Here is a 115,343-nt window from a genome sequence, read left to right as displayed (position 1 = left end):
TATGAAAACAAGAAGTTGACGGTGAACGGCAAGGCCATCGCGTACGCGCCGCTGGACGACTACCTGAACGAGGACAGCCTGCAGTACTCCAAGCAGGCCAAGGAAAACCTGAGCGGCGTCGAGCACCGCATCATCGCCACCGAAGGCGCGCCGTCGGTGAACGTGCCGCAGGTGATGGATTTCCCGCACAGCGAAGCGTGCAGCTACCGTTCGGAAGGCTTTACCTGTGTAGTGCCAGCTGGCAACTACTTCATGATGGGCGACAACCGCGACAACAGCCTGGACAGCCGTTACTGGGGCTTTGTGCCGGACAAGAACATCGTTGGCAAGGCTTTCTTCGTATGGATGAACCTGAGCAATCCGCTCAAGCGCATCGGCAGCATTCAATAAACGACGAGGGGTAGAGATGCAAGGTTTGCAAAAACAACGCGGTATTTCGCTGGTCGGCCTGATCTTTGCCATCGCCGTGCTGGCGGGCATCGGCCTGCTGGCCATGCAGGTTGTGCCCACCTACTCGGAATACCGCGCCATCTCGGCCGCCATCGTCAAGGCCAAGGCCGCCGGCAGCACGCCGCAGCAGATCCAGGAATCGTTCAGCAAAAGCGCCGAAGTGGGCTACATCAGTTCCATCACCGCGCGCGACCTGGTCATCAGCCGCGAAGAGGGCGGCCTGGAAGTGAGCTTCGCTTACGACAAGAAAATCCCCCTGGTCGGACCGGCCAGCCTGTTGCTGGAATACGCCGGCACCACGTCGAAAACGGGCGGCGCGCCAGCGAAACCCGACGCCGACGGCAAATAAACACGAGAGTCTATGAATTTACAGTTATTGCAAACACGGTTGGGGTACACGTTCCAGGATGCTGGCCTGTTGCAGCAAGCCTTGACGCACCGCAGCCATAGCAGTTTGCATAACGAACGGCTGGAATTCCTGGGCGACTCCATCCTGAACTGCGTGGTGGCCTCGATTTTGTACGAGCGCTACAGCGGCATCGACGAGGGCGACCTGTCGCGCCTGCGCGCCAACCTGGTCAAGCAGCAGTCGCTGTACGAGATTGCGCAGAAGCTGGAGCTGTCCAACTTCCTGCGCCTGGGCGAAGGCGAACTGAAATCGGGCGGCTTCCGCCGTCCGTCCATCCTGGCCGACACCCTGGAAGCGCTGCTGGGCGCCATCTTCCTCGACACCAGCTTCGACGCCGCCGCCAAGGTGATACGCGCCTTCTACATCCCCATCCTGGACTCGGTCGACCCGCAGACGCTGGGCAAGGACGCCAAGACCCTGCTGCAGGAATTCCTGCAAGCCAAGAAGATCTCGCTGCCGCTGTACAATGTGGTAGCCACCCACGGCGCCGCGCACAGCCAGGAATTCGAAATTGAATGCCTGGTGCCCAAGCTGGGCATCCAGGTCTACGGCCGTGGCGGCAGCCGCCGCGCCGGCGAACAGGCGGCGGCCAAGCTGGCGCTGGAAGTGGCCGAGCAGGCGTTGCAGAAAACGCCGGCCGCCAGCCGCAAGCCGCGCCAGCGCGGCGCACAGCTGAAACTGGCCGGCATCGCCACCATCCAGGGCGACGCGGCGCAGGAGCAGAGTCACGAGCAGAACGGCCCCAAGGGCAAAGCCGCTGGCGATGGCAAGCTCGCCAAACATTGAACAAGGTAACACCATGAACACCCCAACCATTCCGGCCGCAGGCGCGGAAACGCCTGCCGGCTTCCGCTGCGGCTATATCGCCATTGTCGGCCGCCCCAACGTGGGCAAGTCCACGCTGATGAATATGCTCATCGGCGCCAAGGTCAGCATCACCTCGCGCAAGGCGCAAACCACGCGCCACCGCATCACCGGCATCCAGACCCTGGACGACGCGCAGTTCATCTACATCGACACGCCGGGCTTCCAGACCCGCCACTCGAACGCGCTGAACAAGACGCTGAACAAGACCGTCACCAACACGCTGGACTCGTCGGACGTGATCCTGTACGTGATCGAGGCCAACAACTTCGGCCCGGCCGACCAGCAAGTGCTGGACCTGCTGCCCAAGACCGTGCCGGTGATCCTGGTGATCAACAAAGCCGACCGCGCCAAGGACAAGGCCGTGCTGCTGCCGTTCGCGCAGCAGGTGGCCGCCAAGCACGACTTCGCGGCCGTGGTGCCGGTGTCGGCCAAGCTGCGCTTCCAGCTGGACGGCCTGCAGAACGAGATCAAGCGCCTGCTGCCGGAGAACGACCCGATCTTCGGGCCGGACGACATCACCGACCGCAGCGAGAAATTCCTGGCCTCGGAAATCGTGCGCGAAAAGCTGTTCCGCTTCGTGGGCGACGAGCTGCCTTACACCAGCACCGTGCTGATCGAGAAGTTCGAGCAGGAAGGCAATCTGCGCCGCATCTTCGCCGCCATCCTGGTCGAGCGCGACACGCACAAGTCCATGATCATCGGCAACAAGGGCGCGCGCCTGAAAGAGGTGTCCTCGCAAGCCCGCCTGGACATGGAAAAGCTGTTCGGCGGCCCCGTGTACCTGGAAATCTGGGTCAAAGTGAAGTCGGGCTGGGCCGACAACGAAGCCGGACTGCGCGCCTACGGCTACGAGTAATCCCATCAGCGCGATGTCCGACGCCGCCGTAGCTGAACCCGTCAAGCGTGCGCGCGCGCCGTCGCGCGAGCGCACGGTGGGCACCCGCGTGTCGGACCAGCCGGCCTTCGTGCTGCACAGCTATCCCTACAAAGAAACCAGCCTCATCATCGACATGCTGACGCGCGACTTCGGCCGCGTCGCCGTGATCGCCAAGGGCGCCAAGCGCCCGCACTCGCAGCTGCGTGGCGTGCTGCAAACCTTCCAGCCCCTGTCCGCCGGCTTCGTCGGCAAGAACGAACTGCGCACCCTGACCGGCGCCGAGTGGGTGGGCGGCATGCTGCCGCTCGAAAAGACCGCGCTGCTGTGCGGCTTCTACCTGAACGAGCTGCTGGTCAAGCTGCTCGCGCGCGACGACGCCCATCCCGCCCTGTTCGACCACTATGTCGCCACGCTGAACCAGCTGGCGCATAATGAGCCCGCGCCCATCGTGCTGCGCAAGTTCGAACGCGCGCTGCTGAAAGAAACCGGCGTGGCGGCGGACCTCACGCGCTGCACCGCCACCCGCACGCGCGTGCAAGCGGACGTGGTCTACGTAGTGGACCCCGAGCGCGGCCCGCGCCCTGAACGCGCGGACGACATCGCGCCGCGCGTGTCCGGCAAGACGCTGCTGGACATGGAGTGCGAAGATTACCAAGACGCCGCCACGCAGGCGCAAAGCAAACAACTGATGCGCTTTCTGCTCGCGCATCACCTGGGCGGCGCGCCGCTGAACACGCGCCAGATACTGATAGACTTATTGCAGCTTTAACCCTGCCGCTATAGAGAATATATGAGCTTCCTGTACCCGTCCGGCCCCGTCATCGACCTGGGCATCAACATCGACCACGTGGCCACGCTGCGCAACGCGCGCGGCACCACCTATCCGGACCCGATCCGCGCCGCGCTGCTGGCCGAGCAGGCCGGCGCCGACTGCATCACCCTGCACCTGCGCGAAGACCGCCGCCACATCAAGGACGCCGACGTCATCGCGCTGGCGCCGCAGCTGATCACGCGCATGAACCTGGAAGCGGCCGTCACCAAAGAGATGCTGGACTTCGCCTGCATGATCAAGCCGGCCGACGTGTGCCTGGTGCCCGAGAAGCGCACCGAAGTCACCACCGAAGGCGGCCTCGATGTGGTGGGCCACTTCAGCGACGTGCAGGCGGCGGTGAAGCAGCTGCAGGCCGAAGGCATACGCGTGTCCCTGTTCATCGACGCCGACGAGCAGCAGATCGCCGCCGCCGCCGAAGCCGGCGCGCCCGTGATTGAACTGCACACCGGCCGCTATGCCGACACCGAAGGCGCCGAGCAGGCCGCCGAACTGGAACGCATCAAGGCCGGCACGCTGTTCGGCGTGCAACGCGGCCTGAAGGTGAACGCGGGCCACGGCCTGCACTACACCAATGTGCAGGCCATCGCCGCCATTCCGGACATCGCGGAACTGAACATCGGCCACGCCGTCGTGGCCCACGCCGTCTTCGTCGGCTGGGAAAACGCCGTGCGCGAAATGAAGGCCATCATGACCTCGACGCGTGTCGCCGCGACGGCGGCACGGTTCAGCGCAAAATGATCTTCGGCATCGGCACCGACATCTGCCAGATCGGCCGCATCGCCGACGCGCTCGCGCGCAGCGAGCGCTTTGCCGACAAGGTGCTGGGGCCGGAGGAGCTGGAGATCTACCGCGCGCGCAAAGCCGTCAGCCCGGTGCGCGCGCAGCGCTTTGTGGCCACGCGCTTCGCCGCCAAGGAAGCCTTCGGCAAAGCCATCGGCACCGGCGTGGCCGCGCCCATGACCTTGCACAACGCGCAGCTGCTCAACGAAGGCAGCGGCAAGCCGGTGATGGTGTGCAGCGGCACGCTGGCCGAATACATGCAGCAGCACCGCCTGTTTTCGCACGTGACGGTGAGCGACGAGGTGGATTACGCCGTCGCCTTCGTGGTCGTGGAGCAGGCGCCAGAACAGAAGTAGAGCAATGACAGACGCAACGACGCCCGACAATTCCGTTACGCCCGATACGCCGCCCGCGCCCGCGCCCGATCCGCGCGAGCAGGTGCTGGCCACCGTCGCCAAGCTGCCCGGCCTGCCGGGCGTGTACCGCTATTTCGACGCCAACGACAACGTGCTCTACGTGGGCAAGGCGCGCGACCTGAAGAAGCGCGTGTCGAGCTACTTCCAGAAGAACCTGTCCAGCCCGCGCATCGCCATGATGGTCGAGCGCATCGCGCGCCTGGAAACCACCGTCACGCACAGCGAAGCCGAAGCGCTCATCCTTGAGAACAATCTGATCAAGGCCCTGCAGCCGCGCTTCAACATCCTGTTCCGCGACGACAAGTCCTATCCCTACCTGAAGATCACCGGCGACGCCGTGCCGCGCATGGTCTACTACCGTGGTTCGGTGGACAAGAAGAACCAGTATTTCGGCCCCTTCCCGAACTCGTGGGCGGTGAAGGAGTCCATGCAGATACTGCAGAAGGTCTTCCTGCTGCGCACCTGCGAGGACAGCGTGTACGCCAACCGCACGCGCCCCTGCCTGCTGCACCAGATCGGCCGCTGCAGCGCGCCCTGCGTGGACCTGATCGCGCCGGAAGACTACAAGGTGGACGTGGAAAACGCCGCGCGCTTCCTGCGCGGGCGCACCAGCGAAGTGATGGAAGACCTGGAGAAGAAGATGCACGGCTACGCGGCCGAGCTCAAATTCGAGCAGGCCGCCTCGGTGCGCAACCAGATCCAGTCGCTGGCCAAGGTGCTGCACCAGCAGAGCATGGAGACCACCGGCGACGCCGACGTGGACATCATCGCCGTGATCGTGCAGGGCGGCCGCGCCTGCGTCAACCTGGCCATGGTGCGCGGCGGGCGCCACCTGGGCGACCGCGCCTATTTCCCCAGCCACTTCGGCGACGCGGCGGCCATCGCCGAAGCGGCGCCGGAAGTGGAGGTGCTGAGCGCCTTCCTGGTGCAGCACTACACCGAGAAATTCATCCCCGGCACGCTGATACTGAATATCGAATACGACCAGCCGGAGCTGATGCTGGCGCTGCAGGAGCAGTGCGGCCACCGCATCAACCTGATCTTCCAGCCGCAGGGCCAGCGCCGGCAGTGGCTGGAACTGGCGCAGAAGGGCGCCGAGATCTCGCTGGCGCGGCTGCTGTCCGAGCAGGGCTCGCAGCAGGCGCGCACGCGCGCGCTGGCCGAAGCGCTCACGCTGGAGTCGGACGACCTGGACGCGCTGCGCGTGGAGTGCTTCGACATCTCGCACACCCAGGGCGAAGCCACGCAAGCATCCTGCGTGGTGTTCCACCACCACCAGATGCAGAACGGCGAATACCGCCGCTACAACATCAACGACATCACGCCGGGCGACGATTACGCCGCCATGCGCCAGGTGCTCATGCGCCGCTACGAGAAGGTGGCCAACGGCGACGGCGTGATGCCGGACGTGGTGCTGATCGACGGCGGCAAGGGCCAGGTCGAGATGGCGCGCCAGGTGTTCTCCGAGCTGGGGCTGGACATCAGCCTGATCGTCGGCGTGGCCAAGGGGGAAGGGCGGCGCGTGGGCCTGGAGACGCTGGTGTTCGTGGACGGGCGCGCGGCGCAGGAGCTGGGCAAGGAATCGGCCGCGCTGATGCTGGTGGCGCAGATCCGCGACGAGGCGCACCGCTTCGCCATCACCGGCATGCGCGCCAAGCGCGCCAAGACGCGCCAGACCTCGCGTCTGGAGGAAATCGAAGGCATAGGCGTGAAGCGGCGCCAGAAACTGCTGGCGCGCTTTGGCGGCCTGCGCGGCGTGGTCAACGCCAGTGTGGAGGATTTGATGTCGGTTGACGGCATTTCCAGCGCCTTGGCGGAAGAAATCTACAAACAGCTGCACTAAGGGCGTGCGTTCGCTGGTGCTAAGCACGGCGGCAAGGTAGACTAGCGGCGCGTTGATAAAAATTAACTAGCCTCAGAGCCGCAGTCACTATGCCTTTCAATATCCCGATTTTACTGACCTGGTTGCGCGTAGCGCTCATTCCGCTGGTGGTGGGCGTGTACTATCTGCCGCCCGCCTGGCTGCCGGTGAGCGACCGCAACCTGGGCGCCACGCTGGTGTTCATCGTGGCCGCCATCACCGACTGGTTCGACGGCTTCCTGGCCCGTCGCTGGAACCAGACCTCGGCCTTCGGCGCCTTCCTCGACCCCGTGGCCGACAAGCTGATGGTGGCCGGCGCCTTGCTGGTGCTGGTGCAGCTGGACCGCTGCAACGCCATCATCGCCTTCATCATCATCGGCCGCGAGATCACCATCTCGGCGCTGCGCGAGTGGATGGCGCAGATCGGCGCGTCCAAATCGGTGGCGGTGAACTCCATCGGCAAGATCAAGACCGCCGCTCAGATGACCGCCATTCCCATGCTGCTGTTCCACGACATCCTGTTCGGCGCAGTGGACACGCATTTCTGGGGCGAGAAGCTGCTGTGGGTGGCTGCCGTGCTGACGGTGTGGTCCATGCTGTACTACCTGCAGAAGGCCTGGCCGCTGATCAAGGAAAAGAGCGGCATGCTGGAATCGAAATAAATCATTTAGCTTTGCAAGTTTTCACTCTTGACAGTGCGCTCCCATGGTCTATAATGCTGGCCTGTTGTTGATAACAACGCGCAGCAAAAAGCGAAGCGGGAGTAGCTCAGTTGGTAGAGCGCAACCTTGCCAAGGTTGAGGTCGAGAGTTCGAGACTCTTCTCCCGCTCCAGTTTGCAGTGCGAGAATGTTTCTGCGATAATGCGGTTCCTAACGCGGGAGTAGCTCAGTTGGTAGAGCGCAACCTTGCCAAGGTTGAGGTCGAGAGTTCGAGACTCTTCTCCCGCTCCAGTCGGCAAACTGGGGTGTTTAGGGCAGCAAAAATGTAAGACTCCATGCGGGAGTAGCTCAGTTGGTAGAGCGCAACCTTGCCAAGGTTGAGGTCGAGAGTTCGAGACTCTTCTCCCGCTCCAGGTTTTACAAGATGGTATCAAAACTCCAATGCGGGAGTAGCTCAGTTGGTAGAGCGCAACCTTGCCAAGGTTGAGGTCGAGAGTTCGAGACTCTTCTCCCGCTCCACGGTTTTGTCAGTAATACACTCCAATGCGGGAGTAGCTCAGTTGGTAGAGCGCAACCTTGCCAAGGTTGAGGTCGAGAGTTCGAGACTCTTCTCCCGCTCCAGAATTCGAATGGCAGAGCTTAACCGGCTGCCGTTTCAGACAAGTCTTCCTCGGCGAGGTAGCAAAGCGGTTATGCAGCGGCCTGCAAAGCCGTCTAGGTCGGTTCGACTCCGATCCTCGCCTCCAGAATCAATGAAGAAATCGCCGCTAGCCGGCGATTTTTCATTTCCGGGTCGACTTTTCAACATAGTGAAAAAGACCATGGGACACGACGTCAAGAACATCAAAGAAGCCATCGCCCTCACGCTGCGCGTGTGGCGCGCCGCATCCGCCTTCTTCCTCAGCATCGAGCTGTGGCTGATGGTGCTGGTCGCCGCAGCGACCGTCAGCGGGCTATTCCTGGCCTTCATGGGCAGCTCGCTCAGCATCCTCGCCTTCGGCTTCGCCATCACCTATGTCGGCACGCGCACCGTGCTGCACGCCAAGCGCATCCTGCACTGGCCTTTCATCTGAGTCGAATAGCGCCGGATTGGCTGCCGTCACAGCGTATTGCCGAGCGCGCGCAGCTCCGCCAACAGGCTTTGCACAAAGGGATTCATCGGGCCGCTGCGCCATACCAGGTCGATTCCCTGCTGATAGCTGAACAGGTCCGGCCGGATGGGGCGGTAGGCGACTGAACCCGACAGCATCGAAGCGAAGTGGTCGGGGAGGAAGCCGACGTAGTCGCCGCTGCTCACCAGCAAGGCCACCGCTTCCAGGCTGTCCGCCTTGGCCGCCCTGCGGAAGACGGCCGACGAGTTGAGTACGGGAAGGCTGTCCGTGTAGGGATCAACGACCAGGTCGAGTCCGGGCTGCTCGCCTGCGCCGATGTGCTGGTCGCAGCGGTGGTAGAGCGGGTGGTGGGCCGAGCAGTACAGGCTGCTCGTCTCCTGATACAGGGGCAGGTAGTCCAGTCCAGGCAGCCGCTCGGCCGACGCGACGATGCCCGCATCGAGCGCTGCGGCCATCACCTGGCGCTCGATATCGGCCGGCTTGCACACCGTTAGATTGATATGCACGCGCGGCGCCTTGGCGCGATAGCGCCGCAGCGCGGAAGGCAGGCGGAATTGTGGATCGGACAGCAAGGCGTCCATGACGCCAAGCTTCAGTTCTCCGACGGGATCGGCGCGCAGGGTGTTGACGTTCTCGCGGAAGGCGTTCAGCGCGCAAAACAATTCCTGTGCCGCCGTGTGCACCGCCGCGCCATGCGGCGTCAGCGAAAAGCCGGACCGCCCGCGGTTGCACAGCCGCACGCCCACTTTGTCCTCCAGGTCCTTGATGCAGCGGCTGACCGCCGACAAGTCGGCCACCAATTCGTTCGTCGCGGCCGAGAGCCCGCCGCACGCCACCACCACGCAGAACACCCTGAGCAGCCGGATATCCGCATCGGACACGCCGCCTATGAATTGCGACACCGCCTCCTCGTGCTTGCGGCTGGCCGCAACTGAACTTGCTGTGCTTGTCATTCCTGAAACTCCGTCGGAGGGCTAACATGATTTGGTGGCCTGCTGGCTACTTCTCAAAGTGTACCAAATATAGACCAATATCTTTACAAAAAAACAGCCCATGTCCAGCCACGACTTCGCCTACCTTAGCCAAGCCACTTTTTTGCACTGTCCGCAGCTGGGTTATGCGCCCGCCATGCCCTTCGGCATTGCCGGCATCCCCTACGACGGCGCGGTCACCAACCGCCCCGGCGCCCGCTTCGGTCCGCAGGCAATCCGGTCGGCGTCGCGCATGCTGTGCGACGCCATCCACCCGCACTTCGACACCTCGCCGCTCGGCTGGCTGGCCGACGCCGGCGACCTGGCCTTGCCCAACACCAGCCTGGGCGAAATGCGGGCGGCCTTGATGCCGCATCTGCATGAAATGGTCCAATCGCGGCACATGGTATGGCTAGGTGGAGACCACTCGGTCACGTTGCCGATTTTGCGCGCGCTGCGCGAACGGCATGGCGTGCCCTTGGCGGTGCTCCACTTCGATGCGCACTGCGACACCTGGACCAGCCACTTCGGCGAACCGTCCGGACACGGCACCTGGATGGCCGAGGCGATACAGGAGAACCTGGTGCGCGCCGACGCCACGGTGCAGATCGGCATCCGCTCGGCCGGCGAGCGCAGCGCGCGCGCGTATGTTGCCGACCAGGGGGGCAGGGTATGGACCGCGCGCGAACTGCGCGGACTGGACAACACCGCCCGGCTGGCGCCGCTGCTGGACGACGTCCGGGCGCGCATGGCGCGCGCCGGCAACCCGCCGGCTTACCTGACGCTCGATATCGACTGCCTGGACCCCGCTTTTGCGCCGGGCACCGGCACGCCCGAAGCCGGCGGACTGAGCACGTCCCAGGTCATGACCATTATCGAAGAGCTTGCCGGCCTGAACTGGGTGGGCATGGACTGCGTGGAGGTTGCGCCTGCCTATGACCATGCCGAATTGACCAGCATCGCCGCCGCCACGCTGATTCACACCTATCTGTGCGGCCAGATCCACCGCCGCCAGTCCGCATAACCCCACCTGAGAGCATCCCACCATGAATCAACGCACCATAGCCGCAGCCGTGTCGGCCGCACTGATGTCCACTTATGCGCCGGCCGCGCTTGCGCAGCAGGCGGCAGTGTCGGAGCAAGCCAGCAAAGAGGCGCGGCTTGAAAAAAAGGACGAGGAAATCACGCAGGTGATCGTGACCGCCTCCAAACGTTCCGAGCTGGCCTCGAAAGTGCCGTACAACGTGACGGCCATCTCCGAGGACACCTTGCGCGCCGAAAATATCACCGACGCCAAGCGGCTGATCTCGGAAAATGTCAGCATCAGCGCACCGGGCAACGGCGCCCGCTTCACCGACTCGGTGACCGTGCGCGGACTCAATGTGTCGCCGGTCAACGCCAACAACATCGAGCAGTTCGTCCGCTCCACGCTGGCCTACTACCTGGACGACACAGCGCTGCCTTTCATGGGCTACCGCATCAAGGACATCGCCCGCGTCGAGACCTTGCTGGGGCCGCAGGGCACCCTGTACGGCAGCGGCAGCCTGGGCGGCACGGTGCGCTACATCACCAACCAGCCCAGGCTGGACAAGACCGAACTGAAGCTCAACACCAGTTTCTATCAGACCCGGAATGGCGGCGTGAGCAATGACAGCGACATCGTTTTCAACCTGCCGATGGGGGAGCGGTTCGCGCTGCGCGGATCGCTGGCGCGCCTCGATGAAAAAGGCTACACCGACCGGATTTCGAATCCGCCGTGGAACGTCAACAACGGCGCCGGCACCTGGACGAGCAAGCCCGACCCCAAGCGCAACGTCTACGAGGACGACGACTGGCAAAAGGTCACGGGCGGCAGGTTCGCCTTGCTGTGGAAGCTGCACCGCGACGCGTCGCTGACGTTTGCGCATACGCAGCAGCATCAGTTTGCCCATGGCACCAGCGGCGTCAGCCTGCTGCCGCTGGGCATCGCCAACGCCGCCACCGCTGCGGAGAAGCTCGCCATCTGGAATGACGACCGCTACGGCGAACGCTGCGGCCCGAAGGGCGCCGACGCCTGCCCGCTGTACAGCGATCCCTTCAAGACGCCCTATGCCGTCAACGACCACTCCATCCTGTCGCGCTACGAAGAATTCTCGGACCGCCATTTCAAACTCGATTCGGCCGACCTGGACCTGGAGCTGGGCTTTGCGAGAGTCCATTCGTCGACCTCCTATTTCAGCGACAGCCGCAATGGCCAGGCGGACTACACGGACAAGGGCCATGTCTTCTACTATCTGCTGGGCGATTCCGGCGCCAAGATCAGCAGCGGGCGCTCGGCCTATATGACGTTCGACAACCACTACACCGGCTTGAGCCATGAGACGCGGCTGGCGTCGACCGGTGACAGTCCGCTCAGCTGGATTGCCGGCCTGTTCTACACGCGCACCAGCCGCAGCCTGAAGTTCTCGGAAATGATGGAAGGGCTGGACGCCTACAACGGCATCGACCGCGCGCGCAAAGGCGGGCGCGTGGACGAGGGCTACGGCGAAAACCTGGCCAGCAAATACTCGGAATCGGCCCTGTTCGGCGAGCTGGGCTACAAGCCGGCGCCGCAATGGCTGCTGACTGCGGGCGGGCGCCTGTTCAAGTACGACGACACCGCGCGCTCCTTCATCAAGGACTACACCTACGACCTGGTCGACAGCGACAAAACCAACACCACCAGCGCGAGCGGCAAGTCCTACTTCAAGTTCAACGCGTCCTACCAGTTCTCGGACAATCTGCTGGCGTACGGCACGGCGTCGCAAGGCTACCGGCGCGGCGGCGTCAACGGCTTCCGCGACTTCGGCGCCAGCAAGATCACCAAGGCGGGCAACGAATACGCGCCCGATTCCACGCTGAACAAGGAGATCGGCCTGAAAGGCTATCTGTTCGGACGACGGCTCTACATCGAGACCGATCTCTACCGCATCGACTGGCACAACACCCAGACCTACCGCAGCCAGGACGTGGAAAACGGCTTCCCCATCAATGGCACGGCGAACGGTCCGGACGCGCACACGCAGGGCTTTGAATTCAGCAGCCGCCTGAAGCTGAACGCCAGCTGGAGCCTCAGCTACGCGGCGGCGACCAACCGGGGCCAGTTCGACGAGACCAAGACCCATTGCCTGTATCAAAACACCAGCGGCGCCGGCTGCACCACCTGGTTTGCCGGCGACAAGCTCGGCGGCGGCGCAAAGTGGAAGCACAATGCCGGGGTGCGCTATAGCACGTACTTTGACAACGGCGCCTTTTTCAGCACCTCCCTCAGCGGCCGCTACGTGGGCAGCGTGCTGACCAACCGGGATACCAATGGCGTGCCCGCCGCCGTGTTCCCCTCGTATTCGCTGTTCAACGCCAGCGCTGCGCTCAGCAAAGACAACTGGGACCTTAGCTTGTGGGTGCGCAATCTAGCCAATAGCGACGCCCAGGTGTCCTCGCAGCCTATCGGAATCACCGGCGCGCGGCCCATCAATGCCCAGCCGCGCACCATAGGGCTGAATCTGTCCTGGCAGCTCAACTAAGCGCCCGGCCATGCCACACCTGACCTCTGTCTTTACGGTGCGCCTGCTGCTGGCGGCGGCGCTGGCCGGCTGTGCGGCCTCGCCGCCGCCGGCGCTGCCCGCCGCCGCCCATGCCGCGCTGGACCGGGAGCTGGCAGCCCTCGCCGCCGATCCGCAGCTCGGCATGGCCAGCTTGTCCGTGCTGGCCGTGCGCGACGGCCGGGTGGCCTACCGGGGCGGTTTCGGCAGCCGCCATCTGCCTCCGGAGGACGCGGCGCAGAACCGGCCTGTCACGTCCGCAACGCTATACCGCATTGCCTCGGTATCGAAATTCGTCACCACGCTGGGTGTGATGCGGCTGGTGGACGAGGGACGGCTCGCGCTGGACCGCGATGCCAGCGACTATCTGGGTTTCCCCTTGCGCAATCCGGCCTACCCGGATCGCCCCATCACGCTGCGCATGCTGCTCACGCATACATCCTCGCTGCGCGACGAAGGCGGCTACAGCTGGCCTGCGGACGTCGCCTTGCAAGGCGCCCTGGCTGGCAACGCCGCCGCCTGGGATGCGCGGCATGCGCCGGGACGCTATTTCAGTTATAGCAATCTGAATTGGGGCGTCGTCGGCACGGTCATGGAGGCAGCGACCGGCGAACGTTTCGACCTGCTGATGCAGCGCCTGGTGATGGCGCCGCTCGGATTGCGCGGCGGCTTCAACGTGGCCGCGCTGCCGCAGGCGGACCTGGACAATCTGGCCGCGCTGTACCGCAAGCGCGGGGCTGAAGGCGCGCCATGGCAAGCCGGCGGCCCCTGGCACGCGCAGGCGGACGACTACCGCCGCGCCAAGCCGCAGGCCCCGGCCGGCTTGGCCCACTACCTTCCCGGCCGCAATGGCACGCTGTTCAGTCCCACTGGCGGCCTGCGTATTTCGGCCGACGGCCTGGGCGCCATCTTGCTGATGCTGCTGGACGGCGGCCGCCACAAAGGCACGCCCTTCCTGTCGCCCGCGAGCATGGCGGCCATGTTCGCGTCGGAGTGGCGCTACGAGCCCGCTGGCGCAAACGGCGATACCCACCACGGCCTGTTCACCCATTGGGGCTTGGGCACGCAGCATTTCGACGGCGCGGCAGGCGCGGGCAGCAGCCTGCGGCGTGGCGGCGGCTACCCGGCCTCCGGTCATCTGGGGGAAGCATGGGGCTTGCTGTCCGTGTTCGCCGTCGACTTCCAACGGCGCAGCGGCATGGTGGTGCTGATAGGCGGCACCGCAAGCGACCCCTTCAGCACGCAGGGCGCGTATTCCGCGCTGTCGCGCCAGGAGGAGGCTGTTCTGTCGGCTTTGCACAAACACGTCCTGCCGCCATAAGCCAGCGGCCTACCAACCGAGAGGAAATATGTTCAATTTTCGATCCCTGTTTGCCGGCGCGGTCCTGATGCTGGGACTGTCCAGCGCCCACGCGCTCTGTCCCGACGGCGCCGTTTTTGACGCGGCGGCGACGGCATGCGTCACATCGACCAACAGCTTCGGCCCTTATACCGCCAAGATGGTGGAGGGCTGCGTCAACGCCGGCGCCGGCGCGTCCTGCTCGGCGACCTATCCCTACCTGGTCAACGGCAGGACCGTGAATATACCGCGCTGGTCGGCGCCGTTCGCGCTGGCCATCCGGGGCTCGGGCAGCTGTCCGGTGGGCGCGGTGCGCTCGCCTACTTATGGCGGCCATTGCTATGAGCAGGGAAGCGGCGTGCCGAATAATGTGCACGGCAACTTTACTGCGGAGGAAGTGGCGGTGTGCGAATCGCTGGGCGGCGGGGCGGCCTGTTATCTGAACCGCTGGGAAGCGGAATTTTATCTGCGCGTGAAAGCCGCGCCGCAACCGCAGCCCGCAGCGGGCAACAAGTACGGCGCCTGGCTATTCTATGCCGACGGCCTGGGCAAGACGCATACGCAAATTGCCGACCAGCTGAAGGCGCAGGGCGTCAAGCGCGTCTACATCAAGATAGCCGACGGCAGTTCGGCCTGCTCCCTGTTCCCGGACGCGTGCATGAAGGCGACCACGGACATCTACCGGGCCCGGGGCATCGAACCATGGGCCTGGGCCTACAACCGGCCCGGCAGCGCCGCAGCGCAGGCCGACGCGCTGTACCAGGCCGCCAAGTACGGCTACGTGGGTTTTCTCAGCGACGTGGAAGTGGAGTTCGACGGCCAAACCAGCATGCTCGAGACGCTGTTCCAGGCCTTCCAGACCGCGCGCGACCAAGCCCGCGCGGCAGGCCATATCGCGGGCGCCGCCAGCAGCTTCCCGATAGGGGCGACCAGCTGGGGCAATCCGCAGTACCACGGCATGCGTGTGGACCTGATCGACAAATACGTCGACTTCCACATGCCGCAAACCTACCTGGAAGTGTGGGGAAGCAGCTATATGGCCGATCCGAAGAAATGGATCGAAGCCACCAACTGCGAATACCGGGCGCTGGGCGCAGCCAAGCCGCTGTGGAATATCGTGTCCACTGAAACGGACACCATCACCGGCGCGCAGCTGGAAGCGTTCATGCAGGTGTCGGGGCCGAACGCGTCGATCTGGCGCATTCCGGGCGGCGGCACGCCGACCGCCATCTGGAGCGACTGGGCGCAGATCGACTGGAACCGCAATGCGTTCACCGAGGCCAAATGCGGAGCGGGCAACAACAAGATCACGGACTATCTGGGCACGCCGGGGACGCCGGTGCCGGCGCCCGTGGTTCCTTACTGGTCGCAGCTGGCCAACGCCAGCAATCCCGGCGGCACCTGCAGCGTGACGTCGATGGCCATGATCACCGACTTCTTCGGCATCACCAGTGCCGCCAGCCTGGGGCAGCGCACGCCCGATTATCTGAACAGCCGCTTCGGTGCGCGGCAAACGGTGCCCACGCTGGCGGAGGTGTTCAATGTGCTGGCGGCCGAAAAGGGCAGCGCGCTGCGCGACTACGGCACCGTGGCCGGCACGTTCGACCAGCTGCGCCAGCGCGCCAGCCAGGGCAAGCCCACCATCGTGCATGGCTGGTTTACCAATTCGGGCCACATCATGGTCGTGACCGGCTACGATGGGGTCAACTACACCGTGCATGATCCGTATGGCAAATGGCTGCTGGTGCGGGGGCAGTACGATACCTCGGTCTCCGGGAAAAATCAGAAATACCCCAAAGCCGCTTTCGAACAGGCGATTAACGACAACGGACAGGGCAACGATCTGTGGCTGCATATTTTCGAATGACGCGGCGGCGCCGCGCTTTGCTGCTCGGCCTGGGCATGACGGGGGCGGCGCTGCTGGGGGGAGGGCTTGCCGTTGCCTGGCAGCGGCAGCCGTCCGTCCCGGACACAACGGCGCCCGCCGTGGCAGCACCATCCGTGGCGGCCGTGCCGCGCAGCGTTATCGCTGCAGAACCGCACCAGGCGCCGCCACCGGCCAAGCCTTCCGCGCCTGACCGCGCGCCTGAGCCCGCCCGGCCGCCGCAGCAGGCCTATCCGGATTATCCCCGCCACGCTGGCCGCTAGCGGCAAGTAGCCATCACAAGGTGATCCGTTCCAGTATGATGAAGGGCAGCCGATGTGGCTGTCCTTTTGCATATGTGCCGCCGATGACACCAACCATTACCGAATTCCGCCTCCAATCGCCCGCACCGGAGTACGACCACCCGCGCGAAGAGCGCCGGCTCGAAGGCAATCCCCAGCGCACCACCTGGAACCACTACAGCAATGCCAGCGGCGAAGTCAGCGCCGGTATATGGGCGTGCGAGCGCGGCAGCTGGCGCATCGCTTTCGGGCCGAATAAGGACGAATATTTTTACGTGCTCGAAGGCCGCTGCCGCGTCATCGATGAGCAAGGGAAGGCCGCCGAGGCTGGACCAGGCGACGCGCTGGTCATCCCCGCCGGCTTCAGGGGCGTGTTCGAAGTGGTCGAGCCGGTCAGAAAGCATTACGTCATTGTCGACCGCAAGGCCTGAGTACTGCCCAGGGGGCAGGCAGCGCAGCCCCGGCGCGGACGATCACGCGGCGGGCACCACGGTTTCCACCAAGCCGGTGTCCACGTCGTAGACCATGCCGGTGATGCTGATGCCATCCGCAAAGCCGGGATTGGTCCTCAGCGCAGCGACGTCGATGGCGACGGAGGCGTAGGGATCGGTGACCGCCAGCGCATCCAGGGCTTCCCCTTCGGCCACGCCCATGTGCTGCGCCAGCAAGGCGGGCGCGTGGTGGTAGCAGCCCGCGATGCCGCATTTCGTGTGGTGCAGCACGATGAAATTCCAGCCTTCGCCTATCGCTGCGCCGCCCGCCCTGGACACCGTGCGCAGGATGTCCATGGTTTCCAGCAGCGCCGGATTGACGCGTCCGCCGACGTTGCGGATGATGGCCGCTTCGCCCGGCGCCAGTTTCAGCACTTCCATCGGATCGACGCGCGGATCGACGCAGCCCAGTATCAGCGTGCGTTGCGACGGCAGGATTTTCAGGCCGGCCGAGAAGGCGGTGGCGGCGAATTCGGCGTTGCGCCGGGTCAGGGTGGTAATGAAGTCCATGGTGTTTTCCTTGGCGTGGGATGAGCAGGAAGTATTGCCCACCCCGGCCAGGCGCGGTAGCCGCTGTTTTAGGCTAACACTTATGCTGGAACAGCATCAGTGGGACCTATAAGGGTGCCATCCCGTCGCGGACGAATGCCGCCTCGATGAACTCGACGAAGGCGCGCGCGGCCATGCGCGTGGCCCGGCCCATGGGGAAGTAGGCATGCACCGGCAGGTCCGCCATCTTCCAGTCCGGCAGCAGGCGCACCAGCGCGCCGCTGCCCACGTCCATGCGGCAGGCCCAGGACGTGGTGGAGATGATGCCCAGGCCCGCCGTTGCTGTGGCCAGGGCGCCGGCCGTGTCGTTGACCGAGATCTGCGGCAGCAGGTCGACCGATTCCTGTTTGCCATCGCGCTCGAACTGCCAGGAGGTGGCGTGCGAACCCGCCGGGCCGCCCACGATGCGGTGGCGGAGGATGTCCTGCGGCACGAGCGGCGTGCCGTAGCGTTCCAGATAGGCCGGCGCGGCGGCCACCACGCGCTGCATGGTGCCGATCAGGCGGGCGGTGCCCGACATGTCGGGCAGGATGCCGACGCGGATGCCGACGTCCACCGCCTCCCGCACCATGTCCTGGCGCTTATCATCCAGCATCACTTCAATCTGCAGTTTGGGATGGCGCTCCGTGAACGCCGCCATGCGCGGCAGCACCACGCGTATCGCCAGCGTGGAGGGCATGGCGATGCGGAGCGTGCCGCGCAGCTCGCCGGTTTCGCGGATGCTGTTTTCTGCGTCCTCGATGGAGGCCAGGATGGTTTCTATGCGGGAGAGGAATTCCATGCCGGCCTCGGTGGGCACGACGGCGCGCGTTGTGCGTGCCAGCAGGCGGGCGCCCAGGCCCGCTTCCAGCTCGGCGATCATGCGCGAGACCTGGGATTGCGCCAGCCCGCATTCGCGGGCGGCGGCGGAAAAACTGCCCAGCCGCGCGACGCGGGAGTACAGCTTGTAGGTCTGGACGTCCGTCACTCCCCCCCCCCGTGGCGCCGATTAATGCTGCAAGGTCATCAATCCTAGCGCACCAAGGCCGATATCGACCGCGCCGAGGCCGTCAAGCAAAAGTGGTTCTACGTGCTGGTGTCGCTGGCCGTGCTGCTGCTGGTCAGCATGACTGGCGTGCTGTGGTACGTCTACAGTGTGATCTCCGCCTCGCTGAGCCAGGCCGTGAGCCTGTCCGACGCGATGGCCGGCGGCGACCTGTCGTCCGCCGTGCAGGTGCATGGTCCGGCTGAAGTGGCCAGCCTGCTGGGCGCGCTGAGCGCCATGCAGGCCGGGTTGGTGAAGGTGGTGGCGCAGGTGCGCAAGGGCTCGGACGGCGTGTCGGCGGCGTCGGCCGAGATTGCGCAGGGCAATCTGGACCTGAGCGGCCGCACCGAGGCCCAGGCCAGCGCGCTGGAGGAAACCGCGGCCTCGATGGAGGAACTCAGTTCGACCGTCAAGCAGAATGCGGACAATGCCCGCCAGGCCAACCAGCTGGCGCAGAGCGCCTCGGCGGTGGCGGCCACCGGCGGCGAGGTGGTGGGCCAGGTGGTCGACACCATGAAGCAGATCAGCGCGGCCAGCACCCAGATCGCCGACATCATCAGCGTCATCGACGGCATCGCCTTCCAGACCAATATCCTGGCGCTCAACGCGGCGGTCGAGGCGGCCCGCGCCGGCGAGCAGGGGCGCGGCTTTGCCGTCGTGGCCAGCGAGGTGCGCAGCCTGGCCGGCCGCAGCGCCGAGGCGGCCAAGGAGATCAAGCGCCTGATCACCGCCAGTGTCGAGCGCGTGGGGCAGGGCAGTGCGCTGGCCGACAGCGCCGGCAGCACGATGCAGCAGATCGTGCTGCAGATCAAGCGGGTGGCCGACATCATGGCCGAGATCAGCTCGGCCAGCGTGGAGCAGAGCCAGGGCGTCAGCCAGGTCGGCGAAGCGGTCACGCAAATGGACGAAAACACGCAGCAAAACGCCGCCCTGGTCGAGCAAATGGCGGCGGCGGCCGCCAGCCTGAAAAACCAGGCGCAGGACCTGGTGCAGACGGTGGCCGTGTTCACGCTGGCGCCCGGCGCCGCGCCTGCGCCGCTGCGGTCCGCGCCGGCGCCTGCAACGGCGGCGGTGCGGCTCGCGCCGGCGCGCCGGCCTGCCGCAACGCAACGGGCATCGGCGCCGGCGCTTGCCGCGAAGGCGGCTGCGAACGACTGGGAAGAATTCTGACGAGTTGGCCGGGCGGGCGGCGTCAGCCGCGTGTTTCGTCGCTGTCCGGCGGCTCCGCCCTGGACTGCGGCGGCACCCAGTTCAGGCGCGCCTGCTTTTCCAGCTGCGCGATGCGGCCGGTGCGCTTCATCCGCGCCAGCACCTGCGCCAGCCTGGGCGCAAGCGCCGCATGCTGTTTGTGCAAATACAGATAGCCGTCCGCCTGGCCCAGCACGGCAACCTTGCGGATGCCGCCGCGCCGATAGTCTTCCAGCCCCAGCAGGGGATCGACAATCTGGTCCAGCGCCACCAGCAGGTCGGCGCGGTCCAGCACCAGCTTGCGCAGGCCCAGTTGCGCATCGGTCACGGTGGACAGCAGGGTGACCGGAACGCGCTGCGTCAACTCCCTGGTCGACGTGACGCTGCCCAGCACATGCTCCACGCGCAGCCGGGTATGGGACAAGCCGTCCCAGCCAGGGGCCAGCCTTAGCCCGGGCAGCCTTGAGTACACGGCGAACGCGGCGGCGAAGTGCGCCTGCTCCACACGCACCAGCTCGGGGTGCAGCGCGCCGTAGGAGTGGCCGCGGTGCAGGTCGCCGTCGACCAGCCCGGCACTGGCCATGACGCTGGCGCGATTGGCCGGCAGGGGCCGCACTTCCATCCGCAGGCCAAGCTGGGCAAAAGCCTCCCGGTAGATGGATACCAGCCACGGACCCTGGATGGAGCGGTAGGTGGTGACCGGCATGGCCAGCACCAATGTGGCCGGCGGCGTTTGCGCTACGGCCGGGAACGCGTTCCCGGCGGCCCACAGCAGCGGGCACATCAACAGGCGCCTGCGCTGCCGACTGCAGCTGCTTGCGTCGGGACCTTTGCTCCGTAGAAGGGAAACTGTCATCGCGCGGTCTTTGCCATTCCCTCGGGAAAATAATTGGGTAGTTTGAAACGGTCCGCGCGACGCCGCTGCGCATTGGATGACAGTGCCTATCCAATGCATGACAAGAACCCGCCCGGCCGCGCCGCGCGGTTGACAAGGCGGGCGCGGCGGCCGAAGACTGCCGGCTTGGGCCTGGCGCCGCATCCTGCGGGCGGGCCGTCATCCCGGGAGAAAATATGAACAAGGAAGTCTACGTACTTAGCGCCGCGCGCTCGGCCATCGGCGCCTTCGGCGGCGCGCTGTCCGGCATGGAGCCGGCCGACCTGGCCGCCATCGTGATGCGCGAGGCCATCGCGCGCGCCGGCGTCGAGCCGGCGGCGGTCGGCAACGCCGTGGTCGGCACCTGCATTCCCACCAATGCCCAGTACGCCTATGTGTCGCGGCTGGCCTCGGTCAACGCCGGCATGCCGATGAGTTCGGTGGCCATGCAGCTGAACCGCCTGTGCGCGTCCGGCCTGCAGGCGGTGCTGACGGCGGCCCAGGGCATCGCGCTGGGCGATTTCGAGTATGGCATCGGCGGCGGCGTGGAGGTGATGTCGCGCGGCGGCTATATGCTGCCGGCGCTGCGCAGCGGCGCGCGCATGGGCGACAGCGCGGCGGTGGACATGATGGTGGCGGTGCTGACCGACCCCTTCGGCGTCGGCCATATGGGTGTCACGGCCGAGAACCTGGCCGAAAAATGGGGCATCACGCGCGCGCAGCAGGACGCCTTTGCGCTCGAGTCGCAGCGCCGCGCCGCGCTGGCCCAGGCCGAAGGGCGCTTCGCTACGCAGATCGTGCCTGTCACGCGCGTGACGCGCCAGGGCACGGTCAGTTTCGACACCGACGAGCACCCCAAGCCGGGCGCCACGCTGGAGAGCCTGGCGCGCATGCAGCCGGCCTTCCTGCCGGGCGGCACGGTCACCGCCGGCAACGCCTCCGGTATCAACGACGGCGCGGCCTTCCTGGTGCTGGCCGGGGACGGGGCGGCCGCGCGCCACGCGCAGGCGCCGCTGGCGCGCCTGGCGGGCTACGCGCTGGCCGGGGTGCCGAACATGGTCATGGGCGAAGGGCCGATACCGGCGGTGCGCCAGGCGCTGGCCAAGGCCGGGCTGACGCTGCGGCAGATGGACGTGATCGAATCGAACGAGGCCTTCGCCGCGCAGGCGCTGGCGGTGCAGCGCGGCCTGGAGCTGGACCCGGCCAAAACCAATCCGAACGGCGGCGCCATCGCGCTCGGCCACCCGGTGGGCTGCTCGGGCGCCTTCATCGCCACCAAGGCCATCCACGAACTGCAGCGCATCGGCGGGCGCTACGCGCTGGTGACCATGTGCGTGGGAGGCGGGCAGGGCATCGCCGCCATCTTCGAGCGCTGCTGAGCGCGTGGCGCGGATGATGCATTGTCGTGAAATGCGTAGTGGCCGTCACGAATTGGCTACGGCGGCGCGGCGCTAAAAATCTATGATTCCTCATCGCTGGCCCGGACCGGGCGACACAAGCCCGGCCGGTACCGCCAGCGTAAAAATAATGAGGAGACGCTTCATGCACACCCCAGTACCCGCCCGGCCCCGCGCCGCCGGCGCCCGTCCCGTCCTGCGCGCCATGGCCGCAGCCCTGTGTGCGGTCGGCGTGGCCCACGCCGCCGAGATCGAGACCGGCAACCCCGACCTGGCGGTCCGCTTCGACAACACCATCAAGTTCAACTACGGCCAGCGCCTCAAGCATCAGAACGCCGCGCTGCTGAAGTCGGTCAACTTCGACGACGGCGACCGCAACTTCAACCGCGGCCCGGTCTCCGAGCGCGTGGACTGGCTCACCGAGCTGGACGTGGTGTTCCAGCAGAAGAGCGGTCTGCGCGTGACCGCCGCCGCGTGGTACGACCGCGCTTACAGCAAGCTGGACAACACCAACCCCGCCACCTCCAACCACCTGGAGGCAGGCAAGCCCGCCGTCGGCCTGTCCGAGCACACCAAGCGCTACCACAAGGGCTCGGGCGAGCTGCTGGACGCCTTCCTGTTCACCAGCTTCGACGTGGCCGACATGCCGGTCAACGTCAAGCTGGGCCGCCACACCCTGTACTGGGGCGAGAGCCTGTTCACGCCCATCCACGGCGCCAACTACGGCCAGTCGCCGGTCGACCTGCTGAAAGCCTATTCGGTGCCCGGCTCGGACGCCAAGGAACTGTTCATGCCGCGCTCGGCGCTGTCGGTGCAGATGTCGCCCACGCCGGCACTGGGCCTGACGGCGCAGTACTTCCTGGACACCAAGCCGGCCCGCCTGCCCGAGTCCGGCTCCTTCCTCGGTTTCTACGACTACGCCTTCCAGGGCGCGGAAACGTTCAACCTGTCGGCGCTGGGCCTGCCCGGCGCGCTCAAGGCCGCCGACAGCAAGGCGCCCAAGCGCGGCGACTTCGGCCTGGCCGCGCGCTGGAGCCCGGACTGGCTGGACGGCACCGCCGGCCTCTACCTGCGCCGCACCTCGGACCTGCTGCCGCAGGCCAATCTGCGCCTGGCCGGGCTGCCCACCGCGCTGTTCGGCCCCACCGGCGCCGGCCTGTGCAAGGCGGCCATCCCGGGCGCGGCCGTGGCGGGCAATCTGTGCCTGTTCTATCCCGCCACGCTGGGCACGAACAGCTCCTACCAGCTGGAATACGCCGACCATATCGACCTGCTGGGCCTGTCGCTCGCCAAGAGCGTGGCCGGCGTGTCGGTGGGCGCCGACCTGTCCTACCGCCGCAACATGCCGCTGAACGGCACCCCGGCGCTGCTGATGCCGGCCGGCACCAACGCCGCCATCCTGGCCGCGCTGAACGGCAAGCTCAATCCCGTGCTGGTGGTGACGGCTGCCGACCTGCCGCAAGCCGGCCAGGTCAGCGGCGCGCGCGGCAACACCTACCACGGCGTGGTCAACCTGCTGGGCGCGGTGGCGCGCACGCCGCTGTCGGACGCGGCCGCCTGGGCCGTGGAAATGACCTGGAACCGCCTCGACAAGGTGACCCAGGGCGCGGCTTTCTTCAAGGGCCGCGACAACTACACCGGCGTCGACAAGGTGACCAAGGACTTCTTCGGCCTGCAGGCCACCTTCACCCCGACCTGGTTCCAGGCCTTGCCGGGCGTGGACGTGTCCGCGCCGCTGGCCTGGTCGCGCGGCATGTCGGGCAACTCGGCGGTGCAGGTGGGCGGCAACAAGGGCGCCGGCACCTACAGCGCCGGCGTGGCCTTCGACATCCGCCAGAAGTACCGCTTCGACGTGAAGTACGTCAGCTTCTTCGGCCCGCTGGCGCTGGACGCCAACGGCGCTGTTTCCTCCTTCGGCGGCGCCTCTGCGCTGCTCAAGGACCGTGGCTTCCTCGCCGCCACCTTCAAGACCACTTTCTGACAGGACGCACATCATGCTGAAGTTTAAATACACTATCCTGGCCGCCGCGCTGGCGGCAGGCCTGGGCGCCGGCGGCGCCGCGCGCGCCGCCGTCCCGGCCGACGAAGCCAAGCTGCTGGGCACCACGCTGACCGCCGTGGGCGCCGAGAAGGCCGGCAACAAGGAAGGCACCATCCCCGAATACACCGGCGGCCTGGGCGCGCCGCCGGCCGGCTACGTGAAGGGCAGCGGCGTCCGACCCGACCCCTACGCTGCCGACACGCCGCGCCTGGTCATCACCGGCAAGAACCTGGCCGGCATGGACGACAAGCTGACCGCCGGCACCAGGGAGCTGCTGAAGCGCTTCCCCACCTTCCGCGTCGACGTCTACCCCAGCCACCGCCCGGTGGCGCTGCCCAAGGCGGTGCTGGAGAACACGGCCAAAAACGCCCTTGGCGCCAAGGCGGCCGACGGCGGCGTGGGCGTGGAAAACGCGCTCAACGGCGTGCCTTTCCCGATCCCGAAGTCCGGCTACGAAGTCATGTGGAACCACCTGCTGCGCTACCAGGGCCAGGCCCTGACCACCAAGTATGAATCGTGGAACGTGGACGCCTCCGGTGTGCCCAGCCTGGCCACGGCGGGCGAGATCACCTCGGAGTTCCCGCTGGCCGACGCGAAAAACACGGAAGCGGCCAAGCAGGGCGACGTGTTCTTCCGCACCCGCGTGATCTACAACGCCCCGGCCCGCCGCGCCGGCGAAGGGCTGATGGCCTTCGACGCCGTCAATCCCGTGGTGCAGCCGCGCAAGGTGTGGCAATACCTGCCGGGCCAGCGCCGCGTCAAGCTGGCGCCGGACGTGGCCTACGACACGCCCAACCCGGGCACGGCCGGCATCGCCACCTACGACGACGCCTGGATCTTCAACGGCGCGCTGGACCGCTTCGACTTCAAGCTGATCGGCAAGAAGGAGATGCTGGTGCCGTACAACAACTACAAGCTGTTCGGCGCCAAGGTGGCGTCCGAGGTGGTCAAGGCCGGCCACATCAACCCGGACTTCCTGCGCTGGGAACTGCACCGCGTGTGGGTGGTGGAAGCGACGCTGAAGCCGGGCAAGCGCCACATCTACGGCAAGCGCGTGTTCTACGTGGACGAGGACAGCTGGGTGGCGCTGGCGGCCGACCAGTACGACGCGCGGGGCCAGCTGTACCGCTCGTCCTTCGACCACATGGTGTACGCCTACGACGCGCAGGCGACCTACAACGGCAATCACGTGATCTACGACTTCGTCAGCGGCGCCTACAACCTGTCGGGCATGTCCGGCGCCTACGGCGGCCTGAAGTACATCGACCCGCTGAAGCCGTCCCAGTGGTCGTCCGAAGCGCTGTCCGGCGCCGGCGTGCGCTAGGCAAGTTTGCCGTTCTCTCTTGACCGCCCGGCCTGCGCGCCGGCGGTCTTTTTTTGCGAGTTCCTATGACACATCTCTACCGCGCCGCCGCCCTGGCCTGCGCCGCCTGGCTGCTGGCGCCCCATGCGGCCCGGGCCGGCTTTGCCGATCCGCTCGACACTCCCGCGCTGGCCTCGCCGCTGGCCAGCCGCGCGCTGGTCAATGGCCTGGCCCTGGCGGGCACCCGCGTGGTGGCGGCCGGCCAGCGCGGCCACGTGCTGTATTCCGACGACCAGGGCGGCAGCTGGCGCCAGGCCGCCGTGCCGCTGTCGGTGGACCTGGCGGCGGTGCGCTTCAGCGGCCCGCGCGAAGGCTGGGCGGTGGGCCATGACGGCGCCATCCTGCACAGCGCCGACGGCGGCGCCACCTGGGAGCGCCAGTTCGACGGCCGGCGCGACCCGCAGGCGGGCGACAAGCCGCTGCTCGACGTCTGGTTCGACGCCGCCGGCCACGGCCTGGCGGTGGGCGCCTTCGGCCTGGCCCTGCGCAGCGAGGACGGCGGCCGCAGCTGGCGCCATGCCGAGGACCTGCTGGACAACCCGAACGGCCTGCACCTGAACGCCATCCGCGCGGTCGGACCGGACCTGTACATCGTCGGCGAGCAGGGCCTGGTGCTCAAGCGCGCCGCCGGCGCCGCGCGCTTCACCGCGCTGCCCACGCCCTACCAGGGCAGTTTCTTCGGCCTGGCCGGCGACGCCAGGCGCTTGCTGGTGTTCGGCCTGCGCGGCACCGCGCTGCTGAGCACGGACGGCGGCGCCAGCTGGACGCGCGCCGAGACCGGCACCCAGACCGCGCTGGCGGCCGGCGAGGTGCTGGACGACGGCAGCCTGCTGCTGGTGAGCCAGTCCGGCCAGCTGCTGCGCAGCGCGGACGGCGCGCGCTTCTCGCCCCAGCCCGGCGTGCAGCCCGGCCCGGCGGCGGCGGCGCTGCCGCTGGCCGGCCGCCTGCTGATCGGCGGCCCGCGCGGCCTGCGCGTGCAGCCCTTGACCAGGAAGTAAGGAAAAGACATGGATATGCATACCCCCAATCTCGACGCCATGCCCGTGGTGCGCTCGCTGGAGCAGTTCGACCAGCGTTCCGGCAGCCTGCTGGAGCGCCTGGTGTTCAACCATCGCCTGGCCATGGTGGCGCTGTGCCTGCTGGCCACGCTGGTGCTGGCCCACCTGGCCGCCACCCGGCTGACGCTCAACGCCAGCTTCGAGAAAATGCTGCCGCAGGGCCAGCCCTACATCCAGAACTACTTGCAGAACCAGGCCGCGCTGCGCGGCCTGGGCAACGCGCTGCGGGTGGTGGTGGAAAATCCGCAGGGCGACATCTTCGAGCCGCGCTACCTGGAGCAGCTCAAGCAGATCAACGACGAGCTCTTCCTCACCCCGGGCGTGGACCGCGCCTGGATGAAGTCCATGTGGACCCCCAGCGTGCGCTGGAACGAGGTGACGGAGGAGGGCTTCCGCGGCGGCCCCGTCATGCCGGACAACTACGACGGCTCGCCGGCCGGCGTCGAACAGCTCAAGATCAACCTGGCGCGCTCCGGCATCGTCGGCAGCCTGGTGGGCAAGGACTACAAGTCCGCCATGATCTTCGTGCCGCTGCTGGCCAGGGACCCGGCCACCGGCAAGGCCATCGACTACGCGCAGCTGGCCGGCGCCATCGAGCGCATCGTGCACGCGCGCCAGGGCGGCGCCTATCCGGTCTCCATGCACGTCACCGGCTTCGCCAAGCTGGTGGCCGAACTGCTGGCCGGCATGCTGCAGGTGCTGGCCTACTTTGCCGCCGCCGCGCTGGTGGCCACCGCCATCATCTATGCCTACACGCGCTGCGTGCGCTCCACCGCGCTGGTGGTGGCCTGCTCGCTGGTGGCGGTGGCCTGGCAGCTCGGCCTGGTGGCCGCGCTGGGCTACGCGCTCGACCCGTTCTCCATCCTGGTGCCTTTCCTGGTGTTCGCCATCGGTGTGTCGCACGGCGCGCAGAAGATGAACGGCATCATGCAGGACGTGGGGCGCGGCACCCATTTGCTGGTGGCGGCGCGCTACACCTTCCGCCGCCTGTTTCTCGCGGGCCTGACGGCCCTGCTGGCCGACGCCGTCGGCTTCGCGGTGCTGATGACCATCGATATCCCCGTGATCCGCGACCTGGCGCTGACCGCGTCCATCGGCGTGGCGGTGCTGATCTTCACCAATTTGCTGCTGCTGCCGGTGCTGCTGTCCTATGTCGGCGTGTCGCCGGCGGCGGCCAGGCGCTGCGTGGCGCACGAGGCCGAAGGCGCGGGCGAACCGTCGGGACTGTGGCGCGCGCTGGCGCGCTTCACCGAGCCGAGCCGCGCCGCCATCGCCGTGGGCGCGGCCCTGCTGCTGGCCGTTGCCGGTTTCGCCGTCAGCCTGCAGCTGAAGATAGGCGACCTCGATCCGGGCGCGCCTGAGCTGCGCGCGGACTCGCGCTACAACCGCGACAACGCCTACATCACCGGCCACTATTCGCTCTCGTCGGACCAGTTCGCGGTGATGGTGAAAACGCCCAAGGACGGCTGCCTGAAATACGAAACCCTGGTCGAAGCCGACCGCCTGGCCTGGCGGCTGCAGCAGGTGCCGGGCGTGCAGGCCACCGTGTCGCTGGCCGACGCGGTGCGCCAGGTGACGGCCGGCACTTCGGAAGGCAATCCGAAATGGCTGACCATCGCGCGCAACCAGGACATGCTCAACTACGGCGGCCAGCAGGCCTCGGTCAACAATCCCGAGCTGTTCGACCGCGACTGCACGCTGATGCCGGTGATCGCCTACCTGGCCGACCATAAGGCCGAAACGCTGGAGCGCGTGGTGCAGGCGGCGGACAGCTTCTCGAAGGAGCACAGCACGCCGGACCGCCAGTTCCTGCTGGCCGCCGGCAGCGCCGGCATCGAAGCGGCGACCAACATCGTGGTCAGGGAAGCCAACCACAAGATGCTGCTGTACGTGTACGCCGCCGTGATCGCGCTGTGCTTCATCACCTTCCGCAACTGGCGCGCCGTGCTGGTGGCCGTGCTGCCGCTGGTGCTCACCTCCATCCTGTGCGAAGCGCTGATGGTGGCGCTGGGCATGGGCGTGAAAGTGGCCACCTTGCCGGTGATCGCACTGGGCGTGGGCATAGGCGTGGACTACGCGCTCTACCTGGTGTCGGTCCAGCTGGGCCGCCAGCGCGCCGGCGAAAGCCTGGAGCAGGCCTACCGCCACGCGCTGCAGTTCACCGGCAAGGTGGTGGCCCTGGTGGGCGTCACGCTGGCCGCCGGCGTGGTGTGCTGGGCCTGGTCGCCGATCAAGTTCCAGGCCGACATGGGCATCCTGCTCACCTTCATGTTCGCGCTGAACATGGTTGGCGCGCTGGTGCTGGTGCCGGCCCTGTCGCACTTCCTGCTGCGCAAGGTGCGCTGATGGCGGCGCGCCTGACGCCGGCGCGCGCGCTGCCGGCCGCCGTGCGCGCCAGCATGCGCGAGCTGCGCGCGGCGGGCGCCTCCTTCAACGCCATCGCCGCCGCGCTGAACCGGCGCGGCGTACCGGGCAAGGGCGGCGGCCGCTGGTTCGCCGCCTCCGTGCGCCTGTGCCTTCTGCAGGAGGCGCACGGTTCCAAACAAGAACCACTTTTCAGGAGTACACAATGCTAGGCATGATGCAACACCAACCGCTGCTGGTCTCGTCGCTGATCGAGCACGCCTGCCACAGCCATCCGGAACAGGAAATCATCTCGCGCCAGCCGGACGGCAGCCTGCAGCGCAGCACCTACGCCAGCGTGGCGCAGCGCGCGCGCCGGCTGGCCAACGCGCTCGCGCGCCTGGGCGTGCGCCCCGGCATGCGCGTGGCCACGCTGGCCTGGAACGGCTACCGCCACATGGAGCTTTACTACGCCGTGTCCGGCATGGGGGCGGTGCTGCACACCATTAATCCGCGCCTGTTCGCCGAGCAGATCACCTATATCGCCAACCACGCCGAAGACCAGGTCCTGTTCTACGACACCAGCTTCGCGCCGCTGGTCGAGGCGCTCGCGCCATCCATGCCGGGCGTGAAGCACTTCGTGGCCATGGCCGCGCGCGCGGAGATACTGGAACGCGGCCCGGCCGGCGTGCTGTGCTACGAAGACCTGCTGGCCGCCGAGAGCGACGAATACGAATGGCCGGTGCTGGACGAGGCCAGCGCGGCCTCGCTGTGCTACACCTCCGGCACCACCGGCAATCCCAAGGGCGTGCTGTACTCGCACCGCTCCACCGTGCTGCACGCCATGGCGGTGTGCAGCGTGGACGGCCTGGGCCTGTCCGGCGCCGACACGGCGCTGGTGGTGGTGCCCATGTTCCACGTGAACGCGTGGGGCATGCCTTACGCGGGCGCCCTGTGCGGCGCGCGCCTGGTGCTGCCCGGCGCGGCGCTGGACGGCCACAGCGTGTACCAGATCATGCGCAGCGAGCGGGTTACGCTGGCGCTGGGCGTGCCTACCGTGTGGCAGATGCTGTTCGGCTATGTCGAGCAGCAAAAACTGCTACCTCGGCAGGACCTCTGCCTGCAGCGCTGTGTGATCGGCGGCGCGGCGGCGTCCCAGTCCATGATCGAGCGCTTCGAGCAGGACTTCGGTGCGCGGGTGATCCATGCCTGGGGCATGACCGAGTTGTCGCCGCTGGGCACCGTGTGCCACCTGCAGCCCAAGCACGCCGGCCTGGCGCCGCAGGAGCGCCTGCGCCTGCAGCAAAAGCAGGGCCGTGCCGTGTTCGGCGTGACGCTGAAAATCGTCGATGACGACGGCCTGCGCCTGCCGCACGATGGCAAGGCAGCCGGCCGCCTGAAGGTGCGCGGCCACTGGGTGGCGGCGGGCTATTACAACAACGCCGGGAAGGTGATCGACGAGGAAGGTTATTTCGACACCGGCGACGTCGCCACCATCGACGCCGACGGCTATATGCACGTTACCGACCGCGCCAAGGACGTGATCAAGTCCGGCGGCGAATGGATCTCGTCCATCGACCTGGAGAACGCGGCCATGGGCCACGCGGCCGTGGCCGAGGCGGCCGTGATCGGCGTGGCCCATCCCACCTGGCAGGAGCGCCCGCTGCTGGTGGTGGTGCGCAAGCCCGGCGCGGCCGTCACGCGCGAGGCGCTGCTGGCCCATCTGGCGGGGCAGGTGGCCAAGTGGTGGGTGCCGGACGACGTGGTCTTTGTAGACTCGCTGCCGCACACGGCCACCGGCAAGCTGCAGAAGGTGCGCTTGCGCGAGCTGCTGAAGGACTACCGCCTGCCCGTGCAGGCCTGAAGGGGAGCGCCATGCAATCGACAGGCAAAGCCACGCTGCTGATCGTCCCCGGCCTGCGCGGCGAGGCGCCGCAGCACTGGCAATCGCTGCTGGCGGCCGAAGTGCCGGGGGCGCGCACGATTCCGCCCATGAACGAGAACGGCTTGAGCTGCGCGGCCCGCGTGGCCGCCATCGAGGGCGCGATGGCGGCCATAGCCGGGCCGGTGATACTGGTCGCGCACAGCGCCGGCGTGCTGATGGTGGCGCACTGGGCCGCGCTGGGCACGCCCGCCAGCCGCCGCGTGGCCGGCGCGCTGCTGGCCGCGCCGCCGGACCTGCGCGCGGGCGAATGGCCCGCCAACTATCCCCAGCCGGAGCAGCTGCGCGCGCAGGGCTGGAGCCCGCTGCCGGAAGGGCCGTTGCCCTTTCCCAGCATACTCGCCGCCAGCAGCGACGACTACCTGTGCGGCATGGCGGCCAGCCGCCGCCTGGCCGCAGGCTGGGGCAGCGAGCTGGTGGAGCTGGGCGAGGTGGGGCACCTGAACCCGGCGGCGGGCTACGGTCCCTGGCCCAGCGCGCTGCCGCTGATCGAACGGCTGCGCTGCGGCCTTGTCGCGAAATGACAATGCGCTGTCGCTGCAGGGGAGGTGGGGCGCGCAAACGCGGCGCTATACTGATTTTCAAGCTGGGCGGAATGCAATACCCAATAGAACAAGGAGCGAGATGATGGCAAAAGCAGTGCGATTCAACACCGTAGGCGGACCCGAAGTGCTGTACCTGGAGGACGTCGATGTGGGCGCGCCGGGTGCGGGCCAGGTGCGGGTGCGCCATGTGGCCGTCGGCATCAACTACGCCGACACCTACTTCCGCAACGGCACCTACCCGATCGCGCTGCCGAACGGCATTGGCGTCGAGGCTTCCGGCGTGGTGGTGGAGGTGGGCGAGGGCGTGAGCGGCTACGCGCTGGGCGACCGCGTCACCTACACCGGCTTCCTGAACACGCTGGGCGCCTACAGCACCGAGCGCGTGATTGCCGCCGCCGCGCTGATCAAGCTGCCCGAGACCATCGCCTTCGAGACCGCCGCCGCCATGACCATGCGCGGCCTGACATCGGCCTACCTGCTGCGCCGCCTGCACGCCTTCCAGCCCGGCGACAGCATTCTGCTGCACGCGGCCGCCGGCGGGGTGGGGCTGATCGTGTCGCAATGGGCCAAGCTGCTGGGCCTGACCGTGATCGGCACCGTGTCCACGCCGGAAAAAGCCGGGATCGCGCGCGCCCACGGCTGCGACCACGTGATCAACTACAGCAGCGAGGACGTGGCTCCGCGCGTGCGCGAGCTGACCGGCGGGCGCGGCGTGGACGTGGTGTTCGACAGCGTGGGCAAGAACACCTTCATGTCCTCGCTCGATTCGCTGCGCAAGCGCGGCCTGATGGTGTGCGTGGGCACCGCCTCCGGCGGCGTGCCGCCCTTCGATCCGGTGCTGCTGGCCATGAAGGGTTCGCTGATGCTGACCCGTCCCGCTCTGGCCGACTTCATCGCCGACCCGGCCGAGAAGGCGGCGCTGGCGGCCGAAGTGTTCGAGCACGTGGGCAGCGGCCGCATCCGCATCGGCATCAACCAGCACTACACGCTGGAGCAGGCGGCCCAGGCGCACCGCGACCTGGAAGCGCGCAAGACCACCGGCTCGTCCATCTTCGTCATCTAGGGAGCGGCCATGCGTATCGAGCAACTGACTTGCGCACTGGGCGCCGAACTGCTGGATGTGAAGCTGGCCGACGCCATCCATGACGACGGCCTGTTCGCCGCCATCCGCAGCGCCCTGCTGTCCCACCGCGTGCTGTTCCTGCGCGGCCAGGACCTCACGCGCGCCGAGCACGTGGCCTTCGCGCGCCGCTTCGGCGAGCTGGAAGACCATCCGGTGGCCGGCAGCGACCCGGACCACCCCGGCCTGGTGCGCATCTACAAGACACCGGACCAGCCGGCGGACCGCTACGAGAACGCCTGGCACGCGGACGCCACCTGGCGCGCCGCGCCGCAGTTCGGCGCGGTGCTGCGCTGCGTGGAATGCCCGCCGGTGGGCGGCGACACCATGTGGGCCAATATGGTGCTGGCCTACGACAAGCTGCCCGAGGACGTGAAGGCCAAAATTGAGGGCCTGCGCGCGCGCCACAGCATCGAGGCCAGCTTCGGCGCCGCCATGCCCATCGAGAAGCGGCTGGCGCTGAAGGCGCAGTTCCCGGACGCCGAGCACCCGGTGGTGCGCATCCATCCGGAGACCGGCGAGAAGATCCTGTTCGTGAACGCCTTCGCCACCCATTTCACCAACTACCACACGCCGGCGCGGGTGCGCTTCGGCCAGGACGCCAGCCCCGGCGCCAGCGAACTGCTGAACTACCTGATACGCCAGGCGCAGATCCCCGAGTTCCAGGTGCGCTGGCGCTGGCGGCCGGACAGCGTGGCGATCTGGGACAACCGTTCAACCCAGCACTACGCCGTGATGGACTACCCGGCCTGCCACCGCAAGATGGAACGGGCCGGCATCATCGGCGACATCCCTTACTAAAAACTATACAGGAGCACTGCATGCAATTCCTCGACGATTCCCTGCACCCCGAGAACCAGGACAAAGTAGTCATCACCACCGCGCCATACGGCCCGGAATGGGCGCCGGAGGACTTCCCGGAAGATATCCCGGTGACGATGGAGGAGCAGATCCAGAAGGCCGTCGACTGCTACAACGCCGGCGCCACCGTGCTGCACCTGCACGTGCGCGAGCTGGATGGCAAGGGCAGCAAGCGCCTGTCCAAGTTCAACGAGCTGATTGCCGGCGTGCGCGCCCGCGTGCCGGACATGATCATCCAGGTCGGCGGCTCGATCTCCTTCGCGCCGGAGGATGACGGCCAGGCCGCCAAGTGGCTGTCCGACGACACCCGCCACATGCTGGCCGAGCTGGACCCCAAGCCGGACCAGGTGACCGTGGCCATCAACACCACGCAGATGAACATCATGGAGCTGCTGTATCCGGAATACCTGCAGGGCACGTCGCTGGCTTCGCCCATGATGCACGCGGCCTACAGCGAGATGACGGTGCCGGCCGGTCCGGCCTGGGTGGCCGAGCACCTCAAGCGCCTGCAGGCGTCCGGCATCCAGCCGCACTTCCAGCTGACCGGCATGCACGCGCTGGAAACGCTGGACCGCCTGGTGCGCAAGGGCGTCTACACCGGCCCGCTGAACCTGACCTGGATAGGCATAGGCGGCGGCTTCGACGGCCCGAACCCGTTCAACTTCATGGACTTCATCCGCCGCGCGCCGGAAGGCGCTTGCATCACGGCGGAGTCGCTGCTGAAGAACGTGCTGCCGTTTAATATGATGGCCATGGCCATGGGCTTCCACCCGCGCTGCGGCACCGAGGACACGCTGATCGGCCAGCTGGGCCAGCGCATGACGTCGGTGCAGCAGATCGAGCAGTGCGTGCGCGTGGCGAATGAGCTGGGCCGCGACATTGCCAGCGGCAAGGAAGCGCGCGCCATCTACCGCATTGGCGTGCAGTACAAGGACGCGGAGGAGACCCTGCGCATGAACGGCATGGCGCCGAACCGGCTGCCTGGCCAGAAGAACGTGCCGCTGCGCACCTGAGGAGAACGCCGTGGCTCTCGCCCCTCCCATTGAAGACGGCGGCCCTGCCGACGATCCCGCCGTCCCGCGCGGCTACGCGTGGATCGTGTTTGCGCTGTCGTTCGGCTTGCTGATTTCGGACTATATGTCGCGCCAGGTGCTCAACGCCGTGTTCCCGCTGCTGAAGGCGGAATGGGCGCTGAGCGACGCCCGGCTCGGCATGCTCTCCGGCGTGGTGGCGCTGATGGTGGGCCTGCTCACCTTCCCGCTGTCGCTGCTGGCCGACCGTTGGGGCAGGGTGCGCAGCCTGGCCCTGATGGCCGTGCTGTGGAGCCTGGCCACGCTGGGCTGCGGCCTGGCGCAAAACTACGGCCAGATGTTCGCCGCGCGCTTCCTGGTGGGCGTGGGCGAGGCGGCCTATGGCAGCGTGGGCATCGCCGTGGTGCTGTCGGTGTTCCCCAAGCATATGCGCGCCACGCTGACCGGCGCCTTCATGGCGGGCGGCATGTTCGGCTCGGTGCTGGGCATGGCGCTGGGCGGCTCCATCGCGGCCCACCTGGGCTGGCGCTGGGCCTTTGGCGGCATGGCGCTGTTCGGGCTGATGCTGGCGCTGCTGTACCCGGTGGTGGTGCGCGAGAAGCGCATTGCGCCGCAAGGGCAGGCCGGCGCGGGCGGCGCCGTGCGCATGCCGCTGTCCAGCCTGTGCGGCAGCTGGTCGGTGCGCGCAGCTTATGTGGGCAGCGGCTTGCAGCTGTTTGTCGGCGGCGCCTTCATCGTCTGGATGCCCAGCTTTATGAACCGCTATTACGCCATGGACGCCGGCCGGGCGGGCGCCGTGGCGGCGGTGGTGGTGCTGGCCAGCGGCGCCGGCATGATCTTGTGCGGCATGCTGAGCGACCGCCTGTGCCGCAACGCGCCGCCGATGAAGATCAAGCTGGCCATGGCCTACTGCCTGGCAAGCTGCGGCCTGCTGTCGCTGGGCTTCGCGCTGGCGCCGGGTGCGGTCCAGCTGGCGCTGGTGGCGGCGGGCATGTTCCTGGCGGCCGGCACCACCGGGCCGGCCGGCGCCATGGTGGCCAATCTGACCCACCGCTCGGTGCACGGCACCGCTTTCGCCACGCTCACGCTGGTCAACAACCTGCTGGGCCTGGCCCCCGGCCCTTATCTGACCGGGGTGCTGGCCGACCGCCTGGGCCTGGACGTGGCCTTCCGCCTGGTGCCGCTGGCCAGCCTGGCCGCCGCCGCCGTGTTCTGGAGCATGCTGCGCCACTACAGCGCCGACGTGGACCGCGCCGCGCGCGACGCGGCCGCCGCGCAGGCCGCCGCCGCCGCGCCGGGCGCGGCCGGGGAGGCCGCATGACGCGCCGTTTGCGTATCGCCATGGGCTTCGACTTCGTCTGCCCGTGGTGCCTGATTGGCCTGCGCCAGCTGCGCCAGGCCATCGCCATGCTGCGCGCCGAGGCGCCGGACGTGGAGGTCGAGTGCGACTGGCTTGGCGTGCAGCTGCTGCCGCAGGTCCCGGCGGACGGCCTGCCTTTCCACGAGTTTTATCTGCGCCGCCTGGGTGGCGAGGCAGCGCTGGCGCAGCGCCAGGCCATGGTGCGGGCGGCAGCCGAAGCGGCCGGCGCGCGCATCAATTTCGCCGCGCTGCACACCATGCCCAACACGGCCGACGCGCACCGCCTGCTGCAGCTGGCCGCCGGACTGGGCGACGCCGCGCAGTGCGACAGCCTGCTGGAGAGCCTGCTCACCGGCTACTTCGAGCGCGGCGACGACCTGGGCCGCGAGGCCACGCTGATGGCGCACGCGGTTGCCTGCGGCTACAGCCCGCAGCAGCTGGCGCCGGCCTTGCGGGGCGCCGCCATTCCCTACCAGGGCAGCCCGGCGGCGGGCGTGCCGTACTACACGCTGAACGGCCGCGACATCGGCAGCGGCGCCCGCGCCGCACCGCAATTGCTGGACGCGATGCGGGCGGCGCTGTGACGCGCCGCGTCGAGGTGCCGCAGGAGCGTTTGCCGCCGCCCGGCGGCCGCTCGCTGCTGCACGCCGGCGCGGCCTGCGTGGCGCTGTTCCAGGTCGACGGCCGTTACCACGCCATCGACGACCGCTGCCCGCACCAGGGCGCCTCGCTGGCCGGCGGAAAACTGGAGGGGCGCCTGCTGCAATGCCCCGCGCACGGCCTGCGTTTCGACCTGGCCAGCGGCTGCCTGGCCAACGTGCCCTCGGTGCGCGTGCCGGTTTATCCCATCCACATAGAAGAGGGCCGGGTCTACCTCGACCTGCCCGACCAAGAGACCTGACATGAACACTCTGATTACCGCCGCCGCGCCGCTCTGGCGCGAGCGCCTGCGCACGCTCGGGCCGGGCTTCCTCACCGCCGCCATGGTGGCCGCCGCCGCCAGCTTCCTGTCCGAGCACTACGGCGCGCCCGTGATGCTGTTCGCGCTGCTGCTGGGCATCGCGCTGAACTTCCTGGCCGCCGAGGGGCAGTGCAAGCCCGGTATTGAATTCACCGCGCGCACTGTGCTGCGGGCGGGCGTGGCCCTGCTGGGCCTGCGCATCACGCTGGCGCAGATTGCCGCGCTGGGCTGGAAGCCGGTGGCGCTGGTGGTCGTGGTGGTGTGCGTGACGATCCTGCTGTCGGTGCTGGCGGCCAGGCTGCTGGGCTTCAACAAGCTGTTCGGCTTGCTGACCGGCGGCGCCACCGCCATCTGCGGCGCCTCGGCCGCGCTGGCGCTGGCCGCCTCGCTGCCGGCCCATCCACAGAAGGAGAAGGCCACGCTGTTTACGGTGATCGGCGTGTCCGCGCTGTCCACGCTGGCCATGATCTTGTATCCCATGATCTGCCGCCTGTTCGAGCTGACGCCGCTGCAGGCCGGTGTGTTCCTGGGCGGGACCATCCACGACGTGGCGCAGGTGGTGGGGGCCGGCTACAGCATGTCGCGCGAAACCGGCGACGCGGCCACCGTGGTCAAGCTGATGCGGGTGGCCATGCTGGTGCCGGTCATCCTGTGCGCGGCGCTGGTGGCGCGCGCCCAGGGCGCAGGGGCCGGGGCAGGCGGCGTCCGCCCGCCGCTGCTGCCCGGCTTTGCGGTGGCCTTCTTCGTGCTTGCCTGCGTCAACAGCACCGGCTGGATACCGCCGGCCGTGCAGCAGCTGGGCAATGACTTGTCGCGCTGGTCGCTGGTCATCGCCATCAGCGCGCTGGGCATGAAGACCCAGTTGAAGGAGCTGGCCAGCGTCGGCCTCAAGCCGGTGCTGCTGATGGTGGGCGAGACCGCCTTCCTGGCGGCGCTGGTGATGGTGCTGCTGCGCTGGGGGATGTAGGCAGGGCGGCGCCTGCCCATTTATTGCGGCGGCTGCAAGGGCTTGCCGTGCACGGCGCGCCAGTTGGCCGGCGTGTCGCCGAACTGGGTGGCGAACCAGCGGCTGAAGCTGCTGGCCAGCGAATAGCCCAGCAGATCGCCGATGCGCGCCAGCGAATAGCTGGGATTGTTCATATAGCGCTGCACCAGGTCGCGCCGCACGCCGTTGATCAGATCGCTGAAGTTGACGCCGTCGTCTTCCAGGCGGCGCTGCAGCGTGCGCACATTCATCCCCAGCGCCTGCGCGATCTGCTCGATGGTGGCGCGGCCCATGGGCAGCAGCAGGTAGATCGCCTTGCGCACCTCGAACACCAGCGACGACTCGTGCGCGCCGGGCAGCGTGTCGATGAAGCGCTGCGCGTAGCGCGCCATGGCCGGATCGGCCTTGGGATTGGGCGCGTCGAAGGCGGCGGCCGGACAGGCGATGCCGTTGAACTCGGCGCCGAAATGGATGTCGCAGCCAAACACGCGGCGGTGGATGCGCTGGTCCTGCGGCGCATCGTGCGTGAAGTTGACGCTGACCGGGCGCCATGCCGCCCCCAGCAGGCTGGCGCACAGGCGCGCCATCACGCCCAGGGCCAGCTCGGTGGCCTGGCGGCACGGTGTGGGCGTGTCGGTGACCACCTCTTCGCGGATGATGACCAGCTCGCCCGCCTCCTCGATAAAGATGGCCAGCGCGCGGTTCAGCAGGTGGCGGTACTGCACCGTCATCTGCAGGACGTCGCGCAGGGTGGCCTGGTGGGTCAGCAGCAGGGCGACCGCGCCCAGGTCGGAGAACTGGCGCGATTCGGCCATGCGAAGGCCCAGGGTCTGGCAGCCGCTGCTGGCGGCCGAATGTTCAAGCAATTGCACCGCGCTGAGGACGGGAATGGACTGGTCGGGGTCCTGCAGCATGCTCCTGGTCAGCCCCACTGCGGACAGCTCGGCCTGGGTGTTGATGCCCAGGTGCTGGGCTACTTCCAGATAGTTGGTTAACACGGCTGCGCGAACGAGTGTTGCCATTGCGATTGAGTCTCCTTGTTTATGCCGGCCCAGGCACGCGTTTGGGCAGGAAGCCGCGGCGCTTGGGCGCCGTCTACTTTCAGTAGGCATAATACCGCATGCCGTAGCGCCCGATGTTGCGTGATTTTGTCATTTCACGGCCAGGGCCAAGGCCACTTCGAGAAAGGATACGGAAATGTATATCGCCACAAATTATGCAAGGGCGAATGCTCTCGCCCCGCTGCTGATGGCGGTTTTACTTTTCGCCCTCGCAGCTTGCGGCGGCTGGGCCAGCGCTGCGCCGCCAGCCGTCTACACGGTCTCCTATCATGTGGAGGGTGCGGCCGCCTCCAGCGTCCAGCTTGGCGATGGCGCGCTGCTGAAAGCGCCGGAACGGCCACGCAAGGGCAGCGCCTACTTTGCCGGCTGGTTCGTCACCGGCGAGGGAGAGGGCCACATGTGGGACTTCGCGCACCAGGCGGTGCGGTCCGACGTCGTGCTCAAGGCAAAATTCCTCGACCTTTCCGCCTCCAATGTCGTCGTGGACGCCTACCTCGACGAAGCGCGGCGAACGCCCTTTACCTTCAGGACGCTGCAGGAACTGCAAGCCGCCAATATTCCGGACGGCGCCACCGTCAACTTTGCGCCCGGTGTTTACTGGACCGACGACTACAAGGATCCCGCCGTCGCCAACACGCCGGCGCACCCGGGCTTGATCGGCATTTCATTCCCCCAGTCCGGCTTGACCTTCAAAGGGCTGACCTCCAACGCCGATGATGTGCGCATCGCCGGCAACCGGGGCCAGACCATGGGCGCCGAGGGCAACTGGAATGTGATCGGCATCGGCACGCATTTTTCCGCATACAACCTGACGGTGGCCAACTACGCCACGGTCGACCTGGTCTTCCCGCGCGACCCGTCGCAGAATGTGGCGCGGCGTACCGATGCGCGCGTGCAGGCGCAGACGATCACGGCGGCAGCCGGCGTCCCGTCCCTGGACCGGATGTATTTCGAAAACGTGCGCTTTATCAGCTTCCTGAACCTGACCGCCATCGGTCCGCGCAGGGCCTATTTCAAGAACTCCCATTTCCAGCTGACCGACGACGCCATCGCCGGCGGCGGCATCAACGTCTACGATCACTGCACATTCGACTTTTATGGCAGCCACCCGTCCTACGGCGGCTCATCGGTCCTTGCCGCCTTCCTGCATTCCACCTTCAACTTCCACAACGACAGCCCGGTCTTCTGGTGGTCGAAAAGCGGCGGCGGCTGGGTCATGATCGACAACCAATTTAATGGGCCCAAGGAGGAAATCCGCTGGGAGAACATCCAGCGGCCGGACGTCAAGCACTACGTCCACAACAACCGGTACGCCGACGGCACGCCCGTCGTTTTCGATCCCAGGTTTCCGGACGTGGCCCAAACGCTGACGAATGAGTCGCTGAAAATCTTCAAGATCGGCGAGGAGTACAACGTCTACAACCTGCTCAAGGGCGCTGACGGCTGGAACCCGTCGAAGCAGGCGGCGAGAAACGATACCGCATACAAGTTCACGCTGGCGGCCAGCACCGCAGCCAATGAGACTGTCATTACGCCGGGCTTTGTGCCCGCAGCCGCATACGGCGATGCATCGGTCCGCTACCAGTACGACGCGTCGCTGTTCAGCCCCGCCGCATCGAACAACGGCAAGCTGCACCTGAACGCCAAGCCTAACGTGAGCGGAAAGATTATTGACTCGGCCGTCAAGGCCAGCTTGCCGAACGGCCTGGTGGCGCAGGCCACGCTGCGTATTTATCCGGAGGCCGTCGCTGCTCCGCTGGTCGTGGGCACGCCGTCTATCGCCATAGGCAACAACACCGCCGCCCTGCAAATCGTCTACGACCATCCGGAATTTGCCGACGGCTCGTCCGTCACCTGGTTCAGGGGCCGCGCCCCGGGCGACAAGGCGGTCCAGGTGGCGGTCTCGACGCTGGGCAAGCCCTACAAACACTACCAGCTGTCCGCCGGCGATATCGGCCACTACCTCACCGCCGTGATTATTCCCAAGTACGAGTTCAGCCCGGCTGCCGCCAGTCCGGTCCAGGTGGCCAGCGCAGCTGCTGTCGCCGCTGGGGACGTCGCGCAGCCGTCCGTCATTTCCACCAACTTCGCCAATATCAGCTGGACCGGCCATGCGCTGAACCAGCCCGATGCCTGGTATGCCGACGCCATCAAGCCATCCGATATCGAGCAGGCGTGGGCGCCGTCCGGCGCAGCGCCGTGGCTCTACGCCGTGGGCGACCGGGACGGAGCCGTGGGCGTTGCGGGCCTGCGGACCGCCACGCAGGGCGCCCGCTTGCTCTACCAGCCTCAAGGCGCCTACGCCGACATGACCCTGACGGTGGACCTCACGCCGGAGAAGGCCGCAGGGCAGGGCTTCGGCAGCGCGACCGGCCAGTATTTCGAGGTCTACATCAAATGGGACCCGGCCACGCAGACCGGCTATGCGCTGCGCTTCCAGCGTTTGTCGGCCGACCCTTTAAACGGCGGCAAGCCGATTCCGTCGTCGGGGAATTCGGTGCGGGTGTCGATGATGGAATACGTCAATGGCGCAAGGCGGATCTTCCCGGGCGCCTACGTTGAAAGCTCGGTCTTTATGCCGGGTGCGCGGGCCGTGTTCAAACTGGCCGGCGATGCGCTGTCGGCGGATGTGCTCACGGCATCGCCGCAGACCAGTGCGCAGGCCGGCTTTTCCTTGCCGAAGGAGATACACTTCCAGGCCCATGTGGCAAGCGCCGCCAGCACACTGGGCGGATTCGGTTTCCAGTTCACCGGAACGCCATCCGCAGGGAACAGGATTCAGCTCGAGAAGCTGGAGGTGGTTCTCAAGCCGCGCCAGGCGGCACGGCCGTGATGTGCATGATGTGCTCCTCCACCTGCCGCAGCACGGCTTGCAGCCGCTCCAGGATGGCACGGGCATCCACCAGCTCGCTGGCCGCTTCTTGCGGCGCGAGCTGCTCCAGTTCCTCGCACAAGTCGCCCATGCCGAACGCGCCCACACTGCGGGCTGCCGATTTGATGCGATGGCCCAATTCGCGCACGGCCTGCACGTCGCTGCGTGCCAGCGCCGCCTCCATATCGCGTAGGCCTTCCTGTGAACTGTGCAGGAATTTGACGGCGAATTTGCCTACCTTGTCCGTGTCGCAGTCCAGCAGCGTGGCCAGTACCGACAGGTCGATCACGTCCGGGTCGCCGCCGTAGGTGGCTGCGGCGGCTGTCGGCAGGGGCGCCGGCAACGGCGCTTGCTGCTGCGCGCGCTGCGGCAGCCATTTGGCGATGGTTTGATACAGCAGCGCAGGCTGCACCGGCTTGGGAATGAAGTCGTTCATGCCGGCGTCGAGACAGCGTAGCCGCGCCTCGGTGGTGGCCGTGGCCGTCATGGCCAGCACCGGGATATGGTGCAGTTGCGGCGTGGCGCGGATGCGGCGGGTCGCCTCCAGCCCATCCATCACCGGCATCTGCAAGTCCATCAGCACGCAGTCGAAATCGGTGTTGTGCAGCAGCTCCAGCGCGGCGGCGCCGTTGCCGGCCAGGCCCACGGCTGCTCCCGCTTCCTCCAGCATTTCCTGCGCTATTTGCTGGTTGAAGATATTGTCCTCGACCAGCAGGATGCGGGCCGTCTGCAGCGCCGCCGTGGCCGCCAGGGCCGGCGCGCGGGAATAGGCCAGCAGCGCGCTGGCGGCATCGCTGACCTGGCTGATCAGCGTGGGCAGGGTCTGCGACGATATGCCGAGCCGGGCGGTGAACCAGAACGTGCTGCCGGCGCCGGGCTGGCTGTCCACGCCCACGCTGCCGCCCATCAGCTCCGCCAGTTCCTTGCAGATTGCCAGCCCGAGGCCGGTGCCGCCGTATTCCCGCGTGGTCGACGTGTCGGCCTGCTGGAAGGAGACAAACAACTTGGCCATCTCCGCCTTGGACATGCCTATGCCCTGGTCGCTCACTTCAAACCGCACCAGGCACTCGTCGGCGCCGTCGGCCACCTTGCGCGCGCGCAAGGTGATCCTGCCTTGTTCGCTGAATTTGATGGCGTTGCTGGCGTAGTTGATGAGCACCTGTTTCAGCCGCAGCGGATCGCCCACCAGCACCGGCGGCAAGGCGGGGTCCAGGTCGAACACCAGCTCCAGGCCGCGCGTGGCCGCCTTCGGCGCCACCACCGCCGTCAGCGTTTGCAGCACCTGGCCCAGTGAAAAGTCGGCATGCTGCAGTTCCATCTTGCCGGCCTCGATTTTTGAGATGTCGAGTATGTCGTCGATAATGCCCAGCACATGTTCGCCGGCGAAGCGGATTTTTTCCAGATAGTCGCGCTGGCGCGGGTCCAGTTCGGTTTTCAAGGCCAGATAAGCCATGCCGATCACGCAGTTCAGCGGCGTGCGGATCTCGTGGCTCATATTGGACAGGAACTGGCCCTTGGCCGTGCTGGCCGCCTCGGCGAGCTGCTTGGCCTGCAGCAGCTCCTTGTTTTTGGCCTCGAGCTGTTCCTCGTAGCGCCGCTCGGATGTCACATCGTGGTAAATGGTGACGAAGCCGCTGACGGCGCCGTCCGCGCCGTAGATGGGGCGGCCGATAATATTCAGCACCACGCCGTCCACGCTGGTGCGGGTGAAATTGTGCGGCTCGAACTTCAGGCACAGCGCCACGCGCGCCGCCACCAGTTCCTCGATATCGCCCGGTCCATAGTCGCCGCGCGAGGCAATAAAGCGGAACACGTCGGCCATGGTCACGCCGGGGTGCATCACTTCAAGCGGAAAGCCCTGGGCCTGGCAAAAAGCGGGATTCCAGAAGCGGATGGTCAGGTCGCTGTCCACTATCGTCACGCCGACGGGCATATATTCCAGCGCAGCGGCCAGCCTGGGAAAGTTCAATCTGATGAACTCTTCGCTTTGAACAGTTGCTTGCATAAGCTGATCATCCCGCAGTGTGAAACAAGAGGCGTGTCTCTGAGCCACGCTTGCAGGCTGGCACATCATGCAGAACTCTAACTGATCTCGCGCTTGCTGTCAGGGGGGAGATTTCAGCGGCAGGCCGGCACGGCCTTCCTCATAGCAGGATGTTGTTCTGCGGCGCAGGCAGGGGGGCCAACCCGCTTTCACCAAACATTTCGCGCAGATCGATTTCAGGCTGCCGGCACGTCGGCGCGCCGCTGCGGCGTGCCACTCCCAGCGCCAGTCTGTCATCGGTACGTATCCGATCCGGGCAGGTTGATGGGCTGGCGGCAGCGGATTCCCGCCGCACTTTGACGCGGATCAACAGGCGCTGCGGCGGGGCGGGGCTAGCATGACGGGGCGCGGCTTGCGCGCGAATCCAAGCGATCTTATCTAAAGGGGAACGTCATGTGCTTACAACGTAAGGCAGTCAAAGGCAGGATAGTGCAGGTGGTAATGGCGGGCCTGACCGCCACGCTGGCGGTCGGCTGCGCCTGGGCGCAAGCCGACGGCAGCCAGAGCGCGTCGGGCGACCTGGCTGCCAAGCCGGCCCAAAGCGCTGTCCAGCGCGTCGGCGACGCATTGGCGGTGGTGCGCCAGCTGGAAGCGGAACCGCGCATGAAGCAGCTGCTGCAGCGGGCCAAAGGCGTGCTGATCGTGCCTTCCTACGGGCGGGCCGCGCTGGCCGTGGGCGCCCACGGCGGCGGCGGCCTGCTGCTGGTACGGCGTGCCGACGGCAGCTGGAGCGGACCCGCATTCTACGACCTGGGCGGCCTGACCGTCGGGCTGCAGGCCGGCGTCGAAGGCGGCCCGGTCGCCCTGGTGCTCAATAACGACAAGGCCGTCAATGAGTTCATGCAGAAAAACAATTTCGCGCTCAGCGCCGAGGCCGGCATAACCGTGGTGAACTGGTCCAAGCTGGCGCAGGGCACCGCCGGCACCGGCGACGTGGTGGCATGGAGCGGCACCAAGGGCCTGTTCGGCGACCTGCTGGCGGTGGGCGTGAGCGACATCCGTTTCAACCAGAGCCTGACCAACGCCTACTACGGCCGGACGCTGTCGCCCAAGGACGTGGCCGACGGCGGCGTGGCCAACACGCAGTCGCAGCCGCTGCAGCAGGCCCTGGCGACGGCGTCCACCAGTGTGAAATAGCGGGCCGGCAAGGACCGGCCCCGCAGCCTGCTTGCCTCGCGCGCAGGATTGACATAAATCAAACGCGCCTGCGGGCGCCGGTCCTAGACTCGGAGATCCAGGGCCACATGGGCACTGGCATAAACGACAGGAGGCAGCCATGGTAAGCGATAGTGAAGTGAAGAAGAGGGTGGAAAACGAACTGGAATGGGAACCTGACATTGACGCGGCCGATGTGGGGGTCACGGTCAAGGACCACGTCGTCACGCTGACCGGCTTTGTGCGCGGCTTTGGCGACAAGGTGCATGCCGAACGCGCGGCCAAGCGCGTGGCCGGGGTGGCCGGCGTGGCCAACGACATCGAGGTGCGCCTGGGCAGTTCGGTGCGGCCCGATCCCGATATCGCGCACGACGCGGTGGCGGCGCTGAAGGCCCAGCTGCCCGTCTCGTCGGAGGGGATCAAGGTGATCGTCGAGGATGGCGTGCTCAGGCTGGAGGGCCAGGTCGAGTGGAACTATCAGCGCGAGCGCGCCGAGGCGGCGGTGCGCCATGTGCGCGGCGTGCGCAGCCTGCGCAACCAGGTCACGATCAAGCCGACCGCCTCGGCCGGCGAGGTGCGCCAGAAGATCGTGCTGGCCTTCCAGCGCAGCGCGAACATCGACGCCGGCCGGATCACCATCGAGGCCAGCGGCAGCAAGGTCAAGCTGAGCGGCAGCGTGCGCACCTGGGCCGAGCGCGATGACGCCGAGCGCGCCGCGTGGAAGGCACCCGGCGTGACGGCGGTGGAAAACCACATCACCATCAACACCGCGCTGGCCATCTAGCGCCGGCCGCGTCAGGCCTGGCCGGCGGGGGCGGGATGGGTGCCCAGGCCCAGCGAGCGGGCGAAGCCGGCCAGCGCCGCCTGGTCCATTCCGTTCAGCACGTCGCGCTGGCGCAGGCACAGGGTGGCGGCCGCCGGCTTGCCGCACAGGGCGGCCATGGCCGCCAGCACGCCGGGGCCGCCGCTGCCGCCCATGGTGCAGAACAGGCCGAGCTGGCGGAACTGGCCGCGCTGCTGCGCGATGTAGCTGCGTATGGGCGCGCTCATATGCCCGGCCCACACCGGCGTGCCCAGTACAACGACGTGGTAGTCGCCCGGCCGGTGCCGTGGCGGCGCGATCTGCGCGGGCCGGCCGCGCAGCGCCTCCCAGGCCGAGCGCAGGTAGCCGGCCGCGCCGCTTCGCGGGCGCAGGTCTTCGATCCGCTCCAGGTCGGCGCCGCAGGCTTGGGCCAGCGCGCTGGCGACCTTGGCAGTGACGCCGGAGCGGGAGTAGTACACGATCAGGCAAAGTTTCATGGCAGCTCCTGGTTGGGTGGCGGGCCGCTGGCCCGTGCTGGTTGGACCGTGCGCCCGCGCCGGGGTTCCCCGGCGCGGCGGCGCCGGAAGAAGCACTGCTTGACCGCCTCCACCGCCACCAGGTAGGCCGCCAGCATGCCGGCCAGGACCAGGAAGAAGCCGGCCGGCGGCGCCACGAAGCCCAGCGCCGCGCCCAGCGCGGTGTAGGGCAGGCCCACGGCCACGGCCAGCACCGCCAGCGCCGCCAGCGCCAGCGCCGGATGCGGGCGGCTCCGGAGCGGGCTGCGGCGGGTGCGGATCAGGAAGATCACCAGCACCTGCGTCGCCATGGACTCGATGAACCAGCCGGTCTGGAACAGCGCCGCGCCGGCGTCGAACACGGCCAGCATGACGTAGAAGGTGAGCAGGTCGAATACCGAACTGACCGAGCCCATGGCCAGCATGAAGTCGCGCACCAAAACCATGTCCCATGGCTGCGGGCGCGCCAGGTACTCCGGGTCCACCCGGTCGAGCGGAAGCGGCAGCTCCGACAGGTCGTACAACAGGTTGTTGAGCAGGATCTGCACCGGCAGCATGGGCAGGAAGGGCAGCAGCAGCGAGGCGGCGGCCATGCTGAACATATTGCCGAAATTGGAGCTGGTGCCCATCATGATGTACTTCATGATGTTGCCGAAGGTGCGCCGCCCCTCCAGCACGGCGGCGTGCAGCACGCCCAGGTCGTGTTCCAGCAGTATCATGTCGGCCGCCTCGCGCGCCACGTCCGCCGCGCCGTCCACCGATACGCCCACGTCGGCCGCGCGCAGCGCGGGCGCGTCGTTGATGCCGTCGCCGAGATAGCCGACGACGTGGCCGCGCCGCTTCAGCGCGAGCAGGATGCGGCTCTTCTGGGCCGGCGTGACGCGGCAGAACAGGTTGGCGCGCTCGGCGCGCGCCGCCAGCGCGAGTTCGTCCATGCCGTCGATCTCGGCCCCGCTCAGCACGCCGCGCACCGGCAGGCCCAGCTGGCCGAACAGGTGGCGCGCCACCAGCTCGTTGTCGCCGGTGACGGTCTTGAGCGCCACCCCGGCCGCCGCCAGCGCCGCCAGCGCGGGCCGGGCGCTCAGTTTGGGCGGGTCAAGGAAGGTGGCGAAGCCGGCGAACACCAGCGCCGTCTCGTCGCCGACGACGGCGTCGCCGTGCTCGGCCGCCACTTCCCGCCAGGCGATGCCCAGCACCCGCATGCCGTCCCGGCCCAGCGCCTCGCAGCGTGCGGCGATGGCGGCCCGCGCGGCCGTGTCGAGCGCCTGCACGGCGCCGGCCGCGTCCGGGCCGTGGCGCGCCGACAGGCGCAGGATGTCCTCCGGCGCGCCCTTGACCACCAGCAAGCGCGTGGCGCCGTTGTCGATCAGCACCGAGACGCGCCGGCGCTCGAAGTCGAACGGGCATTCCGCGATCTTGCGCCAGCCCGCCGCGCCGGCCCCGCCGTGGGCCAGGATGGCGTCGTCGAGCGGGCTGCGCAGCCCGGTCTCGAAATGGCTGTTCAGGTAGGCCAGTTCCAGCACCCGCGCGCTGTCCTGGCCGGCCGGGTCCAGGTGCTGCTCGAGCCGGATGCGGGCTTCGGTCAGGGTGCCGGTCTTGTCGGTGCACAGCACATCCATGCTGCCCAGGCTCTGGATGGCCGCCAGGCGCTTGACCACCACCCTGGCGGCCGCCATGCGCAGGGCGCCGCGCGCCAGCGTCACCGACACCACCATGGGCAGCAGCTCCGGCGTCAGGCCGACCGCCAGCGCGACGGCAAACAGGAAGGACTCGAGCAGGGGGCGCTGCAGCAGCACGTTGACCAGCAGCACGAACAGCACCAGCGACACCGTCATGCGCAGGATCAGCAGTCCGAAGCGGTGCGTGCCGCGCTCGAAGTCGGTGGGCGGTTCGTGCGCCTGCAGCAGGCGCGCCACCTCGCCCAGCGCGGTGGCCTGGCCGGTGCGGCACACCAGCACCCTGGCGCTGCCGCTGATGACCGAGGTGCCGAGCAGCACGGCGTTGCCGGCGGCCAGCACGTCGTCGCCGCCGCTCTGCTCGCACGCGGCCTTTTCGACCGGGTAGGACTCGCCGGTCAGCAGGGCCTGGTTGACGTAGCAGTCCCTGGCCTCGAGCACCCGGCCGTCGCACGGCACCAGGTCGCCCGCGGCCAGCAGCACCACGTCGCCCGGCACCAGCTCGGCCAGCGGCGCCTCGGCCGGCTCGCCGTCGCGCAGCACCCGCGCGCGCACCGCCACCGACTGCCGCAGCCGCTCCGCCGCCGCCCCGGCGCGGTATTCCTGCACCACGTCGAGCGTCACGCTGAGGACGACCACGGCGCCGACGATGGCCGAGCTGGCCGCGTCCCCGGTCAGCGCCGACAGCGCGCCGGCCAGCACCAGGATGAACACCAGCGGATTGGCGAGCTTGCCGGCAAAGCGCCATAGCAGCGCCGCCTGCTGCGGCGCGCGCACCAGGTTGGGGCCGTAGCGCGCCAGGCGCGCCGCCGCCGCCGCCGCGCCCAGGCCGCCGGCCGTGCTGTCCAGCCGGTCCAGCAGCGCGGCCTGCGGCATGCGCCAGAAGGGCAGCGGCGCGGGCGGCGCCGGCTGGCGGGGGCCGGGCATGCGCCGCTTCCTCAGCCGGCGCCGCCGGCCGGGGCCGGCGGTTCCGGCACGCGCGCCAGGGTCCGTATCACCATCTCGGCCTGGCCGTCGCGCGGCAGGAAGGCGGCCGCCAGCTCGAAGCGGCAGCGCTCGCCGGCCGGCGTGATCACGCCCAGGTCGCCGGCGCCGGCGGCCGAGGCCATGCGGTGGCGCGCGAAAGCCGGCCCCTGCCGGCGCGCCGGCAGGCCGGTCTCGATCAGCGCCTCGATGGCGGCGGCGCCGCGGATGTCGCCGTAGGCCGCCCCGGTGCGCCACAGCGCGTCGGGGTGGAGCAGGGCGGCGGCGCCGGCGCCGTCGCGCCGGTCGACGCAGTCGAGAAAGCGCATCAGCAGCAGCCGCCGCGAGTGGCGCGCGGCATAGCTGGTGTGCAGCAGCGCCCGCGCGCGGGCCGAGTTGGGCGCCCCCAGTTCGGCCGCATACAGGGCCTGCACATCGGGATTCTCATCCGAACGGCGCTGCGGCGCCTGGCGGTCGATGCGGTACACCGCCTGCATGCGCTTCTCCAGCACTTGCGGGTCCATCGATTTCGGTTCGCCGCCGCCGCCCAGGCAGCCGCCCACGCAGGCCATGACTTCGATGGCGACGAAGTCGCGCCGCCACGCCTCGCCCGCCAGCAGGCGCTGCGCGGCGGCGATGCCGTTGCAGACGGCGATCCGGCCGACCCCGGCCAGCTGCGCCGTCTTGACGCCCTCGCCGGCGCCGCGCACCGGCTGCCATTCCAGCGGCTGGGCGCCGGCCGCGCCGAGGCGGTGGGCGGCGGTGCGCGCCATCGCCTCCATCACGCCGCCCGAGGCGGCGAACAGCTGCGCCGCGCCGGTGCTGCGCCCCAGCGGCTGGTCGAAGCGGCCGTCTTCCGGCAGCGCGTGGAAGGCGATGCCGCGCGCCTTGATCATCCGGGCCAGCTCGCGCGTGGTGAGCACGTGGTCGATGTCGCCGGCCATGCCGGGACGCAGCGCCTCGTCCTTCTTGGCCGTGCACGGCATCACGCTGACCACGTAGGGCTCCGCCTTGCCGTCGGCAAAATCGGCCCCGAGGCTGCGCGCGAACGCGCCGCGCTTGGTCAGCGCGCCGTGCATTTGCTGGGGCGACTTGGTGGTGCTCAGGTGCGGCAGCAGGTCGGGGCGGTTGAGCTCGACCCAGTTGACCCAGCCCGGACAGCAGGAGGTCATCAGCGGCAGCCGGCCCGCCGGCTGCGCCGGGTCCGCCAGGCGCGCCAGCAGTTCGCTGGCTTCCTCCATGACGGTCAGGTCGGCGCCGAAATTGCTGTCGAACACGTAGTCGAAGCCGAGCCGGCGCAGGGCGCTGATCATTTTCCCCGTGCTCACCGTGCCGGCCTCCATGCCGAACTCCTCGCCGATGGCGATCCGCGTGGCCGGCGCCACCTGTACCGCCGACACGCGGCGGTGCTCGTCGAGCACCTGCAGCACGGCGTGCCAGTGCGGCGTCTCCACCAGCGCGCCGACCGGGCACGCCTGCGTGCACTGGCCGCAGGAGATGCAGCCGGTGTGGGCCAGCGGCTGGTCGAACACCGTCACCGGCAGGCGCGCCGCGCCGCGCTGCGCGAAGCCGATCACGTACTGCTGCTGGCCGGCGGCGCCGCACGCGTCCGCGCACAGGCCGCATTCGATGCATTTGGCCAGGTCGCGCCAGATGCTGGGCGAGGTGTGGTCGCTCAGCCGGTGTTCCGGATGGGCGGCCGAGCCGCGCGCGAGCCGGTCCCAGCGTTCCTGCCACTGGTTTTCGCTGATCAGGTTCTGCAATTGGCAGGCGCCGTTGACTTCGCAGCGCATGCAGTCGTTCGGGTGGCGCGCCAGCAGCCATTGCGCGTCCATGGCGCGAAAGCGGTGCAGGGCGGCGGACCCGGTCTCGACCACATCGCCCGCGCCCGCCCTGGCCACGCAGGCCGGCTGCGGATCGGGCCGGCCGGCCACCTCGACCAGGCACATGCGGCACACCGCGTGCGCGGGCAGGCGCGGGTGGTAGCACAGCGTGGGGATGTGCACGCCGGCGGCCCGGGCGGCATCCAGATAGGTCGCGCCGTCGGCCACCTCGACAGCCCGGCCATTGACGGTGAGCCGCAGCATGGGATGGGCCGGCGCCGCCTCGGTACCGCTCATGGTGTCCTCCGCTTTCTTGCCCCAGGCGCCCATTGTCGTCCCGCGCCGCCGCCACGCGCTTTGATCTGGATCAATCCTGCCCGCGATCGGCACCGGGCCGTATCCGGCGCACCTTTGACGCGCATCAAGCCCCCGCCGCGCGCTGCGGCGTACAACCGTGACAGGCCGCCGGCGCCGGCGCGGCTCTGCACATGGGAGGTTGCGAATATGGAAGCCGCTATGGATGGGAAACGCCAGTCCGGGGGCGCGCTGGCCCGGGAGTGCGCGCGCGCCGCGCAGGACCGTCCCATCCCGGTGTCATGAGCGTGCGCGCCGCATGGTGCGCCGCGCTGCTGGGGCTGTCCGGCTGCGTCGGCTGGCGGCCGGCGCCGCTGCCGCCGGCGAGCGCGCCCTATGCGCCGCCGCCGGCCTGGTCCTCGGGCGGCGCGCGGGGCGGCGCCGGCGCGGAACTGGCCGCGTGGTGGCGCCGCTACCGCGACCCGCTGCTGGAACGGCTGGTCGCGCGCGCGCTGGAAGCGAACGCCGGCATCGCCGCGTCGCGCGCGGCGCTGCTGCAGGCGCGCGCCGGGCGCGACGCGGCCGCGGCCGCGCTGGCGGCAACGCTGAACGCGACGGTCCAGGCGCAGCACAGCCAGTCCGGCCGCGCCGGCGGCAGCAGCGCCGATGCCGGTGTGACCGCCGGCTGGCAGCCCGATGTGTCCGGCGGCGCGCGCCACGCGCTGGCGGCGGGCCAGGCCCAGTTCGAGGCCAGCGTGGCGTCGATGGACGCCGCGCGCCTGGCCGTGGCGGCCGAGGTGGTGCGCAACTATATCGAACTGCGCGGTGCGCAGGCGCGGCGCGCCATTGCACAGGCCAATCTGGACAGCCAGGACAGCACGCGCCGGCTCACCGACTGGCGCGTGCAGGCCGGTTTGCTGACCTCGCTAGAAGAGCAGCAGGCGGTGAGCGCGAGCGCGCAGGCGGCGGCCCAGGTCGCCGCTTTCGACGCCAGCGTGGCGCAGCTGGGCCACGGCCTGGCGCTGCTGTGCGGCCTGGCGCCGGCCGCGCTGGGGGCCGAGTTGGCGCCGCCGCAGGCCCTGCCCGAGGCCGGCGAGGATGTGGCGCCGGCCCCGCCGGCCGAGGCGCTGCGCCAGCGCCCGGACGTGCGCGCCGCCGAGCTGCTGCTGGCCGCCGCGCGGGCGCGCGCCGGGCAGGCCGACGCCGCGCGCTATCCCGTGCTCAGGCTGGAAGGCACGCTGGGACTGAACGGATTGGGCGCGGGCGGCAGCGGCGCCGCGCTGCTGCGCACCCTGTTGGCCAGCCTGGCGGGCAGCGCGTTCGACGGCGGGGCGGCCCGGGCGCGCAGCGATCTGGCGCGCGGCGCGCTGGCCCAGGCGCAGGCGCAGGCGGACTACCTGGCCGCCGTGCTGACCGCGCTGCGCGAGGTGGAGGACGCGCTGGCGGCGCTGGCGGGCGAGCGCCGCCGCATCGGCCACCTGCGCCAAGCCGTCGGCGCAGCGGCCAATGCCGCGCTGCTGGCGCGCCAGCGCTACGCCAGCGGCCTGGCCGACTACCAGACCGTGCTCGAGACGCAGCGCGCGCTGTACGCCGCGCAGGATGGCCTGGCCGCCGCCAGCAGCGCCGCCGGCGTCGAGACGGCGCGCCTGTACCAGGCGCTGGGCGGCGGCTGGCGGCCGGCGCAGGGGCCGGCCGCAGGCGCGCCCGGCGCCGTCGACGCGAAGGCCCTGCCATGAACGGCGCCGCCGCGCCGCCGGATGCCGAAGCGGAGCGCCGTCCCTGGTGGCGCCGCCCGGCGCGATGGGGAACGGCGGCGCTGGCGGCGGCGCTGGCGGGCGCCGGCTGGTACGCCTGGCAAGTGTATTCCCGGGCCGGCGCGGCGCCGCTGTACGTCACGGTGCCGGTGCGGCGCGGCAGCGTCACCATGAGCGTGACGGCCAACGGCACCCTGCAGCCGACCCGGGCGGTCAACATCGGCAGCGAGCTCTCCGGCACGGTGGCGCGGGTGCTGGTCGACATCAACGACAGGGTGCGGCGCGGCCAGGTGCTCGTCGAGCTGGACACGGCCAAGCTGCAGGACCAGATCGTGCGCTCGCGCGCCGCGCTGGCGGCGGCCAGGGCGGGCGTGGCGCAGGGCGAGGCCACCTGGGCCGAGGCGCGCAGCGCGCTGGCGCGGCTGCAGGAGGTGGCCCGCCTGTCGGGCGGCCAGGTGCCGTCCCAGGCCGAGCTCGATGCAGGGCGGGCCGCCCTGGCGCGCGCCGAGGCGGCCCGGCTGGGCGCGGCGGCGGCGGTGCAGAGCGCGCAGGCCGCGCTGGCGACGGACAACACCAACCTGGCGCGGGCCGCGATCCGCTCGCCCATCGACGGCGTGGTGCTCAGCCGCAGCGTCGACCCCGGCAACGCGGTGGCCGCCTCGCTGCAGGCGGTGACGCTGTTCACCCTGGCCGAAGACTTGCGCCGGCTGCGCTTGCTGGTCAGCATCGACGAGGCCGACGTGGGGGCGGTGCGCGCCGGGCAAAGCGCCAGCTTCACCGTCAGCAGCTATCCGGAGCGCGCCTACCCGGCCAGCATCGCGCGGGTGGCGTTCGGCTCGACCAGCACCGACAACGTGGTCACCTACGCCGCCTACCTGGACGTGGACAACGCGGACCTGAGCCTGCGGCCGGGGATGACGGCCAGCGCCGCCATCCGCGTGGCCGCGCGCGCGCAGGTGCTGCTGATACCGAACAGCGCGCTGCGCTACGCGCCCGCGGGCGCGCCCGCCGAGCCGGAAGGGCTGGTGGCCAGCCTGATGCCGCGCGCGCCGGCGCGGGCGCCGCGCCGTGCCGGCGTGGCCGGCGCCGGACCCGCCCAGCGCACCGTGTGGGTGCTCGAGAGCGGCGCGCCGCGCGCCGTGGCCGTGACGCTGGGCATCAGCGACGGGCGCCAGACCGAGCTTGCCGGCCCGGCGCTGCGCGCGGGCACGCCGGTCATCATCGACCAGCTCGCGCGGCCATGAGCGCGGCCATGAACGCGGCCGCCGGCGCGGCGCCCGGGCCGCCGCTGATCAGCCTGCGCGCGGTGTCGCGCCGCTACGGGCGCGGCGCGGCGGCGCTGTTGGCGCTGGACCGCGTCAGCTTCGACGTCGCCCCGGGCGAGTTCGTCGCCATCATGGGACCGAGCGGCTCGGGCAAGTCGACCGCCATGAACATCCTGGGCTGCCTGGACACGCCCACCTCGGGCCGGTACCTGTTCCGCCAGTGCGACACCGGCGCGCTCACGCGCGACCAGCGCGCCGGGCTGCGCCGCCAGGCTATCGGCTTCGTGTTCCAGGGCTTCAATCTGCTGGCGCGCACCTCGGCGCAGGAGAACGTGGAGCTGCCCCTGCTGTACCGGGGCGAGCGCGCCGCGCGCCGCCATGCGCTGGCCGCGCAGGCGCTGGCCGAGGTCGGCCTGGCCGGCTGGGAGGCCCACACGCCGGCCGAGCTGTCCGGCGGCCAGCAGCAGCGCGTGGCCATTGCGCGCGCCGTGGTCACCCGGCCGTCGCTGCTGCTGGCCGACGAGCCGACCGGCAATCTGGACAGCCAGCGCAGCGGCGAAATCATGGAACTGCTGTGCCGGCTCAACCGGGACGCCGGCATCACGGTGCTGATGGTGACGCATGAACCGGACATGGCGCGCTACGCGGGCCGCCTGATCCGCTTCCGCGACGGGCGCGTCGACAGCGACAGCGCCGCGGCGGCGGCGCCATGCTGAGCAACGCCGTCCTGCTGGCGCTGCGCGCGATCCGCCGCACGCTGCTGCGCTCCAGCCTGACCATGCTGGGGGTGGTGATCGGGGTGGCGGCGGTGATCACCATGGTCACGCTGGGCAACGGCGCCACGCGGGCCGTGCACGACCAGATCGCCAGCCTGGGCAGCAACCTGCTGATGGTGCGCCCCGGCCAGCGCGTGGGGCCGGGCGGCGGCGCGCCGGCGTTCCGCGAAGCCGACGCCGATGCGATAGCCGCGCAGATCGGCGGCATCCGGGCGGTGGCGGCCGAGGCGCGCGCCGGCGCCGCCGTGGTGGCGCAGGGGCGCAACTGGAGCACCAGCGTGGCCGGCGGCAGCGCCGGCTGGCTGCGCGCGGCAAACTGGACGCTGGCGGCCGGGCGGCCCTTCGACGACGGCGAGCAGCGCGCCGGCGCCGCCGTCTGCGCGCTGGGCGCCACGGTGGCGCGCGCGCTGCTGCCGGGACGCGACCCGCTGGGCGAGCGGCTGCGCATCAAGCGCTTCTCCTGCGTGGTGGTGGCGCTGCTGGCGGCCAAGGGGCAGGGCGCGTCCGGCAACGACCAGGACGACGTGGTGCTGCTGCCGCTGCGCACCCTGCAGCGCCGGGTCACCGGCAACCAGCGCGTGAACACGCTGCTGATCTCGATGCAGGAGGACAGCGACGGCGCGGCGCTGCAGGCGCGCCTGCGCCAGCTGCTGCGCGAGCGGCGCAAACTGGCCGCCGGCGACGAGGACAATTTCAACATCGTCGACACGCGCCAGCTGGCCGACACCATGTCCGGCGCGGCGCGGGTGATGACCACCCTGCTCGGCGCGGTGGCCTCGGTCAGCCTGCTGGTCGGTGGCATCGGCATCATGAACATCATGCTCGTCAGCGTCACCGAGCGCACCCGCGAGATCGGCTTGCGGCTGGCCATCGGCGCGCGCGAACGCGACGTGCTGCTGCAGTTCCTGATCGAAGCCGTGGTACTGGCCACGCTGGGCGGGCTGATCGGAGTGGCGCTGGCGGCGGCGGCCGGCGCGCTGCTGGCCGCCGCCATGCAGCTGCCCTATCTGTTCAACCCCCGCATCAACCTGCTGTCCTTCGCCTTCTCGGCCGGCGTGGGGGTGCTGTTCGGCTATGTGCCGGCGCGGCGCGCCGCCGCCATGGACCCGATTGCGGCGCTGCGCAATGAATAGCGGCGGAAAGACAATTCGCCGGTTTTTTGATTTTTATCAAACCCGCGCGCTGCGCCGGCCGGGCGGGTGGACTATTGTAAGCTTGCGCGCCGCGCGGCGGCGCAAGCAACAGGAGGGCACACTATGGAGCAGATCGCATGGGCGCCGCACATGGCGGTGGGCATACCGTCGGTCGATCTGGCCCACCAGGCCCTGATCGGGCAGATCGCGCACCTGCTGGCGCAGCCGGACGAGGCATTCGGTGCGGGCCTGGCCTTGCTGGTCGACTGCCTGGAGCAGGACTTCCGCGCGGAGGAGGCGTTGATGGAGGCGATCGGCTACCCGGGCCTGCCGGCGCACCGCGAGCAGCACGCGCGCGTGCTGGCCACGCTGCACGGCCTGCATCCGGACGACGTGGCGGCGGCGCGCCACGCCGTGTCGCTGCTGCCGCTGTGGTTCGAAGCGCACCTGGCCACCATGGATACGGTGCTGGCCATTGCCGTGCAGCTGGCCTCCACGCCGTCCAGCTAGCCGGGCAAGGAGGCCGCATGAGCGCACCCCTGCCCGATCTGCCGGCCCCGGACGGGACCATGCTGGCCATGCTGCTGGACCGGCCCGGCCAGCCGCTGCGCGCCGCCCGGGTGCCGCTGCCGGCGCCGCAAGCGCAGCAACTGCTGCTGCGGGTGGGCGCCTGCGGCGTATGCCGCACCGATCTGCATATCGCCGACGGCGAACTGGCGCCGCACCGGGCGCCGCTCATCCCCGGCCACGAAGTGGTGGGGCGGGTGCTGCGCTGCGGCGCCGGCGTGTCCGGCTACGCGCTGGGCGAACGGGTGGGGGTGGCTTGGCTGGGCGGCAGTTGCGGCCTCTGCGCCTACTGCGTCCGGCAGCAGGAGAACCTGTGCGGGCAGGCGCGCTTCACCGGCTACGATCTGAACGGCGGCTATGCCGAGTACATGGTGGCCGACGCGCGCTATGTCTTTCGCTTGCCAGCAGGCTACGACGACGTGCACGCGGCGCCGCTGCTGTGCGCCGGCCTGATCGGTTATCGCGCCTATGCCATGGCCGGCCCGGCGCAGCGCATCGGCCTGTACGGCTTCGGCGCAGCGGCCCATCTGCTGTGCCAGATCGCGCGCCACCAGTGCCGCGAGGTGTATGCCTACACCCGCCCCGGCGACCTGCCGTCGCAGCGCTTCGCGCTTGCGCTGGGCGCGAGCTGGGCCGGCGGCAGCGACCAGCGCGCCCCTGCGCCGCTGGACGCCGCCATCCTGTTCGCCCCGGTCGGCGCGCTGGTGCCGCAGGCGCTGGCCGCGGTGCGCAAGGGCGGGGTGGTGGTGTGCGCCGGCATCCATATGAGCGACGTGCCGTCCTTTCCCTACGCCCTGCTGTGGGGCGAGCGCGTGCTGCGCTCGGTGGCCAACCTGACCCGCGCCGACGGCGAGGCCTTCCTGCGGCTGGCGGCGGACTATCCGCTGCGCACCCACGCCAGCGCGTTTCCGCTGGCGCAGGCCAACGCGGCGCTGGCGGCGCTGCGCGCCGGCGCCGTGGACGGCGCTGCCGTGCTGGTGCCCTGAACCGCGCTGAAAATTGATGTGGATCAATTTTATAGCCCGTGCGGGCGCGGCGGCGCGGGCAGCGTTGCCGACCGGGAAGAATTTTGACGGCGCGCGGCCGGCGGGCCGCTGAGCCGGCCTGCTAGCTGCTATGATTACCGCAGGAAATCCAGTTTCGGGGCCGGGCGCCCCGGGCTGCCATCGTCATAGCAGTGCTTGCAGAAAAATACTTGTCCAATGGCAAAAAATTTGAAGCAGATCCGGGTTGCCGAGCTTCGGCTGGGCATGTTCTTACATGCTTTTGACAGCTCCTGGCTAGCCAGCCCTTTCTGGCGCAGCCGCTTCCTGCTGGCGGACCAGGCCAAGCTCGACGCGGTGCTGGCCAGCGGCATCGCCACCTGCTGGATAGACCTCGACAAGGGCGAGGACGTCGCGCCCGCGCCGGCCGCCGCCCCGGCGCCCGCCCCGGCAGTCCCGGCAGCGCCGGCGACCGAGTTCGAGCGCGAACTGCTGCAGGCGGCCGCGCTGTGCGCCAAGGCGCGCGACGCGACCGAATCGATGTTCCGCGAGGCCCGCCTGGGCAACGCGGTCGACCTGGGGCAGGCCGCCGGCCTGGTCGACGAGCTGGCGCAGTCGGTGCTGGCCAACCCGGCCGCGCTGATCAGCCTGGCCCGCCTGAAAAGCAAGGACGACTACACCTATATGCATTCGGTGGCTGTGTGCGCGCTGATGGTCGGCCTGGGCCAGGCGCTCGGCTTCGGCGAGGCGGCTTGCCGCGAGGCCGGCCTGGCCGGGCTGCTGCACGACCTGGGCAAATCCGGCACCCCGCTCGACATCCTGAACAAGCCGGGCAAGCTGACCGACCTGGAGTTCGAAGAGGTGCGCAACCATCCGCGCCAGGGCTATGACTTGCTGATGGAGTGCGGCAACGTCAGTCCGGCCGTGGCCGACGTGTGCCTGCACCACCACGAGAAATTCGGCGGCGGCGGCTATCCGGACCGCCTGCAGGGCGAGGCCATTTCGCTGCTGGCGCGCATGGGCGCGGTGTGCGACGTGTACGACGCCATCACCTCCAACCGGCCCTACAAGGCGGGCTGGGACCCGGCCGAGTCGGTGGCCCGCATGCTCGAGTGGAAGGGCCATTTCGACCCCAAGGTGCTGGCGGCCTTCGTCAAACTGCTGGGCATCTATCCGGTGGGCACGCTGGTGCGGCTGCAGTCGCAGCGGCTGGCCATCGTGGTCGAGCAGAATCCGGCCACGCTGACCAAGCCGGTGGTCAAGGCCTTCTACTCGCTGCGCAGCCAGGAGCGCATCGAGCCGGTGCGGCTGGACCTGTCCTCGGCTGCGGCCAAGGACGGCATCAGCGGCCGCGAGCCGCGCGAGCAGTGGGCCTTCGCGGACCTGGAGCGGATCTGGGCCGGCGACGCCGCGCCGGCGGGCTGAGCCGCCCATGCCGAACCGGCGCCGCGCCAGCCGCATCGTCATCGCCTCGGCCTGCGTGCTGATCGGCGCGATGCTGGCCGGCTGCGCCGCGCTGATCTGGATGGCGCGCCAGCAGGCCATCGACGAATGGCGCCAGCACCTGAGCAATCTGTCGCTGGTGCTGGCCGAGCAGACCTCGCAGGAGGTGACCGCCGCCTACCTGATCCTCGAGAGCATCGCCGAAACGGTGCAGGCGGCCGAGGCGGGCAGCGCGGCCGAACTGCGCGAGCGCATGGGAACGGCGGCCGTGTACGCCAGCATGCGCGACAAGAAGCGCGCCGTGCCGCAGGTGGACGTGGCCACCATCATCGCCGCGAACGGCGACGTGATCAATTTCACGCGTTCCCATCCTGCGCCGCCCATCAACCTGGCCGACCGCGATTATTTCCAGGCCCAGCGCAGCTCGAACCAGGCCGGCGTGTTCATCAGCGCGCCGGTGCGCAACAAGGGCAACGGCGCCTGGACCTTTTACCTGAGCAAGCGCCTCAACGGCCGGCACGGCGAGTTCATCGGGGTGGCGCTGGTGGGCTTTTCCAGCGCCTTCATCAGCGACTTCTACCGCAAGATCAGCCTGGGAAAGGACGCCAGCATTACGCTGTACCGGCGCGACTTCACGCTGCTGGCGCGCTGGCCCCACGTGGACGAGATGATGGGCAAGGTCAACCGCAGCGGCTCGAGCTACACCGTGATCGAGACCATGGGGCGCAGCCATGGCGTGCTGGTGACGGCGCAGCCGCGCCTGGCTGCCGGAGGCCAGCCGGTGCTGCGCATGGGCGCGCCCCGGCTGGTGGACAAATACCCTTTGATCGTCAACGTCACCGTGACCGACGATATGTTTCTCGGCCAGTGGCGCCAGTACGCGCTCAAGCTGGCCATGATGGGCGGCGGCGGCGTGCTGGCCGTGGGCATGGCCTTTGCCTTCCTGCTGCGCGCGGTGCGCCGCCGCGAGCGCGACATGGCGCTGATGGCGCGCCTGCAGGCCGACGCCGAGGCGGCCAGCCGCGCCAAGTCGGACTTCCTGGCCCTGATGAGCCATGAAATCCGCACCCCGCTGACCGCCATCATCGGCTTTGCCGAGCTGATGGAGAGCGCGCCGCACTTGAGCGACGCGCGCGACGCCGGCCAGATCATTGCCCGCAACGGCCAGCACCTGCTGGCCATCCTCAACGACATCCTGGACATTTCCAAGGTCGAGGCCGGGCGCCTGCAGCTGGAACTGCTGCCGTTCTCGCCCTACGACTGCGTCGCCGGCGTCAGCGCCGCCATGCGCCCCCAGGCGCACAGCAAGGGCGTGGCCTTCGCCTGCGAGGTGGCCTATCCGCTGCCCACCCTGGTGATGGGCGACCCCACGCGCTGGCGCCAGATCCTGTTCAACCTGTGCGGCAACGCCGTCAAGTTCACCGAGCTGGGCAGCGTAACGCTGGCGCTGGACTACGACGCGGCCGGCCAGCGCCTGCGCTGCGTGGTGTCGGACACCGGCATCGGCATGTCGGCCGAGCAGCAGGCGGCGCTGTTCCTGCCTTTCTCGCAGGCCGACGCGTCGACCGCGCGCCGCTACGGCGGCACCGGCCTGGGGCTGCACCTGGTGCGCCAGCTGGCCACATCCATGGGCGGCGAGGTCGGCGTGGAGAGCGAGCCGGGGCGCGGTTCGCGCTTCACGGTCAGCGTGCCGGCTGCAGTGGCGCCGCAGTCGGCCTGGCTGGAGCAGGCGCCGGCGGCGCAGCCCACCGCGCCGCCCCCGGGCGAAAGCCGCCTGGCCGGCCATGTGCTGGTGGCCGAGGACGGTCCCGACAACCGCAAGCTGGTGGCCGCCTACCTGGCCCGCTGCGGCCTGCGCTACACCATGACCGAGAACGGCAAGGAGGCGGTCGAGGCCGCGCTGCAGGCCTCCTACGACGTGATCCTGATGGACGTGCAGATGCCGGTGCTGGGCGGCCTGGAGGCGACCGCCGTGCTGCGGGCGGCCGGCTACGGCGGCCCCATCCTGGCGCTGAGCGCCAATGTGCTGCCGGAAGACCTGGCGCGCTACCACGCCACCGGCTTCAGCGGCCATGTGGCCAAGCCTATCGATTTCGGCCTGCTGGGCCAGGCGCTGGAACAGGCGCTGGCCGCGCGGCCGGGCTCGGCGCCCACCGACTTCGCCAACATCCCCAGCCTGGGACCGCTGCGGCTGGCCTACGGTCAGGCCTTGCCGGGACGGCTGGACGCGTTGCGGGCGGCGCTGGACGCGGCGCGGCTGGACGAGGCCGAGCGCCTGGCCCATATGCTCAAGGGCTCGGCTGCCTCGTTCGGCTTTGCCGAGGTGGGCAGCCTGGCCGCCGAGATCGAGTCGGCCGCACTGAACGGCGCCGCGCCGCGCGCGCTGGAAGCGCTGCAGAAGATTGAACAACTGGAAGCGGTGCGCCGGCTGCGCACGGAAGGAGAACACCATGAGCTTGAATGAAGCGGGCACGGTCCTGATCGCCGACGACGAGCCTGCCATGCGCTCGCTGCTGACCTCGGTACTGCGCGACCACGGCTTTCGCCAGTTCCTGCTGGCCGCCGACGGCCAGCAGGCCGTCGACATGCTGGGCCGCGACGACGTGCCTATCGGCCTGGCCTTTATCGACCTGAACATGCCCGGCTTCGGCGGCCTGGAGGTCATCGCGCTGGCGCGCACGCTGCGCCCGCAGTGCTATTGCGTGGTCGTCAGCGGCAACAGCGAACTGTCGAACGTGATGGCGGCCATCGCCGGCGGCGCGCGCGGCTTCATTGTCAAGCCCTACACCGCCAAGAAGGTCAGCGACATCCTGGACAAATACCACCGCGAACGGGCCGGCCCCTCCGCCTAGCGCGGCTTTGTATCTCAATATGTCCGGCGGCCTCCCGGACACATGGAGAGCGTTTCCCGACATGCGCCGGATACAGCCGTGCGGTCTAATCGCAGGTATCGACAATTTCCATAGCGAGGCATGCAGATGAAACGGATCTCTTTGGCCCTGGCCGGCGGCGTGGCGGCCATCCTGTTGGCGGCGGCCGGCAGTGCGGCGACGGCGCCCGCCGGGCCGCTGAGCGGCAAGCTGCCGGTGGAGGGCACCGCGCCCGGTTTCGACGGCGCCGTGACCTGGCTCAATTCGGCCCCGCTGACGTCCAAGCAGCTGCGCGGCAAAGTGGTGCTGGTGGATTTCTGGACCTATTCCTGCATCAACTGCATCCGCACCGTGCCCTATGCGCGCGCCTGGGCCAGCAAATACAAAGACCAGGGCCTGGCCGTGGTCGGCGTGCATACGCCGGAATTCAAGTTCGAGCAGGACCTGACCAATGTGAACGCCGCCGTGGGCCGCTTCCAGATCGACTTCCCCATCGCCGTGGACAGCAAGCAGAGCATCTGGCAGGCCTGGGGCAACCGCTACTGGCCGGCCTACTACCTGGTGGACGCCAACGGCAAGATCCGCTACAAGCAGTTCGGCGAAGGCAATTACGACAAGATGGAGCGCGCCATCCAGTCGCTGCTGGCCGAGGCCAGCGGCAAGCCGGCGGTCGACAGCGGCCTGGTGAATCCAGCCACGCCGGCCGAGCAGATGCAGCCGGACCTGGACAACGTCGGCTCCGGCGAAGCTTACATCGGCTACCGGCAGGCGGAGAACTTCCGCTCGCCGGAGCGTGTGCGCCAGGACCGTTTGCAGCAGTATTCCGTGGGCGCGCTGCAACTCAACGAGTGGGGGCTGTCCGGCCAGTGGACGGTGGGCGCCGAGAGCGCGGTGGCGGGGCAGGCCGATGCCGCCGTGGCGCACCGCTTCAGCGCGCGCGACCTGCACCTGGTGCTGGGCGCGGGCAAGCCGGGCGCCAGCGTGCGCATCAAGGTCACGCTGGACGGCCAGCCGCCGGGCGCCGACCACGGCGCCGACATCGACGCCGACGGCAACGGCGTGGTCAGCGCCACCCGCCTGTACCAGCTGGTCCGCCAGAGCGGCAAGGTGCGCCAGCGCCGGTTTGAAATCCGCTTCCTGGACAAGGGCGCGGAAGCCTACGCCTTCACCTTCGGCTGAGCGGACTTTGAGCCGCCCCTCAGAACCGGTGCATCACGCCGGCCGACACGCCGTGCTGGCGGGTTTGCTTTGAGGCCGGAAGCAGCGCGCCGCGATAGCTGTTGACGTCGATCTCCGCGTACAGGTTGGTGCGCGTGGAGAGCGTGTAGCTCGCGCCAAGCAGGGACAGCGTGCGCGTGCCGCTGTTGTTGCCCGCTGCGTAGCGGGAGCGGTACAGCGCGCCCGTGATTTCCACGAAGGGATTGATCAGGTAGCTGACCCCGCCAAAGGCCGTCATGTTGCGGTATGCAACCCCAGCTGCGCCGTCCTGCCGTTCGCGCGACAGGCCGGCCTTGACGGTCACGTTTTGCAGCTTGGCGCCGCCGCCGACGATGTGGGCTTCGTTCTCGAATCCGGCCGGCGTCTGCTTGCGGGTGTAGGCGCCCGCCGCCAGCAGCGTGCCGCCGGTGTAGCTGAAGCCGGCCGCGCGCGCTGTGCCTTTGCGCGCATCACCTTCCACTTCCCGCGGCGCGTACTCGGCGCGCACGGTCAGGCCGCCGAAAGTGCCGCTGTACTGGATGTCGTTGTTGAAGCGCGTGCCCGACGAGGACGAGGCGCTCAGCCCGGCCGCCACCGCCGCCGCCGGCAGCGTCGTGCCCGCGCCCGAGGACAGCGGCACCAGGCCGGTGTAGTGGTGGTTGAAGGGATCGAGGAACAGTTCGGTGCGGAAGCCTATGGTGTATTGCCGCCCCAGATCCACATAGCCCCATTTTCCGCCCAGGCCGACTGCGGCGGTGCGGTTGAACAGCACGTTCTTGGTGTTGTCCAGCGCGCCGGTCTTGCTGACAAAGCCGCTCTCCAGCAGGACGCGCGCGCTCAGGCCGCCGCCCAGGTCTTCCAGGGCGCGGAAGCCAAGCCGGTTCGAATAGTAGTTGCCGGACCCCATGGACAGCAGGCTGTTGCCGGCCTCGTCCACATTGGTCTGGTAGCGCAGTCCGGCGTCGATGGCGCCGTAGAACTGCACGCTGGATTGGGCGGCGGCGTGCGGCAGCACGGCGGCCAGCGCCAAGGCCAGCAGGGTGGGCTTGATCATGGTTGTCTCCGATTTTTTTCGTGATGTGGCGAGGCGGCAGCGTCCCTCCGCCAGGGGCGGTGCGGGACGCTGCGAGGGGAGGCGGCTGCCGGGCTGTTAAGCCGTGGCGTTGGCCGCTGCGTTGCGCGCCGTCTGGCGGGCGCTGTTGCTCAGCGAGAGCAGGGTGAGGATGCTGGCCACGGCCAGCGCCGCGATGGGCATCAGGGCCAGCGCATGGCTGCCGGTTTCCTCCTTGATCCAGCCGTAGACGTTGACCATCAGCCCGCCTCCGATCAGGTTGGACACCGCGTTGATGGTGGCCAGGCCTGCCGCTGCGGAGGACGGCGCGAGCCAGCTGGAACTGAGTGCCCAGAACGGCCCCTTGAAGGAGTAGGCGCCGATCAGTACGCAGGACAGCAGCGCGATGGTGGTGGCCAGCGACGTGGTCAGCAGCGTGCACAGCATGCCGGCGGCGATCAGGGCCAGCGGAATGGCGGTGTGCCAGCGGCGTTCGCGCTTCTTGTCCGAATGGCGGCCCCACCAGACCATGGCCACCGAGGCGATCACGTAGGGGATGGCGTTGACCAGGCCGGTCTGCATGACGGTCAGGCCGAACGATTTGATCAGTTGCGGCTGCCAGATGCCCAGCACCGAGCCGGCCGACGAGGCGGTGGCGCAGATGAGGGCCATGCCCAGCACTTCCTTGCTGCGGAACAGCTGCCAGACCGTGGGCTTGGCGCCGCCTTTCTTGGCGTTGCGTTCCTGCTCCAGCCGTCCGGCCAGCCAGTTGCGCTGCTCTTCAGTCAGCCAGCGGGCCTGCTGCGGGCGGTCGGTCAGGAAGAACAGGCAGACCACGCCCATGGCCACGGTGGGCACGCCTTCCAGGATGAACAGCCAGTGCCAGCCGCGCAGCCCCAGCATGCCGTCCGCCTGCAGCAGCAGGGCCGACAGCGGCGAGCCGACAAAGCTGGCCATCGGCACCGCCACCATGAAAATGGCGATGATGCGCGCCCGGTAGGCGGCCGGGAACCAGTAGGTGAGGTAGAGCAGCACGCCGGGGAAGAAGCCCGCTTCGGCCGCGCCCAGCAGGAAGCGCATGGCGAACAGCGAGGCCTGGCCCTGGACCATGGCGGTGCAGGCGGTGACGATGCCCCAGGTGATCATGATGCGGGCGATCCACTTGCGGGCGCCGAATTTCTGCAGCGCCAGGTTGCTGGGCACTTCGAACAGGAAGTAGGAAATGAAAAACAGGCTGCCTGCAAAGCCGAACACACGCGGCGTGATGCCGAGGTCGTGGTTCATCTGCAGCGCGGCCATGCCGATATTGCCCCGGTCGATAAAGGCGAGCAGGTAGCACACCATCAAGAAAGGGATCAGGCGCCAGGTCACCTTGCGGATGGTTTCCGCTTCGATGCGTGTATTGTTGTCGAGTGCGTTCATAGTCGTCTCCGTAACTGTAATCCTAAAGCGCGTCTTGGTGCGCGCTTGGGCTTGTTTTGCTGCGGTCAGGCTGGTTCTTGCAGTACCGCCAACACGTTGCGCGCGGCGGCCACGCCCATGCCGACATAGGCGTCGCTGGTCACGCCGCCGATGTGCGGCGACAGGACAAGGTTGGGAATGCTGATAAACGGGTGGTCCGCGCGGAAAGGCTCCACCTGGAAACTGTCCAGCCCTGCCGCCAGCAGCGCGCCGCTGCGCAGGGCGTCCGCCAGCGCCTGCTCGTCGATCAGGCCGCCGCGCGCGGTGTTGACCACGATGGCGCCGGGACGCATGGTGGCCAGCGTGGCCGCGTTCAGCATATTGGCGTTGTCCGGCGTGAGCGGGCAATGCAGCGACAGCACGTCCGCTCCGGCGATCACCTCGGCCAGCGGCAACGGCGCCACGCTTTCCGGCGCGGTCGTCGCATACGGGTCGTGGGCGATGACCTTCATGCCCAGCGCCGCGCCCACGGTGGCCACGCGCGCGCCGATGGCGCCCAAGCCCACCAGGCCCAGCGTGCGGCCGCGCAGTTCCAGGCTCTTGTGGGTGGGCTTGTCCCAGTGGCCGGCGCGCATGCGCTGGTCCAGCCCGGCCACGTTCTTGGCGCAGGCCAGGATCAAGGCCCAGGTGTGCTCGGCCACGGCGGGCGCATTGGCGCCCACGGCAGCCTTGACGGCGATGCCGCGCCGGGCGGCCGCCGCGCTGTCTATGGTGTCCAGGCCGGCGCCGTGCTTGGCGATCACGCGCAGCTTGCTGTTGGCCTCGATCACGCGGCTGGTGATGCGGCCGTAGCGCACGATAATGGCGGCCGGCTGGTGGCGGCGGCTCAGGTCCAGCAGCTGTTCCTCGTCCGGCGTTCTGCCTGCGTACACGATGTCGAACGAAGGCAGCAGGGCCAGCGCCTGCTCGGCCAGGTCGGCGCCGGTGACCAGGATGGTGTCGCGCAGAATGGTATCGCGTGCGTGGTTCACAGCGTTTCCCCTTCGGCCAGCACGCCGGCCTTGCGCAGCGCGCCGTCCAGCCAGTTCGGGCGCAGCTGCTCGCCGCTGCGGATGCCTTCCAGGCGCACCGTTTCGTCCGCCAGTTTCTTCTTCGCCAGTTCCAGGATGGCCGGCACCTTGGCCGGTTCGACCACCACCACGCCGTCGGCGTCGGCCACCACCAGGTCGCCCGGCTGCACCGTCACGCCGCCCACGGACACCGGCCAGTTCACACGGCCCGGCACCAGCTTGGTCGGCCCGTTCGGATTGGCGCCGATGGCATACATGGGGAAGCCCAGCTCGCGGATTGCTTCGGTATCGCGCACGGCGCCGTTAATCACCACGCCGGCAATGCCGATGGCCATGCACTGCGACACCATGATTTCGCCCATCAGCGCGCAGCTCTCGTCGCCCTTGCCGTCGATTACCAGCACATCGCCCGGTTTGGCCATGGCCATGGCGGCGTGGATCATCAGGTTGTCGCCGGGACGCACTTCTATCGTCAGGGCCGGGCCGGCCAGGCGCATGGACGGCGCCAGCGGGGCGATGCGGCTGCTCAGGGCGCCGCGCCGGCCGGCCACGTCGGCCAGGATGGACGAGGGGAACATGGCGGCGCGCGCAACCAGGTCGGGGTCGATGCGTTCGATGTCGCGGATCACGTCGGGTGGGGTGGAATGGCTCATGGGTGCTCCTTGTTGTGGTGTTGTGCAATCAGTGAGCCGAGTATAGGTAGCACAATCTATAATGTATATTCACTTAATTTTTGAATTTTTAAACTTTGAGGAATGAGTTGTGGACTTCCGGGACATGAAGTATTTCGAGGTGATCGCCGCCGAAGGCAGCTTGGCGCGCGCGGCCGAGCGCCTGCACCGGACCCAGCCGGCGCTGACCAAGTGCATAGACCGGCTGGAGGACGACCTGGGGGCCCGGCTGTTCGAGAAGGACGGCCGGGGCATGCGGCTGACGGCCGCCGGCCAAGTGCTGGTGAAGCGCACGCGGCAGATGGCCATCATGGTGGAGGAGACCGCGCGCGAGATGCAGGATTACGCCGGTGGCCTGCGCGGCAATGTGCGCATTGGCTGCCTGCCCACGCTGGCCGAGCACCTGATGCCGGCCGTGTTCGAGCAACTGCTGGCCCAGGCGCCGGAGATCACGGTGCAGCTGGTGGTGGCGATGAACAACAACCTGGTGGCCAGCCTGCGGGACTGCGAGATCGACCTGGCGGTGGGGCCGATGCAGGAGGGCGACGCGGAACTGGTGTGCGAGCAGATTGCCGAGGACACGGTGGTGGTGATGGCCAGCGAGCGCCATCCCATCTTCGACGCGCCGCGCACGCCGGCCGAGCTGCTGCAATACAAATGGATGCTGCCGGCGGCCACGGTGGCCTCGCGCCAGTGGCTGGAGCAGACCTTCGAGCGCAACGGCCTGCCGCGCCCGCAGGTGCAGATTGAATCGAACGTGCTCAACACCATACTGCCGGTGCTGGAGCGGACCTCAATGCTCGGCTTTGTGTCGCGCTTCAACCTGGTGGTGGGCCGGGCGCGCGTGCGCGAGGTGGCCGTGGCGGAGCTGCAGATGCAGCGCCGCTTCGGCCTGAGCCACCGGCGCCAGGCTTATTTGTCGCCGGTGGCGCTGCGGGTGGCGGCCATTTTGCGCGAGCAGGGCAAGAAGCTGCTTGTTGTCTGAGCTCAGGCCGAATAGCCGCTCGGCGCGCCGTCCGGTTCCGGCTTGGCTGCCTGGGCAGGCTCCTGCATGCCGTCGTCATGGTGGAAGGGCGCCTTCCAGCACACGATAAAGGAAGGAATGGTGGCCACCATCACAAAGATAAAGTAAGGCACGTAGCCCATCATCTGCTGCAGGTGGCCGGACAGGACGCCGGTGACCATGCCGCACAAGCCCATCAGGCCGGTGCCGAAGGCGTAGTGGGTGGTGGCGTATTTGCCGGGGGCGAGCTGCTGCATCAGGTAGATCATGAAGCCCACCGCGCCGAAGCCGAAGAAGAACTTCTCGATCACCACGCCGGCGCTGATGGCCAGCAGGCTGTCCGGCTGGTAGATGCTCATCACCAGGAAGGTGGCGTTGGGGATGTTGATGGCGCAGCACAGCGTGAACAGTGTGGACTTGAGGCCGCGCCGCGCCACGAACCAGCCGCCCAGCAGGGAGCCGAGCAGCACGGCCGCCAGGCCGTAGGTGCCGTAGATAATGCCCAGCTGCTCGTTCGACAGCCCCAGGCCGCCCTTGGCCACCGGGTCCACCATGAAGAAGGGGCCGATCTTTTCCAGGAAGCCCACGCTCAGGCGGAACAGGAAGGCAAAGGCGATCATCAGCCACACGCCGGGCTTGGCGAACAGGGTGCGGAAAGCGTCGACCAGGATGCGGCGCGCTTCGGCGGCGGAGGAGGGCGTGTCCGGTGCGCGCGCGCCGTCCGGCATCACGCGCACATGCCAGGCCATCATCACCAGCGTCAGCACGGCGACGATGATGAAGATGACGCGCCAGGCGTCCATCCACTCCGGGCCGAAGGTCTTGGGATCATGGCCGAACACGTCGGCGTGCAGGCGGCCGGACAGGTAGACCAGGCCGCCCGAGGCCACGATGGGGCCGACGTTCCAGGACAGGCTCTGGATGCCGCAGTACAGCGACTGGCTGCGCGAATCCAGCGAGGTGACGTAGACGCCGTCGCTGGCGATGTCCTGCGTGGCGCCGATGAAGGACATCAGCACGAACATTGCCACCAGCAGCGCCATCGCGCCCGGCATGGCCATGGCCAGCGCAATGGCGCCAAAGCCCAGGGCCAGCAGCAGCTGCGTGGCCAGCACGAAGAACTTCTTGGTGCGGTACATGTCCACGAAGGGCGCGAACAGCGGCTTGATGGTGTAGGCGAAGATCAGCATGCTCGAATAGCCGGCCGCCTGGCCGTTGTCCATGCCCAGGTTCTTGAACATGATGGAGCTCACGCTGGTCAGCATCACATAGGCCAGCGCCATGGTGAAATAGCCGGTGGGCACCCATAGCAGCGGCGAGGTCGATGGACGGTTTGGTGGCATTGCTGGTCTCCGTTGCTGCTGTTTTGATGAATTATAGTTGGTCTTTGAAAACGTTTTCACATTTCTTGAAAACGTTTTCATGATAACGACAGACTTTCTATAAAGTCAAACAAAACCTCACCAGAGGTGGTGCACGTGCGGGGCGATACGGGAGCGGTAGAGATTGCGGATTTCCTGAATCACATCGGCCGGCAGGGCGGGCGCGGCGCTGGCGGCGCTGTTGGCCTGGGCCTGGGCGCCGTTCTTGGCGCCGGGGATGACGGTGCTGACCGCGTCCTCCATCAAGATCCATTTCAGCGCGAACTGGGTCATGGCGGCGCCGGCGGGCAGCAGCTTGCGGATGTCCTCCACCACCTCCAGCGCCAGGCCGTAGGGCACGCCGGAGAAGGTCTCGCCCTTGTCGAAGGCTTCGCCGTTGCGGTTGAAGGCGCGGTGGTCGTCCGCCGCGAAGAGGGTGTCGCGGTTCATTTTGCCGGTCAGCAGGCCGGAGGCCAGGGGCACGCGGGCAATCACGCCCACGCCGCGCCTGGCCGCCTCCGCGAAGAACAGGCCGGCCGGGCGCTGGCGGAACATATTGAAGATAATCTGCACCGTGGCCACGTTGGCGTACTCCATCGCCTTCAGGCCCTCCTCCACCTTCTCGACCGACACGCCGTAGCTGCGCAGTTTGCCCGCCGCGACCAGGTCGTCCAGCACGCCGAACACCTCAGGACGGTAATAGACCTCGGTGGGCGGGCAGTGCAGCTGCAGCAGGTCCAGCGCGTCGGTGTCCAGGTTGGCCAGCGAGCGCTCCACGAAGGCGGTCAGGTTCTCGCGGTTGTAGCCGTCGGCGGTGTGCGGCGACAGGCGGCGGCCGGCCTTGGTGGCCACCATGGGGCGGGGGCCGCCGCGCTCCTTCAGCACCTCGGCGATGATGCGCTCCGAGCGGCCGTCGCCATACACGTCCGCCGTGTCGATAAAGGTGGTGCCCGCATCCAGCGACGCGTGCAGCGCCTGCTTCGCGTCCGCCACGGACACATCGCCCCACGCGCCGCCGATGGCCCATGCGCCAAAGCCGATTTCCGATACCTCTTTCCCCGTCTTGCCCAACACGCGATGTTTCATTGCTTGAATCCCTGATGGTGTAAAGCCCAGTTATATCCCGGATCGCAGGCGGCGTGATACGATTTTGGATTAGACTGCTTCATTGCAGCAATGAAGGAGATTCATCCATGTCCACATTGGACCGTGTCGACCTCGCGGATCTGCGGGTCTTCCTCGCCATTACGCGCACCCGCAGCTTCAAGGCGGCCGCCATCCAGCTCGGGCTCACGCCGTCCGCCGCCAGCCACGCCATGCGGCGGCTGGAAGAGCGGCTGGCCACCAAGCTGCTCAACCGCTCCAGCCGCGCCGTCTCGCCGACCAATCTGGGCCAGGAGCTGGCGCAGCGGCTGGAGGAAGGCTTCGACCGCATAGGGCAGGCGCTGGCCGAGCTGGACGCGCCGGGCGCGGGCCGCTTCGGCGAGCTGCGCATCAACGTCTTCGCCGACGCGGCGCACGTGCTGATACAGCCCGCCATCCCCGAATTCGCCCGGCAGTGCCCGGATGTGCGGCTCACGGTGGTGGTGGAGGACAGGCCGATCGACATCGTCGCCGAAGGCTACGACGCGGGCATACGCTACGGCCACTACGTGCCGGAGGACATGGTGGCCGTGCCTTTGAGCCGGCCGCAGCGCTGGATCGTGGCCGGCGCGCCCGCCTACCTGCAAGCGCGCGGCCAGCCCATGCATCCGGACGACCTGGCCAGCCACACCTGTCTGCAACTGCTGCTGGGCGACAAATCGAGCTACCGCTGGGAGCTGGGGCGGGGCAGGGCGCGGCGCCACGTGCGGGTGCCCGGCCTGATCACGATAGGCGACACCGCCAGCACCATCGCGGCGGCCAAGGCTGGCGTGGGGCTGGCCTATGTGCTGGAGGCGCGGGTGCGGGAAGAACTGGAACAGGGCAGCCTGCAGCTGGTGCTTGCCGGCTACGCCGCCAGCAGCGAGCCCTTCCACATGTACTACAGCAGCCGCCGCCACAACCACCCCGCCTTGCGCACGCTGATCAACATCATCCGTTCCCAGCAGTCACTGGCAAAATTGCGCTAACCCCCCGGGGGTCAGTTCTCCCATCGCGCCATTTCACCTACGGGGTCAGTTCTACCATCACGTCATGCTTTCAGGTATGACGTGATGGTAGAACTGACCCCGGGTGCAGGTATGACGTGATTGTAGAACTGACCCCGGGTGAGGCGAGTGTGTTAGCTCGTGCTTTAGCTGGCGCGGCCGCTGGTGTCGAACGGGGCGGGGCGCCATGGGTCGCCGGTGCGCTCGAGCCAGGGCTGCAGCTCGCGCTCGACCAGATCCTGCACCAGCGCCATGTTGGCGGGGGCGATGTTGTTGAGCTGGTGCGGGTCGGCCTGGCGGTCGAACAGCACGTATTGCAGCGGCTTCTTGTCCCGGCGCTCTATTGACAGCGTGTATTGCGCGGTGCGCACGCCGCGCTTGCCGAAGGCGTTGGCGCCGTAGGGCATGTACATATAGAGCTGCGACGCCGGTCCTTCGCCTTTGCCGGTGCGCATGCGCCGGGACAGGTCGCTGCCTTCCACCGTGGCCGGGATCTTGCCTTCCAGGCCCAGCAGGCCCAGCATGGTGGGATACAGGTCCGGCAGCGACATCAGCATGTCGTCCATGCCGGCCTGCACCACGCCGGGCAGGCGGAACATCATCGGGATGCGCATCGACTCTTCGTAGTAGTTGTTCTTGCTGACCTCGCCATGCGCGCCCAGGCAGCAGCCGTGGTCGGAGAAGAACACCACCAGCGTGTTCTCGCACAGGCCGCAGTCGTCCAGCGTTTTCATGATGCGGCCGAACTGCTCGTCCACGCCGCTGACCATGGCGAAATACGCTTGCGCGTGGCGCGGGCCGGCCCCCGCCGCGTAGGCCTTGTCCCAGTTCACCGCCGGGCTGCGGTTCAGCTCTTTGGCGCTCTGGCCTGCGTACAGGTCCAGGTAGCGCTGCGGCACCTGGTCGTAGGGGCTGTGCGGCGGGTTCATCGACACCACCAGCGCGAAGGGCTTGGCGGGATCGCGCAGCTTGCCGCCTTCGTTTTTCAGGTAGCCGATGGCCTTGTCGGCTTCGTGTTCCGGCCCCCATTGGCGGATATGCAGCGGCGTGTCGCGCGTGCTCTCGTTGCTCCAGTACATGGGCGTCAGGTGGCGGTCGTAGGTGCCGTAGGAGTACCAGTAATCAAAGCCGTGGCGGCGCTCGGGCGGCGTCCATTCGTTCCATTTCATGCCGTGCGGCGGGTTGTTGTAGCTTTCCACGAAGGGCGCATGCGGCGCGTCCAGGTGCCATTTGCCGATGTAGCCCGTGGCGTAGCCCTGGGCCTTGAGGATGTCGGACCAGCACAGCGCATGCCGCGACAGGTCGATGCCGACCAGGGCACCGTAGTCGTGGCAGTTGCCGGTCATGCCGTTGCGGATGGCGTACTGGCCCGTCATCAGCATGCCGCGCGCCGGCGTGCACAGCGGGTAGTTGGAGACGGCCTCGCGCATCACCCGCGCTTCGCGGGCGAAGCGGTCGATATTGGGCGTGAGCACGGGATCGGCCTGCATGAATTGCTGCGCTTGCGCCCGCATTTCATCGGGGAAGACCAGCAGCAGGTTGGGCGGCCGGCTCTTGCCCGGCTTGCGCGGCGCGGCGGCCTGGGACGGCGCCGCCAGCATGGCGCCGCTGGCGGCGGCCAGTTGTTTGATGAAGTCGCGGCGTTTTTCGGTCATGTGGGTGTCCTGGAAAAGTTGGGCGCAAGGATGTGAGTTAACGTTATCACTTTGATGATCGCATTGCAACTGCGGTTTGTTGTGGCCGGCAAACGGCGCGCGGGTATTTCGATTGCGCCTGCAGGTATTTGAGTGATAACGTTAACTGATAAAAATAATCCTGGTTGCGCACACTTTGGAGAAACACATGAATCTCGCTTTCCGCCCGCGGCGCCCCGGCTTGCTGCTGGCCTTGCTGCTGCATGCCGGCCTGACCGCCGCCCCGGCCCGCGCCGACGTGTACGACGACCTGCGCAACAAGTGGCTGAACCGTTCCGCCAGCGCCCCGGCCCTGGCTGCCAATGACCCCGACGTGGCCATGCAGGCGGCCAACAGCAGCAGCGCCAACGAGCGCTACTGGACCACCTTGAACCAGGCGCCGGACCGCGCGGCGCTGTGGCCGGATCTGCCGCTGGGCACGGTGTCGGCCAACGTCACGGCCAGCGTGGCCCGCCTGAGCGCGCTCATGGCGGCCTACAAGTCTTCCAGTTCGCCTTATTACCAGAGTGTCGAGGTGCTGCAGGCCACGCTGGAGAGCCTGGACTGGCTGATCGCGCATGGCTACTCGGCCACCGGCACCGGCTACGACAACTGGTGGGACTGGCAGATAGGCACGCCGGCCAATCTGAACACCTTCATGATGGCGAACTACAGCCTGCTGACGCCAGAGCGCATCGCCGCCGTCGTCGCCGCGATGGACCATTACACGCCCAATCCGATCAAGCGCGCCAGCATGGACGGCACCATTGCCGCCAATGCCATTGAGGAAGTGGCGGCCAACCGGCTGGACAAGGCGCTCGGCGCGGTGCTGCGCGGCATAGTCGGCAAGGACGGCAGCAAGATCGCAGCGGGGCGCGACGCCATACCCGCCGCCCTGGTCTACGTTTCCAAGGGAGACGGCTATTACACCGACGGCAGCTTTATCCAGCACACCAACACGCCTTATGTTGGCGCTTACGGCACGGTGCTGCTGGCCGATATCAGCAAGCTGTATTACCTGCTCAACGATACCGCCTGGTCCATCAGCTCGGACCCGAACTACCTCAATCCCTTTGACTGGGCGATGAATGCCTACCGTCCTTTCATCTTCGACGGCGCCATGATGGACAACCAGCGCGGCCGCAGCATTTCGCGCCAGGGCTCGTCGGACCATCTTACCGGGCGTTCCACCATCAACTCCCTGGCCGAGCTGGCGCAGGTGCTGCCGGAGCCGCAGGCGTTCCAGCTGAAGTCCGTGATCAAGGGCTGGGTGGAGCGCGACGGCAGCTTTGGCGAGAGCTATTTCACGCCCTGGGCCGGCGCGGGCGTGCCGGTGTTCGATATCGCGCTGATCAAGGCCATCCTGAATGACCCGAGCATTCCGTCCGCGCCGGAAGGGAACGAAACCCGCATCTTCCCGTCGGCGGACCGCGCCGTGTCGCGCCGCGACGGCTATGCCTTCGCCTTGTCGATGTTCTCCAAGCGTATCAGCGCTTTCGAATACGGCAACGGCGAAAACAAGTTCGGCTGGTGGACCGGCGCAGGCATGACCCAGCTGTATAACGCGGACCAGACCCAGTACACCAACAACTACTGGCCCACGGTCAATCCGCGGCGCCTGTCCGGCACCACGACAGACGGCAGCAGCGGCACGCTGGTGGCGTGGAAGCACTACAGCAATCCCAAGAACGCCATCGGCGGCGCGGAACTGAACCGCGAGTTCGCCACCGCCGCCATGGAGTTCGCGATGACCAATTCAACGGCCAGCACCTTGTCGGGAAAGAAGGCCTGGTTCATGTTCGGCGACCGCATTGTGGCCGTCGGCACCGGCATCACCAGCACCGACGGCGTGCCGGTGGAGACCATCGTGGAGAACCGTTTGCTGAACGGGGCGGGCGACAATCAGCTGACCGTCAACGACGTGGCCAACGCCAAGCCAGGCACGCTGGCCTGGTCCGAGGCCATGCCCGCCACCAAGTGGGCGCATTTGGCGGGCAACACCTCCTACGGCTCCGATATCGGCTATGTCTTCCCGGACTTGCCTTCCGTGGCCGCATTGAGGGAAAGCCGCAGCGGGACGTGGCGCGCGATCAATGACGACGGCGGCACGGCCTCGGTCAGCAACAACTTCCTGAGCCTGGCGCTGAACCACGGTGTCAATCCCACGAACGCGGTCTACACCTATATCCTGCTGCCCAACCGCAGCGCCGAGGAAACCGCCGCCTTTGCCGCCGCCAATCCCATCAGCGTGATCGAGCGTTCCACCACCGCCACGGCGGTCCGGGACAATGCGCAGGGCGTGACGGGCGTGGTGTACTGGTTTGATTCGTCCAAGACCGTCAACGTGGCGGGCCAGCCGTATCTGACCAGCGACAAGCGTTCGGTGGTCACGCTGCGGCAGGTGGGCGGCGAGCTGGAACTGGCGGTGGCCGATCCGACCCAGCTCAATACCGGCCTGATTAACCTGGAAGTGAACCGCAGCGGCAACCTGGTGAGCAAGGATGACGCCATCAGCTTCCTCAATCCGGGCGCGGCGACGATCAAGCTGGCGGTCAGCGTCAATGGCTCGCTGGGCAAGTCCTTCAAGGCCAAGTTCGCGCTGACGAACAAGACGTCGCTGGGACCTGCCGGGGATGCGTATCTGCGCGACGGCACTTACGCCACCACCAACTACGGCGCCACGGCGAGCATGGTGGTCAAGCAGGAGACGGTGAGCTATACGCGCAAAGCGCTGCTGAAGTTTGACCTGTCCACAATCAGCGGCACGGTCACCAGCGCCAAGCTGAAACTGACGCCGACGTCGGTGGGCATGGCGGGCGTGACGCACAATCTGTACCAGACCGGCACGGACAACTGGACTGAAGGCGCGGTGACCTGGAATACCATGCCGGCCAATGGCGGCTTGCTGGGGAGCTGGGAGGTGCCTGCGGTGAATACGCCGGTCGAGATTGATGTGACGGCGGCGGCCAACGGCGTGATGGGTGGCAGCAAGGTCTTGTCGATGAAGCTGGAGGGCGCCGCCAATTTCGGCAGCGCCTCGTCGGTGGAGTATGGAACGAAAGAGCATGGGAACGCGAATTACCGTCCTACGCTAGTCGTCACGTATCAATAACAGAAATTCACGAGCAACCTTTTGCCCGTTCCGGCGTCTCGCCGGGATGGGTTTTTTTTTTGTGGCCGCAGGCGGCGCCGGCGCGGCGGGTTACGCGCGGCTGCGCCGCGCTAACCCGCCCTACGTTGCCCAAACCTTCACCATTCGCCCGACATTCGCCCGCCATTCGTCCTCCATTCGTCCCATTCGTAGGGCGGGTTAGCAGCGGAGCTGCGTAACCCGCCGGCGCCGCAAGGCGCACAGCGCCGCCAGCCCGCCCCCCATCAGCAGCAAGGAGCCCGGCTCCGGCACGGTCACCGCATCCAGATAATTAATGGTCAGGACCATGCCCGCGCGGTCCGCCGCGTAGGCGCCGTTGTTGGCCGTCGTCCATTGCGCCACGGTGGAGCCGCGCAGGTGCATGCCGAACCAGCTGTCGTGCGCTGCCAGGCTGGCCGCCAGCAGGGAGGTGACATCGAAGTAGCTGACCGCGCGGCCCGCCAGCGTGGACACCACAGATCCGTAATTGGTGCTGGGCGCGTTCCAGCTATATGCCAGGTTGCCTGCGTTCGCGTCGGCGTCGAAGCCCACCAGCGTGCCGTTCTGCGAGCCGGTCTCTCCATCCTTGAGTTCAAACGACAGCACCGCGCTGGAAATGCTCTTGCCCGCCAGTGCGCCAATATCGACCTGCATGATGGTGCGGCTCAAATTGCTGCGTTCCACGCCCAGCACGTGGCCCCACGCGTTGGTGTACATGCCCAGGTAGCCGGTACCCGCGTAGTTGCTGGCGGTGTTGCTGTTTCTGAGCGCGGCGAAGGTGCCGATGTCGTTGAGCGAAATCGTCATCACGCTGGCGTTGGCCTGCATTGCGGCCAGCAAGGGAATCAGGGCGAACAGTTTTTTCATGATGCGTCTCCGGTGGGGTAGGTGGCAACGTGCTCCGTCCGCGCGGCGTTGGCTCCGGCGCGGCCTTCGAAATAACGGCCGATTTCTTCCAGCGTCTTGCCGCGCGTTTCAGGCAGCAGGAAGGCGGCGGCCAGGAAGTACACCACTGTGCAGCCCGCCCAGGCGAAGAACATGGGCGCGTAGCCGTGCTGGCCCACGGTGGGCAGGAACACGGCGGCGATGGAGGTCGAGACCAGCTGGTTGAGCAGCAGCGCCACACTCATGCCATTGGAACGGATGCGGTTCGGCATCAGCTCGGACAGCGCCAGCCACACGCACACGCCGGGGCCGACCGCGAAGCTGGACACAAACGCCAGCAGGCAGGCCAGCAGCAGCCAGCCTTGCGCGGCAGTGGGCGGCGCGCCCAGGCGGGCACGCTCGATCACCAGCGGCGCGCCCTGGGCCAGGCTCATGTCGGGGAAGGGATTCAGGTGAACGGCGCGGAAGGCGGCGCCGAGCGCGCTGTCGCCGTCGATGTCGGTGGGCGGGGCGATGTTCAGCGCCTGGCCTGGGCGCAGCGTGCGCACTTGCGTCAGCGGGCCGTAGCTGTAAGCGATCTCGAGCTGGTAGGCGTCGCTGCCGGCCAGTGCGCGCAGTGCGGGTGCGTCCAGCGCGAGCGCTTCGTTCCTGGCCAGCGGAGCCAGCGCGGCGCGCACGTCGGCTTTGCCGTTGTCCATGGCGAGGAACAGGGCGCCGGCGGCGCACAGGGAGGCGATAATGCCGCCGCAGCCCAGCATCAACAGGAAGCGGCGCCCCTTGCGGTCCACCAGCACCACGGCGGCCACGGTCACCAGCGCGTTGGCCAGCTTCAGCGCGACGTCGCCCCAGTTGGCTTGCGAGCCCGCCAGGCCGCCTTGTTCGAGGATGTTGACGGAGTAGGCCAGCACGGAGTTCATGCCGGTGGCCTGGTTGCAGGCCAGGATCAGGCAGGCCAGCAGGAAGGGCAGCACAAAGCGGCGCTGCAGCAGGCTGCCCTGGTCGGCGGCTGCTGCGGCCGAGGCGGCGGCACCGGCGGCGCCGTCGTTGCCGGCGGCCGCGCTGATGGCGGCCAGTTCGGCGTCGGCATCGTCGTGCGTGCGGGTGCGGCGCAGCGCGGCGAGGGCTTGCTCGCGGCGTCCGCGCCCCAGCAGCCAGCGCGGCGATTCGCTCAGGCCCAGCACGCCCGCGCAGAACAGCAGTCCCGGCGCCAGGCTAAGCCAGAAGATGCGGCGCCAGGCGGCGTCCTGCATGGCGGGCAGGCCGGCGGGATTGGTCTGCGCGACGGCTTCCACCTGCTGTGCCACGGCCAGCCCGATCAGCGCCGCCGCCACCAGGCCTATGGTGAGCAGCAGCTGGAACAGCGCCGTGCCGCGCCCGCGTACGGCGGCGGGCAGCGATTCGGCCAGGTAGAGCGGCACGATCACGCCGATCAGGCCCCCGCTGACGCCTTGCAGCAGGCGGCCCAGCAGCAGCGGCACATAGCCGTCGGCCAGCGCGATCATGGGAATGCTGGCCGAGAACAGCAGGCCAGCCACCAGCATGCCCGCTTTGCGGCCGATGGCGTCCGCCAGCGCGCCTGCGGCCAGCGAGGACAGCACGGAGCCGAGCAGCACGGCGGCCACCACGAAGCCGAGCTGCTGCGCCGACAGCTTCCACAGCTGCGCGGCGGACGATTCCAGATAGGGCAGGGCGCCGGCGATGATGCCGACGTCGATACCGTACAGCAGGCCGCCAAGGCCGGCCACGGCCAGCAGGTAGCGGGTTTGGCTTGCGTGTGTCGCTTGTTTCTCAGGCGGGGACGGGCGCATGGTGTTTTCCTTGTTGGAGGTCCAGGGGGCGTCCGTGCAGGAGCACGGAACGTAGTTGCAATTCGTCGTCGAGCACGACGATGTCGGCGCGCGTGCCGGGGGCGAGGCGGCCACGGTCCTGCATGCCGAGATAGTCGGCCGGGAAGCGCGACACGCGGTCGCTGGCGTCGGCCAGCGTCAGGCCGATGCCGACCAGGTTGCGCAGCGCCTGGTCCATGGTGAGCGCGCTGCCGGCCAGCGAGTCGCCGGTGGCCAGGCGCACGCAGCCCGCGCATTTCATCACGTGCTGGCTGCCCAGCATGTAGGCGCCGTCCGGCATGCCGGTGGCGGAGGTGGCGTCCGTCACCGCGTACAGGCGCGGGATGGCGCGCAGGGCGGCGTGTATCGCGCCCGGCTTGGCGTGATGCAGGTCGGGGATGATTTCGGCGTATTCGCCGTGCGCCAGCGCCGCGCCGACGATGCCGGGCGCGTACTGGTTCAAGCCTGTCATGCCGTTGAACAGGTGGGTGAATCCGGCCAGGCCGGCTTTGAGCGCGGCCACGCCGTCTTCATAGCTGCCGGCGCTGTGGCCCGCCTGCACGCGGATGCCCATGCCGCACAGCTCGGGGATGAGCTGCAGGTGGCCTTCCACTTCCGGCGCCAGCGTCAGCACGCGGATGGGCGCCAGCGCGTTCCAGGCTTGCACCTGTTCCAGCGTGCCTTGCTTGACCAGCGGCGGCTGCGCGCCCAGGCGGCCGATGTTGAGGAAGGGGCCTTCCAGGTGCACGCCTGCGATGTGGGCCGTATCCGGGGCGGGGCTGGCCATGGCCGCGCCGGCGCCGCGCAGCGCGTGCTCTATCGCCGCGGGCGGAGCGGTCATGGTGGTGGCGAGCAGCGTGGTGGTGCCGTGGCGCGCGTGCAGCCGGGCCACGGTCTGCGCGGCGTCGCCGCCCTGCATGATGTCCACGCCGCCCGCGCCGTGCACGTGCAGGTCGATAAAGCCGGGCAGTATCCAGCGGTCGCCGAGCGCGGTGTGGTCGGCTTCGATGGCGACAATGTCGCGCCCGTGGTGCAGGCGCCCGTGTATCCAGCCGTTGGGAGTGAGGATGCGGCCTTCCAGCATATCAGCTTCCATGCCCGTCCTCCGCGACGATGACGGTGACGCCCTGCGCCGCCAGCTGCTCGCGCAGGGCGGGCGCCAGGCTGGCGTCCGTGACGATGGTGTCCACTTGCTTGAGCGCGCAAATGCGGTTCAGGCAGATGCGGCCGAATTTGGACGCGTCGGCCAGCACGATCACCTGGCGCGCGCAGGCCGCCATGCGCGCGTTCAGGCTGGCGTCGGCGGCGTCGTGGGTGGACAGGCCGAAGGCGGTGTCGATGCCGTCGGCGCCCAGGAAGAGCTTGTCGAACACATAGCCATCCAGGCTGGCCTCGGCATGTTTGCCTTGCAGCGACTGGGAAGCGTGGCGCAGCACGCCGCCGGAGACGATGAGGTCGATGTCGCTGGAGTGGGCCAGCTCGGTGGCGATGGGCAGGCTGTTGGTGAACACCGTCAGCGTGCCGCGCGCGGGCAGCAGGCGCGCCAGTTGCAGGGTGCTGCTGCCCGCGTCGAGTATGAGCTTGTCGCCGGGCGCAACCAGCGCCGCTGCGCGCGCGGCGATGCGCTGCTTGCGCTCGCGGTGCTGCAGGCGTTTTTCCGCCAGCGGCGCCTCTGGAGGGGCGGAATGCGCCAGGCGCGCGCCGCCGTGCTGGCGCAGCACCAGGCCGGCGTCGGCCAGCGCCCGCAGGTCCAGGCGTATCGTCACCGGCGTGACGCCGAGGCGCTGGGCCAGGCGCTGCACGCGCACGCTGTCCTGCTCGCGCAAGGCGTGCAGGATCTGCTGGCGGCGTTCCTCGCAGCCCGCCGTGGTGTTGCCGTGGTAGTGCGGCGCGGCGCCGCTTGCGGGGGCGAAGTTCAGCATGGCGCTTCCGCCGCGTTGCGCTGGCACGCGCGTGCATAACGCGCCAGCACCAGTTCCACTTTGTGGCGCGCCAGGTCCGCTGCGCGCGCGGCCAGTTGCCCCGAGTTCACCAGTTCCGCCTGTTCCGGCAGGTATTGGCTGAGCAGGGGCAGCGGCAGCGGGCGCGCGTCCAGGTTGGCTTTCAGCGTGGCCAGCGCCTGCTGCACCGGCTCCGCCGGCCAGTAGTAGCGGCTGCGGTCGGACAGCGCGTAGCGGCGCAGCGTGGCTTGCTGGCTGGGCGTGCCCGGATAGTGTTTGGTCCAGTGGCCGGGCTGCTCCAGCATGCAGCGCTCCAGCACGGCCTTGAAGTGCGAGCGCTGTTCGATGGGCAGCAGTTCGTCCTCGATGGCGGCCAGCGCGAACCATGCCTCGCGCAGCGCATGGGTGGCGGCCGGCCCCACTTTGAGGATGGCGAAATGGTCGCGCACCAGTGCGTGCAGGGCGTGCTCGGACTGGTAGTCGGTGGAGTGGGCTTCGTACACCAGGCCAGGATGGTCCTGGATGAAGGCGGACAGTTCCACCGCCTCTGCCGGCGCGTAGTGGTGCACTGTGCTGTGGTCGAAGTCCACGCCGGGCTGCACCACCAGCGCAATCACGCGCTGCCATGCCGCTTCCAGGCCGCGCTGAGCGAAGGCCCGGCGGTGCGCTTCCAGCGTGGCGGCCGCCGCTTGCGGGCGCGTGACCTGGATGCCGCCTTCCAGCGATGCTTCGCCGCCAGGTACCGGCACTTCGGTGCCGACCACGTAGACCGGCGGCGGCAGGCCCGCGCTGGCTGCTGCGCGTTCGGCTACTTCGGCCAGCTCGGCGGAGCGCGCCGCCACCAGCTCGTCGGGCAGCGGGAACGGGTCGCCCGCGCAGGCCATGCTGCAATCGAGGTGGATTTTTTCAAAGCCGGCTTCGACGTAGGCTGCGATCAGCGCGCGCGCATGCGCCATGGCTTCGGCTGGCGGCAGGTGCTGCCAGGTGTTGGGGCCGAGGTGGTCGCCGCCCAGGATCAGGCGGTCTGCCGGGAAGTCCATCGCGCGGGCCAGCTCGCGCACGTAGGCGACAAAGTCCGCCGGGCGCATGCCGGTGTAGCCGCCGAACTGGTCGACCTGGTTCGAGGTCGATTCCACCAGCAGCGGGCCGCCGTGTTCCAGTGCGACGGCGATCGCGGCTTGCAGCACTTCGGCGTTGCTGCAGCAAACGCTGGCGATGCCGGCGGCGGCGCCTGCGCGGTGCTCGCGGATCAGGTTTTGGAGATGGGACATCAGTTTTCCTTTGCTATGAGGTTGGGCTGGCGCGCCAGCAGGGCCGCGCCGCGCGCGCCGCCGGCGTCGCCAAAGACGGGCGGCAGGATGGGGGGCACGGCAAGGCCGGGCAGCAGGTGGGCGCCGGCGGCTTGCCCCAGCTCCGCGTACAAGTGGGGCATGCGAGAGAGGCCGCCGCCCAGCACGATGGCGTGCGGGTCGTACGCCAGCACGATGCGGGCGATGGCCGCGCCCAGCAGATCCAGGTGCTGCGCCACCACACGCTGCGCCACCGGGTCGCCCGCGCTGCGCAGCGCGAGCAGCGTTTCCGCGTCCGCTCCATCGCCGCCGGTGGCGTGCCGGTGCAGGCGGCGCATGCCGGTGCCGGACACGTAGCATTCAAGGCAGGCCTTGCTGCCGCAGGCGCAGTTCCAGACCGGCAGTTCGTAGCGCTGCAGCAGGTCCGGGCCTATGGGCCAGTGGCCCCATTCGCCCGCGATGCCGTTGCGGCCGCGTACCAGCTGGCCGTCCAGCACATAGCCGGCGCCCGCGCCGGTGCCGATGATGACGCCGAACATGCTGGCGTAGCCTTGCGCCGCGCCGCCGTGGGCTTCCGACAGCGCGAAGCATTGGCAGTCGTTGCCCATGGCGATGGGGCGGTCCAGCATGGCTTGCAGCACGGGCAGCAGCTGGCGTCCGGTCAGGCACGGCACGTTGGCGCTGAGGTGCTTGCCGCTGGCCGCGTCGACGATGCCGGGCACGCCCAGGCCCACCGGCGCGCGCATGCCCAGTTCCTTGTCGGCGCTCTGCACCAGGGCTACCAGCGCGTTCACGAAGGTGTCGTAGTCGCCGCCGGGCGTGGGCACGCGGCGGCGCAGGCGCACGTTCAGCTCCGCATCGCACGCCACCAGTTCCATCTTGGTGCCGCCGATGTCGATGCCGTAGGTGTAGCCGGCAGATGGATGGTCAGATGGCTTCATGGGCATAGACCGTCACGCCTTGCACCACGCGGTTCACGGTGCCGTCGGGGAAGGGGTTGTCCGGAGTGAGGCCGAGGCGCACCGACTGGTGCAGCGCCAGCGTCTGCGCCAGCAACACGTAGGCGGCGGCCAGCCAGGCGTCGGACAGGTCTTCCGGCGCGCCCAGCGCGGAGCCGTCGAGGGCGGCCACGTGGCCCGCCACCTGGTCGCGCCGCAGCTCGGCCAGCAGATCGTGTTCATACAGGCGGGCGTGGGCGTCCTGGCTGTGGAACAGCACCACCAGCGTGTCCCGGTTCAGCATGGATTTGGGGCCGTGGCGGAAGCCCAGCGGCGTGTTGGGCATGGCCAGCACCTGGCCTGCGGTCAGCTCCAGCACCTTGAGCGCCGCTTCCTGCGCCAGGCCTTCCAGCGCGGCGCCGCCCAGGTAGACGATGCGCGACAGCGGCAGGCTGCCAAGCTCGCGCCACTCGGCCGCGAAGGTATCGAGCCAGCGATCCGCCAGTACCGCCAGGGACTCGATGCGGCGCGCGGCCTGCGCCAGCGGCGCCGGTTCCAGCAGCGACAGGGCGGCCAGCAGCATGGTGGTAAAGCTGCTGGTCATGGCAAAGCTGCGGTCGCAGGTGGCGGGCGGCAGCAGCAGGGTGATGGTGTCGCTGCGGCCGTCGCCGTCGCGGGCCAGCGCACCTTCGGCGTTGCAGGTGATGTGCAGGAACAGGGCGCCCGGCGCCTTGGCGCGCACCACGTCCACCACGGCCTGGCTTTCCGGGCTGTTGCCGCTGCGTGCGAACGATACCAGCAGCAGGGGCTTGTCTGCCGCCAGGTACAGGGCAGGGTGGCTCAGCAGGCTGGTGGTGGCGACGGCGCGCACTTGCGCCGGCCAGGCGCCGTTGAGGCCGTCCGCCGCCAGCTCGCCGATAAAGGACGAGGTGCCGGCGCCGGTCAGGATGGCCTGCGCCGACGGGTCGGCCAGCAGCGCGTGCAGGCGGGCGCGGTCGCTTGCAGAAATGCCGGCGGAGATGCCGGCAGCTTCGCTTTTCTCTTCATTCAGCAGCGCGGCGGCCAGCTGGCGCCATACCGCAGGCTGTTGCGCAATCTCGCGCGCCGTGTGTTGTCCGCCCAGCGCTTCCCATTGCGGGCTGGCCAGATCGAGGGCTTGTGTCATGGTCATTCTCCTGTTCGATGGTGAAACTGATTGAATTGATGGTAACGTTAACCCATCGAATTTTCCAGTTTCGCTTTCGAATTTGTTGTCCGAATGTGCAAACGAAGAAATCAGCAGAAAAACGCTGGCATTGCCGGAAATGTGTGTGGTATCGTTAACGCACCATTGCCGCGATGCGGAAAACAGATTCAACACTTCCCAACTCTCAACAAAGGACGCCCTATGAAACCTACCCTGCCTTCCCGGTCCGCAGCCCGCCTGCTGGGCGCTACCCTGGGCCTGGCGCTGCTGGCCGGCGCGCCGGCGGCGGTGCACGCAGCCGCCGCCGCGCCTGCCTCGGCCGCAGCGGCCCAGCGTGCCGTCACGCCCGCCGCCACCCTCGCGGTCATGCAGCGCGTGGCGGACTGGCAGCTGGCCCACCCCAGCACCTATCCCGAGGACGACTGGACCCAGGCCGTGGGCGACGCGGGCATGATGGCGCTGGCCGGCATCGCTACCGACACCCGCTACCGCGACGCCATGGTCTCCATGGGCCAGCGCAATGAATGGAAGCTCGGCCCAAGCATGTACCACGCGGACGACTACGCGGTCGGCCAGACCTACGCCGAGCTGTATCTGCAACTGCGCGACGCGAAAATGATCGCCCCGATGCGCGCGCAGTTCGACTACATGCTGGCCCACCCGCGCGAAGGCAGCCTGAACTGGATCACGCCCGGCGTGCTGCACCGCTGGGCCTGGTGCGACTCGCTGTTCATGGGGCCGCCTGCCTGGGCGCGCCTGGCCGCCGCCACCGGCGAGCACCGCTACCTGGACTTCGCGGTGGCGAACTGGTGGCGCACCTCCGACTATCTGTATGACAAGGAAGAGCACCTGTACTACCGCGACAGCCGCTTCTTCAAGCAGCGCGAAGCCAATGGCCGCAAGATGTTCTGGGGCCGGGGCAATGGCTGGGTGATGGGCGGCCTGGTGCGCATGCTGCAATACGTGCCGGCCAATCATCCGTCGCGCGCCCGCTTCGTGCAGCAGTTCACCGAGATGTCCGAAAAGCTGCTGACGCTGCAGCAGCGCGACGGCATGTGGCGCGCCAGCCTGCTGGACCCGGCCAGCTATCCGCTGCAGGAAACCAGCGGCACCGGCCTGTACACCTACGCTCTGGCCTACGGCGTCAACGAGGGCATACTGGACCGCGCGCGTTTCGCACCGGCGGTGGCCAAGGCCTGGGACGCGCTGGTGGCCAATGTGGACGCGGACGGCAAGCTAACCCACGTGCAGCCTATCGGCGAAGACCCCAAGGCCTTCGACGCCAGCTCCACCGATGTGTACGGCGTGGGCGCCTTCCTGATGGCGGGCAGCGAGCTGCACCGCATGCAGACGCGCGGCGCGGCGAAATAGCGCGCTGACGCAGTGGCAACTGCCTGTCCTGCGGCCCGTGCTGTGGTATTTACTGCAAATCCGGTAAAATAACCGACGTGGAGGCCAAAAGCCCGATATCGTTATCAGTAGCCAAAGGACAGCAATGAAGAAATCGACGGTGACCCTGGTCGATGTGGCCAAAAAAGCGGGTGTTTCAGTGATGACGGCCTCGCGCGCGCTGAGCGGCGAAGGCTATGCATCGGAGGAAACCCGGGCCAAGGTGCAAGCCGCCGCGCAGGAGCTGGGCTACGCGCCGAACGCGCTGGCGCGCATGATGAAGGGCGGCCGCACCAATGTGATCGGTGTGGTCGTCAACGATCTCGCCTCCACGGTGGTGAACGGTTTCGTCACCGCCATCAGCGAGGAAGTGCGCAAGTACGAGATGGACATGTTCATCTACAACTCGCTGGGCGACCTGGGCGACGGCAAGGGCAAGCGCCTTAGCCAGCTGCTGCACGGCTTGTGGGACGGCCTGATCTACGTGCTGCCGCGCATGAGCGACGATTACCTGCGCACGCTGGAGGCGAGCACCAGCCCCATCGTCATGATTAACTACTGCAAGCATGAGACCACCTTGCCGGTGGTGCGCGGCGACAACGTCAACGGCGCGCGCGACGCGGTGGCGCACCTGATCGAACTGGGGCATCGCCGCATCGCCTTCGTGCGCGGCACCGCTTACACCGGCCAGAGCGACGAGCGCGAGCGCGGCTACCGCGCGGCGCTGCAGGAAGCAGGCATAGAAGGCGACCCCGAGCTGATCGTGCAGGGCGACTTCAACGAGCAGTCCGGCGCGGATGCGGCGCGGACGCTGCTGGCGCTGGCCGAACCGCCGACGGCCATCTTCGCCGCCAACGACGCCATGGCGCTGGGCTGCATGAGCGCGCTGCGCGAAAAGGAACTGCGCATTCCTCAGGACGTGTCGGTGATCGGCTTCGACGATATGGCCGGTTCGGCCGTGGTGCAGCCGGGCCTGACCACCTTGCGCCACCCGGTCGCGCCAATGGCGCAGGCCGCCGTGCAGGAGCTGATGCGCCGCATCCAGTCCCAGCCGGGCCGGCGCCAGCGCATTGAATTCCCCAGCGAATTCGTCATCCGCGCGTCGACCGGGCCGGGTCCGGAAGCGCCTGCGCGCAAGAGCAGGGCGCGGGCGCGCAAACAGGCCTGAGGACGCGCAGCGGCCGGTATGGACGGCCGCTTTTTTGTGAACTAATATGATAACGATATCTCATCATGGTGGCAATGTGATCAACACACCTGTCAACGCAATCCAGTCCCGGCTGTTCCAGGACGCGCAGGCAGCTGCGCTGGACCAGCTGGAGCGCCACGCCGTGGGCTACGGCGCCGATTTTCCCGACGATACGGCCACGGACGGCGTGTACCGCCCGCGCCGGGCACCCGGCTTCCCGGAAGGCGCCAACGTCGGCTGGACCACCGGCTTCTGGACCGGCATGGGTTGGCTGGCCCATGAACTGAGCGGGCGCAGCGTGTTCAGGCAGTGGGCGCAAAGCCACCATCCGAGCTTTGCTTCCCGCGTGGCGCTGCACACCGACCTGGACCACCACGATCTTGGCTTTCTGTACGGGCCGTCGGTGGCCGCCTTTGGCATTACCGGCGAAGGGCGCCACCGCGAACTGGCGCTGGGCGCGGCGCAGGTGCTTGCCCGGCGCTTCCTGCCTGCTGCCGGCGTGATCCAGGCCTGGGGCCGGATAGGCGACCGCAGCGACCAGCGCGACCAGGGCCGCATCATTATCGACACGCTGATGAATCTGCCCCTGCTGCACTGGGCCAGCGCGCAGACCGGCGACGCGCGCTACGGCGACGCGGCGCGCTCCCACCTGGCCCGCACGCTGGCGCTGCTGCTGCGGCCGGACGGTTCCAGCGCGCACAGCTGCCATATCGACCTGCACACGGGCGAAGCGCTGCGCATCAGCACCGTGCAAGGCCACGGCAGCGATTCCTGCTGGGCGCGCGGCCAGGCCTGGGGCGTCTACGGGCTGGCGCTGAACCACCGCCACGCGCCGGAGCAGGGCGCGCTGGACGCCGCCTGCCGCATGGCGGACCACTTGCTGGCGCACCTGCCGGAAGACGGCGTATGTCAATGGGATCTGGCGCTGGACTGGCGCGGCGGCGAGCAGCGCGACAGCTCCGCCTCCGCCATTGCCGTGTGCGGCCTGCTGGAACTGGCCGAGCAGCTGCCGCCGGGCGCGCACAGCCGGCATTACCGCGAAACGGCGCTGCATATGCTGCAAGGCCTGGCCGCCGGCTGCGCGGCGCCGCCCGGTCCGGGCCGCGGCCTGCTGCTGCATGGCGTGTACAGCTTCCCCGAAGGGCGCGGCGTGGACGAAGCCAATCTGTGGGGCGACTACTACTATCTGGAAGCGCTGGCGCGTGTCAACGCCGGCTGGCGCAGCTATTGGAGCGGCGGCATGGCGGCGCAGTCCCGGCACGCCGCCGCGTGACGCTGTGGGCTGACGCTGTGGCGAGACACTGCGCCGCATCTTGATGTGTAAAACGCCGTAAGTTTCACGTCCGGCCGCTACCGCTGAGTGTCCAAATCGGCTAGCATGCTAGAAGTCATCAGCATGCCACGGTACCGAAGGTCCGGCGGATAGTGAAAACACGGAAGCGCCGGAAGCGGGGAGGTGGAGTGGGCCAGAAAGTCCTTTTGCGGCAAGCGCCGCCGCTGCTTGCTGCCGGCCTGGTGTCGCTGCTGCCGCTGTACTTCTTCCTCCTGATGGGCGACCTGGCATGGTCGCTCAAGGAGCGCGCGGTGCAGGAAGTGGTGAAAGCCCAGCTGCGCGAGTTCAGCCAGAATCCCGTGCTGCTCAATGTGCTGTTCGGCGCCTTGCCCGCCATGCTGTCGCTGCTGTTCGGCCCCCTGGTCGGCGCCTGGAGCGACCGCACGCGCACCCGGCTCGGACGGCGCATTCCCTTTTTGCTGTGCGGCGCGCCGCTGCTGTCCGGCGCCCTGGTGGGGCTGGCCTACAGCGAAGCGCTGGCGGACGCCTTGCTGGCCTGGTTCGGCATCGCCCCCGCATTCCGCCGCGAGACGGTGATCGCCTGCATGGGCGTGTTCTGGGCACTGTTCGAGCTGCTCAGCATCACCAGCAACGCCCTGTTTATCGCCCTCGTCAACGACACCGTGCCCAAGCCCATGCTGGGGCGCTTTTTCGGCCTGTTCCGCATTGTCAGCCTGGCGGTCGGCGCGGCCTTTTTCTATGTGGTGTTCGGCAACGACCTGCCATCGGTGGCACGCCAGGTCATGCTGGCCATCGCTGGCGTTTATCTGGCTGGCTTCGCCCTGCTGTGCGCCTGCGTGCGCGAACCGGAATCTCCGCCGCCCAGCGCGCTGGCGGCGCCGCCGGGACTGGGCCGCTTGCGCGCACCCGGCGGCGAAGCGCCGTGGTTCTACGTGCTGCTGTTCGCGGCGCTGGGCATGGCCACCACCAGTTTGCTGCCGGTGAATATCAACAGCTACAACGCCATCAGCCAGTTCGGCGTGGACCGCAGCAGTTTCGGCCACGCGGTGGCGCTCACCTATTGCATCTCCATCGTGCTCGCGCTGCCGCTGGGCTGGCTGGCCGACCGCGTCCATCCTTTGCGGGTGGGCTTCGCGGCGCTGACGCTGTATGCACTGTGCATGCTGGGCGCCTGGCTGCTGGTGGTGGGGCGCACGTCCTTCCTGATCTGGTTCGTGGTGCACGGCGTGCTGGCCGGCGCCTTCCTCACCGGCACGGCCGCGCTGCTGCCGTCGCTGCTGCCGCGCGCGCGCTTTTCCGAACTGGCGGCGTTTTCCGCGTCCGTGACGGCGCTGCTGGCGATGGTGTTCACGCTGGCCATGGGCGCCGCGCTGGACTGGAGCGGCCGGGACTTCCGCCTGATGTTCCTCGCCGCCGGCCTGGTGGCGCTGGCCGGAGCAGGCCTGTGGTACGGCGTGCTGCGGCTGTTCCGGCGCGCGGACTTCACGTCCCCATCTCAGGATCGCTGACGCCGTGGCGCCCGGTCTCGAGCCGGCCCGCGAAGCGCCGCGTCCAGCCGCCGCTCTGCACGCTGTAATCGTACCAGTAGCGCTGCGCCTCCAGCGGCAGCAGGATGCGCACGCTTTCGCCCGGATCGAGCGTGCGCAGCTGCACCGGCGCGGCGCCATAGGCCAGCTTGCGCAGCGCCACCTCGCACGCGGCCGCGCCGCCGTTGCGCAAGCTTAGCCGCAGGCCGTTGCCGTAGGCTTCCAGCGCCATCTCCAGCGCGTCCGCATCGACGGTGCCCTGCAACTGGCGGTGGAAACCGTTCGGTCCCAGCACCCATAAGTCGTACTTGCCCTGGTCGGCCGGCGCGGGCGTCCACAAGTCCAGCAGCGATTTGCCCGCTTCCACCGTGTAGCGGCGCGGAATGCGGTCCAGGTGCATCTTGTCGTACACGTGGAAGACCGCGCCCGCCGTGCCGCTGTTGATGAACTGCAGCGCCACGGCGCGCTGCGCGCCTTCGGCGATGGCGGACTTCAGCTCCAGGCGGTAAGGCAAGGCGCGCGAAGGGCGCTCGCCCGCAGGCTGGCGCGGCACGCCCTGGCTGCTTTCCGCAGGCACCTCGATGCCGCCGCGCGCGCGCTGTTCGCGGCGCCAGGCGTCGGCCCAGGCCTTGCTGCGGGACTCCAGCGGAGGCGGTGCGGCGTCCGGCGCGCGGAAGTCGAAGCAGCTGGTCAGGTCGCCGCAGACGGCGCGCCGCCACGGGCTGATGTTGGGCTCAAGCACGCCGAAGCGCGTCTCGAGGAAGCGCAGGATGGAGGTGTGGTCGAACACCTGGGAATTGACCCAGCCGCCCTTGCTCCAGGGGGAGATCACCAGCATGGGCACGCGCGGCCCCAGGCCGTAGAGCCAGTTGACCGAGTGGCATTCGGCCGTGTAGTCCACGGTGGATTTGCCGGCGCGGCTGCCGTCGCGCTGGAGCGAGGGCGCGGCCGGCGGCGGGGCGTGGTCGAAGAAGGCGTCGTTCTCGTCGTACATTTGCAGGAACACGGTCTTGCTCCACACGGCGGTATCGGCCAGCAGCGCTTCCAGCACCATCTGCGTGTAGGCGCCGCCCTGAACCGGCGTGGACGGCCCCGGATGCTCGCAGTACAGGCGCGGCGGGACGATCCAGCTCACCTGCGGCAGGCGCCCCGCCAGCACGTCGTCCTTCAGGCCTTGCAAGGTCGCGTTGCGCAAATTGGTGCTCAGGCCTTTTTCGGCCAGCGCGTTGGGACGGCTCTGGTGCGCCTCGCGGAAGCTGCGGAACACGGTCAGCAGATTGCAGTCGTAGTTGTCCTCCATGTCCTGGTAGACCTTCCAGCTTACGCCGGCCTGTTCCAGGCGCTCGGCGTAGGTGGTCCAGGTGAAGCCCTGTTCGGGCGGTCCCAGGCCTTCCATGCGGTTGTCGATGGCGGGGCCGCCGCAGGCGCCGGTGGGGTCGTTGGTGCCGGTCAGCATATACAGGCGGTTGGGATTGGTGCCGCCCTGCAGCGAGCAGTGGTAGGCGTCGCACAAGGTGAAGGCCTCGGCCAGCGCGAACTGGAAGGGCAGCTCCTTGCGCGTGTAGTAGGCCATGGAGGCGTCGGTCTTGGAGCGGGGCCAGTAGCCCATGCGGCCCTCGTTCCAGGCGGCTTGCGCGTCCGGCCAGGTGTGGGGCAGGTCCAGCGCGCACTGGGCGTTGCCGGCTTCCTGGTCCAGGTGGTAGGGCATGACGGTGCGGCGGCCATTGTGCTGCTGCCAGACGGTGCGGCCGCCTGCGAGCGGAATGGTGAAGCGGTCGCCGAAGCCGCGCACGCCGGGCAGGGTGCCGAAATAGTGGTCAAAGGAGCGGTTCTCCTGCATCAGGATCACCACGTGCTGCACGTCCTGCAGCGTGCCGCTGTCGCGGTGCGCGGGCACGGCCAGCGCCTGGCGCAGCAGCGGCGGCATGGTTCCCATCAAGCCTGCGGCCAGTGCTTGGCCCAGGAAGCGGCGGCGGTGTTGCGGCACGGCGGTCTCCTTATCAAAAAAGGGCGTACACGGATAACCGGTACGCCCAGCGGGAGAAACTCTCCCGGAGAGTGAAACTATTACATCATAACTGTGTCGCGGCATAGTAGGGCGGATTAGCGCAGCGTAATCCGCCGTATGCCGCTGCGCCGCCGGCTTGGCGGGTTACGCTTCGCTAACCCGCCCTACTTGTGCTGTCTGGCTAACGGTATTGGTGTCAGAACTGCATGTCGGCGCGGACCGAGAAGTAGCGCTGGTAGTCGCGGGCCGGCGTCCAGCTGGTGGTGTTGACGATGGCCACAGGATTCGGCGCCTTGGCGGTCCAGGTGCCGTTCACCCAGGTGTTGGCCAGGCCGGTGGCGTAGGACTTGTTGAACACGTTGTTGACCATGAAGCTCAGCTTGAAGCCGTCCTTCTTGTCCTTGATGCCGGCGCCCAGGTTGACGATGCCGTAGCCGCCTTGCTCGGTCATCGGATCCTGGTTCAGGTTGAACTGGGTCTTGCTCTGCCAGCGGAAGGCCGTGGTGACGAAGCCGTTGTAGCTGCGGTCGGTCAGGATGTCGTACTGGCCGCCCAGGTTCAGCTTGAACTTCGGCGCGTTGGGCAGGGTTTTGCCAGCCAGGTCGGCCACGTTGGTGTTGTTGTACTTCGGATTGGCCGCGCAGTTGCCGCCCGGAGTGGTGCCGGTGCCGGCGGCATTGAGCACGCTGTAGCAAGGGCCGTTCTCGAAGCTGGTGACGATGGCCTTGGTGTAGGCGAAGGAACCATTGAGCAGCAGTTCACGCGAAACGCGCCAGTTCAGGTCGGACTCGAAGCCGCTGGTGCGCAGGCCGCCGATGCTGTGCAGCGTGGTGCGGAAAATGCCGTCGGCGTCGGTGAAGCCGGCCGATTGCTGGAAGCCCGTGAAGTTGGTGCGGAACACGGCCAGGTCCAGCGACATGCGGTTGTTCAGCAAGCTCATTTTCACGCCGGCCTCGATGCTCTTGGCATCCTCGCCCGGCACCGGCTGGGTCTTGGCGATGGCCGCGTTGAAGGAGCTGGTCAGGTCATAGGCCTTGCCTTTGTGGCCGGTGGAGTAGGTCGCGTAGGCCATGGTGGCCGGGTCGAGGCGGTGTTCCAGGCCGATCTTGCCGGTGGCTTTTTTCTCGGTGTCGTCGCCGTGGAAGTACTCGGTCAACACGCGGCTGGTGGCCGGCGGCGGGTTGTAGCGGCTGAAGGAGTAGCCGGTGTCTTCCTTGTTGTAGCGCAGGCCTGCCACCACGCTGGTCTGCGGCGTCAGGTCGAAGCTGCCCTGGCCGAAGATGGCGTAGTTGGTGTTGTAGGCGGTGGCGCCGTAGTCGGTGACGTAGGTGGTGACCGGTGCGCGGGTCAGTTCGCGCGCCAGTTCGTTCTTGCCGTACCACAGGCCGGCCACGTAGCGCACGCTGCTCTTGTCCGGCGAGGTCATGCGCAGTTCCTGCGTCTTGGCTTTCACGTCGAACAGGCCGTACTGGTACAGGCCGCCGCTCACGCCGATCAGCTTGTTGCTGATCAGCGCTTTGCCCAGGACGTCGCTGTCGGTGGCGTCGCCATCCTGGTAGTCGTTCATCTTGTAGTGCGACCAGGAGGTGACGGAGGTCAGCGTGTGCTTGGCCAGCACGCTGTCCTCGCCGAAGGCATAGCTGACCTTGAGGCCGGCGCCCACGTCGCGTGCCTTGCCGCCGGCGGGGTAGTCGTTGCGCACCGAGACATTGTCCGGGCCGGGCACGATGCCTTTCAGTACCTGGGAGGCGGGCATGTAGCCGCCGGCCGCGTAGGTGGTGCCGTTGTTCAGGTTGTACACCGCGCCGGCGAAGTTCGACATGGAGTTGAACGGCTGTACGCAGCAGGCTTTGGTGAATTTGCTGGCGCGCGGCGAGAACACCACGGTCCAGTTGTCGTCCGGGGTCCATTCCAGCTTGCCGGACAGGTTGGTGTCGCGCGAACCGTTCAGCTTGCCGCCGTCGTAGAGGTTTTTCACCACGCCGCCGAAGCTGGTCTTGCCCGCCGCCAGGCGCATGCGCACGGTGTCGCTCAGGGCACCGGAGACCGAGGTGCTGGCGCGCCATTCGCCGTCGCTGGTCAGCAGGGTGGAGGCCTTGGTTTTCCAGATGCTGTCGATAGGCTTGGTGCTGATATTGACCGCGCCGGCAATCGAGCTTTTGCCGAACAGCGTGCTTTGCGGGCCTTTCAGCACTTCGATGCGGTTCACGTCGGCCAAATCTTTGAAGGCGTTGGCCTGCATGGCGTAAGGCACGTCGTCGATGATGACCGATACGTCCGACTCCACGCCGATGCCCAGCGAATAGGTGCCGATGCCACGCATATTGATGCTGAAGTTGCCCGGCTGGGTGCTGTAGGAGACGCTCAGGGCCGGCGACAGGGCGGGCAGGTCGTCGAAGTCTTTCACGTTGTTGCGCTGCAGGACGGCGTCGTTCAGGACGGTGATTGCCATCGGCACGTCCTGCAGGTTCTGGGCGCGCTTGTTGGCGGTGACGACCACCGTTTCCAGTTTCACTTCTTCCTTGCCGGCAGGCGCTGCTTGCTGGGCGTGGGACAGGCTGGCCATGGCCAGGGCGACGGCTGCTACAACAGGCCGCACTGCGAATTTGGCTTTGGCGCCGGCTGGATGCTGTTTATTCGTGTTCATGTACTCTCCTCGGTCGAAATTTAACATGTGCTTGCCAGTTGCAGGGCGCCTGGCTTCCCTTATTTATGAGAACGTTATCAGTCGTCGTCCTAAAAAACACAGCGAATCAGGCTGTGTTGATGTGATAACGATATCAGTCATTTTTATCCATAACAAGAAAATTTCATATCCATGCGCGAAAAACCACAGATTCTCACCACAGTGGGGCACGAATTGAATTGCATTTGCAGAAAGGCTTGGGTAACGTTAACACACCATATTTCCCGTCCATACAAAAAAGGAGCATTCATGACGCAAACCGCATCCCCCGTTCCCCGGCAGCGCACGCTGTCCACAGCCCTGTGCCTGGCCTTGCTGGCGGCTGCGCCCCTGGCCGCCCCGCATGCCCAAGCGGCAACGGCCGTGCGCGGCGCAGCCGACCAAGCCACGGCGGCCAGCCCGGCCGCCGTATTGAACGTGATGCAGCGCGCGGCGGACTGGCAACTGGCCCATCCCAGTACCTATCCCGAGGACGACTGGACGCAGGCGGTGGGCGACGCGGGCATGATGGCGCTGGCCGGCGTCTCCGGCGAGCGCCGCTACCGGGACGCCATGATCGCCATGGGCGAGCGCAACCGCTGGAAGCTGGGTCCGAGCATGTACCACGCGGACGACTATGTGGTCGGCCAGACCTACGCCGAGCTGTATTTGCAGACGCGCGAGCCGAAGATGATTGCGCCCATGCGCGCCCAGTTCGACTACATGCTGGACAACCCGCGCGAGGGCAGCCTGTACTGGGAAACGCCGGGCGTGCTGCACCGCTGGGCGTGGTGCGACGCGCTGTTCATGGGGCCGCCCGCGTGGGCGCGCCTGTATGCGGCCACGGGCGACCAGCGCTACCTGGACTTCGCGGTGAAAAACTGGTGGCTCACGTCGGACTACCTGTACGATAAAGAGGAGCACCTGTACTACCGCGACAGCCGCTACTTCAGCAAGCGCGAAGCCAATGGCCGCAAGGTGTTCTGGGGACGCGGCAACGGTTGGGTAATGGGCGGCCTGGTGCGCATGCTGCAATATCTGCCGGCGAATCACCCATCCCGTCCGCGCTTCGTGCAGCAGTTCAGCGAGATGTCCGCCAAGCTGCTCACGCTGCAGCAGAGCGACGGCACCTGGCGCGCCAGCCTGCTCGACCCGGCCAGCTACCCGCTGCAGGAAAGCAGCGGCACCGGCTTGTACACCTACGCGCTGGCCTATGGCGTCAACCAGGGCATACTGGACCGCGCGCGCTTCGGCCCTGCCACGATCAAGGCCTGGGATGCGCTGGTGGCCAACGTCAACGCGGACGGCAAGCTGACCCACGTGCAGCCCATAGGCGCGGACCCGAAATCCTACGACCCCAACTCCACCGACGTCTACGGCGTGGGCGCCTTCCTGATGGCGGGCAGCGAGATCTACCGCATGCGGCTGCTGGACAGCGCACCGTCCAGCGTGGTCGTGGTGCGCAACGGCGGCAGCCTGCACCGGGCGGATGAATCGGTGGAGGCGCCGCTGGCGGCGGGCGAGCTTGCCGTGCTGGACGCGGCCACGTCGCGCATCGTGCCCAGCCAGCGCCTGGACAAGAACGTGCTGTTCCAGGCCACGCTGGCGCCGGGAGAAACGCGGCGCTACCTTGTGCTGCCGCGCGCCTCGCTGCCCGCCGTGCCGCCGGTGGACGCCAAGGCCCACGCCCGCTTTGTGCCGGAGCGGCTGGACGATTTCGCGTGGGAGAACGACCGCACCGCGCACCGCGTCTACGGCCCGGCCATCATGCGCGACCCCAAGGAGATGCTCGTCAGCGCCGGCGTGGACGTGTGGTCCAAGCGCACCCGCGCGCTGGTGCTGGACAAATGGTACGCCAGCGGCGACTACCACACCGACCGGGGCGAGGGCATGGACTTCTACAAAGTTGGCAAGGCGCTCGGCTGCGGCGGCCTGGCCGTGTTCGACGGCGGCCGGCTGCATCCGGCGTCGTCCAACTTCAGCAAGTGGAAAGTGCTGGCGGACGGCCCGCTGCGCGCCGTCTTCGAGCTGACCTATGACCAGTGGGATGCGGGCGGACGCCAGGTGTCCGAGCTGCGCCGCGTGTCCATCGACACGGGCACGAATTTCAGCCGCGTGGAAAGCCGCTTCGCCGCCAAAGGGCCGCTGGAAATCGGCGTCGGCATCGCGCAGCGCGAAGGGGAAGGGCGCTACAGCCAGGGCAATGGCTGGATGAGCTACTGGGAACCGGCACACGGCGCGGACGGCAACGCTGCCTGCGCGGTGCTGCTGGAAGGCCGCCACACCCCGCACGAAGGCCAGTATCTGGCGGTGGGCAAGGCGCAGCCGGGCAAGCCCTTTGTCTACTACCTCGGCGCGGGCTGGAGCAAGAACGCCGATTTCCCCACGCCGGAAGCGTGGGAGCGCTACGTGAAGGAAGCCGCGCAGCGCGTCGCGGAGCCGGTTGCCGTCAGCGTGGAAAGCGGAAAATAACGTTAATATGGCCCCGCCTCCCGGTGGGGCGCTCTTTGAGGGATCACCAATGAAGTTTGCGACACTTGCATTGATGCTGGCGGCGTGGGGCGCGCAGGCGCAGGCAGCGGAGACGCCGCCCGTGCTGCATATCGATTGTTCGGCCGCCGCTGCTGGCGTTGGCAGCTTGCGGCAGCCGCTGAACAGCCTCGCGCAGCTGAACGCCATCCGCTTCCAGCCCGGCACGCGCATCCTGTTCAAGCGCGGCGCCACCTGCCACGGCAGTTTCCGCCCCATGGCGGGCAGTTCGGGCGCGCCCGGCGCACCCATCGTGGTGGACAGCTACGGCGACACTGCGCTGCCGCGTCCCGCGATCGCGGCGGGCTGTCTTTCGTCGCGTCGCGATCCGCAGCAGGCGCTGACCGAAGCCAGCAAGCAGCCCGATGGCGTGAGCCCCTACCATACGCTATGCACCGCAGATGACGGTCAGTTCAACCGCGCCGCGCTGCATCTGTTCAATGTGGAACACTGGGAAATCAGCGGCCTGGAACTGAGCAACGACGGACTGGAAGAAGCCGGGCGCCTCGGCCTGCTGGTGCAGCTGGAAGACTTCGGCACCGGCCACCACTACCGCGTCAACGACGTGCTGGTCCACCATGTGCGCGGCTACCTGAAGGACGAACCGGGCCGCGCGCTGGCCTACAAAGCCACCGGCGGCATGCTGTTCGAAGTCACGCGCGACAACGAAGGCCGGGGCGTCCGGCAGAAGAAGACCAACTTTGACGACGTGCTGGTTGAAAACAGCGAGATCTACCATGTGGACGGCATAGGCCTGTCCAACCGTTCGGCATGGATGTGCCGTCCGCGCGGCGCTCCCTGCGGCGACTTCCCGCCTTACAAAAACAATCCCGGCTATTTGCAGGAGACCGCAGCGCAGGCCGCAAGCGAGTTTTACCCGTCCACGCGGCTGGTCTTCCGCAACAACAAGATCCATGACATCGGCGGCGACGGCATCGTGGTGCGCACGGCGGTGGCGCCGCTGGTGGAAGCCAATCTGCTGTACGACATCTGGATGCGCTCACCCGGCAACAGCGCGGGTGCGTGGGCCATCAACACCGACGGCGCGGTGTTCCAGTACAACGAAGTGCACGGCGTACGGCTGCGGCCCGAGATCGAGTCCGGCGACGGCATGGCCTTCGATGCCGACATGGGCACGCGCGGCACCCGTGTCTACGCCAACTACAGCCACGGCAACGCGGGCGGACTGATGCTGTTCTGCGCTTGCGGCAAGGACGGACTGGGCCAGCAGGCCATGGCGGAGGACGTGGTGGTGGAGCGCAACCTGAGCGTGAACGACAAGCGGCGCGCCATCCTGGTGGCGGGGCTGGACAACGCCATCGTCAGCGGCAACCTGATCGTGACCAATGGCGCCACGCCGCTGCTGGAAAGCCACGACAAGGGCACGCGTGACGTGCTGGAACTGCGCGGCAACCAGTTTATCGACACCAGCGGCACCGGCGCCCTGTACCGCGCGTTTCAGCAGTCCGGCAGCCACGCGCGCTATGCGTGGAGCGGCAACAGCTTCCACGGCTATCCTGCGAGTGCGGAAAGCGGGGCGGCCGTGCCGGTGGCGCAGGCCGATGTACCGGCCCTGATCGAGCAATGGTTCACCGCCACCCAGTTCCGCCAGCGCGGCTACCGCCCGCGCTGAAACCAGAGCCGGGGCACGCGCCCCGGCCGAGCCTCAAGGCCGCTTCAGTTCGAAGCGCGCCTGATACGACTTGCCTGCCGAACCTTTCACCGCCACCGTCAGTTTGATGGTGGGGCTCAGCTGCTGCACCGTGATGGCCGGGTCAAGCGACAGCACGGCGCGCGCGCTGCGGTGCAGCTCCAGGTGGATCACGTCCGTGTTCTCCTGGGTGGGATCGGCCACGGCCAGTTGCAGGCCTGCGGCGTCCTGCTGCACTACCACGGCGGCCTTGCGGTCGCTGGCCAGGTAGGGCTTGCCCGCCACCTTCACGGTCTTGGCCGCATCCTCCCAGAATACCAGGCCGGTCAGGCCCAGCGCGCTGTCGGTCACTGCGGTGGCGCCGGTGGAGCGCTCCGCCACGCGCACCGGATTGGCCGCCGCAAACGCCGCCACCTGGGACGCGCTGCGGTTGGGCAGCAGGATAAAGGTGTAGGCGCCCTCAGCTGGGCGGACGCCGTGCGGTAGCGCCAGGCTCAGATAGCTGGCGCTGACCGGCTGGGTGGAGCCTTCGACGTTGATATCGCGCCAGGCGCCGGTGCGGACCTCGCGCAGGCCTTGCACGGTGGGCGCGTCCGGGAACACATAGCCGATGTCCGAGCCGGGCACGCTGCCCGCCAGGTGCGCCCATTTGGTGTTAGGCAGCGCGTGCGACCAGCCGGCCGTTGCGGGCTGGCGCACGCCGTTGACCGTCAGCGTATTGTCGCCGCCCGCATTGAGCTTGCGGTTCTCGACGATGGTCTCCACCGCCGCCTTGGCGGAAGTGGCGGAGATGCCCGAACCGACCGCCACCACCCGGTCCCCGAACAGGAACCAGGCCTTCTTGCCCTGCAGGCCGCTGTCGCTCCATGCCCTGGTGGAGAAGTCCATGCCGATGGCGGCGTGCTGGCCCGCCAGTTCCGCGCCGCCGACGGCGGACTTGTCGTTGGCGTACAGCTTCCACTTCTCCGGCGTGCCGCTGCCGTTGTGGTCCGTGGTGGTGCCGGGCATGCGCAAGGCATCGGCGGTGGGCCAGTAGCTGCCGCTGTACTGGGTCTGGTCCGCGTTGTAAAGGGAATGCGTGCCCACGCCGGTCCACCAGCCGCGCAGGTTTTCGCCGTTGCCGGATTCGAAGGAGCTGATGCGCTTCGAGAACATGGCCAGCGTGAAGGCGTGGCCGGGACGGCGCTGCACGGCGCGGTCGGTGGCCGGGTAGTAGCGGGTTTCCGCCGCTTCCGGTTGCGGCGCCACGGCGGCGTCCCGCTGCAGCGCTTTCAGCAGCCCCATTTGATAGACCGGCAGGCCGGCGTAGATGCCGGGCACCGCCGTCGCCACAGGCGTGAAATAGGACGCGCCGAAAGTGCGGTCGCGCTGCAGCCAGCCTTTCAGCACGGCCTTCAGCAGCGCGCCTTGCGCGGGCGGCAGCACTTCGGCCAGTTCCGCCATCGTGCCCGTGACCGTGCGGCCCACGCTGTGGTCGGAATAGAACTCGCGCGAAATGGAGCGGCCGCGCTGCATGTCCATCATGGCGCCGTCGTAGATGAAGGGGCGGTAGGCCTGCATGGACCAGTCGAAGGGCAGACCGGCGTTCGCGTCTTGCAGCTGCCAGGGCGAGCCGTTGAGCACGTAGTACAGCGCGGCGATGTCGGCCATGAGCACCACGCCGTAGCCGCCGATGTAGGACACATGCGTGTGCTGGACGAAGGAGCCGTCGGCATAGAAACCGTCGCCGCTGGTCACATAGGGGAGGGCGTGGCTGATGGCGTCGCGGCCCTGGGCGATCTTGGCGGCGTGCTTGCCGTTCACGCCGCGCATGATGGCGACGAAGGCCTTGTCGAGGCGGTTGGCGCCGGTCTCCTCGGTGCGCGACAGAGTGCCGGATGGCGTGGTGCGCCATGCCGGATCGGGCACATGGAAATCGATGGCGGCCAGGCAGCGCGCCAGCTGCTCCGGCGCGAGCAGGCCGCGCATGGCCATCACGGCCTCGTTGAGCGCCATGGGCGCGCCGATCTGCCAGTCCCACCAGTTGTTGTAGGCATGGCGGCCGGCGGCGTAACGGTTTTTGCTCATCCAGTCCAGGCCATCGACCACGGCGGCGCCCAGCGCGGCATTGCCGTGCAGCGCGGACTTGGGCGAGGCATAGACGGCGGCCATGGCGGCGAGGCGGCGGTAGGCGCTGGTGACGTGGGCCGACACGGTGGTGGAGGCCAGGTCGGGCCAGAGCGCGGCGCGGTCGGGCGCGGTCTGCATGGACGACCAATAGCGTTGCGCGTTGGCGTCGTCGAGCTTGAGCTGGGCGGCGATTTCCTGGTCTGCTGTATCGGCCGCCGCGCCGCCGGCCGCGCGCAGCAGCCACTTGGCGCGCATATCGTCGAAGTCATCGGCCAGGGCCGGCGTCACCGCCTGGCAAGCCTGCAGCACAGCGGCCAGCAGCAGGCTGCGCCGCCAGGCCGGGCGGAACGGTGGTAAGCGATGCAGCATTAATGCTCTCCTCAAGATGATCAATCCGAGGGCATGATAACGTTAACCTAGCCGTTACACCACCCCGGGGTCAGTTCTGTCATCGCGTCATTATGACGCGATGACAGAACTGACCCCGGGGGATTAGTCGGTGAGGAAGGCGTCCATGGCTTTGGTGGGGCGGCCGTCGTCGCCCCAGGCGCTGAGGGCGTATTTGCTCCAGCTGCGGGCGCCTTGCGGTTCCCAGTAGATCATGCCCAGCCCTTTGCCTTCGGGGACGGCTTTGATCTTGCGCTGCACGGCCACCAGCATGTCGTAGGTGTTCTGCGGCTGCGTGTCTTCGCCGCCGACTTCGACCACCATGACTTCCTTGCCGTAGCGCGCCGCCATGTCGTCCAGGTTGGCGCCCAGGTCGCCGATGGATTGCGTGTAGTCCGGCTTGCCGGGCAGCCAGTAGGGGTAGTAGGAGAGACCGATCACGTCGTATCTGGCGCCGTGGGCCCTGGCCTGGTCGAACCAGCCACGGAAGCGCGCGCTGTTGTTGCCCTGGTCCAGGTGCAGTATGACCTTGGACGAGGGACTGACGGCCTTGATGGCGTCGTAGCCCTGGTTGATCAGCTGCGCCAGCTGCGGCCAGTTGGCGGTGCTGCCTTCGGGATAAATCATGCCGCCCGGCGTTTCGTTGCCGACCTGGACCCATTCGGGCGTCACGCCGGCCTGCTTGAGCGCGCTCATGACGTCGTGGGTGTAGCTGTACACGTCTTGCAGCAGGCGCGGGAAGTCGTGGCCTTCCCAGGCGGCGGGCTTTTTCTGCTTGGCGGGGTCGGCCCAGGAGTCGCTGTAGTGGAAGTTGATCATCACCCGCATGCCGCGCTTCTGCGCGCGCACCGCCATGGCGACGGTTTCGTCCTTGCTATTGTGGCCGCTGGTTTTGCTGTCGGACGGGTTGACCCAGGTGCGCAGCCGCACGGTGTTGATGCCGTAGTCTTGCAGGATTTGCAGGCAGTCTTGTTCGGCGCCGTCCTTGTTGCGGAACTTGTAGCCCGTGGCCTCCATTTGCTGCAGCCAGCCGATGTCGGCGCCTTTGACGAAGGCGCCGGTCCGGGCCGGCGCCGTTGCGCAGCCTGACAGGGCGATGGCCATGCAAGCCAGTGCGAGGATTCTTTTCAACGGCATGTGTACTGTTCTCCTTTGGGCTTGAAAATTGGCTGGTGTATCATCCTGCCATGTCTTTCCGCTTGTCTCTGTTCCGCCATTTTGTGCTGGCGCTTTGTTGTTCCGTGCCGCTTGCCGCCACTGCGGAAAGCGTGGAGCTGCGCGTTGCGTCGCAACTGGGCACGGAGCCGAAGTTTCTGATCGATGAATCCTCCGGCCGGATCACCGGCATCTGCATCGACATCATGCGCGCCGTGGAGCGCGCCGATCCGGGACTGAAGTTTGTCGGCGTACAGCGCTGGATGCCGCTGGTGCGCATCACCACCGAGCTGTCTGCCGGGCTGCAGGATGCGGCCTGCGCGCTGCAGCGCACGCCGGAGCGGGAGCGCAAATTCACCTATCTGCAACCGGCGCTGTATCCGGTCGATTTTTTCCTGCTGGCGCGGATGGATGATCCCGTCGTGGTCAACTCGTGGGAGGATGTGCGCAGCTTGCGCCCGGCGTCGGTGGTGCTGGTGAACCGGGGCTTCGGCGCCAGCGCCACGCTGCAGGCGATTCCCGGCATCGTGGTCGATTCCAGCACCACCGAGACCAGGCTCAATCTGGAGAAGCTGATCGCCGGGCGCGCGCGGCTGTATTTCCATCGCGGCCCGGGCATCGCCCGCATGCTGGCGCATGCCGGCGTGACGGACAAGGTGCGCGTGCTGCCCACCGTGATGCTGCACGCGGAGTTTCACTTCGTGCTGGGCAAGCATGTGGCGCCGGCCACCGCCAACCGCCTGCGGCGCGTGCTCGCCGCGATGGAGCAGAGCGGCGAGCTGAAGGCCATCTACAGGAAGTGGGACTAGGCGCCGAACTGGATGGTGTCCTTGCTGGGCGCGCCGATATCGGGTGCGTCCAGTTTCTCCACCAGGTCCATGCTCCAGCCGCAGGTTGTCTTGGGGCAGCGGATGACGGGGTATTCGGCGGTGTTGATATTGTGGGAGTGCGACACCTTGATTTCGCGCCGCATGGCCGCCGCGCTGGAAAATTCGACTGTCACCGGCCGGGCCCTGCCGCTGCAAACGGGGTTGTTGCAGACAAAGTAGGCGTGCCTGGGGCCGTCGTCCCGGTCCGCCATCTTCTTGGCCACGCCGCCCTGGCCGTAGAAGCGCTCGTGTATCCGCGCGAACAGCGCCAGGTTGCCGTCGACCACCGCCCGCACGTCGGCGCGGATGCCGGCGGTGAGCGAGTCGTCGCTGTCGAAGGTGCTGACGCGGCCGCCGCCGAAACTGTAGCGCGGCATATTCTTCTGGCCCGGCTTGCGCCCGTCCGGGAAGATGTAGACGTAGGGGCCGTGGTTTTCCAGATGCAGTTCGAACTTGTAATCCATATTGTTCTGCCACACGGTGATCTCGCGGATCTCCTGTTCGGTGACGCCGCAGCCCCCTTGCGAGGCGGGCGTGGTCAGCATTTTGTCGTTATGGAGGAAGTAGAATCGCATGCTTCAATCCTTGGGAGGTTGGACAAGATAGTTATTAAATAATAACACTTGTGGCGGCGCCTTTCCGGCCTGGCGCCGCCACGCTCCCGGTCCCGCTTACTGCTGCTTGCGGCGGCGCGGCGCACGCATCGCCAGCAGGCCCACGCCCATCAGCAGCACCGTGCCCGGCAGCGGGATGGCGTTGATGGCGTAGGACTGCAGCGGCGATTCGTCCAGCTGCGCCAGGTTGAAGTAGGCGTCATTGCTCCAGTCGTACAGGTTGTTGCTGACGGTGGTGTCCAGCGCGAGGGTGGCGCCCAGGTCCACCAGGGTCAGGTAGAAACCGGCATTCTGGCCGCCCTGGTCCGCCGTGGTGTTGGCGAGGAAAACCCACGGCTGCGGGTCGGGGTTCTCCAGGTTCCACACCTTGTCGATGTTGGTGGTCTGCGCCAGGTCCACCAGCGTGCCGGTGACTTTCGTGATGCCGAAGGGCGACGCGGCGTCGTAGTAGAACTGGCCGCTGAACTGGCCGTCGCGCCAGGTGGCGTCCAGCTGGTACCAGCCGATATGGGCCGCGAGCGCCGATTGCGAGAACAGGCTGAGGGCTAGGGCAAACATCATGTAAAGCTTTTTCATTTCATCTCCGGATTATGGAACCAGCAGTTCGTCGATATTGGCCAGGCTTTGGCCGGTGGATTCGAAGCGCAGCGTGTTGTCGCTGCCGGCGGCGAGGTTGACCGTGGCCGTCATGGTGAGCCAGGTGGTCCAGCCGCCGGTGGGCTTGAACGCGACCGGCTGCGAGACGCCGTTCACTTTCAGCACGCCGGTGCGCGGCGTGGGGTTGCCGTTGGCGTAGCGGATGGTGATGGTCTTGCTGCCGCCCGCGCCGCCGTTGATGCGGCCGAATTCCGCGCTGCCGCCGGTGGTGGGGAAGGTCAGGAAGGCCGTGCCGCGGTAGCCTGCGCGGTCGGTCTTGGCTGCCGTGCCGCCGCCCACGATGGCCGTTTCGGCCTGGATGGTGCCGGTGCCGTCGAACGGGATATGCACGGGGTCCTGCGGGAAGGAGGTGGCGCCGGCGCCCAGGTAGAAGCTCGGGTGTGGCGGCTGGTTGTAGCCGGCGTTCTGGCCCGCCACCTGGGTGCGGTACTGCGGGTTGTGCATCAGGGTGGTGATGCGGGTGGCGGTGGGGATGGTGGTGCTGTAGATCTGCAGCTCCGTGTTGGCCGCGTTGCGCCAGATGACTTCCTCGCGCCAGTCGCCGAACAGGTCTGCCGTCAGCACCGGGGTAGCCTTGGTGCCGTTGTTGGAGGCGGCGCCGTTCAGGGCGGCGTCGATGATCTTGCTGCCGGTGCGGGTGGCGGGGTCGAACTTGTCGATCGAGGTGCTGCCCATCGGTTCGCGCAGCAGGTCGCCGTCCCACCAGGCCGCGAAGTTGACGTAGGCGGTGGGCGCGGTGGCGTTGATGAGGGCGCCGGTGGCGGTGCGGAAGCCGCCGCGCGTGGCCCAGCATTCTTCGCCTTCGTAGTTGGGGTCGATGTCGAAGCACACGCCGCGTCCCACGTCGGCGTTGGAGCCGCTCACGCCCCAGATCAGCGCGCCGGTGGCCGCGTCGTGCATGCCGGCGCCGGTGGCGCCGTAGACGGCCGGGGTCTCGTGCACCATGTAGATCTGCTGGCCGGGACGGTTCGGGTCGAGCTTGCCGAAGTGCAGGGCGTCGCCGTGGCCCAGGCCGGTGGCGTATTTGAGCTGGCCGTAGCTGTCGATGGTGGCCGCGCCGTAGACGATGTCGTCCTTGCCGTCGCCGTCCACGTCGCCGGTGGCGAACCAGTGCGCACCCTGGCCGCGCGCGGCCGCGCCGGCGATGTCGGTGTCGAACACCCAGCGGCTGGTCAGCGCGCCGTCGCGCCAGTCCCAGGCGGCGATCACGGCGCGCGTGTAGTAGCCGCGCGAGAAGATGGCGCTGGGGCGGTTGCCGTCCAGGTTGGCCACGCCGCCCAGGAAGCGGTCCACGCGGTTGCCGTAGTTGTCGCCCCAGGCGGACACGGTGCCGCGCGCCGGCAGGTAGTTCACGGTCTTCATGGCCGCGCCGGTCAGGCCGTTGAACACGGTGAGGAACTCGGGACCGGTGAGGATGTAGCCGGCGGTGTTGCGGTGGTCGGCCGTGGCCGAGCCGATCACCACGCCCTGGCCGTCGATGGTGCCGTCGGCGGTCTTGGCCATGACCTCGGCCTGGCCGTCGCCGTCGAAGTCATAGGCCAGGAAGGTGGTGTAGTGGGCGCCGGCGCGGATGTTCTTGCCCAGGTCGATGCGCCACAGGCGGGTGCCGTCGAGCTTGTAGGCGTCCAGGTAGGTGTTGCCGGTGTAGCCGGACAGGGAGTTGTCCTGCGCGTTGGTGGGCTGCCACTTGATGATGATCTCGTAGGTGCCGTCGCCGTCCAGGTCGGCGGCCGAGCCGTCGTTGATCTCGTAGGTGTAGGCCTGGCCGGTGGGTGTGACGCCGGCCGGCGGCGCCTGCACCGGCAGCGATTTGTACAGGTTGGCCCAGGTGGCGCCCGCTTCGTAGCCGTTCTGCTCCACGCCGTTGACCACGGCGCGCACCGAATAGCTGCTCGCCGCGGTGCCGGCCGCGTCGGTGTAGTTGAGCGCGTTCAGCGGCGAGGCGTTCAGCTTGACGCCGCCCTTGTAGACGTTGAAGGTGGTGCCGGCGGCGTCGGTGGCGAGCTGGCGCCAGCTGATGAACACGCCGGCCGGGGATTTGATGGCGACGGCGCCGCGATTCAGGTTTTCTATCTGCTTGCCGGGGCTGGTGATGACGGCGCCGGCGCTGCCGGCGATGGACAGCAAAGCGAGCAGGACGGCAGAAGTGGTTGCTTTTCGTAACATGATGCGTGTCTCCCTGTTGATTTTTATGGTTACCGCAACGTGAAGGTAACGGAAGGAGTTTGCAAAATGTCTACGCGCACCGGCCGCAGGCCGTATTGCTCAAACAGTCGAGCAATGCTGTTGTATTTCTGTACAGCCGATTTTGGCCAGTTCGGCCAGCTGCTGCAGCGCAGCAGCGTCGCCGTGCTGCAGGGTGAGGGGAAGGCGGAAGGCGAAGCCGGTGCGGGCGCTGGCGTACTCGAAACTGGCGCCGCGCGCGTCGTCGAGCAGGAAGCGCCAGCTGCGGTTGCGGAAGCCGATCAGGATGTCCACGGTGTGGTCGCCGTTGTTGCCGCCCATGTTGCAGTGCAGGTGGCGGGCCGGATCGCGCCGGGTGGCGGAGGTGGTCCAGACGAGCATATAGCGCACCACGTCGGCCACGGCGTAGTTGGCGAACACGGCGGCCATGCGCGCCGGCTTGCTGTAGGGGTTGGCCAGCCAGTGCAGGCAGGGCAGGTCGTCGTTGGTGGACGAGAGCGGGTCGCCGCACAGCGGGCAGGCGTCGCTGTGGCTGGACGCCGCCAGGCGCGCGTGCAGCGACGCGCCGGTCTGCGACTGGCACAGCCAGCCGGCTAGTTCAGGTGTACATTTCACGATCGCCCCGTTGCGGATGTGTGCCGCATATCATCCGCCGGAGCGGCGCGGGCGAGGAATGCCTTTTCTCGGTTGAGCTATGTGTTTTTGAGATAGCTAGTTTGAGATAGCTAGTCGCTGCGCAGCAGGGACGCGTCGCCGTGCAGCGCGAACGGCACGCCGCGCGCCCAGCGGTTGGACGACAGCGAAAACGACAGCGCGCTCACTTGGTGGTACCAGCCGGCCGGCACATACAGCATGTCGCCGGGCTGGACCAGCAGCTCTATCATGGTGGCTTGGCGCGCCAGCGGGAAGGCCTCGAAATCCGGCGCTTCCGGGTCGAAGGGCGAGCCGAACAGGATGGCGTTGGCCTCGCTGGGGTAGAGGAATTCGTCGTGGTGCGGCGGCGCCAGGAAGATGCGCTTGCTGCCCCAGATCTGCGCGAAGATGTTGTCGTCATAGTCGCAGTGCAGCGGCGTGCGGGTGCCGGCCGGACCTATCCAGAAGCGCGGCGGCCCCATCTTGCTGAAGTAGGCGGGCCAGTGGCACAGGCTGTTCAGTTCGCGCAGCTCCAGGTTGCCCAGGTAGGGCGGCAGCGCGTGGCTGCCGTCTGCGGCCAGCTCCAGGTACTCCAGCATGGACATGTCCTGCATGGCGCGGTCGGGCGCGAAGGCGGTGCCGATGTAGTCGCCCACGCGCGCACGCACCGGCAGGTGGCTGTAGCGCTCGCGCAGCGCGGACGGGGAGAGGGCGCACAGCGGCCATTTGCCCACCAGGCCGGTCATCAGGAAAGGCAGGCCTTGCGCGGCGCGGGCGCGGAACTGCGCCGCGCTCAGCACGCCCAGGCGCGGCACTTCGGTAATGTGGGGCAGGCTGCGCGCGGACCGCTTTATCGCGTCCCGCATCGCCTGGATGGAGGTCACGCCGCGCACTTGCGCGTCCTTCTGTTCGCGCGCCAGTTTCCTGGCGGCGGCGCCTTCCGGCGGCACGGCGCGGGACGCCTCCAGGGGCGGGAGCTGTTTTAGTTTTGACATTGCTGACTATCTGTTATGGGCGCAGCGTGGGAGCGTGCGCGACGAGAGTGCAATTATAATGCTGGGTTGCCCAATGACGCCGCCCCTCCGCATGCTTGCCATCCTCGCCATCGTCAGTCCCATCTACATCATTATCGCCCTCGGCTACGCCACCACGCGCGCCGGGGTGTTCGGCAAGGCGGAGCTGCTCGCCTTTGGCAAATTCGTCCTCAAGCTGGCGCTGCCTGCGCTGGTGTTCAACGCCATCGCCCAGCGCCATATCGCCGACATCATCGTTCCCGGCTACCTGCTGGCCTACACCGCCGGCGGACTGGCCATGCTGGGCGGCGCCTATGCGCTGGCGAGGAAGGCTTTCGGACTGAGCCATCAGCAGGCGCTGCTGCACGCCATGGGCATGTGCAGCTCGAACAGTGCCTTCATCGGCTACCCCATCCTGCTGCTGGCGCTGCCGGGCGTGGCCACTACGGCGCTGGCGCTGAACGTGGTGGTGGAAAACGTGGTGCTGCTGCCGCTGCTGCTGGTCTTGCTCGAGACCAGCGCGCGCAAGGCGGGCGCCGAGGGCGCTGCCGGAGGCGCTGCGGCATTCAAGGCCACGCTCAAGCAGCTGGCACGCAATCCGCTCATTATCGCGCTGCTGGCGGGGCTGGCCGTGTCTTTGCTGGAACTGCAGCTGCCTGCGCCGCTGGGCCGCAGCGTCACCATGTTCGCGCAGGCCAGCGGCGCACTGTCGGTGTTCGTGATCGGCGGAACGCTGGTGGGCCTGCCGCTGCGCGGCGTAAGCATGAAGGTGGCGCCCATCGCGGCGGGCAAGCTGCTGCTGCATCCGCTGATGGTGGCGCTGGCCCTGGCGGCCTTGCCGTTGCTCGGCGTTGCGCCGCTGGAGCCCGAACTGCGCAACGCCGCCGTGCTGATGGCCGCCATGCCGATGATGAGCATCTACCCCCTGCTGGCGCTGCCCTACGGCTTCACCGAACGCGCCGCCGCCGCGCTGGTGCTGGCCACCGTGGCGTCGTTCGGCACGCTCAGCGCGCTGCTTTGGCTGATGGGCAGCTTCGCCTAGCACGCCTGCGCGGGACAGTTTTGGAAAGGACTATACTGGTGCCTATGCAGAGGAGCCGCCATGAGCCATGTCGCCAAACTTTTCATCAACGGACGCAGCCAAGCAGTGCGCCTGCCCGACGCATTTCGGTTTGACACCAAAGAAGTGTTCATTCGTAAAGACCCGGAAACCGGAGACGTGATCTTGTCGCGCCGTCCTGGCGACTGGAATGGCTTTTTTGCTGCACTCAAGGGGGCCGAAGTGCCTTCCGATTTCCTTTGCGAGGAAGACCGTCGGACGGACGCAACGCCGCGTGATCCCTTTGACGAGTGGCGTGAATGACGCTGTATATGCTGGACACCAACTCGGTCAGCTATCTGATCAGAGGTAATGCTGCAATCGCCAGCAGGCTGCAAGAAGTGCCGATGAGCGCGTTAGGCGTTTCGAAAGATCGAAGATTGGACCCTAGCTAGCTGTTGACAAATAAATCATCCTGAATTACGTTGCGGAACTCGACCACTCAGCCGGGCTCCGATGAAAACGCTATTCGCCTTCCTTCTGTCCCTGTGCTGCTGCTGCTGCGCGCAAGCCGGGCAATTCAATGTGCTGGTGTTCTCCAAGACCGGCGGCTGGCATCATGATTCGATACCGGCGGGCGTGGCGGCCATCCAGGAACTCGGCAAGCTGCACGACTTCTCGGTGTTCTGGACCGAGGACCCCAAGCGCGTCTTCAAGGACGAGGAACTATCCAAGTACCAGGCCGTGGTCTTCCTGCTGACCAGCGGCGACATCCTGGACCAGCCGCAAAAGGCGGCGTTCGAGAAATACATCAAGGCCGGCGGCGGCTACGTCGGCGTGCACAGCGCGGCGGACACCGAATACGGCTGGCCGTGGTACACCAGGCTGGTGGGCCATATGTTCCAGTACCACCCCGCCAACCAGAGCGCCGTACTCAAGGTCGAAGACCGCAACTTCCCCGGCATGGACCGCTACGCCCCGCGCAGCCTGGTGACGGAAGAGTGGTACGCCTTCAAGCCCGCCACGTCGGACCAGCTCCACTACCTGCTCTCAGTGGACGAGTCCACCTACAAGCCGGTTAAAGGCATGGGAACCTTCCACCCCATCAGCTGGTATCAGCAATACGACGGTGGCCGCTCCTTCTACACGGCCCTGGGCCACCTGCCCGCAAGCTATGGCGACCCGGTTTTCCGCCACCACCTGTATGGCGGCATCTACTGGGCGGCAACGGGCAACACCTTCAAAGCCGAATAAGGGGAAGCGATTGGACAAGAAAGCAGGCAAGCCAACTGCGGGCCTCAACCGCAAGCGGAGGAGCTTCATGGTGTCGGCGGGGCTGGCCGCAGTCTTCCCCGCGCTGGCTCAGGCGAAGGTTGTGGAACAGATTCATGGTGGCCGGGAGAGCTTGAGCTTGTGGTACGACAAGCCCGCAGCGCCCTGGGTTGAAGCGCTGCCGGTCGGGAATGGCCGCCTCGGCGCCATGGTCTTTGGGCGCGTTGCCCAGGAACGCATCCAGCTCAATGAAGACACCCTGTACGCAGGCGGTCCCTACGACCCCAATAACCCCGCCTCGCTGGAAGCCTTGCCGAAAGTGCGCGCGCTGATTGAGCAGGAGCGCTACCAGGAAGCCTCGGACCTAGCCGGCTCCGCCATGTTCGGCATCCCGATGAAACAGATGCCCTACGGCGCCGCAGGGGACCTGCTGCTGGATTTTATAGGTCTCAAGGATAGCGCTACCTACGACCGCTCCCTGGATCTGGCCAGTGCCATTGCCACCACGCGCATTGCGAGCGGTGAGGCCGCGCACGTGCGTGAAGTGTTTGCCAGCGCCCCCGACCAGGTGCTGGTGATACGGCTGATGGCCAGCGGCGGCGCGAAACTGAACTTCGATCTGGGCTACCGCCATCCCTCGGACGTGAAGTACGGCTTGTTGCGCGCAGCCGATGCCGGCGCCAGCCAGTACACGGAAACGCTGAACGAAGACAAACGCCCGGCCTCGCTATCGATAGCGGCGGACGGGCCGGGCGCGCTGCTGGTGCAGGGGCGCAACCAGCCGTCGGCAGGCGTAGCGGCCGCGCTGCGGTATGCCGTGCGCATCCAGGCGGTAGGGGACGGCAAGATCGCCGTCGCAGGCGACCGGCTGCAAGTGCGCGGCGCGCGGGAGATTACGCTGCTGGTGGGCGCGGGCACCAGCTATGTGAACTATGCGGACGTGAGCGGCGACCCGGTGACGGCAGTGCGCAAGCAGACCGGCGCCGCAGCGCTGCAGCCATATGCTCGGCTCAAGGCTGCGCACATGAAGGCGCATCAAGCGCTGTACGCGCGCATGTCCATCCGGCTGGGCGGACCAGCGGACAGTGTGCAGCCACCGCGTTTAACCGACCGGCGCATCGCCGCCGCCGAGAGCGGGGCCGATCCCGGCCTGGCCACCCTTTACGTTCAGTACGCGCGCTATTTGCTGCTGTCGTCTTCACGCGCGGGCAGTCAGCCGGCGAACCTGCAAGGCATCTGGAACGAAGGCAACAATCCGCCCTGGGGTTCCAAGTACACCATCAACATCAACACGCAGATGAACTACTGGCCTGCGGAAGCGGCCAACCTTGGCGAGTGCGTGGAACCGCTGCTGCGCATGATAGAAGACCTGGCCGTAACCGGCGCCGTCGCCGCGCGCAAAGGCTACGGCGCGCGCGGCTGGGTGGTGCATCACAACACCGACCTGTGGCGCGCCGCCGCGCCCATCGACGGTCCCAAGTGGGGCATGTGGCCCTGCGGCGGCGCCTGGCTGTGCAAGACATTGTGGGACCACTACGAGTACCAGCCCGACCAGGCCTACCTGCGCCGCATCTACCCGCTGCTCAAGGGCGCGGCGCTGTTCTTCATCGACACGCTGGTGGAAGACGGGAAGGGGCGCGGCCTGGTGACGTCGCCGTCCATGTCGCCGGAGAACGCGCACCAGCCGGGCGTGGCGATCTGCGCCGGCCCCGCCATGGACCGCCAGATTGTGCGCGACCTGTTTGCGTGGACGCTGGCCGCGCACAGTCAGCTCAAGGAGGCGGACAGCGAATTTGCCGCCACCGTGGCAGTGGCGCGCGCGCGCCTGCCGGCGGACCGCATCGGCGCGCAAGGCCAGTTGCAGGAATGGCTGGATGACTGGGACGGCAAGGCGCCCGAGCAAAAGCACCGGCACGTGTCGCACCTGTACGGCGTCTATCCCAGCGAGCAGATCAATGTGCGCGACACGCCGGAGCTGGTGGCCGCCGCCAAGACCACGCTCAACACGCGTGGCGACAAGTCCACCGGCTGGGCCACCGCATGGCGGCTGGCGCTGTGGGCGCGCATGGGGGAGGGCGATCGCGCGCACGCAATCCTGCTGGGCTTGCTGGGGCCGTCCCGCACCTATCCGAATATGTTCGACGCGCACCCGCCGTTCCAGATCGACGGCAACTTCGGCGGCACGGCCGGGATACTAGAGATGCTGGTGCAGTCCTGGGGCGGCGAAATCCGCCTGCTGCCAGCGCTGCCCAAAGCCTGGCCCGACGGCAAGCTGAACGGCGTCCGCGTGCGCGGCGGCATGGAGCTGGACATCGAATGGCGCGCAGGACGGTTGACGCAACTGGGCATCCGTGGCCAGCCCGGTGCCAAGGCCGCGCTGCGCCATGGCGGGCAACTGCGGACCGTCACGCTGGACGCCAAGGGCCGCTACCGGCAGGTGTTTGCGTGAGGCGTTCTTACGCGTTGGCGGAGCATCTGCGGCGGCACCCGGTGATCTACCTCATCACGCTGGCCATGCTGGCGTGCGCCGCCGCAGTTTGGGTAATGGGTTCTTTGCTGATCGCCGTTACGCCAAAAGAGGTGGCGTTGCCGGCCCTTGACGCAGAGGCCATCATGCTGCATGCGGGGCCAGGCCAGGCCGTCGCCGCGTCCTACCTCGCGGGAGAAGGACGCGGAGCCATCCTGCTCCTGCATGGCATCCGCGCCGACAGGCGGCAGATGGTGCAGCGCGCACGCTTTCTGCACCAGCAAGGCTACTCCATCCTCCTCATTGACCTGCCGGGCCAGGGTGCCAGCACGGCCGACGCGGTCACCTTTGGCTTGACGGAAGCCGAAGGTGTGCGCGCGGCGCTGGCCGAACTGCGGCGGCGGAATCAAGGACAGCGCATAGGCGTGATCGGCGTATCGCTTGGCGCCGCCTCCCTGGTGCTTTGCCGGGACTGCGGCCCGCTGGATGCCGTGGTGCTGGAATCGATGTACCCGACGATTGAGGAAGCGGTCGTGGACCGTTTGAAATTGCGCTTCGGCGCTGCCGGTGGTCCGCTGTCCGAACTGCTGCTCATGCAATTGCCGCTAAGGCTGGGTATCAGTCGCGAGCAACTGCGCCCTATAGATCATATCGGCAGCTTGAAGGCGCCCTTATTGATTGCGGCTGGAAGCGAGGACCAGCTCACGACGCTGCCGGAAACGCAGCGCCTGTTCCAAACCGCCGCCGAACCCAAGGAGTTATGGCTGGTGCCCGGAGCCGGGCACGTTGACCTGCATGCATTCTCCCCAGAAGACTACGAGCGCCGCATCGGCGTCTTTATGGCACGGAATCTCCGAGCAGACCCGGCGGCTAAGCTGCGGAAAGCCAAGGCATCGCCATAAGACCGTGCTTGCGGCCGGTTGCTGTTACAAAGGGTGTATTTTCGTGGTTTTGCAAAATGTTATCCTTAATGCAGACAATCAAGTTTTGCAACGGCAAAAAATCACAATGCACTTACGCCTACTTGCCCGGAATAGATGGTGGCTGTGCCTCGTCATCTCGGCCACGCTACCGATTTGGGCCATTGCCACGCTACGGAGCTTTGGCGGTTGGGTTACTGCGGAAATTCGCTACTCTAACTTTAAATGGTTCGCGCTATCCTGTTTCCTTGTGTCTTTTGCGCTGACAATGTTCTGGTTAGGGCGACCGGATAAGTACAAAATGATGAGAATTGTTACGGGCATTATTCTTGGTGGTGTTCTTTTGGCGGGCGCGGTCATCTGCACTTTTTCTTCATCGTGCGGTCCGACGGTAATGCAACTTGGCCGTGCGTTTTCCAGTCAAGTGAAGCAAGTCGCAGCAAGTGGCGGTTGCGATGTGACTGCCTTAGCCAATCAACGAACGAGTGCTCGCTGAAGCCTGTCGAATTTCGTACGGTATGGAAGCTGTAAATGTCAGCAACGATACGACAGAAAACGGCCACTTCCGGTCATTTATGAAATGGAGTCAGCGATGTCCTGCGTGTTGCGAGTGTCCGGTGAACATCTTGATATTGATGTTCTGCTTCGAGGTGTAAATCTCATCCCAATCGTTGCTTGGCGGAAAGGAGAAGAGCGATTTTTGAAGGGCCAGTTCCATGCTGATTCGGGCGCCAACTTCGATGTTAGTGATGCCGAAATTGAGGATGTTGCACGTCAAATCGCCGATGCGGAACTCTATCTGGCGACGAATTATAACGAAATTTCCATACTTGCGTTATCCGCAGATGTTGCGAAGGCAACCTTGGATTTTGCAGTGGCGACACGTCCAGAATTTGTTACTCAAACCAGCTCTTTTTCGTCCGCGTTCTTGCAACGTGTGGCTGAGCTAGGACTGGGGCTGGCAGTCTCGCACTACCCCACGCAAGATGATGTTGAATAAGAATGTATCTAATCTGATTGTCGGCATTGGGGCGACTTCTGCCTTGTGTGACAATTCGTGAATTTTCCATGTAGGCAACCTGCTACCCTGTGCACCAACGGCCGAGTCCGGCCAAAAGCGGTCCATCGCGGCTCGGCAGAGAACTAACCCATGTTCCCGAGCTAATTGTCGAGATAGCAGTACAAGTGGAGACCGACGTATGCCTCGAAGGGCTCGCCTGACAAACATCGCCAACGGGTTGTGCAACTCGTTCGCCAGCCGGAACAATGATCTATATGGCTACTGGTCAATCGGCCAACTGCGTTTGCTGGCCGAGCAGCATTGTAGGCCCACGGTGTCAATCGACCTGTTGACGTCATCCCTGCAGCCGTATTCTTCCGAATTTGCTCCTGTATTGGTGCGCTACCGCCGTCTTCTTGAAAAGCTGGCATACCTCTCCTGCATTCAGCTTGAGGAAATCACGGCGGCACGCATTACACTTGATTTCGCGCCGCCACCTTGGCCCAGGGCCAGCTACTACAAATCGCATTGGGGCGAGCAGTTCGTCCTGACAGTGACTATTAACGCGGAAGGCAGGGCCGCTGGCATCATGC

General features: G+C 67.6%; 93 protein-coding genes, 6 tRNA genes and 2 pseudogenes (1 of these 101 only partly in view). 68 read left to right on the top strand and 33 right to left on the bottom strand.

Translation table 11 applies throughout. The annotated features are described in order from the left end of the window. The 16 genes from lepB to KT882_RS21990 form a co-directional block, all read left to right on the top strand. Positions 1–390: the final stretch of a signal peptidase I gene (lepB, locus tag KT882_RS22065; RefSeq protein WP_161075447.1), read on the top strand. Its footprint begins 531 nt before the window's first position; only the last 390 of its 921 coding nucleotides appear in the window; its start codon lies off the left edge, out of view; the stop codon is at positions 388–390. A 16-nt stretch (positions 391–406) separates the two neighbouring features. Then, positions 407–799, top strand: a complete 393-nt coding sequence (locus KT882_RS22060; RefSeq protein ID WP_161075448.1) for a DUF4845 domain-containing protein — start codon at positions 407–409, stop codon at positions 797–799. Positions 800–811: 12 nt separating this feature from the next. Beyond that, a complete protein-coding gene (rnc, locus tag KT882_RS22055; protein WP_228893332.1) occupies positions 812–1,645 on the top strand; it encodes a ribonuclease III in 834 nt (277 codons plus the stop codon). Between the two features lie 13 nt (positions 1,646–1,658). Next, complete coding sequence (gene era, locus KT882_RS22050) at positions 1,659–2,582, top strand: GTPase Era (protein ID WP_161075449.1); 924 nt, start codon at positions 1,659–1,661, stop codon at positions 2,580–2,582. A gap of 13 nt (positions 2,583–2,595) precedes the next feature. Beyond that, positions 2,596–3,372, top strand: a complete 777-nt coding sequence (gene recO / locus KT882_RS22045; protein ID WP_228893331.1) for a DNA repair protein RecO — start codon at positions 2,596–2,598, stop codon at positions 3,370–3,372. Positions 3,373–3,393: 21 nt separating this feature from the next. Continuing rightward, positions 3,394–4,173: a pyridoxine 5'-phosphate synthase gene (gene pdxJ, locus KT882_RS22040; protein ID WP_228893330.1), complete on the top strand. Its 780-nt coding sequence runs from the start codon at positions 3,394–3,396 to the stop codon at positions 4,171–4,173. Further along, positions 4,170–4,571 carry a holo-ACP synthase gene (acpS, locus tag KT882_RS22035; RefSeq protein WP_161075452.1) on the top strand — a complete coding sequence of 134 codons (402 nt, stop codon included), beginning with the start codon at positions 4,170–4,172 and terminating at the stop codon, positions 4,569–4,571. Before pdxJ ends, acpS begins: the two co-directional genes overlap by 4 nt. A 4-nt stretch (positions 4,572–4,575) precedes the next feature. Then, entirely contained in the window at positions 4,576–6,474 is a 1,899-nt protein-coding gene (gene uvrC / locus KT882_RS22030; RefSeq protein WP_228893329.1) for an excinuclease ABC subunit UvrC, read from the top strand. 89 nt (positions 6,475–6,563) lie between these two features. Next, on the top strand, positions 6,564–7,154 hold the full coding sequence (pgsA, locus tag KT882_RS22025) for a CDP-diacylglycerol--glycerol-3-phosphate 3-phosphatidyltransferase (protein WP_161075453.1): 591 nt from the start codon (positions 6,564–6,566) through the stop codon (positions 7,152–7,154). Positions 7,155–7,249: 95 nt separating this feature from the next. After that, positions 7,250–7,325: transfer RNA gene (locus KT882_RS22020), tRNA-Gly, on the top strand. 43 nt (positions 7,326–7,368) lie between these two features. Further along, positions 7,369–7,444: transfer RNA gene (locus KT882_RS22015), tRNA-Gly, on the top strand. 46 nt (positions 7,445–7,490) lie between these two features. Beyond that, positions 7,491–7,566 (top strand) — tRNA-Gly (locus KT882_RS22010). Positions 7,567–7,596: 30 nt separating this feature from the next. Continuing rightward, positions 7,597–7,672 (top strand) — tRNA-Gly (locus KT882_RS22005). A gap of 26 nt (positions 7,673–7,698) precedes the next feature. Then, a tRNA-Gly gene (locus tag KT882_RS22000) sits at positions 7,699–7,774 on the top strand. Between the two features lie 51 nt (positions 7,775–7,825). Beyond that, positions 7,826–7,899: transfer RNA gene (locus tag KT882_RS21995), tRNA-Cys, on the top strand. 75 nt (positions 7,900–7,974) lie between these two features. Beyond that, on the top strand, positions 7,975–8,226 hold the full coding sequence (locus KT882_RS21990) for a hypothetical protein (protein WP_228893328.1): 252 nt from the start codon (positions 7,975–7,977) through the stop codon (positions 8,224–8,226). Positions 8,227–8,252: 26 nt separating this feature from the next. Here the strand turns inward: KT882_RS21990 and KT882_RS21985 are convergent, their stop codons facing one another. Next, complete coding sequence (locus KT882_RS21985; RefSeq protein ID WP_228893327.1) at positions 8,253–9,218, bottom strand: LysR family transcriptional regulator; 966 nt, start codon at positions 9,216–9,218, stop codon at positions 8,253–8,255. Positions 9,219–9,318: 100 nt separating this feature from the next. On the opposite strand from KT882_RS21985, the gene speB reads away from it, so the two are divergent. The 6 genes from speB (at position 9,319) to KT882_RS21955 (ending at position 16,732) form a co-directional block, all read left to right on the top strand. Continuing rightward, positions 9,319–10,260 carry an agmatinase gene (gene speB / locus KT882_RS21980; protein WP_228893326.1) on the top strand — a complete coding sequence of 314 codons (942 nt, stop codon included), beginning with the start codon at positions 9,319–9,321 and terminating at the stop codon, positions 10,258–10,260. A 22-nt stretch (positions 10,261–10,282) separates the two neighbouring features. Continuing rightward, the gene (locus KT882_RS21975; RefSeq protein WP_228893325.1) at positions 10,283–12,778 is read left to right on the top strand and encodes a TonB-dependent receptor; all 2,496 of its coding nucleotides are present in this window, start codon (positions 10,283–10,285) and stop codon (positions 12,776–12,778) included. Positions 12,779–12,788: 10 nt separating this feature from the next. Next, positions 12,789–14,117: a serine hydrolase domain-containing protein gene (locus KT882_RS21970; protein WP_228893324.1), complete on the top strand. Its 1,329-nt coding sequence runs from the start codon at positions 12,789–12,791 to the stop codon at positions 14,115–14,117. A 28-nt stretch (positions 14,118–14,145) separates the two neighbouring features. Then, on the top strand, positions 14,146–16,002 hold the full coding sequence (locus KT882_RS21965) for a C39 family peptidase (protein WP_228893323.1): 1,857 nt from the start codon (positions 14,146–14,148) through the stop codon (positions 16,000–16,002). A gap of 119 nt (positions 16,003–16,121) precedes the next feature. Then, on the top strand, positions 16,122–16,283 hold the full coding sequence (locus tag KT882_RS21960) for a hypothetical protein (RefSeq protein ID WP_228893322.1): 162 nt from the start codon (positions 16,122–16,124) through the stop codon (positions 16,281–16,283). 83 nt (positions 16,284–16,366) lie between these two features. Continuing rightward, positions 16,367–16,732 carry a cupin domain-containing protein gene (locus KT882_RS21955; protein ID WP_228893321.1) on the top strand — a complete coding sequence of 122 codons (366 nt, stop codon included), beginning with the start codon at positions 16,367–16,369 and terminating at the stop codon, positions 16,730–16,732. Between the two features lie 42 nt (positions 16,733–16,774). On the opposite strand, the gene KT882_RS21950 is transcribed toward KT882_RS21955, so the two are convergent. Continuing rightward, the gene (locus tag KT882_RS21950; protein ID WP_228893320.1) at positions 16,775–17,302 is read right to left on the bottom strand and encodes a carbonic anhydrase; all 528 of its coding nucleotides are present in this window, start codon (positions 17,300–17,302) and stop codon (positions 16,775–16,777) included. 106 nt (positions 17,303–17,408) lie between these two features. Next, a complete protein-coding gene (locus tag KT882_RS21945) occupies positions 17,409–18,308 on the bottom strand; it encodes a LysR family transcriptional regulator (protein WP_161075457.1) in 900 nt (299 codons plus the stop codon). Positions 18,309–18,398: 90 nt separating this feature from the next. Between KT882_RS21945 and KT882_RS21940 the strand changes: the two are divergent. Next, positions 18,399–19,535 (top strand): annotated as a pseudogene (locus tag KT882_RS21940) (methyl-accepting chemotaxis protein); the annotation flags it as partial. Positions 19,536–19,557: 22 nt separating this feature from the next. On the opposite strand, the gene KT882_RS21935 reads toward KT882_RS21940, so the two are convergent. After that, positions 19,558–20,337 (bottom strand): type 2 periplasmic-binding domain-containing protein, encoded by a 780-nt coding sequence (locus KT882_RS21935; RefSeq protein ID WP_161075458.1) that lies wholly within the window; start codon positions 20,335–20,337, stop codon positions 19,558–19,560. 287 nt (positions 20,338–20,624) lie between these two features. Here KT882_RS21935 and bktB point away from each other — a divergent pair, with 287 nt between their 5' ends. From bktB to KT882_RS21860, 15 genes are all read left to right on the top strand, one after another. Beyond that, positions 20,625–21,806, top strand: coding sequence for a beta-ketothiolase BktB (bktB, locus tag KT882_RS21930; RefSeq protein ID WP_161075459.1), 1,182 nt, complete (start codon positions 20,625–20,627; stop codon positions 21,804–21,806). 163 nt (positions 21,807–21,969) lie between these two features. After that, entirely contained in the window at positions 21,970–23,805 is a 1,836-nt protein-coding gene (locus KT882_RS21925; protein WP_187358879.1) for a DUF1302 domain-containing protein, read from the top strand. Between the two features lie 13 nt (positions 23,806–23,818). Continuing rightward, positions 23,819–25,189: a DUF1329 domain-containing protein gene (locus KT882_RS21920; RefSeq protein ID WP_228893319.1), complete on the top strand. Its 1,371-nt coding sequence runs from the start codon at positions 23,819–23,821 to the stop codon at positions 25,187–25,189. A 65-nt stretch (positions 25,190–25,254) separates the two neighbouring features. Beyond that, positions 25,255–26,226, top strand: coding sequence for a WD40/YVTN/BNR-like repeat-containing protein (locus KT882_RS21915; protein ID WP_228893318.1), 972 nt, complete (start codon positions 25,255–25,257; stop codon positions 26,224–26,226). 9 nt (positions 26,227–26,235) lie between these two features. Continuing rightward, a complete protein-coding gene (locus KT882_RS21910; RefSeq protein ID WP_407682020.1) occupies positions 26,236–28,632 on the top strand; it encodes an efflux RND transporter permease subunit in 2,397 nt (798 codons plus the stop codon). Beyond that, positions 28,632–28,862, top strand: coding sequence for a recombinase family protein (locus tag KT882_RS21905; protein WP_161075706.1), 231 nt, complete (start codon positions 28,632–28,634; stop codon positions 28,860–28,862). The genes KT882_RS21910 and KT882_RS21905 overlap by 1 nt, the downstream gene beginning before the upstream one ends. Next, complete coding sequence (locus tag KT882_RS21900) at positions 28,856–30,493, top strand: 3-(methylthio)propionyl-CoA ligase (protein ID WP_161075707.1); 1,638 nt, start codon at positions 28,856–28,858, stop codon at positions 30,491–30,493. Before KT882_RS21905 ends, KT882_RS21900 begins: the two co-directional genes overlap by 7 nt. Positions 30,494–30,504: 11 nt before the next feature. Further along, the gene (locus tag KT882_RS21895; RefSeq protein WP_228893317.1) at positions 30,505–31,095 is read left to right on the top strand and encodes an RBBP9/YdeN family alpha/beta hydrolase; all 591 of its coding nucleotides are present in this window, start codon (positions 30,505–30,507) and stop codon (positions 31,093–31,095) included. A gap of 103 nt (positions 31,096–31,198) precedes the next feature. After that, positions 31,199–32,179, top strand: coding sequence for a quinone oxidoreductase family protein (locus tag KT882_RS21890; protein WP_161075712.1), 981 nt, complete (start codon positions 31,199–31,201; stop codon positions 32,177–32,179). Between the two features lie 9 nt (positions 32,180–32,188). Continuing rightward, positions 32,189–33,037: a TauD/TfdA dioxygenase family protein gene (locus KT882_RS21885; protein WP_161075710.1), complete on the top strand. Its 849-nt coding sequence runs from the start codon at positions 32,189–32,191 to the stop codon at positions 33,035–33,037. Between the two features lie 20 nt (positions 33,038–33,057). Beyond that, the gene (locus KT882_RS21880; protein ID WP_161075709.1) at positions 33,058–34,110 is read left to right on the top strand and encodes a BKACE family enzyme; all 1,053 of its coding nucleotides are present in this window, start codon (positions 33,058–33,060) and stop codon (positions 34,108–34,110) included. 10 nt (positions 34,111–34,120) lie between these two features. Continuing rightward, a complete protein-coding gene (locus KT882_RS21875; RefSeq protein WP_407682019.1) occupies positions 34,121–35,449 on the top strand; it encodes an MFS transporter in 1,329 nt (442 codons plus the stop codon). Further along, positions 35,446–36,072, top strand: coding sequence for a DsbA family protein (locus tag KT882_RS21870; RefSeq protein WP_161075631.1), 627 nt, complete (start codon positions 35,446–35,448; stop codon positions 36,070–36,072). Before KT882_RS21875 ends, KT882_RS21870 begins: the two co-directional genes overlap by 4 nt. Then, positions 36,069–36,389, top strand: a complete 321-nt coding sequence (locus tag KT882_RS21865; RefSeq protein WP_161075632.1) for a Rieske (2Fe-2S) protein — start codon at positions 36,069–36,071, stop codon at positions 36,387–36,389. Before KT882_RS21870 ends, KT882_RS21865 begins: the two co-directional genes overlap by 4 nt. Before the next feature lies 1 nt (position 36,390). After that, positions 36,391–37,416 (top strand): YeiH family protein, encoded by a 1,026-nt coding sequence (locus KT882_RS21860; protein ID WP_228893316.1) that lies wholly within the window; start codon positions 36,391–36,393, stop codon positions 37,414–37,416. Between the two features lie 20 nt (positions 37,417–37,436). Here the strand turns inward: KT882_RS21860 and KT882_RS30940 are convergent, their stop codons facing one another. Continuing rightward, positions 37,437–37,727, bottom strand: a complete 291-nt coding sequence (locus KT882_RS30940) for a helix-turn-helix domain-containing protein (RefSeq protein WP_407682056.1) — start codon at positions 37,725–37,727, stop codon at positions 37,437–37,439. A gap of 132 nt (positions 37,728–37,859) precedes the next feature. Further along, a pseudogene (locus KT882_RS30935) lies at positions 37,860–38,456 on the bottom strand (AraC family transcriptional regulator); the annotation flags it as partial. A gap of 175 nt (positions 38,457–38,631) precedes the next feature. On the opposite strand from KT882_RS30935, the gene KT882_RS21850 reads away from it, so the two are divergent. Continuing rightward, complete coding sequence (locus tag KT882_RS21850) at positions 38,632–41,328, top strand: InlB B-repeat-containing protein (protein ID WP_228893315.1); 2,697 nt, start codon at positions 38,632–38,634, stop codon at positions 41,326–41,328. Here the strand turns inward: KT882_RS21850 and KT882_RS21845 are convergent. Further along, a complete protein-coding gene (locus KT882_RS21845; RefSeq protein ID WP_228893314.1) occupies positions 41,300–43,336 on the bottom strand; it encodes a response regulator in 2,037 nt (678 codons plus the stop codon). The genes KT882_RS21850 and KT882_RS21845 overlap by 29 nt on opposite strands. A gap of 516 nt (positions 43,337–43,852) precedes the next feature. Between KT882_RS21845 and KT882_RS21840 the strand changes: the two genes are divergently transcribed. After that, positions 43,853–44,548 carry a lipid-binding SYLF domain-containing protein gene (locus KT882_RS21840; RefSeq protein WP_228893313.1) on the top strand — a complete coding sequence of 232 codons (696 nt, stop codon included), beginning with the start codon at positions 43,853–43,855 and terminating at the stop codon, positions 44,546–44,548. 139 nt (positions 44,549–44,687) lie between these two features. Next, entirely contained in the window at positions 44,688–45,350 is a 663-nt protein-coding gene (locus KT882_RS21835) for a BON domain-containing protein (protein ID WP_161075639.1), read from the top strand. Between the two features lie 11 nt (positions 45,351–45,361). Here KT882_RS21835 and KT882_RS21830 read toward each other — a convergent pair whose 3' ends face one another. From KT882_RS21830 to KT882_RS21820, 3 genes are read right to left on the bottom strand one after another with little or no spacing between them, the layout of a single operon-like run. Continuing rightward, complete coding sequence (locus tag KT882_RS21830; protein ID WP_161075640.1) at positions 45,362–45,865, bottom strand: flavodoxin family protein; 504 nt, start codon at positions 45,863–45,865, stop codon at positions 45,362–45,364. Continuing rightward, on the bottom strand, positions 45,862–48,486 hold the full coding sequence (gene mgtA, locus KT882_RS21825) for a magnesium-translocating P-type ATPase (RefSeq protein WP_228893312.1): 2,625 nt from the start codon (positions 48,484–48,486) through the stop codon (positions 45,862–45,864). The genes KT882_RS21830 and mgtA overlap by 4 nt, the downstream gene beginning before the upstream one ends. A gap of 11 nt (positions 48,487–48,497) precedes the next feature. Continuing rightward, a complete protein-coding gene (locus tag KT882_RS21820; protein ID WP_228893311.1) occupies positions 48,498–50,642 on the bottom strand; it encodes a [FeFe] hydrogenase, group A in 2,145 nt (714 codons plus the stop codon). Positions 50,643–50,941: 299 nt separating this feature from the next. Here KT882_RS21820 and KT882_RS21815 point away from each other — a divergent pair, with 299 nt between their 5' ends. The 10 genes from KT882_RS21815 to KT882_RS21770 all read left to right on the top strand — a co-directional run bounded on the left by KT882_RS21815 (position 50,942) and on the right by KT882_RS21770 (position 62,609). Further along, positions 50,942–52,375: an efflux transporter outer membrane subunit gene (locus KT882_RS21815; protein ID WP_228893310.1), complete on the top strand. Its 1,434-nt coding sequence runs from the start codon at positions 50,942–50,944 to the stop codon at positions 52,373–52,375. Next, positions 52,372–53,637, top strand: coding sequence for an efflux RND transporter periplasmic adaptor subunit (locus tag KT882_RS21810; protein ID WP_228893309.1), 1,266 nt, complete (start codon positions 52,372–52,374; stop codon positions 53,635–53,637). The genes KT882_RS21815 and KT882_RS21810 overlap by 4 nt, the downstream gene beginning before the upstream one ends. Before the next feature lie 8 nt (positions 53,638–53,645). After that, on the top strand, positions 53,646–54,374 hold the full coding sequence (locus KT882_RS21805) for an ABC transporter ATP-binding protein (protein ID WP_228893308.1): 729 nt from the start codon (positions 53,646–53,648) through the stop codon (positions 54,372–54,374). Then, positions 54,368–55,567 carry an ABC transporter permease gene (locus tag KT882_RS21800; protein ID WP_228893307.1) on the top strand — a complete coding sequence of 400 codons (1,200 nt, stop codon included), beginning with the start codon at positions 54,368–54,370 and terminating at the stop codon, positions 55,565–55,567. The genes KT882_RS21805 and KT882_RS21800 overlap by 7 nt, the downstream gene beginning before the upstream one ends. A gap of 123 nt (positions 55,568–55,690) precedes the next feature. Beyond that, positions 55,691–56,077 (top strand): bacteriohemerythrin, encoded by a 387-nt coding sequence (locus KT882_RS21795; RefSeq protein WP_161075465.1) that lies wholly within the window; start codon positions 55,691–55,693, stop codon positions 56,075–56,077. Positions 56,078–56,136: 59 nt separating this feature from the next. Continuing rightward, positions 56,137–57,120, top strand: coding sequence for a zinc-dependent alcohol dehydrogenase family protein (locus KT882_RS21790; protein ID WP_161075481.1), 984 nt, complete (start codon positions 56,137–56,139; stop codon positions 57,118–57,120). Positions 57,121–57,336: 216 nt separating this feature from the next. Then, positions 57,337–58,542 carry an HD-GYP domain-containing protein gene (locus KT882_RS21785; protein WP_161075466.1) on the top strand — a complete coding sequence of 402 codons (1,206 nt, stop codon included), beginning with the start codon at positions 57,337–57,339 and terminating at the stop codon, positions 58,540–58,542. Positions 58,543–58,549: 7 nt separating this feature from the next. Further along, on the top strand, positions 58,550–61,024 hold the full coding sequence (locus KT882_RS21780; RefSeq protein ID WP_161075467.1) for a hybrid sensor histidine kinase/response regulator: 2,475 nt from the start codon (positions 58,550–58,552) through the stop codon (positions 61,022–61,024). Continuing rightward, positions 61,011–61,412, top strand: coding sequence for a response regulator transcription factor (locus tag KT882_RS21775; protein ID WP_161075468.1), 402 nt, complete (start codon positions 61,011–61,013; stop codon positions 61,410–61,412). Before KT882_RS21780 ends, KT882_RS21775 begins: the two co-directional genes overlap by 14 nt. 126 nt (positions 61,413–61,538) lie before the next feature. Next, complete coding sequence (locus KT882_RS21770; protein ID WP_228893306.1) at positions 61,539–62,609, top strand: redoxin family protein; 1,071 nt, start codon at positions 61,539–61,541, stop codon at positions 62,607–62,609. Positions 62,610–62,628: 19 nt separating this feature from the next. Here KT882_RS21770 and KT882_RS21765 read toward each other — a convergent pair whose 3' ends face one another. From KT882_RS21765 to KT882_RS21750, 4 genes are all read right to left on the bottom strand, one after another. Beyond that, positions 62,629–63,681, bottom strand: coding sequence for a porin (locus tag KT882_RS21765; RefSeq protein WP_228893305.1), 1,053 nt, complete (start codon positions 63,679–63,681; stop codon positions 62,629–62,631). A 96-nt stretch (positions 63,682–63,777) separates the two neighbouring features. Further along, on the bottom strand, positions 63,778–65,100 hold the full coding sequence (locus KT882_RS21760) for an MFS transporter (RefSeq protein ID WP_228893304.1): 1,323 nt from the start codon (positions 65,098–65,100) through the stop codon (positions 63,778–63,780). Positions 65,101–65,165: 65 nt separating this feature from the next. Continuing rightward, entirely contained in the window at positions 65,166–66,110 is a 945-nt protein-coding gene (locus KT882_RS21755) for a hydroxyacid dehydrogenase (RefSeq protein WP_228893303.1), read from the bottom strand. Then, positions 66,107–66,802, bottom strand: a complete 696-nt coding sequence (locus KT882_RS21750) for an RraA family protein (RefSeq protein WP_161075472.1) — start codon at positions 66,800–66,802, stop codon at positions 66,107–66,109. The genes KT882_RS21755 and KT882_RS21750 overlap by 4 nt, the downstream gene beginning before the upstream one ends. A gap of 109 nt (positions 66,803–66,911) precedes the next feature. Between KT882_RS21750 and KT882_RS21745 the strand changes: the two genes are divergently transcribed. Next, the gene (locus tag KT882_RS21745) at positions 66,912–67,805 is read left to right on the top strand and encodes a LysR family transcriptional regulator (RefSeq protein ID WP_161075473.1); all 894 of its coding nucleotides are present in this window, start codon (positions 66,912–66,914) and stop codon (positions 67,803–67,805) included. A gap of 2 nt (positions 67,806–67,807) precedes the next feature. On the opposite strand, the gene KT882_RS21740 is transcribed toward KT882_RS21745, so the two are convergent. Next, positions 67,808–69,166 (bottom strand): MFS transporter, encoded by a 1,359-nt coding sequence (locus tag KT882_RS21740; RefSeq protein WP_228893302.1) that lies wholly within the window; start codon positions 69,164–69,166, stop codon positions 67,808–67,810. Positions 69,167–69,283: 117 nt separating this feature from the next. Further along, positions 69,284–70,270, bottom strand: coding sequence for an aldo/keto reductase (locus KT882_RS21735; protein ID WP_228893301.1), 987 nt, complete (start codon positions 70,268–70,270; stop codon positions 69,284–69,286). Between the two features lie 107 nt (positions 70,271–70,377). On the opposite strand from KT882_RS21735, the gene KT882_RS21730 reads away from it, so the two are divergent. After that, positions 70,378–71,295: a LysR substrate-binding domain-containing protein gene (locus tag KT882_RS21730; RefSeq protein WP_161075476.1), complete on the top strand. Its 918-nt coding sequence runs from the start codon at positions 70,378–70,380 to the stop codon at positions 71,293–71,295. A 164-nt stretch (positions 71,296–71,459) separates the two neighbouring features. Here the strand turns inward: KT882_RS21730 and KT882_RS21725 are convergent, their stop codons facing one another. Further along, positions 71,460–72,968 carry a sulfatase family protein gene (locus KT882_RS21725; protein WP_228893300.1) on the bottom strand — a complete coding sequence of 503 codons (1,509 nt, stop codon included), beginning with the start codon at positions 72,966–72,968 and terminating at the stop codon, positions 71,460–71,462. Between the two features lie 187 nt (positions 72,969–73,155). Between KT882_RS21725 and KT882_RS21720 the strand changes: the two genes are divergently transcribed. Next, positions 73,156–76,098: a polysaccharide lyase family 8 super-sandwich domain-containing protein gene (locus KT882_RS21720; protein WP_228893299.1), complete on the top strand. Its 2,943-nt coding sequence runs from the start codon at positions 73,156–73,158 to the stop codon at positions 76,096–76,098. 198 nt (positions 76,099–76,296) lie between these two features. Here KT882_RS21720 and KT882_RS21715 read toward each other — a convergent pair whose 3' ends face one another. Genes KT882_RS21715 through KT882_RS21685 form a run of 7 tightly spaced genes read right to left on the bottom strand, consistent with a single transcriptional unit; the run spans position 76,297 to position 84,159 of the window. Further along, positions 76,297–76,983: a PEP-CTERM sorting domain-containing protein gene (locus KT882_RS21715; RefSeq protein ID WP_228893298.1), complete on the bottom strand. Its 687-nt coding sequence runs from the start codon at positions 76,981–76,983 to the stop codon at positions 76,297–76,299. Continuing rightward, a complete protein-coding gene (locus tag KT882_RS21710; RefSeq protein WP_161070494.1) occupies positions 76,980–78,809 on the bottom strand; it encodes an MFS transporter in 1,830 nt (609 codons plus the stop codon). Before KT882_RS21710 ends, KT882_RS21715 begins: the two co-directional genes overlap by 4 nt. Then, positions 78,790–79,923 carry an N-acetylglucosamine-6-phosphate deacetylase gene (locus KT882_RS21705; RefSeq protein ID WP_228893297.1) on the bottom strand — a complete coding sequence of 378 codons (1,134 nt, stop codon included), beginning with the start codon at positions 79,921–79,923 and terminating at the stop codon, positions 78,790–78,792. The genes KT882_RS21710 and KT882_RS21705 overlap by 20 nt, the downstream gene beginning before the upstream one ends. After that, entirely contained in the window at positions 79,913–80,749 is an 837-nt protein-coding gene (locus tag KT882_RS21700; RefSeq protein WP_161070495.1) for a DeoR/GlpR family DNA-binding transcription regulator, read from the bottom strand. Before KT882_RS21700 ends, KT882_RS21705 begins: the two co-directional genes overlap by 11 nt. Then, the gene (locus KT882_RS21695; RefSeq protein WP_228893296.1) at positions 80,743–82,038 is read right to left on the bottom strand and encodes a D-tagatose-bisphosphate aldolase, class II, non-catalytic subunit; all 1,296 of its coding nucleotides are present in this window, start codon (positions 82,036–82,038) and stop codon (positions 80,743–80,745) included. The genes KT882_RS21700 and KT882_RS21695 overlap by 7 nt, the downstream gene beginning before the upstream one ends. Next, a complete protein-coding gene (locus KT882_RS21690) occupies positions 82,038–82,997 on the bottom strand; it encodes an ROK family protein (RefSeq protein WP_228893295.1) in 960 nt (319 codons plus the stop codon). Before KT882_RS21690 ends, KT882_RS21695 begins: the two co-directional genes overlap by 1 nt. After that, positions 82,984–84,159 carry an SIS domain-containing protein gene (locus tag KT882_RS21685; protein ID WP_228893294.1) on the bottom strand — a complete coding sequence of 392 codons (1,176 nt, stop codon included), beginning with the start codon at positions 84,157–84,159 and terminating at the stop codon, positions 82,984–82,986. Before KT882_RS21685 ends, KT882_RS21690 begins: the two co-directional genes overlap by 14 nt. Positions 84,160–84,381: 222 nt before the next feature. Between KT882_RS21685 and KT882_RS21680 the strand changes: the two genes are divergently transcribed. From KT882_RS21680 to KT882_RS21665, 4 genes are all read left to right on the top strand, one after another. Beyond that, entirely contained in the window at positions 84,382–85,551 is a 1,170-nt protein-coding gene (locus tag KT882_RS21680) for a glycoside hydrolase family 88/105 protein (RefSeq protein WP_161070499.1), read from the top strand. A gap of 124 nt (positions 85,552–85,675) precedes the next feature. Continuing rightward, positions 85,676–86,737: a LacI family DNA-binding transcriptional regulator gene (locus tag KT882_RS21675; protein ID WP_228893293.1), complete on the top strand. Its 1,062-nt coding sequence runs from the start codon at positions 85,676–85,678 to the stop codon at positions 86,735–86,737. Between the two features lie 76 nt (positions 86,738–86,813). After that, on the top strand, positions 86,814–88,031 hold the full coding sequence (locus KT882_RS21670) for a glycoside hydrolase family 88 protein (protein ID WP_223149290.1): 1,218 nt from the start codon (positions 86,814–86,816) through the stop codon (positions 88,029–88,031). A gap of 188 nt (positions 88,032–88,219) precedes the next feature. Beyond that, on the top strand, positions 88,220–89,560 hold the full coding sequence (locus KT882_RS21665) for an MFS transporter (protein WP_161070502.1): 1,341 nt from the start codon (positions 88,220–88,222) through the stop codon (positions 89,558–89,560). Here the strand turns inward: KT882_RS21665 and KT882_RS21660 are convergent. Together KT882_RS21660 and KT882_RS21655 are read right to left on the bottom strand one after the other, a co-directional pair. Then, on the bottom strand, positions 89,535–91,514 hold the full coding sequence (locus KT882_RS21660) for a phosphocholine-specific phospholipase C (RefSeq protein ID WP_407682055.1): 1,980 nt from the start codon (positions 91,512–91,514) through the stop codon (positions 89,535–89,537). The two genes, KT882_RS21665 and KT882_RS21660, sit on opposite strands and share 26 nt — an antisense overlap. Positions 91,515–91,782: 268 nt before the next feature. Continuing rightward, positions 91,783–94,233, bottom strand: coding sequence for a TonB-dependent receptor (locus tag KT882_RS21655; protein WP_228893291.1), 2,451 nt, complete (start codon positions 94,231–94,233; stop codon positions 91,783–91,785). Between the two features lie 288 nt (positions 94,234–94,521). Here KT882_RS21655 and KT882_RS21650 point away from each other — a divergent pair, with 288 nt between their 5' ends. Continuing rightward, positions 94,522–96,723: a glycoside hydrolase family 88 protein gene (locus KT882_RS21650; RefSeq protein WP_228893290.1), complete on the top strand. Its 2,202-nt coding sequence runs from the start codon at positions 94,522–94,524 to the stop codon at positions 96,721–96,723. A 49-nt stretch (positions 96,724–96,772) separates the two neighbouring features. Continuing rightward, positions 96,773–98,413, top strand: coding sequence for a right-handed parallel beta-helix repeat-containing protein (locus KT882_RS21645; protein ID WP_228893289.1), 1,641 nt, complete (start codon positions 96,773–96,775; stop codon positions 98,411–98,413). A 33-nt stretch (positions 98,414–98,446) separates the two neighbouring features. Here KT882_RS21645 and KT882_RS21640 read toward each other — a convergent pair whose 3' ends face one another. Next, positions 98,447–100,909: a polysaccharide lyase 8 family protein gene (locus KT882_RS21640; protein ID WP_228893288.1), complete on the bottom strand. Its 2,463-nt coding sequence runs from the start codon at positions 100,907–100,909 to the stop codon at positions 98,447–98,449. 123 nt (positions 100,910–101,032) lie between these two features. Beyond that, positions 101,033–102,064: a glycoside hydrolase family 53 protein gene (locus tag KT882_RS21635; protein WP_228893287.1), complete on the bottom strand. Its 1,032-nt coding sequence runs from the start codon at positions 102,062–102,064 to the stop codon at positions 101,033–101,035. A gap of 50 nt (positions 102,065–102,114) precedes the next feature. On the opposite strand from KT882_RS21635, the gene KT882_RS21630 reads away from it, so the two are divergent. Next, the gene (locus tag KT882_RS21630) at positions 102,115–102,891 is read left to right on the top strand and encodes a substrate-binding periplasmic protein (RefSeq protein ID WP_228893286.1); all 777 of its coding nucleotides are present in this window, start codon (positions 102,115–102,117) and stop codon (positions 102,889–102,891) included. On the opposite strand, the gene KT882_RS21625 is transcribed toward KT882_RS21630, so the two are convergent. The 5 genes from KT882_RS21625 to KT882_RS21605 all read right to left on the bottom strand — a co-directional run bounded on the left by KT882_RS21625 (position 102,888) and on the right by KT882_RS21605 (position 108,034). Further along, positions 102,888–103,526, bottom strand: a complete 639-nt coding sequence (locus tag KT882_RS21625) for a hypothetical protein (RefSeq protein ID WP_161070509.1) — start codon at positions 103,524–103,526, stop codon at positions 102,888–102,890. The genes KT882_RS21630 and KT882_RS21625 overlap by 4 nt on opposite strands. A 96-nt stretch (positions 103,527–103,622) precedes the next feature. Further along, positions 103,623–104,141, bottom strand: coding sequence for a PEP-CTERM sorting domain-containing protein (locus KT882_RS21620; protein ID WP_161070510.1), 519 nt, complete (start codon positions 104,139–104,141; stop codon positions 103,623–103,625). Positions 104,142–104,153: 12 nt separating this feature from the next. Then, complete coding sequence (locus KT882_RS21615) at positions 104,154–106,388, bottom strand: rhamnogalacturonan lyase family protein (RefSeq protein ID WP_228893285.1); 2,235 nt, start codon at positions 106,386–106,388, stop codon at positions 104,154–104,156. A gap of 99 nt (positions 106,389–106,487) precedes the next feature. Next, positions 106,488–107,021, bottom strand: coding sequence for a hypothetical protein (locus tag KT882_RS21610; RefSeq protein WP_161070511.1), 534 nt, complete (start codon positions 107,019–107,021; stop codon positions 106,488–106,490). 110 nt (positions 107,022–107,131) lie between these two features. Continuing rightward, positions 107,132–108,034 (bottom strand): cupin-like domain-containing protein, encoded by a 903-nt coding sequence (locus KT882_RS21605; RefSeq protein WP_228893284.1) that lies wholly within the window; start codon positions 108,032–108,034, stop codon positions 107,132–107,134. Between the two features lie 73 nt (positions 108,035–108,107). Here KT882_RS21605 and KT882_RS21600 point away from each other — a divergent pair, with 73 nt between their 5' ends. From KT882_RS21600 to KT882_RS21570, 7 genes are all read left to right on the top strand, one after another. Then, positions 108,108–109,094 (top strand): AEC family transporter, encoded by a 987-nt coding sequence (locus tag KT882_RS21600; protein ID WP_228893283.1) that lies wholly within the window; start codon positions 108,108–108,110, stop codon positions 109,092–109,094. Positions 109,095–109,154: 60 nt separating this feature from the next. Next, the gene (locus KT882_RS21595; protein WP_228893282.1) at positions 109,155–109,415 is read left to right on the top strand and encodes an antitoxin; all 261 of its coding nucleotides are present in this window, start codon (positions 109,155–109,157) and stop codon (positions 109,413–109,415) included. A 192-nt stretch (positions 109,416–109,607) separates the two neighbouring features. Then, complete coding sequence (locus KT882_RS21590) at positions 109,608–110,345, top strand: ThuA domain-containing protein (protein WP_228893281.1); 738 nt, start codon at positions 109,608–109,610, stop codon at positions 110,343–110,345. Positions 110,346–110,355: 10 nt separating this feature from the next. Further along, complete coding sequence (locus KT882_RS21585) at positions 110,356–112,812, top strand: glycoside hydrolase family 95 protein (RefSeq protein WP_228893280.1); 2,457 nt, start codon at positions 110,356–110,358, stop codon at positions 112,810–112,812. A gap of 41 nt (positions 112,813–112,853) precedes the next feature. Continuing rightward, on the top strand, positions 112,854–113,732 hold the full coding sequence (locus KT882_RS21580; protein ID WP_228893279.1) for an alpha/beta hydrolase: 879 nt from the start codon (positions 112,854–112,856) through the stop codon (positions 113,730–113,732). 43 nt (positions 113,733–113,775) lie between these two features. Then, positions 113,776–114,246, top strand: a complete 471-nt coding sequence (locus KT882_RS21575; protein ID WP_228893278.1) for a hypothetical protein — start codon at positions 113,776–113,778, stop codon at positions 114,244–114,246. A 96-nt stretch (positions 114,247–114,342) separates the two neighbouring features. Next, complete coding sequence (locus KT882_RS21570; protein ID WP_228893277.1) at positions 114,343–114,750, top strand: hypothetical protein; 408 nt, start codon at positions 114,343–114,345, stop codon at positions 114,748–114,750. The last annotated feature ends 593 nt before the right edge of the window (positions 114,751–115,343 follow it).

Origin of the sequence: Pseudoduganella aquatica, from assembly GCF_020865585.1 — a bacterium.
GTDB classification, from domain to species: Bacteria; Pseudomonadota; Gammaproteobacteria; order Burkholderiales; family Burkholderiaceae_D; genus Rugamonas; species Rugamonas aquatica_A.
The sequence above is the reverse complement of the archived record's forward strand: the minus strand, read 5'-3'. Positions and strand labels throughout refer to the sequence as shown.

What these genes read in the sequence shown, in the direction of transcription:
- KT882_RS22060 (WP_161075448.1), top strand. Translation starts at nt 407, where the DNA reads ATGCAAGGTTTGCAAAAACAACGCGGTATTTCGCTGGTCGGCCTGATC.
- rnc (WP_228893332.1), top strand. Translation starts at nt 812, where the DNA reads ATGAATTTACAGTTATTGCAAACACGGTTGGGGTACACGTTCCAGGAT.
- era (WP_161075449.1), top strand. Translation starts at nt 1,659, where the DNA reads ATGAACACCCCAACCATTCCGGCCGCAGGCGCGGAAACGCCTGCCGGC.
- recO (WP_228893331.1), top strand. Translation starts at nt 2,596, where the DNA reads ATGTCCGACGCCGCCGTAGCTGAACCCGTCAAGCGTGCGCGCGCGCCG.
- pdxJ (WP_228893330.1), top strand. Translation starts at nt 3,394, where the DNA reads ATGAGCTTCCTGTACCCGTCCGGCCCCGTCATCGACCTGGGCATCAAC.
- acpS (WP_161075452.1), top strand. Translation starts at nt 4,170, where the DNA reads ATGATCTTCGGCATCGGCACCGACATCTGCCAGATCGGCCGCATCGCC.
- uvrC (WP_228893329.1), top strand. Translation starts at nt 4,576, where the DNA reads ATGACAGACGCAACGACGCCCGACAATTCCGTTACGCCCGATACGCCG.
- pgsA (WP_161075453.1), top strand. Translation starts at nt 6,564, where the DNA reads ATGCCTTTCAATATCCCGATTTTACTGACCTGGTTGCGCGTAGCGCTC.
- KT882_RS21990 (WP_228893328.1), top strand. Translation starts at nt 7,975, where the DNA reads ATGGGACACGACGTCAAGAACATCAAAGAAGCCATCGCCCTCACGCTG.
- KT882_RS21985 (WP_228893327.1), bottom strand. Translation starts at nt 9,218, where the DNA reads ATGACAAGCACAGCAAGTTCAGTTGCGGCCAGCCGCAAGCACGAGGAG.
- speB (WP_228893326.1), top strand. Translation starts at nt 9,319, where the DNA reads ATGTCCAGCCACGACTTCGCCTACCTTAGCCAAGCCACTTTTTTGCAC.
- KT882_RS21975 (WP_228893325.1), top strand. Translation starts at nt 10,283, where the DNA reads ATGAATCAACGCACCATAGCCGCAGCCGTGTCGGCCGCACTGATGTCC.
- KT882_RS21970 (WP_228893324.1), top strand. Translation starts at nt 12,789, where the DNA reads ATGCCACACCTGACCTCTGTCTTTACGGTGCGCCTGCTGCTGGCGGCG.
- KT882_RS21965 (WP_228893323.1), top strand. Translation starts at nt 14,146, where the DNA reads ATGTTCAATTTTCGATCCCTGTTTGCCGGCGCGGTCCTGATGCTGGGA.
- KT882_RS21955 (WP_228893321.1), top strand. Translation starts at nt 16,367, where the DNA reads ATGACACCAACCATTACCGAATTCCGCCTCCAATCGCCCGCACCGGAG.
- KT882_RS21950 (WP_228893320.1), bottom strand. Translation starts at nt 17,302, where the DNA reads ATGGACTTCATTACCACCCTGACCCGGCGCAACGCCGAATTCGCCGCC.
- KT882_RS21935 (WP_161075458.1), bottom strand. Translation starts at nt 20,337, where the DNA reads ATGTGCCCGCTGCTGTGGGCCGCCGGGAACGCGTTCCCGGCCGTAGCG.
- bktB (WP_161075459.1), top strand. Translation starts at nt 20,625, where the DNA reads ATGAACAAGGAAGTCTACGTACTTAGCGCCGCGCGCTCGGCCATCGGC.
- KT882_RS21925 (WP_187358879.1), top strand. Translation starts at nt 21,970, where the DNA reads ATGCACACCCCAGTACCCGCCCGGCCCCGCGCCGCCGGCGCCCGTCCC.
- KT882_RS21920 (WP_228893319.1), top strand. Translation starts at nt 23,819, where the DNA reads ATGCTGAAGTTTAAATACACTATCCTGGCCGCCGCGCTGGCGGCAGGC.
- KT882_RS21915 (WP_228893318.1), top strand. Translation starts at nt 25,255, where the DNA reads ATGACACATCTCTACCGCGCCGCCGCCCTGGCCTGCGCCGCCTGGCTG.
- KT882_RS21910 (WP_407682020.1), top strand. Translation starts at nt 26,236, where the DNA reads ATGGATATGCATACCCCCAATCTCGACGCCATGCCCGTGGTGCGCTCG.
- KT882_RS21905 (WP_161075706.1), top strand. Translation starts at nt 28,632, where the DNA reads ATGGCGGCGCGCCTGACGCCGGCGCGCGCGCTGCCGGCCGCCGTGCGC.
- KT882_RS21900 (WP_161075707.1), top strand. Translation starts at nt 28,856, where the DNA reads ATGCTAGGCATGATGCAACACCAACCGCTGCTGGTCTCGTCGCTGATC.
- KT882_RS21895 (WP_228893317.1), top strand. Translation starts at nt 30,505, where the DNA reads ATGCAATCGACAGGCAAAGCCACGCTGCTGATCGTCCCCGGCCTGCGC.
- KT882_RS21890 (WP_161075712.1), top strand. Translation starts at nt 31,199, where the DNA reads ATGGCAAAAGCAGTGCGATTCAACACCGTAGGCGGACCCGAAGTGCTG.
- KT882_RS21885 (WP_161075710.1), top strand. Translation starts at nt 32,189, where the DNA reads ATGCGTATCGAGCAACTGACTTGCGCACTGGGCGCCGAACTGCTGGAT.
- KT882_RS21880 (WP_161075709.1), top strand. Translation starts at nt 33,058, where the DNA reads ATGCAATTCCTCGACGATTCCCTGCACCCCGAGAACCAGGACAAAGTA.
- KT882_RS21870 (WP_161075631.1), top strand. Translation starts at nt 35,446, where the DNA reads ATGACGCGCCGTTTGCGTATCGCCATGGGCTTCGACTTCGTCTGCCCG.
- KT882_RS21860 (WP_228893316.1), top strand. Translation starts at nt 36,391, where the DNA reads ATGAACACTCTGATTACCGCCGCCGCGCCGCTCTGGCGCGAGCGCCTG.
- KT882_RS30940 (WP_407682056.1), bottom strand. Translation starts at nt 37,727, where the DNA reads ATGGGCCGCGCCACCATCGAGCAGATCGCGCAGGCGCTGGGGATGAAT.
- KT882_RS21850 (WP_228893315.1), top strand. Translation starts at nt 38,632, where the DNA reads ATGTATATCGCCACAAATTATGCAAGGGCGAATGCTCTCGCCCCGCTG.
- KT882_RS21840 (WP_228893313.1), top strand. Translation starts at nt 43,853, where the DNA reads ATGGCGGGCCTGACCGCCACGCTGGCGGTCGGCTGCGCCTGGGCGCAA.
- KT882_RS21835 (WP_161075639.1), top strand. Translation starts at nt 44,688, where the DNA reads ATGGTAAGCGATAGTGAAGTGAAGAAGAGGGTGGAAAACGAACTGGAA.
- KT882_RS21830 (WP_161075640.1), bottom strand. Translation starts at nt 45,865, where the DNA reads ATGAAACTTTGCCTGATCGTGTACTACTCCCGCTCCGGCGTCACTGCC.
- mgtA (WP_228893312.1), bottom strand. Translation starts at nt 48,486, where the DNA reads ATGCCCGGCCCCCGCCAGCCGGCGCCGCCCGCGCCGCTGCCCTTCTGG.
- KT882_RS21820 (WP_228893311.1), bottom strand. Translation starts at nt 50,642, where the DNA reads ATGAGCGGTACCGAGGCGGCGCCGGCCCATCCCATGCTGCGGCTCACC.
- KT882_RS21815 (WP_228893310.1), top strand. Translation starts at nt 50,942, where the DNA reads ATGAGCGTGCGCGCCGCATGGTGCGCCGCGCTGCTGGGGCTGTCCGGC.
- KT882_RS21810 (WP_228893309.1), top strand. Translation starts at nt 52,372, where the DNA reads ATGAACGGCGCCGCCGCGCCGCCGGATGCCGAAGCGGAGCGCCGTCCC.
- KT882_RS21805 (WP_228893308.1), top strand. Translation starts at nt 53,646, where the DNA reads ATGAACGCGGCCGCCGGCGCGGCGCCCGGGCCGCCGCTGATCAGCCTG.
- KT882_RS21800 (WP_228893307.1), top strand. Translation starts at nt 54,368, where the DNA reads ATGCTGAGCAACGCCGTCCTGCTGGCGCTGCGCGCGATCCGCCGCACG.
- KT882_RS21795 (WP_161075465.1), top strand. Translation starts at nt 55,691, where the DNA reads ATGGAGCAGATCGCATGGGCGCCGCACATGGCGGTGGGCATACCGTCG.
- KT882_RS21790 (WP_161075481.1), top strand. Translation starts at nt 56,137, where the DNA reads ATGCTGGCCATGCTGCTGGACCGGCCCGGCCAGCCGCTGCGCGCCGCC.
- KT882_RS21785 (WP_161075466.1), top strand. Translation starts at nt 57,337, where the DNA reads ATGGCAAAAAATTTGAAGCAGATCCGGGTTGCCGAGCTTCGGCTGGGC.
- KT882_RS21780 (WP_161075467.1), top strand. Translation starts at nt 58,550, where the DNA reads ATGCCGAACCGGCGCCGCGCCAGCCGCATCGTCATCGCCTCGGCCTGC.
- KT882_RS21775 (WP_161075468.1), top strand. Translation starts at nt 61,011, where the DNA reads ATGAGCTTGAATGAAGCGGGCACGGTCCTGATCGCCGACGACGAGCCT.
- KT882_RS21770 (WP_228893306.1), top strand. Translation starts at nt 61,539, where the DNA reads ATGAAACGGATCTCTTTGGCCCTGGCCGGCGGCGTGGCGGCCATCCTG.
- KT882_RS21765 (WP_228893305.1), bottom strand. Translation starts at nt 63,681, where the DNA reads ATGATCAAGCCCACCCTGCTGGCCTTGGCGCTGGCCGCCGTGCTGCCG.
- KT882_RS21760 (WP_228893304.1), bottom strand. Translation starts at nt 65,100, where the DNA reads ATGAACGCACTCGACAACAATACACGCATCGAAGCGGAAACCATCCGC.
- KT882_RS21750 (WP_161075472.1), bottom strand. Translation starts at nt 66,802, where the DNA reads ATGAGCCATTCCACCCCACCCGACGTGATCCGCGACATCGAACGCATC.
- KT882_RS21740 (WP_228893302.1), bottom strand. Translation starts at nt 69,166, where the DNA reads ATGCCACCAAACCGTCCATCGACCTCGCCGCTGCTATGGGTGCCCACC.
- KT882_RS21735 (WP_228893301.1), bottom strand. Translation starts at nt 70,270, where the DNA reads ATGAAACATCGCGTGTTGGGCAAGACGGGGAAAGAGGTATCGGAAATC.
- KT882_RS21730 (WP_161075476.1), top strand. Translation starts at nt 70,378, where the DNA reads ATGTCCACATTGGACCGTGTCGACCTCGCGGATCTGCGGGTCTTCCTC.
- KT882_RS21725 (WP_228893300.1), bottom strand. Translation starts at nt 72,968, where the DNA reads ATGACCGAAAAACGCCGCGACTTCATCAAACAACTGGCCGCCGCCAGC.
- KT882_RS21720 (WP_228893299.1), top strand. Translation starts at nt 73,156, where the DNA reads ATGAATCTCGCTTTCCGCCCGCGGCGCCCCGGCTTGCTGCTGGCCTTG.
- KT882_RS21715 (WP_228893298.1), bottom strand. Translation starts at nt 76,983, where the DNA reads ATGAAAAAACTGTTCGCCCTGATTCCCTTGCTGGCCGCAATGCAGGCC.
- KT882_RS21710 (WP_161070494.1), bottom strand. Translation starts at nt 78,809, where the DNA reads ATGCGCCCGTCCCCGCCTGAGAAACAAGCGACACACGCAAGCCAAACC.
- KT882_RS21705 (WP_228893297.1), bottom strand. Translation starts at nt 79,923, where the DNA reads ATGGAAGCTGATATGCTGGAAGGCCGCATCCTCACTCCCAACGGCTGG.
- KT882_RS21700 (WP_161070495.1), bottom strand. Translation starts at nt 80,749, where the DNA reads ATGCTGAACTTCGCCCCCGCAAGCGGCGCCGCGCCGCACTACCACGGC.
- KT882_RS21695 (WP_228893296.1), bottom strand. Translation starts at nt 82,038, where the DNA reads ATGTCCCATCTCCAAAACCTGATCCGCGAGCACCGCGCAGGCGCCGCC.
- KT882_RS21690 (WP_228893295.1), bottom strand. Translation starts at nt 82,997, where the DNA reads ATGAAGCCATCTGACCATCCATCTGCCGGCTACACCTACGGCATCGAC.
- KT882_RS21685 (WP_228893294.1), bottom strand. Translation starts at nt 84,159, where the DNA reads ATGACACAAGCCCTCGATCTGGCCAGCCCGCAATGGGAAGCGCTGGGC.
- KT882_RS21680 (WP_161070499.1), top strand. Translation starts at nt 84,382, where the DNA reads ATGAAACCTACCCTGCCTTCCCGGTCCGCAGCCCGCCTGCTGGGCGCT.
- KT882_RS21675 (WP_228893293.1), top strand. Translation starts at nt 85,676, where the DNA reads ATGAAGAAATCGACGGTGACCCTGGTCGATGTGGCCAAAAAAGCGGGT.
- KT882_RS21660 (WP_407682055.1), bottom strand. Translation starts at nt 91,514, where the DNA reads ATGGGAACCATGCCGCCGCTGCTGCGCCAGGCGCTGGCCGTGCCCGCG.
- KT882_RS21655 (WP_228893291.1), bottom strand. Translation starts at nt 94,233, where the DNA reads ATGAACACGAATAAACAGCATCCAGCCGGCGCCAAAGCCAAATTCGCA.
- KT882_RS21650 (WP_228893290.1), top strand. Translation starts at nt 94,522, where the DNA reads ATGACGCAAACCGCATCCCCCGTTCCCCGGCAGCGCACGCTGTCCACA.
- KT882_RS21645 (WP_228893289.1), top strand. Translation starts at nt 96,773, where the DNA reads ATGAAGTTTGCGACACTTGCATTGATGCTGGCGGCGTGGGGCGCGCAG.
- KT882_RS21640 (WP_228893288.1), bottom strand. Translation starts at nt 100,909, where the DNA reads ATGCTGCATCGCTTACCACCGTTCCGCCCGGCCTGGCGGCGCAGCCTG.
- KT882_RS21635 (WP_228893287.1), bottom strand. Translation starts at nt 102,064, where the DNA reads ATGCCGTTGAAAAGAATCCTCGCACTGGCTTGCATGGCCATCGCCCTG.
- KT882_RS21630 (WP_228893286.1), top strand. Translation starts at nt 102,115, where the DNA reads ATGTCTTTCCGCTTGTCTCTGTTCCGCCATTTTGTGCTGGCGCTTTGT.
- KT882_RS21625 (WP_161070509.1), bottom strand. Translation starts at nt 103,526, where the DNA reads ATGCGATTCTACTTCCTCCATAACGACAAAATGCTGACCACGCCCGCC.
- KT882_RS21620 (WP_161070510.1), bottom strand. Translation starts at nt 104,141, where the DNA reads ATGAAAAAGCTTTACATGATGTTTGCCCTAGCCCTCAGCCTGTTCTCG.
- KT882_RS21615 (WP_228893285.1), bottom strand. Translation starts at nt 106,388, where the DNA reads ATGTTACGAAAAGCAACCACTTCTGCCGTCCTGCTCGCTTTGCTGTCC.
- KT882_RS21605 (WP_228893284.1), bottom strand. Translation starts at nt 108,034, where the DNA reads ATGTCAAAACTAAAACAGCTCCCGCCCCTGGAGGCGTCCCGCGCCGTG.
- KT882_RS21600 (WP_228893283.1), top strand. Translation starts at nt 108,108, where the DNA reads ATGACGCCGCCCCTCCGCATGCTTGCCATCCTCGCCATCGTCAGTCCC.
- KT882_RS21595 (WP_228893282.1), top strand. Translation starts at nt 109,155, where the DNA reads ATGAGCCATGTCGCCAAACTTTTCATCAACGGACGCAGCCAAGCAGTG.
- KT882_RS21590 (WP_228893281.1), top strand. Translation starts at nt 109,608, where the DNA reads ATGAAAACGCTATTCGCCTTCCTTCTGTCCCTGTGCTGCTGCTGCTGC.
- KT882_RS21570 (WP_228893277.1), top strand. Translation starts at nt 114,343, where the DNA reads ATGTCCTGCGTGTTGCGAGTGTCCGGTGAACATCTTGATATTGATGTT.